Source organism: Streptomyces sp. NPDC126499 (genome assembly GCF_040302485.1).
Lineage (GTDB): Bacteria > Actinomycetota > Actinomycetes > Streptomycetales > Streptomycetaceae > Streptomyces.
The window spans coordinates 1-113584 of record NZ_JBEOUO010000014.1 but is presented as its reverse complement, the minus strand read 5'-3'; the positions used below and the strand labels follow the sequence as shown (position 1 = coordinate 113584).

Sequence of the window (113584 nt, the reverse complement as noted above, 5' to 3'; positions counted from 1 at the left end):
CCGTCGCCACCCCGCCGTGATGCCGCAGCAGCGCCTTCACCTCGACCGGAACCAGCTCAAGCCGCCGCGAATGCGCCACGTGATGCCACGTCCAGCCATGCGGCGTCGCCACCGCCGGAATCGTGTCCCACAGCTCATGACCCGTCGCCGCCAACGCCGCGTTCGCCGACACGTAATCCGTCAGGCGCAGCTCGTCGACCCCGAAACCCTCCGGAGGATCCGCGATCTCCGCCGCCGCACGCGCGTACGGAGAGAAATCCGGGTAGCCGCGCTCGTCCACCCGCACCCCTCGCGGATGACGGGAAGCCCGGACCGGATCCGGGAAGTGCACGACCTGCCCGGCGTACGCCGCGTTCGGCGGCACGGTGTCCTGGCCGAGCCGACCTGTCGTCATGGCGGTTGCCCCCTGAGTGGCTGCTGTGGCGTCTGCCGCGTGGCTTCTACTGGTACCTCGTACCGGCTGGTCCGCACAGCCTAAGCGGTGCCCCCACCGCACCACCCGGCCAGATGCCGGCCGACCACCCCCACCCCGCCCACGGTGACCAACTGTCACGACGACATGACAGCACCGCCATGATTCCGACACACCGAAAGCACGTTTCCACGCCCCAGCTTCCCCATCGGGCACCCCGTTTGGCAGGCTGTTCACGCAACTCGGGGGATTGCAGGAGGGGAAGACGAGCACCATGCACGCAAGCACGACACCGGCACCACCACCCACACAGGGTGACCCACGCCTCAACTGGGGCAGCGACGCCGACACCCACCGCGCCCCCTTACTGCGCCACCGCCGAGACGGAATCCTGCCCACCGTCGGCGCGGCCCTCTCCGTCCGCGGCGAAACACTCACCTGCACCGCCGCCCGCGGCGACCAGCCGCCCGTCCTGCACCCACTCGTCCAGGACTTCCTCGACACCCTCACCAGCGGCCAGCGCGAACGCTTCACCGGACGCTGCCCCGAAGCGATCCTGCTCTCCCGGCACCTCACCGCCGCCGAGCACGCACGCTCCAAACGCGCCCAGCGCAAACCACTCACCCACAGCGAGGCCCGCCGCTCCCTCAAGCACGCCAAACTCACCGCCCGCCGCATCCGCGAGGACGGCGACCCGCTCCACGGCAGCTACGCCCCGCCCTGCCGCTCCTGTACGGCCATGCTCGCCCACTTCGGAGTCCGCACCGTCGACCCCACCAGCGCCCAGAACGGCTGAACCCGACCCCCATGCCCGACCTCAACAGCACCCGCTTCCCCGTCAACGTCGACGCCGCCCTCCGCGAAGCCGGCTGGCAACCCGGCCGCTGGGACATCAAACTCGCCGAACAATGGGCCGACACCCTCCGCGGCCACGTCTCCCCCGCCGGACACCGCCACACCGTCTTCCCCGCCGTCGTCGAAGCCTGGGCCGAATTCGGCGGCCTCCACATCACCGCCCCCGGCCACGGCCGCCAGATAGCACCCGCGACCGTACGCATCGACCCCCTCGCCGGGCTCCACCTCGCCCGCACCCTCGGCGACCTCGGCCGCGCCCTCCACACCGAGCTCGCCCCCCTCGGCGAGGAAACCGACCACGACGAACAGCGCGCCATCCTCGCCATGGACATCGAAGGACGCGTCTACAGCGTCGACCACACCGGCGACTGGTACCTCGGCCGGGACATCGACACCGCCCTGAGCACCCTCATCACCGGCACCCAGCCCACCCGCCTCGTCCAGGCCCCCTGACGCCCCGCACCCCGCCCCCCACAGGGCCCCGTCACACCTTCCCGTCCACCGGCAACACCGCACTCACCCGGAAACCACCCGCGTCCGTCGGACCCGACACGAACACCCCACCCAGCCGCGACACCCGCTCCCGCATCCCCACCAGACCGTTCCCCCCACTCGGCAGCCCCGCACCCGCCACCGCCGCATCCGACGGACCGTTCTCCACCTGCATCGCGACCTCCCCCTCCCGATGCGCCAACCGCACGACGACCTCCGCACCCGCCGCATGCTTGTGCACGTTCGTCAACGCCTCCTGCACCACCCGGTACGCCGTCCGCTCCACCTCCACCCCGTACCGCCGCCGCTCCCCCGACACCACGAGCTCCACCACCGCACCCGCCTGCCGCGACTGCTCCACCAAACCCTCCAGAGCGTCCAGACACGGCCCACCGTCCTCCGCCGCGGCCTCGGCGGCAGCCGCCGCCGCACGACCCACCGCCGCCAGCGGCACCGACTGCGCGGAAGCACCCGCAGCCCCCTCCCGCAGCACCCCCAACATCTCCCGCAACTCCGTCAACGCCTGCCGGCCCATCTCCCCCACCAGCGCCGCGTTCCGCACCGCCTTCTGCGGATCCTTCAACGCCACCGCCTGCAACGCCGCCGCGTGCACCACCATCAACGACACCCGATGCGCCACCACGTCGTGCATCTCCCGCGCGATCCGCGTCCGCTCCTCCTGACGCGCCCACTGCGCCCGCTCCTCCGCCCGGTCCGCGAGCAACGACAGCTCCTGCTCCAGACTGTCCGCCCGCTCCCGCAACGACTCCATGAGCCGACGCCGCGCCCCTATGTACAGGCCGAACAGCACCGGCGGAGCGTTCAGCCCCAGCGTCATGAACATCGACACGACCGGCACGTACCAACCGCTCGGATCGAAATCCGGCTGCCCCGCGTCCGCCTCCGCGACGTCCTGGCGCATCCGCACCACCGTCACGACGTACACGGCCACCGTCGACATCCCCGCGAGGCCGGCCGTATACCGCCGAGGCACCTCCGACGCCGCCAGCGAATAGAGACCGACGATCCCCATCAGGAAGCCCATCTCCGCCGGCGTCACCGCGATCGAGACGAGCACCACCGTGATCGGCCACCGCCGCCGCACCAGCAGCACCGACCCCACCACCAGCCCGAACACCACCCCCACCGGCACCGGCACCGGCACCGACGCCTCACGCGCGAACCCGACCCCCTCGAGCCCACACTCCAGCGCGGACGCGACGGCCAACGCCACGTCCAGCACCACACTGCGCCGTCTCCCCCACCACCACCAGCTCCGACGGACCACCTCCGTGCCCGCCGCGTCCCGGTCTGCCCCCGTTGCGGTCATGCCTTCCACCCTACGGGCGAGGGCCACCGGTTTTCCTGGCGCGTCGACGCATCCACACACCAGTCCCTCGAACTGGTGAATCGACCGCACTTTCGACCCGGACGTCCGCATTCCGGACGAACCTCGTCCCATGACACCCGAAACGAACCGCTACGCGGACTTCGAGACCCCGCGCGAACAAGCCGTCGCGTTACGCCGCGAAGGCCTCAGCCTCCGCCAGATCCGCGACCGCCTGCAGATCTACAACAACGACCTGCTGAACAGGCTCGTGAAGGGCGAACCCCCACCAGACTGGACCCGCCGCCCCCGCGCCAAGGACGACCTCCGCGCCCGCGCCCGCGAGCTCCGCCTCCAGGGAATGACCTACGACAGCGCACCAAGGAGGCCGCCGCGCGCGCGGTGGGCTCACTCTCCGAGCGCGAACTCTTCCTGGTGGGGGTGGCCCTCTATTGGGCCGAGGGCACCAAGGACAAGTCGTACGCCCGCCGGGAACGGGTAACGTTCGTGAACAGCGACCCCGGCATGATCCGGACCTTCATCGCCTGGCTCGACCTGCTGGGCGTGGAGCGGGAGCAGCACGCGTACCACATCATGATCCACGAGACTGCCGACACTTCTGCCGCCGAGCAGTACTGGGCGGAGGTCACAGGTGCCGCACCCGAGCAGTTCGGCAAGCCGGTCATCAAACGCCACAACCCCAAGACCGTGCGCAAGAACGTCGGCGACGGCTACCAGGGCTGCCTCGCCATCCGCGTTCGCCGAAGCGCCGACCTGTACCGTCGCATCGAGGGCTCCTGGTACGGCATAGTGGAGGCCGTCGAGGCACGGGACTGACAGATGTCCGTTTCGACCTCTTATGCCATCCCCTGTGGTGTAATGGGCAACACGGGTCACTTTGGATGATTTGTTCCAGGTTCGAGTCCTGGCAGGGGAGCTGCTCGGTTCGGGTCCCGACCTCCCCGGTCGGGACCCTTACTCATGTCCGCCCCGGTACCCCCCGGTATCCTTCGGAAGTCCACCACCCGAAAGCCGAAGGGCATTCCCGTGAGCGCCAATCGCCCGGCCGCCGTCGTCGTCCTCGCAGCGGGTGAGGGCACCCGCATGAAGTCGAAGACCCCCAAGGTTCTGCACGAGATCGCCGGGCGGTCGCTCGTCGGGCATGTCGTGTCCGCCGCTCGTGAGCTGGAGCCCGAGGACCTGGTCGTGGTCGTGGGGCATGCGCGGGAGCAGGTGAAGGGGCATCTGGACGCGTTCTACGCGGGGACCCGGACGGCCGTGCAGGAGGAGCAGAACGGCACGGGGCACGCGGTGCGGACGGCGCTGGGTGAGCTGGGGCGGGCTCCCGAGGGGACCGTCGTGGTGGTGTGTGGTGACACGCCGCTGCTGTCCGGGGAGACGCTGAAGGCGCTGGCGGCGACGCACGTGGCCGACGGCAACGCGGTGACGGTGCTGACGGCCGAGGTGCCGGATGCGACCGGTTACGGGCGGATCGTGCGGGACGCGGTGTCCGGTGCGGTGACGGAGATCGTCGAGCACAAGGACGCGACGGAGGAGCAGCGGGCGATCCGGGAGATCAATTCCGGGGTGTTCGCGTTCGACGGCGTGCTGCTGGCGGACGCGCTGGGGCAGGTGCGGACGGACAACAGTCAGGGTGAGGAGTACCTGACGGACGTGCTGTCGATCCTGCGGGAGGCCGGCCATCGGGTGGGTGCGTCGGTGGCGTCGGATCACCGGGAGATCCTGGGGATCAACAACCGGGTGCAGCTGGCGGAGGCTCGTGCGCTGCTGAACGCGCGCCTGCTGGAGCGGGCGATGCTGGCGGGTGTGACGGTGGTGGATCCGGCGTCGACGTTCGTGGATGTGACGGTGACGTTCGAGCCGGATGCGACGGTGCTGCCGAACACGCTGCTGCTGGGTTCGACGCATGTGGCGGAGGACGCCGTGGTGGGTCCGAACTCGCGGCTGAAGGACACGAGGGTCGGCCGGGGCGCGCGGGTGGACAACACGGTGGCGGACGGGGCCGTGGTGGGCGAGGGCGCCTCCGTGGGGCCGTACGCGTACTTGCGTCCGGGGACGGATCTGGGCGCGCGGTCCAAGGCGGGTACGTATGTCGAGATGAAGAACGCGGTGATCGGTGAGGGGACGAAGGTCCCTCATCTGTCGTACGTGGGTGATGCGACGATCGGCGAGTTCACGAATATCGGTGCGGCGAGTGTGTTCGTGAACTACGACGGTGAGGCGAAGCACCACACGACGATCGGTTCGCACTGTCGTACCGGTTCGGACAACATGTTTGTGGCACCCATCACGATCGGGGACGGCGCCTACACCGCTGCCGGGTCCGTCATCACGAAGGATGTGCCGCCCGGTTCGCTGGCCGTCGCCCGTGGCCAGCAGCGGAATATCGAGGGTTGGGTGGCTCGGAAGAGGCCGGGGAGCGCCGCGGCGCAGGCCGCTCAGGCTGCCAGTGAGAAGTCCGCCGGCGAAAGCTGACCGGAAACGAGTACGCCGAACTCGGCGTACCGTGATACGTGCACACAAATTCGGCTGGCTCGCACGCGCGCACGGGAGCGCGGGGTTTTTGCGGCCAGAGAACCCGTCGAGGAGACAGTGCTGTGACCGGGATCAAGACGACCGGCGAGAAGAAGCTGATGCTCTTCTCCGGCCGCGCCCACCCCGAGCTGGCCGAGGAGGTCGCGCACCAGCTGGGTGTCGGCATCGTGCCGACCAAGGCTTTCGACTTTGCCAACGGTGAGATCTACGTCCGTTTCCAGGAGTCCGCGCGGGGCGCGGACTGCTTCTTGATCCAGAGCCACACGGCTCCGATCAACAAGTGGATCATGGAGCAGTTGATCATGATCGATGCTCTGAAGCGGGCTTCGGCCCGGAGCATCACGGTGATCATTCCTTCGTATGGCTATGCCCGTCAGGACAAGAAGCACCGTGGTCGTGAGCCGATCTCGGCGCGTCTGGTGGCGGATCTGCTGAAGACGGCGGGTGCGGACCGGATCCTGACGGTGGACCTGCACACGGACCAGATCCAGGGCTTCTTCGACGGTCCGGTGGATCATCTGTCGGCGCTGCCGGTCCTCGCGGACTACGTGGGTGCGAAGGTGGACCGGACGAAGCTGACGATCGTGTCTCCGGACGCGGGTCGCGTGCGGGTGGCGGACCGGTGGTGTGACCGTCTGGACGCGCCGCTGGCGATCGTGCACAAGCGTCGTGACAAGGACGTGGCGAACCAGGTGACGGTCCACGAGGTCGTGGGTGACGTCGAGGGTCGTGTGTGTGTGCTGGTGGACGACATGGTCGACACGGCGGGCACGATCTGCGCGGCGGCGGAGGCGCTGTTCGCGCATGGTGCGGAGGATGTGATCGTGACGGCGACGCACGGCATCCTGTCGGGCCCGGCGGCTGATCGGCTGAAGAATTCGAAGGTGAGCGAGTTCGTGTTCACGGACACGCTGCCGGATCCGAGTTCGCTGGAGCTGGACAAGATCACGGTGCTGTCGATCGCGCCGACGATCGCGCGTGCGGTGCGTGAGGTGTTCGAGGACGGTTCGGTGACGAGCCTGTTCGAGGAGCAGTGAGCTTCGGCTCGTAGCTCGTGGCTCGTGGCTCGTAGCTGATGTAAGGGTCGCTTCCCAGGGGGAGGCGGCCCTTACGCGTGCTCCTCGTGCCCCTCGTGCTCCGGCCGGGCGTGATCCATTTGGGCGGTTCGGGTGGGGCCGCTAGACTGTCGTGGTTGCTCGGCGAGGGAGGCCGTACCCGCATGTGGGTCCGGCGGTCCGTTATCGACGCGCTCTTCGTAGCAGGCCATCGGCAGTCGTGGCCGGGTGACAGTCGTATCCGTCACCACACATACGAGGAGTGCACATGTCCGAGGTCAAGCTCGCCGCTTCCCTCCGCACCGAGTTCGGCAAGGGTGCCGCCCGCAAGATCCGCCGTGACGCCAAGGTTCCCGGTGTCCTCTACGGCCACGGTTCGGACCCGATCCACCTGACCCTTCCGGGCCACGAGCTGACGCTGGCGCTGCGTACGCCGAACGTCCTGCTGTCCCTGGACATCGAGGGCCGTGGCACCGAGCTGGCGATCCCGAAGGCTGCTCAGCGCGACCCGCTGAAGGGCTTCCTGGAGCACGTCGACCTGCTGCTGGTCCAGCGGGGCGAGAAGGTCACCGTCGAGATCGTCGTCGAGACCGAGGGTGACCTGGCCCCGGGTGCCTTCCTGGTCGAGAACGTGCTGAACACGATCTCCGTCGAGGCCGAGGCCACCCACCTGCCCGAGGCCGTGACCGTGTCGATCGCGGGCCTGCAGGCCGGTGACTCGATCCACGCCAAGGACATCGAGCTGCCGAAGGGCGCGACCCTGGTGACGGACCCCGAGGCCGTCGTCATCCAGATCCTGGCCGCGCAGGCCGAGGAGCCGGCCGCCGAGGGCGAGGCCGCCGAGGGCGCCGAGGCCTGAGCCGTAGGCTCTGCCTGACGTGACGGGGTGACGGACCGGGAACGGTCCGCCACCCCGTTTCTTTCTGTTGCGAGGACGAGGAGACGAGACGCAGATGACGGACGACGCGAACGCCCCCTGGCTGATCGTCGGCCTCGGCAATCCGGGCCCGGATTACGCGGGCAACCGGCACAACGTGGGGTTCATGGTGGTGGACCTGCTGGCCGAGCGGATCGGTGGGAAGTTCAAGCGGGCGCAGAAGGCGCAGGCGCAGGTGGTGGAGGGCCGGATGGGTCCGCCGGGGCCGGCGAACCGCCGGGTGGTGCTGGCGAAGCCGATGTCGTACATGAATCTGTCGGGCGGGCCGGTGACGGCGTTGCGGGACTTCTACAAGGTGCCGACGGCGCATGTGGTGGCGGTGCATGACGAGCTGGACATCGACTACGGGGTGCTGCGGCTGAAGATCGGTGGCGGTGACAACGGGCACAACGGTCTGAAGTCGATGACGAAGGCGATGGGCGCGGAGTACCACCGGCTGCGCTTCGGGATCGGCCGGCCGCCGGGTCGGATGCAGGTGGCCGATTTCGTGCTGAAGGATTTCTCTTCGACCGAGCGCAAGGAGCTGGACTATTTCGTGGACCGGGCGGCGGATGCGGTGGAGTGCCTGGTGACGGAGGGTCTGGAGCGGGCGCAGTCGGCGTACAACTCCTGACCTGGTTCGGGTACGACTGTACGATCGCGGGTCATGACGCATGCCCGTAACGCCGCCGTGGCCCTCGTCGTCCTGCTCCTCGTGGTCGCGGGCGCGTGGTCGTCCTGGAACACGGCCCAGCATGTGCTGTTGCCGAAGGGGCGGGAGCACGGCACGTTGGTGGTGACCGGTTGCAACGAGGAGATGTGCAGCGGGCGTTATGTGTCGGATGATCCGGCGTCGCCGCATCACACGCTGAGGATCGCGCATTCGGTGGCGGCGCGGAAGGGCGAGACGCTGCCGGTGGTGGTGAAGCCGGGTACGGACGAGGCGGTGCGGACGGGCTGGGGTGGCGGTCTGCACGCGTGGCTGCCGCTGGGCGGGGCGTTGGTGCTGGCGGCGCCGTTGGTCGGGGGCGGGATGCGGATGGTGCGGACGGCGTGGGCGCTGGCGGGGGCGGGGGCGGCGGTGCTGGTGGGGGCGTTCTTCGCGTTGTAGGGCGGCGGGGCGGGTGGCTGTGGGGGATGGCCGGATCGTTATGCCCCTTGGGTTAAGGGTGACTTAAGGCGACGGATAGGCTGCCCCCGCCACCTCCCACGGCATCCTTCTCATCTCTCAGATGGACAGCAGCCCTATGCGACGTACCCTCATTTCCGCCGCCACGGTGGTCAGCACCGTGACCGCGGCTTCCCTGCTGCTCGCCCCGGTCGCCTCCGCCACCGGTAAGCCCAAGGGCGACAACGGCACCGTGAAGATCCACGACTCCAAGACCGGGGAGGAGCTCAAGCACAACGAGCCCAAGGTCTGCTCCTTCTACGTCGACGCGTTCGGCTTCGACGCCGGGCAGAAGGTCCAGTGGCACATCGAGGCCTGGGCCAACAACGAGCAGGAGAAGGGCGACACGGTCAAGGAGGGCACCCTCGTCCTCGACGCCGACGGTCACGAGCGCACCGCGGACATGACGCTCCCGAACGGCCAGTACAAGCTGTTCTGGAACTTCGAGGGCGAGAACGGCCGGGCCAAGCAGAAGGTCTTCAAGACCGACTGCCCGCCTGGTGAGGAGAACCCGGGCAAGCCGACCGACAAGCCCTCCGGCAAGCCGTCGGACAAGCCGTCCGGCACCCCCTCGACCACGCCGTCCGGCACGCCCGGCACCGAGACGCCCGGCTCCTCGGAGTCGCCGTCGCCGTCGGCGTCCGCGTCCACGCCGGCGGGTGGCGCCACCACGGCGCCCGGTGCCGGCGGCAACGGCGGCAACGGCGGCGCGGAGGGTGACCTCGCCGAGACCGGCTCCAGCGCCCCCGTCGGCATCCTGGCCGCCGTGGCCGTCGCCCTCGCGGGTGCCGGTGCGTTCCTGGTGAGCCGTCGTCGTAAGGCGCAGCAGCACTGACCTAGCCCGTCATGACGGTGCCCCCGCGGGTGTTCCCGCGGGGGCACTGTCATGTGCGCCGGGACGCCGGGAGGGCGTCAGCCGGTGTTGCGCAGGCCGGCGGCGACGCCGTTGACGGTGAGGAGGAGGGCTCGGGCGAGGAGCGGGTCGGGGTCCTCGCCGCGTTCGGCGGCGGCGCGCTGGCGGGCGAGGAGGGCCACCTGGAGGTAGGAGATGGGGTCGAGGTAGGCGTCGCGGATGGCGAAGGTCTGCTGGAGGACGGGGTTGGAGTCGAGGAGCTTCTCGCCGCCGGTGATCTTGAGGACTTCGGCGACCGTGAGGGCGTGTTCGGCCTCGATGGTGGCGAAGACGTGCTTGAGCTCGTCGGGGACGAGGGTGTCGACGTAGTGGCGGGCGATCCGCAGGTCCGTCTTGGCCAGCGTCATCTCGACGTTGGAGAGGAAGTTGCGGAAGAAGTGCCAGTTCTCGTACATCTCGCCGAGTACGGCGTCGAGGCCGGCCTCGCGCAGGGCCTTGAGGCCGGAGCCGACGCCGTACCAGCCGGGGACGATCTGGCGGGACTGGGTCCAGCCGAAGACCCAGGGGATGGCGCGCAGTCCGTCGAGGCCGGCGCCGGAGTCGGGGCGCCGGGAGGGCCGGGAGCCGAGGTGGAGGTCGGCGAGCTGGTCGACGGGGGTGGAGGCGAAGAAGTAGGCGGGCAGGTCGGGGTCTTCGACCAGGCGCCGGTAGGCGGAGTGGGCGGCGTCGGAGACGGTGTCCATGGCCGCGTCCCAGCGGGCGAGGGCCTCGTCGGACTGGCGCGGCGCGGTGTGCAGGGCGGAGGCCTGGAGGGTGGCGGCGACGGTGAGTTCGAGGTTCTCCCGGGCGAGCGACGGGATGAGGTACTTGTCGGAGATGACCTCGCCCTGCTCGGTGACCTTGATCTCGCCCTCCAGGGTGCCCCAGGGCTGGGCGAGGATGGCGTCGTGGGAGGGGCCGCCGCCGCGGCCGACGGTGCCGCCGCGGCCGTGGAAGAGGCGCAGGCGGACGCCGTAGCGGTGGGCGACGTCGCGCAGGCGGCGCTGGGCGCGGTGGATCTCCCACTGGCTGGTGGTGATGCCGCCGAACTTGGAGGAGTCGGAGTAGCCGAGCATGACCTCCTGGACGTCGCCGCGCAGGGAGACGAGGCGTCGGTAGGAGGGGTCGGCGAGCATGTCGTTGAGGATGACGTCGGCGGCGCGGAGCTCGTCGGTGGTCTCCAGGAGCGGGACGATGCCGATCTTGGCCCAGCCGGCGTGGAGGTCGATGAGTCCGGCCTCGCGGGCGAGGACGGTGGCGGCGAAGACGTCGTCGGCGCCCTGGCACATGGAGATGATGTAGGACTCGATGACCTCGGGGCCGAAGCGTTCGAAGGCTTCCTTGATGGTTCCGAAGACGCCGAGGGTCTTGGCGCCGGCGGCGTCGAGGGGCGCGGGGGTGGGGGCGAGGGGGCGGCGGGAGCGGAGTTCCTTGGCGAGGAGCTTCTGCCGGTAGTCGCGCGGCATGTCGGCGTAGCGCCAGGATTCCTCGCCGAGGCGGTCGAAGAGCTGGCCGAGGGCGTGGTGGTGGGCTTCGGCGTGCTCGCGGACGTCCATGGTGGCGAGCTGGAGGCCGAAGGCGGAGAGCGTGCGGATGACGCGGTCCATGCGGCCGTCGGCGAAGAGGCCGCCGCGGTGTTCGCGCAGGGAGGTCTGGATGAGGGTGAGGTCGCGCAGCAGTTCGGCGGTGCCGAGGTAGTCGCGGCCTTCCTGGTGGGGGGTGCCCTTGGCGAGGCGTTCGCGGGTGTTGAGGAGCTTCTGGCGGACGCAGGTGACCTTGAGCCGGTAGGGCTCCTCGGCGTTGAGGCGCTTGTAGCGGGGGCTGATCTCGGGCAGCAGTTCCAGGTCCTGCTGGAGGGAGTCCAGGAGTTCCTGGGTGGCTCCGGCGTAGCGGATGGAGTTGGAGAGCAGGCCGCGGAGGAAGTCGACGAGTTCGAGGGCGTCGGTGATGCCGTGCTCGTGCTGGAGGATCAGGACGTCCCAGGTGACCTGGGGGGTGACGTTGGGGTTGCCGTCGCGGTCGCCGCCGATCCAGGTGCCGAAGGTGAGGGGGCGGGTGCCGGCGGGCAGCTCGAAGCCGACGCGTTCCAGTTCGGCGGCGAGGTCTTCCAGGACGTCGCCGACGGCGCCGGCGTGGAGCTCGTCGAGGTAGTAGATGGCGTTGCGGGCCTCGTCGGCGGGCTCGGGGCGCACGACGCGCAGTTCGTCGGTCTGCCAGATGAGGTCGATGTTCTCGGCGAGCCGGAGGTCGGTGCGGCGCCGGTCGGCCTGGATGACGGGGGTCTCCAGGAGGGCGGCGATGCGCCGGAGCTTGTTGAGGACGGAGCGGCGGGCGGCCTCGGTGGGGTGGGCCGTGAAGACGGGCCGTACGTTGAGGTTCTTGATCGTCTCGCGTACGTGGGCGGGGTCGCCGTCCTTGAGCATGTCGGCGGTGCGGGCGAGGAGGCCGCCCTCGGCGGCGCGCTTCTCGCGCATCTCGCGGCCGCGGTGGACCTGCTCGGTGACGTTGGCGAGGTGGAAGTAGGTGGAGAAGGCGCGGACGAGCTTGGCGGCGGTCTCCAGCTCGACGCCGCGCAGCAGCTCGGCGGCGGCTTCGCCGTCCTCGCGGGTGAGGCGGCGGACCTTCTCGACGAGGTCGAGGAGCTCGTGGCCCTCCTGGCGGACGAGCGTCTCGCCGAGGAGGTCGCCCAGTCGGCGGATGTCGGAGCGCAGTTCGGCGCTGGCGTTGGAGGTCTGGTCGGCACTGCTCACAGGTGCGGCTCCTTGCAGTGTTCAAGCACGTCTGGAGGGGTACTGGAGGCTTGCGGACCGCGCTGTCCGACGCTCCCAGGATAGGTGTCCATTCCCTGGACATCGGCGAGGGTCCCGCTTGTGCCCTCTTGCCGCGTGCCGCCGCGCTGCCATACTTACGTCGCCGTAGGTTACGCGACCGTAGCCTCGGGCGATCTTTCCGTACCCCCCCACCCTCGACCCCCCAGGGACACGTATGACCATCAGCCCCGAGATGACCCCGGCGTCCGGTGCGCCCGACGCGGCGGAGGGCCTGCCCTCCGCGACGCTCGGCGGGGACAGCAAGCGTTCCATCGAGCAGATCACCCTGTTGCTGTTCATCACGGTGCCGTTCGCGGCGCTGGTCGCGGCGGTGCCGCTGGCCTGGGGGTGGGGGGTGAGCCTGCTCGATCTGGGTCTGATGACGGCGATGTACTTCATCGGCTGCCACGGCATCACGATCGGCTTCCACCGGTACTTCACGCACGGCTCGTTCAAGGCGAAGCGTCCGCTGCGGATCGCGTTGGCGATCATGGGTTCGCTGGCCGTGGAGGGGCCGCTGGTGCGCTGGGTGGCGGATCACCGCAAGCACCACAAGTTCTCGGACGCGGAGGGCGATCCGCATTCGCCGTGGCGGTTCGGGGAGTCGGTCCCGGCTCTGATGAAGGGGCTGTGGTGGGCGCACATCGGGTGGATGTTCGACGAGGAGCAGACGCCGCAGCACAAGTACGCGCCCGATCTGATCAAGGATCCGGCGATCCGTACGATCTCGCGTCAGTTCGTGCTGTGGACGATCGTGTCGCTCGCGATCCCGCCGGTGATCGGCGGTCTGGTGACGATGTCGTGGTGGGGCGCGTTCACCGCGTTCTTCTGGGGCTCCCTGGTCCGGGTGGCGCTGCTGCACCATGTCACCTGGTCGATCAACTCGATCTGTCACGCGGTGGGCAAGCGGCCGTTCAAGTCGCGTGACCGTTCGGGCAACGTGTGGTGGCTGGCGGTGCTGTCGTGCGGTGAGTCGTGGCACAACCTGCACCACGCGGATCCGACCTCGGCGCGGCACGGTGTGCTGCGGGGGCAGATCGATTCCAGTGCCCGGCTGATCCGCTGGTTCGAGCGGCTGGGCTGGGCGTACGACGTGCGCTGGCCGGCCAGGGAGCGGATCGACGCCCGGCGGCAGCGCGTGCCCGCAGACGCGGCATGATGGAAGACGTGGCGATCGACGGCAGTACCAGCAGCGCGAGCGAGCAGCAGAAGCCCCGGCGTGGCCGCCGGGTGAGGATGACCGGCGCCGAGCGCCGGGAGCAGCTCCTCGACATCGGTCGCACGCTCTTCGCGGAGAAGGGTTTCGAGGGCACGTCGGTGGAGGAGATCGCGGCGAAGGCCGGGGTCTCCAAGCCGGTGGTGTACGAGCACTTCGGCGGCAAGGAGGGCCTGTACGCGGTCGTGGTGGACCGGGAGATGCGCCAGCTCCTCGACATGGTCACCGGTGCGCTGACCGCCGGCCATCCGCGTGAGCTGCTGGAGCAGGCGGCGTTCGCGCTGCTGGACTACATCGAGCGCTATACGGACGGCTTCCGGATCCTGGTCCGTGATTCGCCGGTCGCGCAGTCGACGGGCACGTTCGCCTCGCTGATCAGTGACATCGCCACGCAGGTGGAGGACATCCTGGGTCTTGAGTTCAAGGCGCGGGGTTTTGATCCGAAGCTGGCGCCGCTGTACGCGCAGGCGCTGGTGGGCAGTGTGGCGCTGACGGGGCAGTGGTGGCTGGACGTGCGCAAGCCGAAGAAGGCGGAGGTCGCCGCGCATCTGGTGAATCTGGCCTGGCACGGTCTTGACGGTCTGGAGCAGAAGCCCCGGCTGATAGGGCATCGCAAGAGCTGAGCGGGCATCGCCGAGAGCCGACCGCCGGTGACGGGGGCGCCGCACGTGGGTGGGGCGCCCCCGTCCGTAACATCAGGCGGCCTTCCGTGCGACGGCGAAGATCCGCCGGAAGGGGAACGGGGTGCCGTGGGGTCCGCGCGGGTAGGCCTCGCGCAGCAGGTCGCGGTACTGGGCGAGGAAGGCCTCGGTGGCGGCCCGGTCGTCCCTGAGGGCGGTGAGCACGGGCCTGAGGGCGGTGCCCTTGACCCAGTCGAGCACGGGGTCCTCACCGGGGAGCATCTGGTGGTACGTGGTCTCCCAGACGTCCGTCTCGCAGCCGAGGTCGGTGAGCCGCTGCAGGTAGTCGGCGGCGTCCAGGATGTGGACGAACCGCCGGCCGAGGTCCCCCACCCGGTCGCGCCACTCCGGGGTCTCGCACAGTTCGCCGAGCAGGGCGTGGCTCGGCGAGGTGAAGTTGCCGGGCACCTGGAAGGCGAGGGTGCCGCCGGGCCGGAGTCCGTCGATCCAGCAGGCGAAGGACTCGGGGTGGTTGGGCACCCATTGCAGGGCCGCGTTGGAGACGATCAGGTCGTAGGGCTCGTCGGGGGTCCAGTGGGCGGCGTCGGCGGGCCGGAAGTCGAGCCATCCGCCCCCCGCGGTGGTGCCCGCCCAGTCCTTCTCGGCCCGTTCCAGCATCTCGGGCGAGAGGTCGAATCCGGTGATGTGTGCGTCGGGCCAGCGCTCGGCGAGCAGGACGGTGACGTTGCCGGGGCCGCAGCCGAGGTCGGCGATCCGGGCGGGCCGGCCGCCGTCGGGCAGCTGCGGTATTCGGGCGAGCAGGTCGAGGAAGGGTCGGGTGCGGTGTCCGGAGTGACGCAGGTACTGCTGTGGGTCCCACGTTGGCGCGGCCGAGTCCACGGAATACATGTTCGAAGCCCCCTTGCTGGAATGAGATACCGAAGCGGAACGGAGTTCCGGCCCGGTCTCTTCCCCATAGTCCAGGAGAATATATCTCGATGCCAAGATTCTTGATGTCGACAATAACGATGGCAAGAGACTTTATGTCAACAGACCCTCTACACTGATCGTCATGGAGGACGAGGTCGACCGACTGGTCGCTGCATGGCGCCGCGAGCGCCCCGACCTCGACGTGGAACCGCTCGAGGTGCTCAGCCGTGTCTCACGCCTGGCCCGCCACCTGGACCGCGCCCGTCGGCTCGCGTTCTCCGAGCACCAGCTGGAGCCGTGGGAATTCGACGTCCTGACGTCCCTCCGCCGGGCCGGCGCGCCCTACCAGCTCTCCCCCGGCCAGCTGCTCACCCAGACCCTGGTCACCTCCGGCACCATGACGAACCGCATCGACCGGCTCGCCAAGAAGGGTCTGGTCGAACGGCTCCCCGACCCCAGCGACCGGCGCGGCGTGCTTGTCCGCCTCACCCCCGAGGGCCGCGACCGCGCTGACCAGGCCCTCGCCGGCCTGCTCGCCCAGGAGCGCGCCATCCTGGCCCGCCTCTCCCGCACCCAGCGCGGCGAACTGGCCGCCCTGCTACGCCAGTTGACCGCCCCGTTCGACAACATCCCCGGCTGAGGGACCGTCCTCCACCGGCCCGACCCCGGCCCGCCGCGCCAGCGCCACCGCCGCCAGCGTCGAGTGCACCCCCAGCTTCCCCAGCACGTTCTGCATGTGCGTCCGCACCGTGTGGGGGCTCAGGAACAGCCGCTCCGCGACCGCCTTGCGCCCGAGCCCGGCGACCATGCAGCGCAGCACCTCGCGCTCCCTCGGCGTCAGCGACTCCACGAGCCGCTCGCTCTCCGTACGGTGCCGGCGGGCCTCCGTCAGCTCCCGCAGCACGCCCGTGAGCAGCGCGGGCGGCAGATGCGTCTCGTCGCGCAGCACCCCCCGCACCACGGCGAGCAGCCGCTGCAGCGAGCAGTCCTTGGCCACCCAGCCCCAGGCCCCGGCCTGCAGGGCGAGCGCCGCGCGCCGGGCGTCGTCCTTCTCGGCGAGCACCACCACCCGCACCCCGGGGCGGGACTCGCGCAGCTCCCCGGCCCAGGCCACCGCGTCGGCGTCCCCCAGATCGGCGTCGACCAGCATGACGTCGAAGCGCCGCCCCTCCGCCGCGCCCCGGTCCAGACAGCGCAGGGCGGCGGGCCCGCTGCCCGCCGCGGCCACGTCGATGTCGGGCTCCGCAGCGAGGGCAGCGGCCAGCGACTCGGCGAAGACCCGGTGGTCGTCCACCACCAGAACCCGGATACGGGCCACGGACACCCCCAATCGTGCGAGGAAGCCCGGCGCGGGCACGGCAGCGGAGGGAGGGCGGGTCCGCCGGGGACACGGCCGCCGCCGGGCCCCACAGTCACCCCGCCCCGGGCGCCGTACCCGGCCGGTCTCGATACCCCTGATCAGCACCGGCCCCCACCGGCGCTGCGCACAGACTACGGGCGTACCGCAGCGCCCGAGGCGAAAACACCGATGTCCGACCCGAACGGGCACCCCCGGGGGAAGCGGGTGACGCGCGAGGGGCCGCAAGGGGCCCTCGCGCGGCCCGGTGTCACCCCATCCGCCCCTTGGCCTCAGCCCACCCGCCGCGCCCCCGCGGCCGGCACGGCCGTGAAGATCCGGGGCGCCGCGTGACCGGCCTCGCCGAAGGCCTTCTCCACCGCCGCGGCCACCGCGTCGGCCGCGGCGTCCTCCACCAGGACCACGGCGGACCCGCCGAAGCCGCCGCCCGTCATGCGCGCGCCCAGCGCCCCGGCCGCGTTCGCCGCGTCGACCGCGAGGTCCAGCTCGGCGCACGACACCCCAAGGTCGTCCCGGAGCGACGCGTGTCCCTCGGTCAGCACCGCGCCGACCCCGCGCACGTCCCCCGTGTCGAGCAGGGCGATGACCCGCTCCACCCGCCCGTTGTCGGAGACGACGTGCCGGACATAGCGGCGAACCGTTTCGTCGTTCAAACGCCCGAGGGCGTACGGAAGGTGCGCGGCGCTCACGTCACGCAGCGCCCGCACGCCGAGCGCCCGCGCACCGGCCTCGCACCCGGCGCGCCGCTCCGCGTACGCGCCGTCCCCGAGCGCGTGCTTCACGCGGGTGTCGACGACGAGGAGCCGCAGCCCCACCGCCGCGAGGTCGAACGGCACCTGCCGGTACGACAGATCACGGGTGTCCAGGTGCAGCGCGTGCCCCTCGGTGGCGCACGCGGAGGCCATCTGGTCCATCACCCCGCAGGGCACGCCCACGAAGCCGTTCTCGGCGCGCTGTGCGAGCACGGCGAGCGCGGGCCGGGAGAGCCCGAGGCCGAACAGCTCGTCGAGGGCGAGGGCGGTCACGACCTCCAGGGCGGCGGAGGAGGAGAGCCCGGCCCCGGTCGGCACCGTGGAGGCGAGGTGCACATCGGCGCCCCCGACCGCGTGGCCGGCGTCCCGCAGCGCCCAGACGACCCCGGCCGGGTAGGCGGCCCACCCCTCGACGGAGCCGGGGACGAGCGCGGCGAGCTCCACCTGGACGACACCGCCGTCGACGTCGGCGGAGTGCAGCCGCAGCACGCCGTCGTCCCGGCGACGGACCGCGGCGACGGCGGTGTGCGGCAGGGCGAGCGGCAGCACGAAGCCCTCGTTGAAGTCGGTGTACTCCCCGATCAGGTTGACCCGCCCGGGCGCGGCCCAGACCCCGTCGGGAGCCGCCCCGTACAGGGCGGCGAACTCCGCCGCTACCCGCGCCGCCGCCTCCGCCGTGGCCTCGGCGACAGCACCCGGCCCCGTGGCCCGTACGTCCGCGCCCGGCCCCGCGGCCTCGCCCGCCGGAGCCTCGGCGACAGCACTCGCCCTGGCCCGCGCGTCCACGCCCGCCGTGGCCCCGCCCGCCGTGACCTCGGCGACAGCACCCGGCCCCGCCGCCGCGCCCTCAGCCGCACCCGCGGCCGTCGCGTCCCCCGCAGCGGCCCCCGTACCGACGCCCGCCCCGACACCGCTCATCCCCGGCCCTGCTCCTTCTTCCTTGCGAACGCCCAGGCGTCCTCGACGATGGCCGCCAGATCCGGGCGGGACGGAGTCCAGCCGAGCCGCTCGCGGGCGCTCTCGGCGGAGGCGACGAGCACGGCCGGGTCCCCGGCGCGGCGCTCGGCCATGACCTCGGGCACCGGGTGGCCGGTGACCTTGCGGACGGTCTCGACGACCTCCCGCACGGAGAAGCCGTTGCCGTTGCCGAGGTTGCAGATGAGGTGCTCGCCGGGGGTCATCGCGTCGAGGGCCAGCAGGTGGGCCTCGGCGAGGTCGGCGACGTGGATGTAGTCGCGTACGCACGTGCCGTCGGGCGTCGGGTAGTCGTCGCCGTAGACGTTGATCGCCTCGCGCTTGCCCAGGGCCACCTGGAGCACGAGCGGGATCAGGTGGGACTCGGGGTCGTGGCGCTCGCCGCAGTCGCCGTAGGCGCCGGCGACGTTGAAGTAGCGCAGCGAGACGGCGGCGAGGCCGTGGGCGGCGCACTCGCCGGTGATCATGTGGTCGACGGCGAGCTTGGTGGCGCCGTAGGGGTTGGTCGGCGCGGTGGGCGCGGACTCGGTGATCGGCACGGTCTCCGGCTCGCCGTAGGTGGCGGCGGTGGAGGAGAAGACGAGCTTGCGGACGCCCGTCTCGCGCATGGCGGCGATGAGCGCCATGGTGCCGCCGACGTTGTTGTCCCAGTACTTCTCGGGCTTCGCGACGGACTCGCCGACCTGCGAGAAGGCGGCGAAGTGGAGCACGCCGTCGTAGGAGGGGTCCAGGTACCGGGCGGCGTCCTGGATGCGGCCCTCGATGAAGGCCGCCCCGGCGGGCACGCCCTCGCGGAAGCCGGTGGAGAGGTCGTCGAGGACGGTGACCTCGTGTCCCGCCTCCAGGAGGTGGGCGGCGACCGTGCTGCCCACATAGCCGGCTCCACCGGTCACCAGGTACTTGCTCAACTGCTTGCCACCTCTCGGAGTCTGTCGGCCGCGGACTCGGGCGACACGTCGTTCATGAACGCGCCCATGCCGGATTCGGTGCCCGCGAGGTACTTCAGCTTGCCAGAGGCCCGCCGGACGGTGAAAAGCTCCAGGTGCAGCGCGAACGCCTCCCGCTCGGGGTGCGCGGCCGGCGCCTGGTGCCAGGCGGCGATGTAGGGCGTCGGCGGCTGGTCCGTACCGAAGAGGCGGTCGAAGCGGCGCAGCAGCTCCAGGTAGATCCGCGGGAACTCCTCCCGCGCTGCCTCGTCGAGGCGGGTGAGGTCGGTGACCCGGCGGGTGGGGTAGAGGTGCACCTCGTACGGCCAGCGGGCGGCGTACGGGACGAAGGCCACCCAGTGCTCGCCTTCCAGGACCACGCGCTCGCCGGCCCGCTCCCGCTCCAGGACGTCGTCGAAGAGGTTGCGCCCGGTGCGGGCGCGGTGCGCGGCGGCGTTGCGCAGCATGGTGGCGGTGCGGGGGGTGGCGAAGGGGAAGGCGTAGATCTGTCCGTGGGGGTGGGCGAGGGTGACGCCGATCTCGGCGCCCCGGTTCTCGAAGCAGTAGACCTGGGCGACGCCGTCCCGGGCGGAGAGCTCCGCGGTGCGGTCGGTCCAGGCGGCGAGCACGAGCGCGGCCCGCTCCTCGTCGAGGTCGGCGAAGGAGGCGTGGTGGTCGGAGGTGAAGCAGACGACCTCGCACCGGCCGTCGGCGCCGGACAGCGACGGGAAGCGGTTCTCGAAGACGACGACCTCGTAGGAGCCGGCCGGGATCTCGCTTCGCCAGTCGTCGGTGGAGGGGCACAGGGGGCAGGTGTCGGCGGGCGGGTGGTGGATGCGGCCCTGCCGGTGCGAGGCGATGGCGACGTTCTCGTCGAGGAGCGGGTCGTGGCGGATCTCGGAGGCGGAGGTGACGGGTTCGAGCGGCCGGCGGTCGACGGCGTCCCGGACGGTGGCGCCGTCCGCGTCGACGTCGAAGTAGATGAGCTCACGCCCGTCGGCGAGGCGGGTGACGGTCTTCTTCACGGCGGGCTTCACGGCGGGCTTCACGGCGGGCTTCTTCACGGCAGGCGTCTTCACGGCGGGCGGGCCTCTCCTAGCCTCCATCAAACAGAACCACCCATAAAAAACCACAATCAAACATCGAAGGTCAACACGTCCCCACGGACGACCACCCGTTCGTTCCCACGTTCCGACCTCACGCGGAATCACACGGAGGAGTTACGAGCGCTGCGCCGGCACCCGGTCGAGCAGCCCCGTGCGGGCCGCCAGCGCCGCCGCCTCCAGGCGCGAGCCCACGCCCAGCTTCATCAGCACCCGCTGGACGTGCGTGCGCGCCGTGCTCGGCGCGATGGCCATGCCCGCCGCGATCCCCCGCGTGTCCTCGCCCTCCGCCACCCGGACCAGGACCTCCGCCTCGCGCGGGGTGAGCAGCCGCAGCAGCCGCTGCCCCTCGTCGTCCGGCTGCACCGCCGGGTTCAGCAGCTCCGCGAAGGCCCCCTGGACCAGCTGCGGCGCCACCGCCGTCTCGCCCGCCCGCGCCTTCAGCAGGGCCCGCTCCACGCCCTCGATCCGCTCGTCGTGGCGCACGTATCCCGAGGCCCCGGCGGCGAAGGCCGCGGCGATCCCGCGCGGCGAGGGCACCGGGCCGAGCACCACCACCGCCACCTGCGGCCGTTCCCGCTTGATCCGTACGACGGGGTCGAAGGTGCCCGGTTCGGCCGGCGCCGAGGTCCCCAGCAGGCAGACCTCCGGCGCGCGGCTCACCACCAGCTCCGCCGCGCCCGCCACCGGCGCCGCCGCGGCGAGCACCCGGTGCCCGCGCAGCTTCAGCGCCGAGGCCAGCGCCTCCGCGTGCAGTCGGTGGTCGTCGACCACCACGAGCCGAACGCCCATCGGTCCTCCCCCATCTCCGGGCCGGCCTGCCCCCGGCCACCCTGCCCGGCAAGCTACACACTCCCCCGCCCCGCTTTGCCCCAATCGCGCTCGTGGGGCCCCTCCGTGACGGAGGGGCCCCACGAGGAGGTGCCGCGACGACCGGGTCCGGGTCAGCCCGCGGTCGAGAAGGCGACGGCCAGATACTTCTTGAACGTCGAGGACGACTCGTTCCTGCTCTTGCTGAGCAGCAGCTCCGAGATGATCAGCCGCCCGTTCGCGTACCGGTACTCGGCACCGTTCAGGCTGAAGCTGGTCTCCATGTCCCGGGTCGGCCGGTCCGACGGGTTCTCCATCAGCAGCGTCGACTTCATCGTGCCGCCGTCGATGGAGACGACCTGCCCGCCCTTGTCGTAGGGCGGCCACTTGTAGGCGATGATGTTGCCGCCGTCCATGCGCAGCGGCACCAGCTTCCAGCGGTCGCCGGCGTCCGCCTTCTCCGGCACCGGGTTGCCGTTGGCCAGGTCGAAGGCGACGATCTCGTTGGTCTCGTCGCCGTACTCGCCGGTGCTGCCGTCGTGCTCCTCGGTCGGCAGGTACAGCCGGCCGTTGCCGACGAGGGCGCCCGTGCACGCGTCGACCTTGGTGGCGCGGCAGCGCACCGCGTAACGGTCCGCGTCCGCCGTGATCTTCGCCTTGAGCTTGCCGGTCTTCTCGTCGATCGAGAAGAAGTCGGAGACGTTGCTGCCGTCACCGGCGCTGTCGCCGACGTCGGCCGCGACGACCAGCGGCTTGGTGGAGACGACCGACGCGAAGTCGACGCCCGGAGGCATCTTGTACTGCGAGACCGGCGCGCCCGTCGTCGGGTTGAGGTTCTGGATCGTGACCGTCGGGTTGTCGTACGAGCCGCACTTGCGGACCGCGACGAGGCCGCCCTCACCGCCGCCGTAGCCGAGGTCCTCGCAGTTGTTCGCGTTGACCTGCGGCTTCCAGCGCGGGTTGCCGTTGGCCAGGTCGAAGGCGGCGCCGCCGTCCAGGCCGCCGGCCGCGACGGTCTGGCCGTGCAGGGTGACCTCGGCGAAGGCCACCTTCTTGTCGCCGGCCGTGCCGCCCTTGAGGGAGGTCGACCACACCAGCTTGCCGGTGGTGAGGTCGAGCAGGCCGACCTCGGTGCACGGCTGGTAGTAGCGCGGCGCGACGCGCTTGGTCGCCTCGAAGAGGATCGGCACCTTGTGGTCGGCCGTCGTGTGGCGCGAGGCGCCGCAGACCTGACCGGTCAGCGGCAGGGTCCACAGGACCGTGCCCTTGTCCAGGTCGTAGGCGACGACCGAGTCGATGCCGGGCTTCACGAAGGCCTTGTCGGTGATCCAGGAGCCGGTGACGTCGGTGACGTCGGGGACGACCGGCGTCGGCAGGTGGAAGGCCAGCTTGGACTTGGTGTTCGCCGGCACCTTCTCCTTGCCTCCCCCGCCGAGGCCGCCCGCCCCGCCGTCCTTGCCGCCGGTGGCGGCGCCGGAGCTGCCCTTGGCCTCGGTGCCCTCGTCACCGCCGCCGTAGTTCGCGTACAGCAGGCCGCCGCCGATCAGCAGCACGACGGCCACCGCCGCCGCGATGACGATCTGCAGCTGCGCCGACAGCTTCCTGCCGCCGCCGGGGGCCGGCGGGGGCGTCTGCTGGTACTGCGGCGGGTACGGCCCCGGCTGGGCCGGGTAGCCGTACTGCTGCTGCATGGGCTGCGTGGGCGGCTGCTGCGGATAGCCGTACGGGCCCGGCTGGGCGGGCGGCTGCGCGGGCGGCGGGACCGGCTGCTGCTGCGGGTAGCCGTACGGCGGCTGGGCCGGCGGCTGGGCGGGCGGCTGCGGCGGGGGCGTCGGCGCGCCGAACCCGCCCTGGGGGTCCCCCCAGCCCGAAGAGCCGGGGGGCGGGTCCTGCGGCGCGCCGAAGCCGCCGGGGGGAGGCCCCGGGGGCTGGTTCGGCGGGGGCGGCGGCTGGGTCATGACGTGGGTACCTCGAAGGAGTCGGGGAGCGGACGGGACGGGCGGGGCGTCACTTGCCGTAGGCCATCATCGTCTTGGTCTCCATCTCCGCCTTGTCGTTGGAGGCGGAGACCCGGCCGGCCGCGATCACGAACGTGCCGTTGGCGTACGCGTAGCCGGCGTCGAAGAAGGAGCTCTCGAGCGAGGACTGCTCCGCCTGGTGCTGGAGCAGCACCTTGGGCGCGCCGCCCGTCGGGGCGAGGGTCGCGACCTGGCCGCCCGCGTCGTAGCGCGGTTCCACGTAGAGCAGGACCTCGGAGCCCTCCATGCGCAGCGGCGACATCTGCTGCTCACCGGGCGCCTTGGAGCGCCACTTGGCCTTGCCGGTGTTCAGGTCGAAGGCGATGACCTCGTTCGGGGTGCCGTAGGAGGTCTCGGTCGCCATGTAGAAGGTGTTGGCGTCGGCGGCGACTCCGGTGCAGCCCTGGAGGTTCTTGCCGAAGATGACGAAGGTGCCGCCGCACTTGGGGGCGAACTTGTCGTTGCCGCCCTGGATCTGCGAGCGCTCCTTGCCGTCGGCCGTGAGCGAGAAGATCGCCCACTTCTTCTCCTCGCGCTGGGTGGCGGAGACGACGATCGGGTCGACCGAGTAGACCTTGTCGACCTCCCAGCCGGTCTGCAGCTTGAAGGACCACTTGGGCCGGCCCGTGTTCGGGTCGACCTCGCTGACCGCGTGCGACTCCTTCTTGACGTCGCCGGAGGGGCACTTGGAGGCGGCGATCAGCTTGCTGCCGCCCGCGTACGCGTACGGCTTGCAGCCGCTGGTGGGTCCGGTGAACAGCTGCCGGCCGTCGGCGAGCGAGAAGCCGTAGGCGGAGCTGGAGCCCGACGCGGTCACCGTGTTGCCGCTGATGGCGAGGGTGTTGTCGGAGAAGGCGAAGAGGCCGGTCGGCTTGGGGATCGCCTTCGTCCAGCCCTTCTTGCCGGTCTTGAGGTCGACCTGCTGCATCTGGAGGCACTTGGCGCGGTCGCCGGCGCTGTCCTTGTAGCCGAAGACCATGACGCCGGTGGCGGACGGCTCCGGCGGGGCGGCGCACAGCTCGAAGGGCACGTCGATGTGCCACTTGGGGGAGCCGTCGGCGAGGCTGTAGCCGTCGATGCCCTTGTACATGGCCTTGACGACGGTGTCGCCGACGATCCACGGCCCGTAGACGTCGGCGCCGTTCTTCGGCAGGTCGACGTTGTTCTTGAGCATCCAGTTGATCTTGGCTTCGCCGTCCTTGCGGCCGTCGTTCAGCCCCTTCTCGCCGTTCTCGCCGTCGCCGCTGCCGTCGCCCTTGTCGACGGACTCGGTCGGCTCCGGCAGGGAGGACGAGGAGGAGGACGGGCCCGCGATCGGCTCCTTCTCACCGTCGCCGTCGCCGAACGCGAGCCACGCGCCGCCGCCGATGACGAGCAGCGCGGCGGCGGCCGCGGCCACGATGACGCCGGGCTTGCCCTTGAAGGGGTTCTTGCCGCCGGGCGGCGGGCCCTGCATCGGGCCGGTCGGGTAGCCGCCGTAGGGATTCGGCTGCTGGCCGTACGGGCCGGGCTGCTGGCCGTAGGGACCCGGCTGCTGCTGGTACGGGCCGGGCTGCTGCGGGTAGCCGTACGGGCCGGGCTGCGCGGGCGCCTGCTGCGGATAGCCGTACGGGCCCGGCTGGGCGGGCGGCGGCGTCTGCGGGGCGCCCTGCGGCGGGGCGGGCGGCGCCGGCGGCGTCTGGGGCGGCATCGGCGGGACCGGCGGCATGTTCTGCCCCGGGTTCTGGCCGGGGTGCTGACCCGGGTTCTGGTTCGGGTCCGGAGCGCCGAAGCCCCCCGGCACCGGCGGCTGGTTGCTGGGCGGCTGGGTCATCAGCGCTTCCCCCTTGATGTGAGCGGGTTTTCTTTCTACCACTCACCGGGTGGCGCAAAAGCGACCGGTCCGTCCCTTGTTCCCAAGGGAGGACCGGCCCGTGATGCCGTCGTTACGCGTCCTCTACGACTTCTCTACGCGTCCTCGGCCAGCTCCAGCCAGCGCATCTCCAACTCCTCGCGTTCACCCGCGAGTTCCCTCAGCTCCGCGTCCAGTTTGGCCACCTTCTCGAAGTCCGTGGCGTTTTCGGCGATCTGGGCGTGCAGCCTGGCCTCCTTGTCGGAGATCTTGTCGAGCTGCCGCTCGACCTTCTGCAGCTCCTTCTTCGCCGCGCGCGCGTCGGCGGCGGACAGGCCGGGCTTCTCCTTGGCCGGGGCGGCGGCAGGCGCCGGGACGGCGGCCTCGATCATCTTCTGACGCCGCTCCAGGTACTCGTCGATGCCGCGCGGCAGCATCCGCAGCGTCCGGTCGCCGAGCAGCGCGAAGGTGCGGTCGGTGGTGCGCTCCAGGAAGAACCGGTCGTGGGAGATGACGACCATCGAGCCGGGCCAGCCGTCGAGCAGGTCCTCCAGCTGGGTCAGGGTCTCGATGTCGAGGTCGTTGGTCGGCTCGTCGAGGAAGAGGACGTTGGGCTCGTCCATGAGCAGGCGCAGCAGCTGGAGCCGGCGCCGCTCGCCGCCGGACAGGTCGCCGACGGGCGTCCACTGCTTCTCCTTGCCGAAGCCGAACTGCTCGCACAGCTGGCCGGCGGTCATCTCGCGGCCCTTGCCGAGGTCGACCCGGTCGCGGATCTGCTGCACGGCCTCCAGGACGCGCAGTTCGGCGGGGAGTTCGGTGACGTCCTGGGAGAGGTAGGCGAGCCGTACGGTCTTGCCGACCGTGATCCGGCCCGCGGCGGGCTGCGCCTCGCCGTCGGTGCGGGCGGCGTCGGCGAGGGCGCGCAGCAGCGAGGTCTTGCCGGCGCCGTTGACGCCGACCAGGCCGATGCGGTCGCCGGGGCCGAGCTGCCAGGTCAGGTGCTGGAGCAGCGTCTTGGGTCCGGCGGTGACGGTGACGTCCTCGAGGTCGAAGACGGTCTTGCCGAGCCGGGCGTTCGCGAACTTCATCAGCTCGGTGGAGTCGCGGGGCGCGGGCACGTCCGCGATGAGGGCGTTGGCGGCCTCGATGCGGAAGCGGGGCTTGGAGGTACGGGCGGGGGCGCCGCGGCGCAGCCAGGCGAGCTCCTTGCGGACCAGGTTCTGCCGCTTGACCTCCTCGGTGGCGGCGATCCGCTCGCGCTCGGCGCGGGCGAAGACGTAGTCGGAGTAGCCGCCCTCGTACTCGTAGACGTCGCCCCGCTGCACGTCCCACATGCGGGTGCAGACCTGGTCGAGGAACCAGCGGTCGTGGGTGACGCAGACGAGGGCGGAACGGCGGTTCTGGAGGTGCCGGGCGAGCCAGGCGATGCCCTCGACGTCGAGGTGGTTGGTGGGCTCGTCGAGGACGATCAGGTCCTGGTCCTCGATGAGCAGCTTGGCGAGCGCGATGCGCCGCCGCTCGCCACCGGACAGCGGGCCGATGACCGTGTCCAGGCCCTTGTCGAAGCCGGGCAGGTCGAGCCCGCCGAAGAGCCCGGTGAGCACGTCGCGGATCTTGGCGCTGCCGGCCCACTCGTGGTCGGCCATGACGCCGATGACCTCGTGCCGGATGGTCGCCTCGGGGTCGAGCGAGTCGTGCTGGGTCAGCACGCCGAGCCGCAGCCCGCCGCTGTGCGTGACCCGCCCGCTGTCGGCCTCCTCCAGCTTGGCGAGCATCCGGATGAGGGTGGTCTTGCCGTCGCCGTTGCGGCCGACGACCCCGATCCGGTCCCCTTCGGAGACGCCGAGGGAGACCCCGTCGAGCAGGGCACGGGTGCCGTACACCTTGCTGACGGACTCGACATTGACCAGGTTGACGGCCATTTCACTCCTGTACGGGGGGATGGATCGAGGTCCAGGGTAGACGGCGGCCCCAAACGTGTGGCGAGGTCACTCTTTGTGATGACCTGATCGGGATCCGGCGGCTACCGTGGACGGCAGGCAGAAGAATCCCGTCCATGGGAGGAACCATGACCGCCGAGCCGACGACCAGGCCGACCACCGAGTCGGCTCCCGAATGGCCGGTGCCGCCTCGCGAGGGCTGGACGGTGGACGACCTGGACACCCTGCCCGGCCTCCCGCCGCACACCGAGTTGATCGACGGGAGCCTGGTCTTTGTGAGTCCGCAGCGCCGTTTCCACAACATCATGATCCGCCTGCTGACAAATGGGCTGGCTTCCGCCGCTCCGGCGACGCACAGGGTCTACAACGAGATGACGGTGGTCATCGACCGCAGCAACGGCCCCGAGCCCGATGTCCTCGTGGTCCGCAGGGAAGCCGTCAAGGGCCTCCGGCAGACCTCTTATCCGGTTGCCGACGTCGTCCTGGCCGTCGAGGTCGTCTCCCCCGACTCCGAGTCCCGCGACCGGGACACCAAGCCGCACAAGTACGCGGCGGCGGGCATCGAGCACTTCTGGCTGGTCGAGATGGAGGGCGACGACGACCACCCGGTCGTACGGGTCTACGAGCGTGACCCTGTCACCAAGGCGTACACCTGCACCGGCGTGCACCGCGAGCGGCTGAAGCTCTCGGTCCCCTTCGACATCGACATCGACCTCACCCGGATCGACGAGATGTAGGCCGTTCCACCAGCAGCCAGCCGACGAGGGTCATCGCCACCGCGACCGGAGCGGTGATCCGCACCGCGATCAGGGTGGCCGTGTGGCCTTCCAGGAGGCCGCCGAGGCCCGTCATCGACAGGCCGAGGACGCCCAGCAGGGCCAGGGTGATGCCGAGGGCCGCGGGGAGCCCCGAGCCGCCGCCGGCGCGGCGGGCCGTCGACGGGGACGGGGCCTCGAAGCGGCGGAAGAGGGCCACCAGCAGGGCCGTGAGGGCCGCCGCGGCGAGCAGCCGGGCGGGGAGCCAGGCCCACCAGGCGGCCGTCGCGGGCTCCGGCAGCGGGACGCCGGCGGCGAGCAGCGCCCCGTACACGCCCAGCATGGCCGTCAGGTGCCACAGGAACGCGGTCATCGCGATTCCGTTGGCGGCGACCACCGCCCGCCAGACCCGGGCGCGGGCCACCAGCCGGGTCCCCGGCCCCTTCAGGAGCTCGACCGCGCCGACCAGCCACAGGCCGTGGCAGAGCAGGGCGAGGGTCGGCGGCGCCATGTTGGAGACCTTCTCGCCCGGCATGCCGACCATGGACAGCGGATACGGCCCGAGGGCGACGAGCGCCGCCGCGCCGAGCAGTCCGCCCGCCGCGAGCAGGGCGGGGCGGCGGATCATGCCGTCGGCGCGCAGGTAGCCGAGCTGGTGGACGGCCAGCCAGACGAGGGCGAAGTTCAGGAACTCGACGTACGGCACCCCGGCCGCGAACCGCAGCGCGTCCACGGCGACCGCGCCCGCGACGAGCGCGGCGAACGCGCCCCAGCCGTACCGCTCGTGCAGCCTCAGCAGCGGCGGCGTGAGGGCGGCCATGGCGAGGTAGATGCCGATGAACCACAGCGGCTGGGTGACGAGCCGCAGCGCGACCCCCGTCAGGCCCCCGTCCGCGCCGAGCAGCTGCACGGCGAGCGCGAGCGCGCCCCACACGCCGATGAAGACCATCGTGGGGCGCAGCAGCCGCTGCAGCCTGGCCCGCAGGAAGTCCGCGTATCCGGGCCGCGAGCGGTGCGCGAGGGCGTGCGAGAAGCCGCCGACGAAGAAGAAGACCGGCATGACCTGGAGGGCCCAGGTGAGGATCTGCAGGCCGGGGACGACGGCGAGCAGGTTGCCGACCCGTCCGTCGGCGGTGACGGCGGCCATCAGCCAGTGGCCGAGGACGACGACCGCGAGCGAGGCGACCCGCAGCAGGTCGACGTAGCGGTCACGGGTGGCGGGGGTGGCCTCGGCGAGTTCCCGCGCGCCGAGGCGGCCGGCGACGCGGACGTCCGGGCGCGTGCCGACGCGGGTGGCCGGCCGACTGCCGGCGCGGCTGCTGTCACGGCTGCTGATTCCCATGCCCGTACGGTCGCCCGGGGTGCCGGGCCGCCGTCAGGGCGCACGTACTCAACCGGCGCATGAGTACGTGCCAACCGGCCCCAAGTCCTCGGCCGCGCGGGCGAACCCCCGGCCCCGGCTGCCGGCCCGCCCAGCTGACGATCCGTCATGTTCTTCTCGTGTCCCGACCCACCGAGGAGAGCCCCATGACCACCGGACCCACGACCACCAGAGCCCTTCCCCGACCCGTCGCCCGCGGCCCGCGCCTCTCGCGCCTGGCCACCGCCGTCGCGGCCGCCACCGCCCTCACCCTGCTCGCCGCCGGCCCCGCCTCCGCCGGTGACCCGACCGTCACCGACCCGCGCGTCGTGGCCCACTTCGACTTCGCGCAGGGCCACACACCGGAGAACATCGCGCTCGAACCGGACGGTTCCGCGAACATCACCTGGGCCTTCGCCCGGAAGGTGGTCCGCGTCGACAGGCAGGGCGGCGTGACGGAACTGGCGGAGCTGCCGGAGGTGGCGAACCCGCAGACACCGAACATCGGCGCGGCCGTGGTGCTCGGCATCGCCCGCGCCCTCGACGGCACCCTGTACGTCACGTACGCCACCGGCCGCGAGGAGACGGGCATCTGGCGGATCCCGGCCGGCGGCGGCACGCCGGAGCAGATCGGTTTCTTCCCCGCGGGCGCCATGCCCAACGGCCTCGCCTTCGACGAGGAGTGCGGCACGCTCTACACCGCCGACTCCGCGCTCGGCCGGGTGTGGAGCCTCCCGGTGACCGGTGGCTCGCCCACGGCCTGGGCCACCGGTCCCGCGCTCGAGGCGACCGACGCCCTCCCCTTCGGGGCCAACGGCCTCAAGGTCCACGACGGTGCCGTCTGGGTGTCCAACACCGCACGCGGCACCCTGCTGCGCATCCCGGTGAAGCCGGACGGGTCGGCGGGCCCGATCGAGACGCGGGCGAGCGGGCTCGACTTCATCGACGACTTCGCCTTCACCAGGCACGGCGACACGGTCCTCGCCGCGCTGATCGAGAGCAACAGGCTGGAGCTCGTACGGCCCGACGGCACCCACAAGACCGTGCTCACCGAGGCCGACGGGCTCGACAACCCGACCTCCGTGGCGGTGGGCGGCAAGACCGTCTACGTGAACAGCGCGGCCTTCTTCAACACGGTGGACCCGGACCCGAACCTGCTCCTGGCCACGTTGAAGAGGAAGTAGTACCGGGGAACTAGGAGACGACCGTCGCCCCGGCCGCCGGGGAGGTCGCCACGCGGGCCGTCCGGCAGGTGCCGGAGGCGACGAGGGCCGCGGCGACCGTCTCGGCGGCCTCCGCGTCCTTCACCAGGAACGCGGTCGTCGGGCCGGAGCCCGAGACCAGCGAGGCCAGCGCGCCCGCCTCCGTACCGGCCGCCAGGGTCGCGGCGAGGGACGGGCGCAGGGACACGGCGGCGGGCTGGAGGTCGTTGGCGAGGGCGCCCGCGAGCGCGGTGGCGTCGCCGGTGCGCAGGGCGTCGAGCAGTGCCGGGGAGGCGACCGGCTCGGGCACGTCCACACCCTCGGTGAGGCGGTCGAACTCGCCGTACACGGCCGGGGTGGAAAGGCCGCCGTCCGCGACCGCGAACACCCAGTGGAAGGCGCCGCCGACCGGCAGACCGGTCAGCCGCTCGCCCCGCCCGACGCCGAGGGCGGCGCCGCCGACCAGGCTGAACGGCACGTCGGAGCCGAGCTCGGCGCAGATCTCCAGGAGTTCGGCGCGCGAGGAGTCGAGGCCCCACAGCGCGTCGCAGGCGAGCAGGGCGCCGGCGCCGTCGGCGCTGCCGCCGGCCATGCCGCCGGCGACCGGGATGTCCTTGGCGATGTGGAGGTGGACGTCGGGGGCGATGCCGTGGCGGGCGGCGAGCAGTTCGGCGGCCCGCGCGGCCAGGTTGGTGCGGTCGAGCGGCACCTTGTCGGCGTCGGGCCCCTCGCAGGTGACCGTGAGGGTCCCGGCGGGGGTGGCGGTGACCTCGTCGTACAGGGAGACGGCGAGGAAGACGTTGGCCAGGTCGTGGAAGCCGTCCGGGCGGGCGGCGCCGACCGCGAGCTGCACGTTGACCTTGGCAGGGACCCGTACGGTGACGCTCACGCCTCCGCCTCCTTCTTCTCCGGCCCGTTCGCCGGCTTGCTCTCCGGCCCGCCCTTCGGCTTGCTCTCCGGCCCGTTCGCCGGCTTGTTCTCGGCGATCCGGGCGAACTCCTCGACCGTGAGCGACTCGCCGCGCGCCTGCGGCGAGACCCCGGCCGCGACCAGGGCCGTCTCCGCGGCGGCGGGCGAACCGGCCCAGCCCGCGAGGGCCGCACGCAGGGTCTTGCGGCGCTGCGCGAAGGCCGCGTCGACGACCGCGAAGACCTCCTGCCGGGAGGCGGTCGTGGCGATCGGCTCGGTGCGCCGCACCAGGGAGACGAGACCGGAGTCGACGTTGGGCGCGGGCCAGAACACGTTCCGGCCGATGGCGCCGGCCCGCTTGACCTCCGCGTACCAGTTGGCCTTCACCGACGGCACGCCGTACACCTTGTTGCCCGGCCGGGCGGCGAGCCGGTCGGCGACCTCGGCCTGCACCATGACCAGCGTGCGCTCGATGCTCGGGAAGCGTTCGAGCATGTGCAGCAGGACCGGGACGGCGACGTTGTACGGCAGGTTGGCCACCAGGGCCGTCGGCGCCGGGCCCGGGAGCTCCTGGACGTGCATGGCGTCGGAGTGGACCAGCGCGAAGCGGTCCTTCTTCTCCGGCATCCGCGCGGCGATGGTGGCGGGCAGCGCCGCGGCGAGGATGTCGTCGATCTCCACGGCCGTGACCCGGTCCGCTGCCTCCAGGAGCGCGAGGGTCAGGGAGCCGAGCCCGGGGCCCACCTCCACGACCACGTCGTCGGGGCGCACCTCGGCCGTGCGGACGATCCGCCGCACGGTGTTGGCGTCGATGACGAAGTTCTGGCCCTTCTGCTTCGTGGGACGGACGCCGAGGGCGGCGGCCAGCTCACGGATGTCGGCGGGGCCGAGGAGGGCGTCGGGGCTGTCGGGGCCGGTGGTGGTGCTCACCGGTACAGCCTACGGGGCACCGCCGGGGCCGACCTACGCGTCGCCGGTCCGGCCGGCCGCCCGTGCGTCGCCGGCCCGGCCGGCGCCCCGCGCCTCACCCGTACAGCCGGCGGCCGCAGTGCGGCCACGGGCTCGCGCCCCGCTGCACGTACAGCTTCTTCGCCCGGTAGGTCTGTTCCGCGGCCGGCGCGTTCTGGGCGACGCCGCTGCCGCCGAGGGAGCGCCAGGTGCCGGGGTCGAACTGGTAGAGCCCGCCGTAGGTGCCGGAGGGGTCGACGGCGTTCGGCCGGCCGCCGGACTCGCAGGCGGCGAGCGCGCCCCAGTTCAGGCCGTCGGCGCCGGCGACGGAGGAGGGCAGCGGGCGGGTGCCGACCCGCACCTTCTGGGCGACGGGCTCACGCACGGTCTCCTCCCCGGTCCGGCGCGGCTTCTGCCGGACGCCGTTGACGGTCCGCAGGGTGTACGTGACCCGCCGGACGCCCGGCACGCCCTGCCGGTCGACGACCTCGGTGCCGGCGAACAGCTCCGGGTCGCGGGTCCGCTCGACGGGGAAGGGGATCGGCTCCTCGCGGACCTCGCGGGTGCCGGTGATCCGCAGCACCGTGATGGTCTGCCCGTCGCGCGGGAACGAGCCGAGCGGCACGGAGGTGGTGTCCTGGTGGGACAGGGTGATCCCGGCCTCCTCGACGGCCTCGCGGACGGTGGCCGCGTTGGTGCGGACGGTCCGCTCGCGGCCGTCGGCCAGGAAGGTGACGGCCCGCTCGGTGCGGACATCGAGGATGAGGCCGCGGCGGGAGATGGGCGCCGAGCGGGAGACCGACAGATAGGCGCCCTCGGCGCGCACCCCGAGCTGGCGCAGGGCGCCGTCGACGGTGCGGGCGGTGGTCCACACCTGGCGACTGCGGCCGTCGAGGGTGAGGGCGACGGGCCGGCCGTAGCGGACGACGACCTCGTCGCCGCTGGCGAGGGCGGCGCCGTGCCAGGGGGCGACGATGTCGTGCTCGCCGACCGCCAGGCCCTCGTCGGCGAGGAGCTCGTCGACGTCGTCGGCGAAGGTGTGCAGGGTGCGCGGGACGCCGTCGACGGACAGCCGGACGGCCTTGTCGTCGGCGACGAAGGCGGTGGTGCCGCCGGCGAGGAAGGCGACGACGAGGGCCTGCGGGAGGATCCGTCGCAGGCCCTCCCCGGCGGGCGGGTTCGCCTTGCGCCGCCGGGCGGCCCGTCGGGCGCCGGCGCGATGACCGGCGTGGGGGGTGCTCACGAGGCCGGGACCCTAGCGGGAGTCCCGGTCACTCTCCACGCCGACCCGACTACGGCACGTAACCGTTATGGATCGGTGATCAGCGACGGCCCGTGGAAGGGTTGTGCGGCCGGGGCTCAGTAGTCGAAGGCGCGCGCCGTGTTGACGGCGATCGCCTCGGCGAGCTCCTCCTCCGTGATCCCGCGCACGGCGGCCATCGCCCGCACGGTGACCGGGATCAGGTACGGGGCGCCCGGGCGGCCCCGGTAGGGCGCGGGGGTGAGGAAGGGGGCGTCGGTCTCGACGAGGACGAGCTCCAGCGGGGCGACGGCGAGGGCGTCGCGCAGCGGCTGGGCGTTCTTGAAGGTGACGTTGCCGGCGAAGGACATGTAGTAGCCCTTGGCGGCGCAGATCCGGGCCATCTCGGCGTCGCCGGAGTAGCAGTGGAAGACCGTCCGCTCGGGTGCGCCCTCCTCGTCGAGGACGCGCAGCACGTCGGCGTGGGCCTCGCGGTCGTGGATGACCAGGGCCTTGCCGTGGCGCTTGGCGATCTCGATGTGGGCGCGGAAGGAACGCTCCTGCGCCGCCATGCCCTCGGGGCCCGTACGGAAGTGGTCGAGGCCGGTCTCGCCGACGCCCCGCACCTGCGGCAGGGCGGCGAGCCGGTCGATCTCGGCGAGGGCCTCGTCGAGCGCCGCGTCGCCGCCCGCCTCGCGCGCCCCCTGCCGGGACCAGCCGTCCGGGTCGCCGAGGACGATCCGGGGGGCCTCGTTGGGGTGCAGGGCGACGGCCGCGTGCACGTTGTCGTACGTCGCGGCGGTCTCCGCCGCCCACTGCGAGCCCTTGAGGTCGCAGCCGACCTGGACGACCGTCGTCACGCCGACGGCGGCCGCCTTGGTCAGGGCCTCCTCGACGGTGCCGGACTGCATGTCGAGGTGGGTGTGCGAGTCCGCGACCGGGACCAGCAGGGGCTCGGGCAGCGGGGGCGGGGCGTCCTTGGCACTCATGGCCCCGATCGTACGAGGGCCATGAGGTCACTCGCGAAGCGTCACCTCGTCGGCGTCACCCGCGAAGCGCCCGCCGGCGTCTCCGGCGCGGCGTCACCGCCGCGAGCGGAAGGGGTGCAGCAGGTCGGAGAGGTGCCAGTGGTGGGGTACGGGCGGGCGTTCCTCGTCGGCGAGGGTGGCGCCCGTCGGGCCTGACGTGTCGGCGGGGACCTCCTGCGTCAGCTCCTGGCCGATCGGTCCGGCCGGGCCCACCGGCCGCGTCGCCCTGGCCCCGTGGCTGTGCCGCTCGGCCGCCGCCATCAGGTCGAGCACCGAGGACACCTGGCCCGCGCGCATGATCCGGACGACATGGCTGCCGCAGTTCATGCACGTCGGCCGGGACAACGGGGACGGGACCCGCGCTCCGTCGGCCTTGTAGACGACGTACTCGTGCCCGCGCGCGTCCACGTGGTGCTCGATGTCGTACGCCTGCTCCCAGCCGTAGCCGCAGCGCATGCAGGCGAAGGCGTACGCCTCGTGGGCGACGGGCGTTCCGGTGCCGGTGATCTCACTCATTCCAGCTCCTCTCCACTGAACCAGTGGACGCCTTTTCGGGCCGGAGCGCATCAGCGCCGGAAGAACCATGGACGGAGCATGGACGGTCTTTGGCGCTTCCTTGCCGAAAGGGCCTTCGAGCGGTCCCGCCGCCGGGTTCCGCTTTGCCTTTCAGATTAATCCTTTACCGTTTCCGCGGCCTTTCCTGTACCGGACGCGGACGCGTTCTTGGCCGCCACCACGGCATCGAACACCTCCCGCTTGGGAAGCCCGGCCTCGGCGGCGACGGCCGCGATGGCCTCCTTGCGCCGCTCCCCCGCCTCCTCGCGCACCCGCACCCTGCGCACCAGCTCCTCCGCGTCGAGCTCGGCGGGCCCGGTCTCCGGGGCGCCCTCGACGACCACGGTGATCTCGCCCCGTACGCCCTCCTTCGCCCACTCCGCCAGCTCGCCGAGCGGGCCGCGCCTGACCTCCTCGTACGTCTTGGTCAGCTCGCGGCAGACGGCCGCCCGGCGTTCGGCGCCGAAGACCTCGGCCATCGCGGCGAGCGTGTCGTCGAGCCGGTGCGGCGCCTCGAAGTAGACGAGGGTCCGGCGCTCCCGCTCGACCTCGCGCAGCCGTCCGAGCCGCTCGCCCGCCTTCCTCGGCAGGAAGCCCTCGAAGCAGAAGCGGTCCACGGGCAGTCCGGACAGGGCGAGCGCGGTGAGCACGGCCGACGGGCCGGGCACCACCGTGACCTTGATGTCCTGCTCGACGGCGGCGGCGACCAGGCGGTAGCCGGGGTCGGAGACGGACGGCATGCCGGCGTCGGTGACCAGCAGCACCCGCGCCCCGCCGGCGAGCGCCTCGACCAGCTCCGGCGTGCGGGCGGACTCGTTGCCCTCGAAGTAGGACACCACCCGGCCCTTGGTGTGCACCCCGAGCGCGCGGGTCAGCCCGCGCAGCCTGCGGGTGTCCTCGGCGGCCACGATGTCGGCGTTCTCCAGTTCGGCGGCGAGCCGTGGCGGGGCGTCCGCGATGTCACCGATGGGGGTCCCTGCGAGTACCAGCGTTCCTGTCACACGGACCATCCTCCCAGCCCGGACAGGCGACGCGCACAGGCGCGTTCCCTACGATGGCGCGGTGACCAGTACCGCACCCGAGGCCCTGGAGGGTCAGCACCCCATGGACCCCCAGGACCCCATGGCTCCGACCGTGGCAGAGCCCTCCGCCTGGCAGCGGCGGCTGCGGCGCCACGGCTACCGGCCGGCCGGCCAGGGCTCCCTGACCCTCGGCCTTCGGGAGCGGCTCGTCCCGCCGTACACGCGCCCCTCGCCGCGGGTGTGGTCGCTGCTCGGGATCGGGCCGCGGGCCGCCGAGCGGATGTGGCGGTACGCGGCCTGGGGCGGGCCACTGCTCGTCGCCCTGGTCGCGGGTGTGCTGCGGTTCTGGAAGCTGGACCAGCCGCACGCGGTGATATTCGACGAGACGTACTACGCCAAGGACGCGTGGGCCCTGATCAACCAGGGCTACGAGGGCGCGTGGCCCAAGGACGTCGACAAGACGATCCTCGTGGACCCCGGCTCGGTGGCGGTGCCGACCGACCCGGGCTACGTGGTCCATCCGCCGGTCGGCAAGTGGGTCATCGGCCTCGGCGAGAAGCTGATCGGCTTCGAGCCGTTCGGCTGGCGCTTCATGGTGGCGCTGCTCGGCACCCTGTCGGTGCTCATGCTGTGCCGGATCGGGCGGCGGCTGTTCCGCTCCACGTTCCTCGGCTGCCTCGCGGGCCTGCTGCTCGCCGTGGACGGCCTGCACTTCGTGATGAGCCGCACCGCCCTGCTCGACCAGGTGCTGATGTTCTTCGTGCTGGCCGCGTTCGGCTGTCTGGTCGTCGACCGGGACCGGGCGCGACGGCGGCTCGCGGCGGCGCTGCCGGTGGACTCCGAAGGGGTGCTGCGGCCGGACGTCTCGGTCGCGGAGGGCCTCGGGCTCGGCGCGCGGCCGTGGCGGATCGCGGCGGGCGTGATGCTGGGCCTGGCGGCCGGCACCAAGTGGAACGGCCTGTACATCATGGCCGCGTTCGGTCTGATGACCGTCCTGTGGGACCTCGGCGCGCGCCGCACGGCCGGCGCGATCCGCCCGGTCCGCGCGGTCGCCCGGCACGACCTGGTCCCGGCCTTCGTGTCGGTGGTGCCGGTGGCGATCGTGACGTACCTGGTCTCCTGGACCGGCTGGATCGTCACCGACAAGGGCTACTTCCGCAACTGGGCCGCCGAGCAGGACAAGCTGAACGGCGGCGGGGCGTGGAGCTGGCTGCCGGACTGGCTGCGCAGCCTGTGGCACTACGAGACCGAGGTCTACAAGTTCCACGTGGGCCTGAACTCACCGCACACCTACGAGTCCAACCCGTGGAGCTGGATCGTCCTCGGCCGCCCGGTGTCCTACTTCTACGAGTCGCCCTCCCCGGGCGAGCGCGGCTGCCCCGCCGACGCCCCGGAGAAGTGCGCCCAGGAGGTCCTGGCCCTCGGCACCCCGCTGCTGTGGTGGGCGGCCTGCTTCGCGATCCTGTACGTCCTGTGGCGCTGGGCCTTCCGCCGCGACTGGCGCGCGGGCGCGATCGCGTGCGGCATCGCGGCCGGCTGGGTGCCGTGGTTCTTCTACCAGGAACGCACCATCTTCCTTTTCTACGCGGTGGTGTTCGTGCCGTTCCTGTGTCTCGCGGTGGCGATGATGATCGGGGCGATGGCGGGGCCGCGGGGGGCCTCGGAAAGGCGGCGGACTTTCGGGGCGGTGGGCGCGGGTGTGCTCGTCCTCCTCATCGTCTGGAACTTCATCTATTTCTGGCCGATCTACACCGGGCAGTCGATTCCGATGGACGCGTGGCGGAGCCGGATGTGGCTCGATACGTGGGTGTAGCGGAGCGGAAGACCGCCGGCGCCGGGGAAACGGACGGGTTGGTCGCTTTCCGGTAACGACCGTCGCCGTTTGTCACTCCTGCCGCCTAGGCTGCCGAGAGGCCACCTGGGGGAGGGAGGCGCAGCCATGCGCAGTGGGGCCAAGGTCGCGGTCGTCGGAGGGGTCTTCGTCGTCGTGGCGAGCGGGGTCGGGTACGGGGGCTACAACCTCTGGAACGGGATCACGGGCGGGGCCAGCGGCACCGGTACCCAGACCGGGCCGGAGACGAAGAGGACGGGGCCGGTCACCTCGGAGGAGGTGACCGGGACCGCCAGGGACTTCCTGGCCGCCTGGGCGGGCGGCGAGCCCGAGCGGGCCGCGCAGCTCACCAACAACCCGGTGGACGCCGGGCCCGCCCTCGCCGGTTTCCGGAGGAGGCGAAGGTCTCGGCCGCCACGATCACACCGGGGACGGCGACCGGGACGACGGTGCCGTTCACGGTGAAGGCGACCGTCACCTACGAGGGCGTCGCCAAGCCCTGGACGTACTCCTCTCAGCTCACCGTGGTGCGCGGGCTCACCACCGGGCGGCCGCTGGTCGACTGGAAGCCGGCCGTACTGCACCCGAAGCTCACGAAGGGCGCCACCCTACGCACCGGCGGGGCGAAGACGGGCGCGATCGAGGCCGTCGACCGCAAGGGCCGGGTGCTCACGGCGGAGAAGTACCCCTCGCTCGGTCCGGTCCTGGACCAGCTGCGCGAGCGGTACGGGTCCACGACGGGCGGCAAGCCGGGCGTCGAGGTCTTCGTCGACCCGGGCGTCGAGGGCGCCCCGGCGACCACGCTGCTCACCCTCGCCAAGGGCGAGACGGGCAAGCTGCGGACGACGATCGACGCCGACGTGCAGGCGGCGGCCGAGAAGGCGGTGGCCCGGTACGGGACGGCGTCGGTGGTGGCGATCCAGCCGTCGACGGGCGCGGTGCGGGCGGTGGCGAACAGCCCGGCGCACGGCTTCAACACGGCGTTCTCCGGCGCGAAGGCGCCCGGCTCCACGCTGAAGATCGTGACGGCGGCGCTGCTCCTGGAGAAGGGCCTGGTGAAGGCGGACCAGGTGGCCGAGTGCCCGCCGAACGCGATGTACCAGGGCCGGACGATCGAGAACCTGGAGGGCTTCTCGCTGCACGGCAAGACCTTCGCGGAGAGCTTCGCCCGGTCCTGCAACACGGCCTTCATCAAGAAGATCGACGACGTGAAGGAGACCGAGGGCGACGACTTCGCCCTGGCCCGCGAGGCCCGGGAGGTCTTCGGCATCGGCCTGGAGTGGAAGACCGGCATCGAGTCGGTCGACGGCTCCGTCCCCGAGGCGTCGGGCGGCGCGGCGGCGGAGCAGTACATCGGCCAGGGCACGGTCACGATGAACCCGCTGAACGTCGCCTCGATCACGGCGACGGCGCGGTCCGGCGAATTCAAGCAGCCGTATCTGGTCTCCCGGGACCTGGACAACCGCGAGTTCGCCCGTGCCGAGCGCCGGCTGCCGGACTCGGTGGCCCGGCAGCTGCGCGACATGATGCGGCGCACGGCGACCAGCGGGACGGCGGCGGACGCGATGGCCTCGGTCCGCGGTGACAAGGGCGCGAAGACCGGTTCGGCGGAGGTGGACGGGCAGCGGGTGTCCGACTCGTGGTTCACCGGTTTCGCGGGCGACCTCGCGGCGGCGGCCTACGTGGAGGGCGGCGGCCACGGTGGCGACGCGGCGGGACCGGTGGTGGCGCGGGTGCTGAACGAGGGGTAGCCGGGCGGGCGGTGAGGATCCGGTGGCCGGTTGGTCCGGGCGCCGGTGACGGTCCGGCGGCCGGGAGCGGTGACGGCGGCCCGGTGGTCGGGGGGCGGTGGCCCGGTGGTCCGGCTGCCGGGTCCGATGGATGGAAATCCGTCGCGTGCCTCGTACACGTACCGCTAGCGTGCGGGGACATGACGACGTCACACACCGATGCCCATCCACGTTTCGCCGCCGCCCTGAAGGAGCTGGGGCTCGAGGTCGAGCTCCGTCGCTTCCCGGACGAGACCCGCACCGCCCAGCAGGCCGCCGAGGCCATCGGCTGCGAGGTGTCGGAGATCGTGAAGTCGCTGGTCTTCGCGGCGGACGGGGTGCCGGTGCTGGTCCTGATGGACGGTGCCTCACGGGTGGACGTGGAGCGGGTGCGCGAGGAGCTGGGCGCGGGGGAGGTCACGCGGGCCGACGCCAGGGCCGTACGGGAGACCACCGGGTACGCGATCGGCGGCGTCCCGCCGTTCGGGCACCGCACGCGGACCCGGGTGCTGGCCGACCGGGGGCTGCTCGACCACGAGGTGGTGTGGGCGGCGGCCGGGAACCCGCACACCGTGTTCGCCCTGGACCCGAAGTCGCTGGTCGCCCACGCGGGCGGCGCGCTGGTGGACGTGCGCGAGCGCACGGCGTGACGCCGCTGGTCACGGCGGCGGTGCTGCTCGCCGCCGTGACGCACGCGAGCTGGAACGCGATCGCGGCGCACATCAGGGACCAGTTGCTGTCCTTCACCCTGATCTCCGGCGGCGGCGCCCTGATCGGCGCCGTCACCGCGTGCTTCGTGCCGCTGCCGGCGGCGGGGGCGTGGCCGTACCTGATCGCGTCGGCGGCGCTGCACATCGCGTACTACGCGCTGCTGATGAGGTCGTTCTCGCTGGGTGACTTCGGCCAGATGTACCCGATCGCCCGCGGTACGGCCCCGCTGGTGGTGACCCTGCTCGCGGCGGTGTTCGTGTCCGAGGTCCCCGACACCGTGCAGCTGGCGGGTGTCGCCGTGGCCTCGGCGGGCCTCACCGGTCTCGCCCTGTGGGGCATCCGCGGCAAGGGGGCTCGGCCGCACTGGCCGGCCCTGCTGGCGGCGGGCGCGACGGGCCTGTCGATCGCCGCGTACACGGTCGTCGACGGCGTCGGCGTGCGCGCCTCCGGCTCGCCGCTCGGCTATGTCGCCTGGCTGATGCTGGCCCAGGGCCTGATCATCCCGCTCTACGCCCTGGCCCGCCGCCGCCCGGCCGCGGCGCTTGCCACCGAGCTCCGCCCGTACGCCGGCCGCGGCCTCCTCGCCGCCGCCCTTTCCGTCACGGCCTACGCCCTCGTCCTGTGGGCCCAGACCCGTGCCCCACTGGCCCCGATCGCCGCCCTGCGGGAGTCCTCCATCATCGTGGGCGCCGCGATCGGGGCGCTCTTCTTCAAGGAACGCTTCGGCGCCCCGCGGGTGGCGGCGGCGAGCCTGATGGTGCTGGGCATCGGGCTGATGCTGTACGCGAGCTGATCACGCCCAGGAGCCCCAAGGGGGTTGACCTCGACCATGGTTGAGGGCCGAGGCTGCGCCCATGAGCACGCACGACGACGACGCGATCCTGCTGTTCCGCAACACCATGCGCATCACCGAAGGCCACCTGGACGACTTCCGGTCCGCCATCGAACGGGCCGTGTCCTTCGCCCGGCGGCACGGCCCCCAGCTGATGGTGCAGACCTTCGTGGACGAGGACCGCATGCTGGCCCACAGCTTCCAGCTCTACCGCGACTCCGACGCGGTCCGCACCCACTGGCGGCTGGCGGACCCGTACATCCAGGAGGTGATGGAGCACTGCCGGGTGGAACGCTTCGAGGTCTTCGGCGAACCGGACGCCGAGGTGACCGAGGGCATCCGCTCCGCCCTCGGCGAGCAGTGCGAACTGACCTTCTCGCCGCGCGTCGCGGGCTTCGTCCGCCTCCAGGCGGCAGGGTAGCTCACTGGAGACCGGTCTGCCGGAGGAGTTGACGGGAGGCGGCGGCCTGGCCCAGGAGGTCAACCCGCTGAGGCCGCCGCCCCCGTCACACGTCACATACCGGCGAGGGACGGGCCCTCCGAAGCGGCCAGGGAGCAGTGCCAGGCGTCGCGAGCCCGGCAAGATCCGGAAGAATGGCCCCCCGCCCGTACCGCGTCACAGCGAGGCCCGAACCGCCCGCAGCAACGACTGGGCGCGAGGGTCGGCGGTGACCGTCTTGCGCATGCCGTTGGTGACGTAGCCGAAGGCGATGCCCGTGTCCGGGTCGGCGAGGCCGAGGGAGCCGCCGCGGCCGGGGTGGCCGAAGGAGCCGGGGCCGAGGAGCGGGGACGCGGGGCCGTGGAGCATGTGGCCGAGACCGAAGCGGGTGCCGACGACGAGGACGCGGTCGGGGCCGGCGGACTCCTCGGTGCGGGCCAGTGCAAGGGTCGCGGGGGCGAAGAGGCGGGGCCCGCCGTCGACCGGGCCCAGGGTGGACGCGTAGAAGCGGGCCAGGGCGCGGGCGGTGGCGACGCCGGCCGAGCCGGGGAGTTCGGCGGCGCGGTAGACCGGGTCGTTCTCGTCGGGGCGCGGGTCGATCACCCCGAAGGCCCGGCGGGTCAGCGACTCCGGGTCCTGGTAGGCGGCGGTGACCGCGGGCTTGGGGCGGAGCTTCAGCGCCGGGCTGTCGGCCGGTTCACGCTCCTCGACGGGGCCGAGGCGGCCGACCCGGTGGGCCTCTTCGGCGGGCAGTCCGATCCACAGGTCGAGGCCGAGCGGCCGGGCGATCTCCTCGGCGACCCAGCGGCCTATGGTGCGGCCGGTGACCCGGTGGACCAGGCCGGCGAGCAGCCAGCTGAAGGTGTGGGGGTGGTAGCCGTGGGCGGTGCCGGGCTCCCAGGCGGGGCTCTGCGCGGCGATCGCGTCCATCGCCGTCGGCAGGTCGACGGCTTCGGCGAGGGTCAGCGGGCGGTCGAGGACGGGCACGCCCGCCCGGTGGGCGAGCAGCTGCCGTACCGTCACCCGGTCCTTGCCGGCCGCCTTGAACTCGGGCCAGTACGTGGCGACCGGGGCGTCCAGGTCCAGCTGGCCGCGCTGGTGCAGAAGCAGCGGGACGGCGGCGGCGACGCCCTTGGTGGCCGAGCGGACGACCTGGGCGGTGTCCACGGCCCACGGCGCCTCGCCGGCCCCTTCCCCGCCGTCGGCGTCCCTCGTGCCCGCCCATAGGTCGACGACCTTCGTGCCGTCCCGGTACACCGCGACTGCCGCGCCCCGCTCGCCGCGCTGTTCGAAGTTGCGCAGGAACGCGTCCCTGACCGGTTCAAATCCCGCCGCCACCGTGCCCTGGACGTCCACCTGGTCCACTCTTTCTCTCGTACGACCGACTCCCCATGGTGCAACGGGGAGCGACCCGAGCCGATTCCGGGGCCCGTCCGGCGGTCTCGGGCCGGGCGCAGGCCGGGCGCACGGCGGTCCCGGGCGCGGGGCCCCCGGTTCCAGGCGCAGGCCCCCCGGTTCAGGCCACCGAGCTCGGCACGAAGCCGTACGGCAGTTCCAGGCGGTGCCGGGCCATGAGCTCCTCGTCGGCCAGGATGTCGAGGGTCCGCCCGTCGGCGGCGATCACGCCCTCGCTGAGGATCACCGAGCGCGGGCAGAGCTCCAGGGCGTACGGCAGGTCGTGCGTGACCATGAGGACGGTGACGTCCAGGGAGCGCAGGACGTCGGCGAGCTCGCGGCGCGAGGCCGGGTCCAGGTTGGAGGACGGCTCGTCGAGGACGAGGATCTCCGGCTCCATGGCGAGGACGGTCGCCACGGCGACCCGGCGCCGCTGCCCGAAGGAGAGGTGGTGCGGGGGCCGGTCGGCGAACTCCGCCATGCCGACCCGGGCCAGCGCCTTGTGGACGACCGCCTCCAGCTCGGCGCCCCGCACACCGGCCGCCGCCGGGCCGAAGGCCACGTCCTCGCGGACGGTCGGCATGAACAGCTGGTCGTCGGGGTCCTGGAAGACGATGCCGACGCGGCGCCGGATCTCGGCCATGTGCTGCTTGCCGACGGGCAGCCCGGCGACGGTGACGGAGCCCGCGCCGCCGGTGAGGATGCCGTTGAGGTGGAGGACGAGGGTGGTCTTGCCGGCGCCGTTGGGGCCGAGCAGGGCGACCCGCTCGCCGCGGCCGACGGTCAGGTTCACGCCGAAGAGGGCCTGGTGCCCGTCGGGGTAGGCGTAGGCGAGGCCGCGGACGTCCAGGGAGGGGGGAGAGGGGTGGGAGGGGTGGGTCATGGCGTCCGTCCGAGGAGGCAGATCAGCGGGGGTCACAGTGTCCGTCCGAGGCGGCGGATCCGCGGGGCTCACAGCGTCCAGCCCAGGAGGCAGACCAGCAGGGCGGCGACCGGGAGCGCGGCGGCGTGCCGCCACTGGGCGGCGGTCGCGGCGACCTCGTCGATGACGGGCATCGAGCCGGTGTAGCCACGGCTGACCATGGCCAGGTGCACCCGTTCCCCGCGTTCGTACGAGCGGATGAAGAGGGCGCCCGCGGTCTTGGCGAGGACGCCCCAGTGCCGTACGCCCCGGGCCTCGAACCCGCGCGAGCGGCGGGCGATCGACATGCGGCGCATCTCGTCGGTGATGACGTCGCCGTACCGGATCATGAAGGACGCGATCTGGACGAGCAGCGCAGGCAGCCCCAGGCGCTGGAGGCCGAGGAGCAGGGCGCGCAGTTCGGTGGTGGCGGCGAGCAGGACGGAGGCGGCGACGCCGAGGGTGCCCTTGGCGAGGACGTTCCAGGCGCCCCACAGTCCGGGCACGCTCAGCTGGACGCCGAGGACGTCCGTCTGCTCGCCGGGCACCACGAAGGGCATCAGCAGCGCGAAGGTCACGAACGGGATCTCGATCAGCAGCCGCCGCAGGACGAAGCCCGCCGGAACGCGGGCCAGGCCCGCGACGGCGGCGAGCAGCAGCGCGTACAGGCCGAAGGCCCACATCGCCTCGCGGGGCGTGGCGACGACCACGACGACGAAGGCGAAGACGGCGGCGAGCTTGGTGTGCGGGGGCAGCCGGTGGACCGGCGAGTCCCCTCGCCGGTAGAGCTTGTGCGCGTGCCCCGCACCCATGTCAGAGCTGCGCCCCGGTCCGCTGGTCGCGGCGGCGGACGGCCCAGAAGGCGCCGCTGCCGACGGCCAGGGTCGCGCCGACGCCGATGACGCCGGCGAGGCCGCCGGACAGGCGGGCGTTGTCGACGTCCTTCACGCCGTAGTCCGCGAGCGGGGATTCGGCGGCGGCGTGCGGCCGCACCTTGGCGTCGATGCCCTTGTCGGCGGCGACCTTCTCCAGGCCGTCGGGGTTCGCGGAGGCGTAGAAGGAGACGAAGCCGGCGAGGACGAGGGCGGTGACGACGCCACCGATCCACAGCTTCTTCGGGGAACGGGCCGGGACGGGCTCGGGGACGGCGGGCGCCGCGTCGACGAGCTCGCCGTCCACGCGCAGCTTCAGCGGGGCGCTCAGGCCGCGGGCGCCGTACACGAGGTCGGGGCGGACGGCGATGACCGCGCCGACGGTGAGCATGGTGATGACGGCCTCGCCGATGCCGATGAGGACGTGCACGCCGACCATCGCGGTGAGGACCTTGGGAAGCGGTACGTCGGTGGTGCCGCCGATCGCGTAGATCAGGGTGAAGGCGGCGGCCGCGGCCGGTACGGAGACCAGCGCGGCGACGAAGGAGGCGACGGTCACCGAGCGGCGGGTGCGGGGCAGCAGCAGGACCAGGCCGCGGAAGAGGGCGTAGGCGACGAGGACGGTGACGCCGCCCATGACGGTGATGTTGACGCCGAGCGCGGTGAGGCCGCCGTCGGCGAAGAGGACGCCCTGCATGAGCAGGACGACGGCTATGCACAGGACGCCGGTGTAGGGCCCGACGAGGATCGCCGCGAGCGCGCCGCCGAGGAGGTGCCCGCTTGTTCCGGCCGCGACGGGGAAGTTGAGCATCTGTACGGCGAAGACGAAGGCGGCGACGAGACCGGCCAGCGGGGCGGTCCGCTCGTCGAGCTCCTTGCGGGCTCCGCGCAGGCTGACGGCGACGGCGCCGGCGGCGACGACACCGGCTGCGGCCGATACGGGGGCGTTGATGAATCCGTCAGGTACGTGCACGTCCGAATGATGAGCGCTCCTGCGAATGGTTTGCAAGAGCGCTCGGGGGTCAGGTGAAGAGGATCCCCCTCGGGCGCACGCCGGGAAAGAATGGGACATTAGGGACTAATGGGTACGTCTGACAGGTGTACGCCTGTGAGTGCCGAGTGTGAGGAGCCGACCGATGCCCCGCGCCGCCGATGACCACGCAGTCGAGGACCACGCCAAGGGCCGGATCATCAGCGACGCGCCGCTCTCCCGGCCCGTGCCGGTGGCCCTCCGCTTCGACCCCGACTTCCAGCCCGCCACCGTACGGTTCGTCTTCCCCGGCGACATCGAGTGGTCCTTCCCCCGCGCCCTCCTGGAGACCGGGCTGCGCGCGCCCGCCCGGCGCGGCGACATAGGCGTGTGGCCGTGCGGCCGGGTCCAGACGATCGTGGAGTTCCACACGGACGACGGGGTCGCGGTCGTGCAGTTCGACACGACCGCGCTGCTGCGCTTCCTCAAGCACACGTACGCCGTCGGCGCGCCGATGTCGGCACGCTGACGGCGTACGCGCCGCGTCGGCTCCCCGTCCCCACAGGTCCCGGCGCGGCCCGGGGCCACCACCCGCTCGCGCGGCGGCCCCGGAGTCCGACGGCCTCGGGCTCGTACGGCCCGGCACGTACGGACCGGAGCCCGTACGGCTGATTGTGCGGCCGGCTAGGCCCTGACCAGCTCCTTCTCGGCCGGGGTGCCGGGGGCGGCGGCGGTCGCGAGGCCCTCGCCCTCGACGTCGACGTTCGGCAGCACGCGGCCGAGCCACTTCGGCAGCCACCAGGCCTTGTGACCGAGGAGCGCGAGCACGGCCGGGACGATCGCCATACGGACCACGAAGGCGTCGAAGAGGACGGCGACGGCGAGTCCGAAGCCGATCATCTTCACCATCTGCTCGCTGGAGCCGATGAAGCCCGCGAAGACCGCGATCATGATCACCGCGGCGGCGGTGACCACCCGGGCGCCGTGCTTGAAGCCGGTGACGATCGCCTCGCCGGGGCGGGCCCCGTGGACGTACGCCTCGCGCATCCGGGTGACCAGGAACACCTCGTAGTCCATCGCGAGGCCGAAGACGACGCCCACCATGAAGATCGGCATCATCGACATGATCGGGCCGGTCTGCTCGACCCCGAACAGGCTGCCCAGCCAGCCCCACTGGAAGACCGCGACGACCGCGCCGAGGGCGGCGACCACGGAGAGCAGGAAGCCGAGCGCCGCCTTCAGCGGGACGAGGACCGAGCGGAAGACCACCATCAGGAGCAGGAAGGCGAGTCCGACGACGAGCGCCAGGTAGGGCAGCAGGGCGTCGTTCATCTTCTGCGAGAAGTCGATGTTCATCGCGGTGGCCCCGGTGACCAGGACGTCGTCGCCGGTCGCCCCGCGGATGTCGTGGACGAGCTCCTCGGTCCGCACGGACGACGGACGGTCCTCGGGGACGACCGTGATCATCGCGGTGTCGCCGGCCTTGTTCGGGGTGGGCGGGGTGACGTGCGCCCAGCCCTCCAGGCCCTTGATCGCGGACACGGTCCGGTCGGCGGCGGCCCTGTCGCCGTCGACGACCACGAGGAGCGGGCCGTTGAAGCCCGGGCCGAAGCCGTCGGAGAGCAGGTCGTAGGCACGGCGCTCGGTGGCGGAGACGGGCTTCACGCCGTCGTCGGGCAGGCCCATCTCCAGGGAGGCGGCGGGCACGGCGATGGCGCCGAGGCCGAGGACGCCGACGAGCAGCACCATCAGCGGGCGGCGAAGCACGAAGCGGGCCCAGCGGGTGCCGGCGTTGGCCTTCGCCTCGGCAGATGCGGGGGCGGCTTTGCCGGGGGCGGCGGTCTCGGCGGCCTGGGCGGCGGTCTCGGCGGCCTGGGCGGCCTTGCGCTGCTTGCGGCCGACGACCTTGTCGCCGGCGAAGCCGAGCAGGGCGGGTATGAGGGTGAGGGCGATCAGGACGGCGATCACGACCGTGCCGGCCGCGGCGAAGCCCATCTTGGTGAGCATCGGGATGTTGACGACGGCCAGGCCCACCAGGGCGATGACCACGGTGAGGCCGGCGAAGACGACGGCGGAACCGGCGGTGCCGGCGGCGCGCCCGGCGGCCTCCTCCTTCTCGCGGCCCTCGGCGAGCTCCGCGCGGTAGCGGGAGACGATGAACAGGGCGTAGTCGATGCCGACCGCGAGGCCGATCATCATCGCGAGGGTGGAGGTGGTGGAACCGAGGTCCAGGACGCTCGCGAGCGCGGTGATCGTCGAGACGCCGATGCCGACGCCGATGATCGCGGTGAGCAACGGCAGTCCGGCGGCGACGAGCGAGCCGAAGGTGATGACGAGCACGATGCCCGCGACGATCACGCCGATGATCTCTCCGGCGCCGGTCTCCGGGATGCTCTGGAGCGCGTCACCGCCGATCTCGACGGTGAGGCCCTGGCCCTGCGCGGCCTCGCCGGTCTCCCGGAGCGCCTGACGGGTCTCCTCGGTCAGCTCCATCGCGTTGACCTTGTACGCGACGGAGACATAGGCGGTCGAGCCGTCGCGGGAGATGGTCTTGGCGGTGTACGGGTCGGTGACCTGGGCGATCTGGTCGGAGCCGGTCTTCAGCGCGGCGACGGTCTTGTCGACCTTGGCCTTGTTGGCGGGGTCCCGCATGCTCTGGCCGGCCGGGGCCTTGAAGACGACCCGGGCGGTGGCGCCGTCGGCGCTGCCGCCAGGGAAGCGCTCTTCGAGCAGGTCGAAGGCGCGCTGGGCCTCGGTGCCGGGTATGGAGAAGGAGCTGGAGGTCGCGGTGGGCGCGGTCGCGGCGCCGACGCCGGCGAGCGCGAGCAGGGCCACCCAGAGGAGGGCGACGAGCCGTCGCCGCCGGAAGGCGGAGCGGCCGAGCTTGTAGAGGAACGTGGCCACGGGGGCGTACTCCCGGTGTTGGTGGGACAGGGCATGGGGAGCCGGCCCGACGGCGTGAGCGGTGCGCAGCGTCAGGTGGTGCGGGTGGTGCGGGGTGGTGCGGTTGCGGTGCGGGGACTGTCCGGGTCAGACGCCGAGTGAGGGGAGCACGACGGCGTCGACGTAGGCGTGGAGGAACGCGGTGTCCACCGGCTGGTCGTCGATCAGCGGGCGGGCGATGAACGCTCCGATCAGCATGTGGGGCACGAGCTTCAGCGCCGGGTTGCCGGCGTCGACCTCGCCCCTCCGGACGGCTCGGTCCAGCAGGTCGTCGAGGCCGGTCATCTCGGGTTCGATGAGCAGCTCGCGCAGCGCCTGGAGCAGTTCGGGGTTGTCGTGGACGGCATGGACCAGGCCCCGCATCAGCGCGGAGTCCTTCTCCATCTGGCAGTCGTCGGTCCGCTCCAGCATGGCCCGGAAGTCGCCGCGCAGGCTGCCGGTGTCGATCTCGGCGAGCGAGACCGGCTTGTTGTGGCGCAGGGCCCTGGCGACGAGCTCGGGCTTGCTCCCCCACTGGCGGTAGAGGGTGGCCTTGCTGGACCGGGTGCGGGCGGCGACGGCGTCCATGGTGAGGGCGTCGTAGCCGACCTCACGGAGCAGGTCGAGCACGGCTTCGTACAGCTCGCCCTCCCGTTCGGGGGTGAGCCTGCTGCGGGCCATGCCCGGCCTCCTGTCCGACGTCGGTCAGCGAACGAAACGGTTTCGTACACCACGACGATACCCGGGGACTCAGCGAAACGAAACCGTTTCGTACGTGGCCTGGGCCACAGCCGGAAGGCCCTGAGCCACAGCCGGAAGGAACGGTGGCCCGTACACGGGACGTACGTACGAGTTGCCGCGCCCCCTCGACGCGGAAAGCATGAGGAGGTGAGTGACGACCTCGCGTATCTGCGCTTCCCGCACCTCCACGGCGAGCTGCTGTGCTTCGCGGCCGAGGACGACCTCTGGGTCTCCCCCCTCGTCCCCGAGGGCGGCCGCCCCGGCCGCGCCTGGCGGATCACCGCCGACCGGACCCGGGTCGGCCATCCGCGCTTCTCCCCCGACGGGAGACACATCGCGTACACGAGCTGGCGCAGCCTCGACCCGGAGATCCACCTCGCGCCCGTCGACGGCGGGCCCTCCCGGCGGCTCACCTACTGGGGCTCCCTCGACACCCGGGTCTGCGGCTGGTCGCCCCCCGGCGAGGACGGGCGGTCCGACATCCTCGCCGTCTCCTCGCACGGCCAGCCCTTCTCGTACTTCTCCTGGGCCTACACCGTGCCCACCGACGGCTCCCCCGGCGGCCGGATGCCCTGGGGCCCGGTCCACGACATCGCCGTCGCCGACCTCGACGGACAGCGCCGCACGCTGCTGCTCACCGGGACCCCGCCGCACGAACCGGCCTCCTGGAAGCGCTACCGGGGCGGCGCCATGGGCCGGCTGTGGCTGCACGGCGAACGACTGCTCCCCGACCTCGAAGGCCATCTCGACACCCCCATGTTCGTCGCCGCGCCCGCCGCCGAGGGCGGGCAGCGGATCGCCTTCCTCTCCGACCACGAGGGCATCGGCAACCTCTACTCCTGCCTGCCCGACGGCACCGACCTGCGCCGCCACACCGACCACGACGAGTTCTACGCCCGCAACGCCTCCAGCGACGGCCGGCGCGTGGTCTACCAGTGCGCCGGCGAACTGTGGATCGTCGACGAACTCACCGCGACGTCCCGGCCGCGCCGCCTCGATGTCCGGCTCGGCGGACCGCGCACCGGCCGGCGCCCCTACCAGGTGCCCGCCTCCCACCACGTGGACGCCCTCTCCGTCGACGAGACCGGCCGGGCCAGCGCCGTCTCGGTGCGCGGCAGCCTCTACTGGCTCACCCACCGCGACGGCCCCGCCCGCACGATCGTCGACACCCCCGGCGTCCGCGTCCGGCTCCCCGAGATGCTGGGCAGCGGCGGCCAGGTCGCCTACGTCACCGACGCCGAGGGCGAGGACGCCATCGAGATCGCCTCCCTGCCCCGGGCCACCGGCGACCGCCCGCCCCGCCGACTCGCCTCCGGCCGACTGGGCCGCGTCGAGGAACTGGTCTCCGACCCCGACGGCGAACGCCTCGCCATCGCCTCCAGCGACGGCCGACTGCTCCTCATCACCGTCTCCGAGGACGAGGCCGCCGCCACGATCCCGGAGGAGCTGGAGGAGACCTCAGGGAGCGAGGGCACCTCCGGGGCGGAGGACGCCACCGGGGCCGAGGGGGACCCCGGGGTGCAGGGCGCCTCCCCGGGCGAGGGTGCCTCCCCGGGCGAGGGTGCCTCCGGGGCGGAGGACGCGGACGCCACCGGGGCCGAGGGCGCCACCAGGGCCGACGCCCGGACCGAGGGCACCTCCGGAGCGGAGGACGCCACCAGGGCCGACAGCACCTCCCGGGCCGAGAACGCCCCTCCGCCCCAGGATCCCGGCGAAGGCGTCGTGACGGAGCTGATCCGCTCCGTCAACGGCCCCGTCCGCGACCTCGCGTTCTCCCCCGACGGCGCCTGGCTGACCTGGTCCCACCCGGGCATCGGCCGCTCCCTGCGCTCCATCAAGATGGCCCGCATCTCCGGCCCCGGCGCCCCCACCATCGTGGACGTCACCAACGGCCGCTTCGAGGACGAGAGTCCGGTCTTCACCCGTGACGGCCGCTATCTCGCCTTCCTCTCCTGGCGCGGCTTCGACCCGGTGTACGACGTGCACACCGGCGACCTGTCCTTCCCGCTGGGCTGCCGCCCCTATCTCGTCCCGCTCTCCTCCGCGACCCCCTCTCCCTTCGCGCTCCTTCCCGACGGGCGGCCCGCGGCCGGCGGCATGGACCCCGTCGACGACGAGGCGGGCGCCGGCGACGGCACCGTGACCGTCGAGATCGAGGGCCTCGCCGACCGGGTCACCCCCTTCCCCGTGACCGCCTCCAAGTACTCCGGGCTGCAGCCGGTCGCCGGCGGCGGCCTCGTCTGGCTGCGCTGGCCGATCTCCGGCGCGCTCGGCGAGACCTTCGCCAACCCGTCCGACCCCTCGCCCCGGCCCACCCTGGAGCACTACAGCATCACCAAGGCGCGCAAGACCGAACTCGTCGACCACCTCGACTGGTTCGCGGTCAGCGGCGACGGCTCCCGGCTGGTCGTCGTCGACGAGGGCGAGCTGCGGGCCGTCCCCGCCACCGAGTCCGGCGACGGCGACAGCACCGTCTATCTGGACCTGCGGCGCATCGTGCACGAGGTCGACCCGGCCGCCGAGTGGCGGCAGGCCTTCGACGAGGCGGGCCGGATCGTCCGCGCCTACTTCTGGGAACCGGACATGGGCGGCGTCGACTGGACCGCCGTCCTCGACCAGTACCGGCCCCTGGTCGAACGGGTCGCCTCCCCCGACGAGTTCGCCGACCTGCTGCGCGAGGTCATGGGCGAGCTGGGCACCTCCCACGCCTATGTCACCCCCGCCCGCCGCAATGAGGGCCCCCCGCACTACCAGCGCCCCCAGGGCCTGCTCGGCGCGAACTTCGTGCCCCGGGACGGGCGGTGGGTGGTCAAGCGGATCCTGCCCGGCGACTCCTCCGACTCCAAGGCCCGCTCGCCGCTCGCCGGCACCGGCATCCGCGAGGGCGCGGTCCTCACCCATGTCGACGGCCGCCCCGTCGATCCCGTCGCCGGCCCCTATCCCCTCCTCGCCGGCACCGGCGGCACCACCGTCGAACTCACCTTCAGCCCCGCCGACGGCGGGGGCCCCGCCCGCCGGGTCGCCGTCGTGCCGCTGGTCGACGAACGGCCGCTGCGCTACCAGGACTGGGTGACCAAGCGCCGCGCCGTCGTGCGCGAGGTCAGCGGCGGACGCTGCGGCTACCTCCACATCCCCGACATGGGCGGCTCCGGCTGGGCCCAGTTCAACCGCGACCTGCGCATGGAGGTCTCCCGGCCGGCCCTCATCGTGGACGTCCGCGGCAACGCCGGCGGCCACATCAGCGAGCTGGTCATAGAGAAGCTCACCCGCAAGATCCTGGGCTGGGACCTCACCCGTAACGCCCAGCCCGTCAGCTACGCCTCCAATGCTCCGCGCGGCCCCGTCGTCGCCCTCGCCGACGAGGCCACCTCCTCCGACGGCGACATGATCACCGCCGCCTTCAAACTGCTCCGCCTGGGCCCCGTCGTCGGCCAGCGCACCTGGGGCGGGGTCGTCGGCATGACGGGCCGCCACCGGCTCGGCGACGGCACCCAGATCACCGTCCCGATGAACGCGGCCTGGTTCCCCGAATACGGCTGGTCCATCGAGAACCACGGCGTGGCACCGGACCTCGAAATCCTGCGCACCCCCCTCGACTGGGCCGAGGGCCGGCACGCCCAGCTCGACGACGCCGTCCACGTGGCCCTCGCCCTCCTGGAGGAGAACCCGGCCGCGAGCCCTCCCGGCTACGAGGCGGTGCCGGACCGCTCCCGGCCGAAACTGCCCCCGAGGTCCAACTCGTAGACCGTGCCCGGCTGGTCGCCGTCCAGCGTCACGCTCCCGACCGCACCGAAACCGACCCGGGCGAGCACGGCCCGGGACGGCTCGTTGTCGAGCGCGGCGCGGGCGGTCAGCCGGCGCAGCCCGTACTCCTCGGCGGCTCTGCGGCACACCTCCCGCACGCCGCGGGTGGCGAGCCCGCGCCCGGTCGCCTTCTCGGCGAGCCGGTAGCCGAGGTCGGCGGTCCCCTCCTCCTCATCGACGTCGACCAGGTTGAACCGGCCGAATATCTCCCCGTCCCGCCCCACCAGGACGTGGAAATGGATCTCACCCGCCTCCTGCGCCGCCAACAGCTCCTTGAGGAGGGCGTCGAACTCGGAGAAATACGCGTCTCCACGGTCGGGCACGGAGGCGGCGAAAAAGGCCCGGTTCTCCCGCTCGAAGGCGAGCAGGGCGGGCGCGTGATCGGATCGCAGTCGCTCGATGACGAGCTCGGTAACGGCCATGGGCATCACGGTACGTAACTTCCCCGTTCCGTGCCGCAGGTTATCCACAGCCGACCCGCCTGTGGAAAAAGTCGACTCCGACGAGGGTGCGGCAGACGACGCGAAGGCGCACCCGGCGTCCCGGGTGCGCCTTCCTACAGAACAGGCGTCAGGCTTTGAAGCCCTCGCTCAGACCTGGTAGTCCTGGCCCTGGCGGTCCTGGTCCTCCCGCTGGGCCCGGTCACGCCTCTCCTGGAGACGGTCCTTGGCCTGGGAGGCGCGCTCGGACGCCTCGTCCTTGGCGCTCCGCGCCTTGTCCTTGGCCTGCTGCGCCTTGTTCTGCATGTCGTCCTTGATGCCCATGAAGATTCACTCCTAGACGGGTGTGAGGGGAACGGGGCGGGTGTTCGCCCCTGGACCTCGTCCAGACTGACATGTCAGGACACTCTGCGCATTTCGATCACATACGGACGGTCACCGAGGGGCGTTGCGCTCCTGTTCGTCGGCCGCTCCGCCGGCGCCCACGAGCCCCTTGGAGACGGACCCGAGGCGCGGTTCGAAGCGCCTCATCTCGCGCTGCCCGACGGCGGCGATGATCCCCGGCAGATAGCCGCGCGTGGACTGCATCCCGCGCAGCCACCACTGGGCGTACACATGGGCGGAGCGCCGCTCGATGCCCGCGACGATCCGGTCGACGGCCGGGCCGAGCGGATACGTGCGGTTCGACGGCCAGGGCAGCCGGGAGCGCAGCTCGCGCATCACGTCGTCCTGGTCGGCGCCCCGCACCATGTCGGTGTCGGTCCAGGAGAGGTAGCCGACGCCGACCTTCACTCCCTTGTACGCGACCTCGGCGCGCAGGCTGTGCGCGAAGGCCTCCACGCCGGACTTGGAGGCGCAGTAGGCCGTCATCATCGGCGCCGGGGTGATCGCGGCGAGCGAGGCGATCTGCAGGAAGTACCCGCGGGACTCCATGAGGACGGGCAGGAACGCCCGGGCCGTCACGGCGCCGCCGATCAGGTTGACCTCGATGACCCGCCGCCAGGCGGCCGGGTCGGAGTCCACGAAGGGACCGCCGGCCGCGACACCGGCGTTGGCGACCACGATGTCGACCTTGCCGAATCGCTCCTTCACCTCGGCCGCGACCCTGGCCATCGCCTCGTGGTCGGTGACGTCGGCGTGCCACCAGTCGGCCTCGGTGTGCAGCCGGCCGGCGACCTCCTTCAGGAGTTCCGGTTCCAGGCCGACGAGCGCGATCTTCGCGCCGCGCGCGGAGAGTTTGCGTGCGAGGAGTTCACCGACACCGCGGGCTCCTCCGGTGACGACCGCCACCTGTCCTTCCAGGCTCACCCTGCTCATGCCCCTGCCTCCTCCTTCTCGGCGGCCTTCTGCTCCTGGGTGTTCCGCTCCTCGGCGTTCCGCTCCAAGGAGTTCTCCCTGGCGCCCAGGTAGGTGAGCGTCAGTTCGCGGATCTGCGCCGTGACGGCCTCCGGAGCCTCCACCGGCGTCATGTGCCCCATGCCGGCCAGTTCGACCAGGCCCGTGCAGTGCGGCAGCGCGGCCGCGAGCGCGCGCGAGTGGGCGGGCGGCGTGAGTCGGTCGGCGGTGCCCACGAGCACCGCCACGGGCATCCGCAACTCCCGTACGTCCGCCTCCACATCGAGCCCGGCGAGGACCCGCGACCAGCCGTGGCGGGCGCCGCGCGGGCAGGCGTGCACGATCCGGGCACAGGCGTCGACCCGGTCGGGCGCCGAACCGGGCCCCATCGTCGCGTACTTGAGGATCCTCTTCGACAACGGCGTCACCGGGCCGAGCGGCGCCTTCGCCCCCAGGATCGAGCGGGTCAGGCGGGTCCGCACCCGACCCGGCCCCAGCGGTACGACGAGGGCCTCGGCCGTGAGCCGCGAGGGCCCGGTCGAGCAGAGCAGGGCCGCGGCGGCGTGCTGCCGGACCCGCGGACGCCGGGCCGCGGCCATGATCGTCATGCCGCCCATGGAGTGTCCGGCGAGCACCGCCCGTTCGCCGGGGCCGAGGGTGGCTGCGAGCACGGCCTCCAGGTCGTCCGCGAGCGCGTCCGTCGAGTATCCGGCCACCCGGTCCAGCGGCTCCGGCGAACCGCCGTGGCCGCGCTGGTCGTAGGCGATGACCCGGTGGTCGACGGCGAGGGCCCTGATCTGCGCGTCCCAGAAGCGGATGGAGCAGGTCCAGCCATGGGCGAGGACGACGGCGGGGGCGCCCTCGGGCCCGTACACCTCGGCCCGGATCCGGGAGCCGTCGGCGGAGGTGACGGTCAGCTCGCGCGGGCTCACTGGACCGCCTCCTTCTTGCGGGCGGAGGCGGTGGTGGTGGCTCCGGCTTCGGATGGGGCTCCGGCCGCGGCTGCGTTTCCGGCCGGGGCTCCGGCCGCCGCTGGGGCGGTAGGGCTGCCGGCCGCCTCTGCGCCTTCGTCCCGCGGCTTTGCGGGCACGCGCAGCACCTCGTACTCGGACAGGTCGACGGTCCGCGTCTCCCGCCGGAACTCGGAGGTGGTGCCCGGCCACAGGGTGGTGTTGCGGCCGTTGGCGTCGAGGTACCAGCTCTCGCAGCCGCCCGCCTTCCACACGGTCCGCTCCATCCGGGACTGCACACGGCGGTTCCAGGCGCCGACGGCGGAGGGCCGGGCGGCCAGGGCGGCACGCCCGCCGAGGACGTCGAGCTGGCGCAGGTAGTCGGCCATGTAGTTCAGCTGGGACTCGATCATCAGGATCATCGAGGAGTTCCCGAGGCCGGTGTTGGGGCCGATGATCGTCATCCAGTTGGGGAAGCCGGCGGCGGTCGCGCCGCGCAGCGCCTCCATGCCGTCCTTCCAGTGCTCGGCGAGGGAGCGGCCGTCCGCGCCGATGACCCGCGGGGCGATCGGCATGTCCGTGACGTGGAATCCGGTGCCGAAGATGATCGCGTCGACCTCGGTCTCGGTCCCGTCGGCGGCGACCACGACGTTCCCCCGGACCTCCTTCAGACCGGAGGCCACGACGTCGACGTTGGGCTGGGCGAGCGCCGGATAGTACGTGTTGGAGAGCAGGATCCGCTTGCAGCCGAGGCGGTACGAGGGGGTCAGCCGGGCCCGCAGCGCCGGGTCCTTGATCGACCGGGCGATGTTCGCCTTGGCGAGCCGCTCGACCAGGCCGAGCTCGTTCGGCCGCTTGGTGAAGGCGCTGACCTGGAGCTCCCTGATGCCCCACAGGATGCCGCGGCGGGCGGTCGCGGTGAACGGGAGCTGCCGGTGCAGCCAGCGCTCGGGCCCGCTGATGGCCCGGTCGACGCGGGGCATGACCCACGGGGGCGTGCGCTGGAGGAGGGTGAGCCGGCCGACCTTCGGCTGGATGGACGGCACTATCTGGATGGCGGAGGCGCCGGTGCCGACCATGGCGACGCGCTTGCCGGTCAGGTCGTAGTCGTGGTCCCAGCGGGCGGAGTGGAAGACCTTGCCGGGGAAGTCGGCGAGTCCCGGGATGTCGGGGATCTTGGGGTCGGAGAGCGGCCCGGTGGCGGAGACGACGACGTCGGCGGAGAAGGAGCCGCCGCTCGTCTCGATCTCCCAGCGCAGCTCGTCCTCGTTCCAGGCCATCCTCGTGACCTCGTGGTTCAGCCGCAGGTGCGGCCGGATCCCGAAGGTGTCGGTGACGTGCTCCAGGTACGCGCGGATGTGCCGCTGGCCGGAGAAGGTGCGGGGCCAGTCGGGGTTGGGCGCGAAGGAGAAGGAGTAGAGGTGGGAGGGGACGTCGCAGGCGCAGCCGGGGTAGCTGTTGTCCCGCCAGGTGCCGCCCACGGAGTCGGCCCGTTCCAGGACGACGAAGTCGGTGATCCCCTCGCGGCGCAGCCGGACGGCGGCTCCCAGTCCGCCGAATCCCGATCCGATCACCGCCACCCGTACGTGCTCGTGCTTCGCCATGCCGCCTCCCGTGCGCCCGGCCAAGATTACGCCAGCAATCACTGGCACAATCGGGACTGTAGAGCAGCGGCATACCGAGCGGTAGGGGTAAGGCCAGGGAAAGTTACCGGCGGTACAACATAGGCTGGCGGGCGTGGCAGAACGATCAGGGGAACAGGCGAAACGGGCAGAACAGACGGGACGGGCGGGACAGGCCGAGCCTGCGGACACGGACGGGGCGACAGGGGCGGCCGGGGCGGCGGGGGTCACAGGACCTGGGGCCGAAGGCACGCCCGAGGCGGACGCCGGTTCGAGCGCCGACGCGGTCGGGAAGGCGGGCGCCGAGATGGGCGCCGGTTCGGGCGCCGGTTCGAGCGCCGACGCGGGCGCCGGGGCGCAGGGCGAGAGCGAAGGCGCCCCGCGTGAGTACCGCATGGCCGACCTCGCCGCCGCGGCCGGCATCACCGTACGCACGCTGCGCTTCTACCGCGAGCGCGGCCTGATCCCACCGCCCCGCAGGGAGGGCCGCATCGCCTGGTACGACGACCGCCACCTGGCCCGCCTGCGCACCATCGCCGCCCTGCTGGAACGCGGCCACACCCTGAACGGCATCGCCGACCTCACCACCGCCTTCGAGTCCGGACGGAACGTCGGCGAGGTCCTCGAACTCGGCGCCCCCACGGAAGAGGAACCGGTCCGCCTCACCCCTGAGGAGCTCGCCGACCACTTCGCCGGCGAGGTCACCCCCGAGAACCTCGCCGCCGCACTCGACCTCGGCTACCTCGCCACCGACGGCGAGGACATCGTCCACGTCAGCCGCCGCCTCCTCGACGTCTCCTCCGCCCTCGTCCGCGAGGGCGTCCCGCTGGCCGCCGTCCTGGAGGCGGGCGGCCGGGTCCGCGAGCACGCCGAGGCGCTCGCCGAGCTCTTCACCGAACTCCTCGGCACGTACGCCGACCCGCGGGACATCCAGCGGCTGCGCCCGCTGGCCAAGAGCGTGGTCGACGCGGAGCTCTCCCTCGCCCTGGACCGGCGGCTCCGCGAGAACCCGTGAAGCGATGAGCACCACCCGGGAGCCGGGAGCCCCGACGAGGCCGCTCGGGCCCGCTCCCACCGGGCCGCCGCGCCCGCTCCGACTCGCTCGCGCCGGGGGCGCGCCAGGGGCCGCACCCGCTCGCGCCGGGGGCGCGCAGGGGCCGTGCCCGCCGACTCGCTACAGCCCCGGGCCGAGCCCGTACACCGCGGTCACGGGCGCGTGGTCGCTCCAGCGTTCGGCGTGGGTGGCGGCCCGCTCGACGTACGCCTTGAGGGCCCTGGCGGCGAGCCCGGGCGTGGCGATCTGGTAGTCGATGCGCCAGCCGCTGTCGTTGTCGAAGGCGCGGCCGCGGTAGGACCACCAGGAGTAGGGGCCGTCCTGGTCGGGGTGGAGGGCGCGGACCACGTCCACGTATCCGCCGTCGCCCTCGGCGAGGACCCGGCTCAGCCACGCGCGCTCCTCGGGGAGGAAGCCGGCGTTCTTCTGGTTGGCCTTCCAGTTCTTGAGATCGGCCTCGCGGTGGGCGATGTTCCAGTCGCCGCAGACGACGACTTCGCGGCCGTCGGCGGCGGCGCGCTCCTTGAGTTCCTTCAGGTACGGCAGGAAGGCGTCCATGAAGCGGATCTTCTCGTCCTGCCGCTCGGTGCCGACCTCGCCCGAGGGCAGGTAGAGGCTGGCGACGGTGACGCCGGGCAGGTCGGCCTCGAGGTACCGGCCGCTGCCGTCGAACTCGGCGGAGCCGAAGCCGACGCGTACGGCGTCGGGCTCACGCCGCGTGTAGAGCGAGACGCCGGCGCGGCCCTTGGCGGCGGCGGGCGCGTGGGCGGTGAACCAGCCCTCGGGGGCACGGACGGCGTCCGGCAGCTGCGCCTCCTCGGCGCGTACCTCCTGGAGGCAGACCACGTCGGAGGAGGTCCCGGCCAGCCACTCGACAAAGCCCTTCTTGGCGGCGGCTCGGAGACCATTGACATTCACGGACGTCACAGTGAGCATCCCGGGAGAATACCGACACGGGCAATCGTACAGTTGTACGATGTTTCGCATGGATATTCGCCCCATGCCCTTCGACCACCCCGACGCGGTCAAGCTCAACGACGCCGTGCAGCTCGAATACGCCGAGCGATACGGGGACGAGGACGGCGACGGTGAGGGCGATCTCACACCCCTGGACGCCTCGATGTTCGTCCCGCCGCGGGGTCTCTACCTCATGGCGTACGACCCGCTGGGCCGCCCGGTCGCCACGGGCGGCTGGCGCACCCAGGACGCCAACGACGAGGGCTACTCCGACGGCGACGCCGAACTGAAGCGGATGTACGTGGTGCCCGAGGCCCGTGGTCTGGGCCTCGCCCGCCGGATCCTGGCCGCCCTGGAGGCCGACGCCCGCGCCGCGGGGCGCGTGCGCATGGTCCTGGAGACGGGCACGGCCCAGCCGGAGGCGATCGGCCTGTACACCTCCTGCGGCTACGAGCCCTGCGCCAAGTTCGGGTACTACCGCGAGTACCCGAACAGCCTCTGTTACGCGAAGGCGCTCTGAGCGGTCGCGGACCCCGCGACCGCCACGTCCCGCCGACGCGCCGGGGACGGACCGACCGGCCCCTCCCCCCACGTGTCTCGTGACGCGCTCCTGACAAATCCTTCCGGCTCTGGCACGCTGCCTCACGCACGTCGATCCGCACCGTTCTCGTTCCCCCACCTGCCCCCGGCAGAAGGAGACCTGCGTGAGACGCCATCGCATCGCCACAGCCGTCCTGTTGTCCGTCGGCGCCCTGTTCGCCGGCGCGCTGACGACCACCGGGACGGCCCAGGCGGCCGGTGACACCGGCCACTCGTTCTCCGCCTCCGCCCAGCGCGAGGCCGCGAACTTCTGGACGCCCGACCGCATGCGGTCGGCCACCCCCCTCGACCTGACGGCCCCACCCGGCGCCCTGCGCCAGGTCGCGCGCTCGGCCACCCCGACGACGATCGCCCCGACCGCCGCCCCGGCCGCTTCGGCGGCCGACGTCTCCCCGGCCGCCTTCCCGCAGGCGGGCGGCGCCTGGACGGCCGGCGGCGCGGTGGTGAAGACCTCGGGCCGCGTCTTCTTCACCTTCCAGGGCCGTACGGCCTCCTGCTCCGGCAACGCGGTCACCAGCCAGAACGCCAGCACGGTCATCACGGCCGGCCACTGCGTGAAGTACCAGGGCGCCTGGCACACCAACTGGGTCTTCGTCCCCGCGTACGACAACGGCAGTGCCCCGTACGGCCAGTGGACGGCGACGAAGACGCTCACCACCCCGCAGTGGGAGGCGAGCGAGGACATCAACTACGACATCGGCGCCGCGGTCGTCGCCCCGCTGAACGGCCGCACCCTCACCTCGGTCACCGGCGCCCAGGGCATCCAGTTCAACGGCGGCTACAACAAGGCGATGTACGCCTTCGGCTTCCCGGCGGCCTCGCCGTACGACGGCTCGAAGCTGATCTACTGTTCGGGGAACTCCTCCAAGGACTTCCTCCTCTCCCAGGACCACGGCCTCGCCTGCAACATGACCGGCGGCTCCAGCGGCGGCCCCTGGTTCACCTCCTTCAGCGAGGCGACGGGCACGGGCCTCCAGGTCTCGGTGAACAGCTTCGGCTACACCTTCCTGCCCAACCGCATGTTCGGCCCGTACTTCGGCACGGACGCCCAGAACCTCTACAACAAGGCGCAGGTGTCCTGACACCTCCACCGCGACGGGCCGGCGGCCGCCCGGGTCACCGGCCCATCGCCAGGATGTCCCGCCACACGTCGTACCGCACCACCTCGTCGACGTAGTTGCCCTTGCTGCCCCGCGCCTTCCGCAGCGCTCCGTACCGCTCGACGAGTTCGCAGGCCCTTCGGACGGTGACCGCCGGCAGTCGATCGCGGATCGTGCCGTACCAGTCGAAGGTCGACTTCGCCTGGTGCAGCTGGTCCAGCGGGAAGACGTCGTGGCAGGCCAGCCAGCAGATCAGGTCCGGCGCGTACCGGATGAGGTGCCCGGGGCCCTGTTTCCGCGAGGACGGCAGATCGGCGAGGACCTCGTGGACGCGCCGCCACGCCTCCACCGCCCGCTTCACCCCGAGCGGGATCATGCGCTCGTGGAAGACGCTCAGGTAGAGCGGGGAACCGATCTGCCCCCAGAAGCTCTCCAGCCCCTCCTCTGTGCACGCCAGATGGACCGCGTCCGGCGCCGGACTGTCCGCGAGGCAGGCGAGTGCGCGGGTGACGACCGGCATCGTGAACAGGTCTCCGTGCGGTCCGACGACGACCCCGCGCCGAGGTTCGAAGGAGCCCATCCCCTCCCAGTCGGCCGCCATGAGCCGGGCGATGTTCGGGCACCGCACCAGACCGTCCTGTGCCTTGGGCGCGTTCACCAGAGCGCCGGCCTCGTCGTGCAGACGGCGCGCGGTCTCGCGGCCCGGACCTGTGTGGATCTCCACGCGAACGGTCGATCGCGCGAGGTGTTCGCGCCCGCGCTCGGCCATCGTCCGGGCGATGATCACCGCCCGCTGGAAGCCGTCGACGCACTCCACCCCGAACAGCTGAAGCGCCATGCCGAACGAGCGAGTCGCCGCGGTGTCGGCGGACACCTGCACGGCATCCGCTCCGAGCACGACGCAGCCCACCGCCCCGAACTCCTCCGGCGTCCACCGGAGCATGTCTCCCAGGCGTCTGTTGACCGGCGTGTCACCGAGAAACGCACGGCGCGCCCCGAGCCGGCGAGCGGCGTCGGGCCCCTCGGCGAGCAGTGCGAGATCCGCCGCGGAGACGTCCACCGCCCATGTGTTCGGCGGTGACTGCGTCCAGCGACGTGGTGTCAGCGTGAGCGACGGTGCCAGCTGAAAGGGCCACAGAGCGGACGAGGATTCATCGGTCATGTACCGCTAACTCCTGCGGACGCGACGGAGGCACGGTCCCGGACGGGGAGCATCGCAAGGCTTCCCGAAAGCACGAGATCCCGCCCGATCTTTCGATCGGACGGGATCTCGTGTGTCTGTGGACCTGTGGGGATTTGAACCCCAGACCCCCTCGATGCGAACGAGGTGCGCTACCAGACTGCGCCACAGGCCCTTGCGACGTGTGAAACATTAGCATCCCCACCGGCGAAGTTGGAAATCCGCTCCCTCGCAGGTCAGCCGGGGGCCGTCGCGGGCCCCCGCCCGGGTCACTCGTTGGCCGCGCGGGGGCGGTCGTCGTCCGCGTACTGGTCGAAGAGCGGGGTGCGGCCGTGGTCGCGGCGGGTGCGGGGCGGGGTGGTGCGCTGGCGGGGGGCCGGGGTGGGCGGAGGGGTCGGGTCGGCGGCCGTGGAGGAGCGGGCCGAGCTCCAGGTCTCCGGGTCCGTGATGTCCACGCCGCCCGAGGCGCGCGGGGCGACCGGGGCGGTGACGTACGTGGGGAGCGGGACCGGGACCGGGTCCCAGCTGTCGCCGCGGGCCGGGCCGCGGTCGCGCTGCTGGTCCACCCACTCGGCGTGGTCCGTCTGCTCCACCAGGGCACGGCGGTCCGCCTCCTGCGGGGAGACGGTCGCCGAGGGCGTCGGGGCCGGGGCGGCGGACTCCGGTTCGGCGGCCGGGGCGGGGCGGCGGCTCTCGCGCAGCCGGGCCGCGGCCGCCTCGGCGTTGCGGCGGTCCATCACGTAGACGAAGCGCCGCCGCTCCTGGACGCGGAGGTAGACGATGTACGAGCTCAGGAGCACGGCCGGCACCGCCGGGGCCCACAGGAAGGCCAGGCCGCCGACGGCCGCGACGACGGCGCCGACGGTGAAGGCGAGGAAGAGGATCACGGTGGTGCGCCGGCGCCGGGCGAGGACCTTGCCTCTGCGCGCCCGTTCGGCCGCCGCGCTGGATCCGCGCCGCGCGGGGGCGGGCGCCGGGGCGGGGGCCGCCGGGGCCGGTTCGGGGATCTCCAGGCGGGCTTCCGTCCTGGCCGCGGGCGCGCAGAAGTCCCGGACGTCGACCGAGCTCAGATGCTCCGTCTCCGCGTCCGGGTCCACGTCGGGCGCCGCGCCGTCCACCGCCCGGCCCCGGTCCCTGAGCTCCTTGGCGTAACGGCGCTCCATGCCCGCCCGTCCGGACAGCAGCCGGATGGCGGTGCTGAAGCGTTCCGTCGGACGGGCCTCGTTCAGCTCGTCCTGCCTGCGGAGCCACATCGGCACCAAGTAGGCGGCCCAGGCCCCGACGATGACTGCGTAGATGAGGCCGCTGCTGCTCACGCCTCACACGGTAGAGGGGTTCGGGTGAGGGCATCGGCCAATTGGCCCGGTGTGTCGCACGATCTGGCTGATATCACTGAACTTTTTTGTGATTGTTCCGATCGATTGGCGCTCAACTGCCGATTAAATTCGAACACTTATTGGAATAAGCCCTCAGGTGGCGGGGTGCTGGCGCCGCGCCTGGTGCCAGCGGCGCACCAGCCCCTCCGGCACCTCCTCCGCCGTCAGCGCGAAGACCAGGTGGTCACGCCAGGCGCCGTCGATGTGGAGGTACCGGGGCCGCAGCCCTTCCTCCCGGAATCCCAATTTCTCCACCACTCGCCGCGAAGGGCCGTTCTCCGGGCGAATACAGACTTCCATCCGGTGCAGCCCGACGTTACGGAAACAGTGGTCGACCGCGAGCGCGACGGCCGTCGGCATCACGCCCCGCCCGGCCACCTCGCTGTCCACCCAATAGCCCACGTGGCCCGAGCACATCGAGCCCCAGGTGATCCCCGCCACCGTCAACTGCCCGACCAGACGCCCCTGGTACTCGATCACGAACGGCAGCATCCGGCCCGCGTTCGCCTCCGCCCGCAAGTGGCGCACCATCTGACGGTACGTGGGGCGCTGCGCCACCGGGCCGCCGGGCGCGGGCGGCGGCACCGTCGCCTCCCACGGCCGCAGCCACTCGCGGTTACGCCGGTTCACCTCGCGCCAGGCCCGGTGGTCACGCATCTTTATCGGGCGGAGCAGCACATCGCCGTCCACCAGGACCACGGGCCAGGACGGGATCATGACTCCGGGCCCGCTTCCGACACGGGTCTGGGGTGATCACCGCCGCGGATCTGGTCGACGGCGTGCCGCAGCAGCGGCTCGAGCACCGCGAGCCCGTCGCGCACCCCGCCCGTCGAACCGGGCAGGTTCACGATCAGGGTGCCCCGCGCGACCCCGGCCAGACCGCGCGAGAGCGCCGCCGTGGGCACCTTCTCCCGGCCGTACGCGCGGATCGCCTCCGGGATGCCGGGGATCTCCCGGTCCAGGACGCGCCGGGTGACCTCGGGGGTCTCGTCGGTGGGCGAGATGCCCGTACCACCGGTGGTGACGATCACGTCGTAGCCCGCCGCGACCCCGGCCCGCAGCGCCGCCTCGACCGGCGCCCCGTCCGGGACGACCTGCGGGCCGTCCACGGCGAAGCCCATGCCCCGCAGCGCCTCGGCGATCAGCGGGCCGCCCTTGTCCTCGTAGACGCCGGCCGCGGCCCGGTTGGAGGCGGTGACGACCAGGGCGCTGTAGGGGGCGTTTCCGGCACGCTCGGGCGCCGGGGCGTGCGCCTCCCGGGCCCCGTGCGCGTGCTCCTCCTGCTCGTGCCCGCCGTGCTCGTGGGCCCCGGCCACCTTGCCCGCGCGCGTCACGACTCGCTCCGCGTCCAGTGGCCGGACTTGCCGCCGGTCTTCTCCTCCACCCGTACGTCGGAGATGACCGCGCCCTTGTCGACCGCCTTCACCATGTCCACGACGGTCAGCGCCGCCACCGACACCGCCGTCAGGGCCTCCATCTCCACGCCCGTACGGTCCGTGGTCTTCACCGTGGCCAGGATCTCCACCGCGTCGTCCGCGACCGTCAGGTCGAGGGTGACGCCGGAGACGGCCAGCGGGTGGCAGAGCGGGATCAGGTCCGGGGTCTTCTTCGCGCCCATGATCCCGGCGATACGGGCCGTGGCGAGGGCGTCACCCTTCGGCACGCCCTCGCCGCGCAGCAGCTCGATCACGCGCGGCGAGACCAGGACGCGTCCGCTGGCCCGCGCGGTGCGGGCCGTGACGTCCTTGCCGGAGACGTCGACCATGCGGGCCGCCCCCGCCTCGTCGATGTGGGTGAGTCCTTGCTGCGTGCTCATGGCGGTGACACTCCCGGTCGCTGTGTGGGACGACACCGTACCCCCACCATGGCGCGCTCAGCCGAGGAGGACCACTTCGAGCTCCGTGCCGGGCTCGACCGCGGTCACCTCCTCCGGCACGACCAGCAGCGCGTCCGCGTGGGCGAGGGCCGCGATCAGGTGGGAGCCGGAGCCGCCCACAGGGGTGACGGTGCCCGATTCGGCGTCGTACGTCCCGCGCAGGAACTGGCGCCGGCCGTCCGGCGAGGACAGCGGCCGGTCCGCCGTGAGCACGGCGCGGACCCGGGGCCGCCGGTCGTCGGGCCGGTCGGCGAGGCCCATCAGGGCGCGGATCGCGGGGCGCACGAAGAGCTCGAAGGACACATAGGAGGAGACGGGGTTGCCCGGGAGGGCGAGCAGCGGGGTGTGGTCCGGGCCGATCATGCCGAAGCCCTGCGGCTTGCCCGGCTGCATGGCCAGCTTGCGGAAGTCGACCTCGCCGTCCGCCGTCAGTGCCTCCTTGACCACGTCGTACGCCCCGACGCTGACGCCGCCCGTCGTGACGATCAGGTCGGCGCGGATCAGCTGGTCGTCGATGGCGGCGCGCAGCGACTCCGCGTCGTCGGCGACGGCCGGGACCCGGTAGGCGATGGCTCCGGCGTCGCGGGCGGCGGCGGCGAGGGCGAAGCTGTTGGAGTCGTAGATCCGGCCCTCGGTCAGGGGCTCGCCGGGCTGGGTGAGTTCGCTGCCGGTGGAGATCACGACTACCCGCGGGCGGGGGCGCACCCGCACGGTGCCGCGGCCGATCGCCGCGAGCAGGCCGATCTGCGGCGGTCCGAGGAGCGTGCCGGCCGCGAGGGCCAGCTCGCCGGCGCTGACGTCGCTGCCACGCGCGCGGACGTGGGCGCGGGCCTCGGCGGCGCGGTGGACGCGGACCTCGCCGGCCGCGCCCTCGGGTGCGGCACTGGCGGGGCGCATGGCGCCGGCCGCGCCCTCGCCCGTACCGCCGTCGGTCCATTCGACGGGGACGACGGCCTCGGCGCCGGGTGGCAGCGGGGCGCCGGTCATGATGCGGGCGGCCTGGCCGGGGCCGACCTCGGGCAGTCCGCCGGCGCCCGCGGCCACGTCGCCGATCACGGTCAGGACGGCGGGGAACTCCTCGCTCGCCCCGGCCACGTCGGCGACCCGCACCGCGTACCCGTCCATGGAGCTGTTGTCGAAGGGCGGCAGCGCGACCGGCACCGTGACGTCCTCGACGAGGACGCAGCCCTGGGCGTCGGGCAGCTGGAGCTCGATGGGTTCGAGCGGGGCGACCGCCGCCAGGATGTCGTCGAGGTGCTCGTCGACGGACCACAGGCCGCGGGCCGGGCCCGCGCAGGGGTCGCCGGGCCCCTCGCCGGAGTGGCCGTGGTCCGACGGTGCCGTACCGCTGCTGCTCAAGGTGCTACATCCCCTCGCTGACATAACTGCGGAGCCAGGTCCGGAAGTCCGGCCCCAGGTCTTCACGTTCGCACGCCAGTCTGACAATGGCACGCAGATAGTCGCCACGGTCTCCGGTGTCATAGCGGCGGCCCTGGAAGACGACGCCGTGGACGGGCCCGCCGGCCCGCTCGTCCTGGACGAGCTTCTGCAGGGCGTCGGTCAGCTGGATCTCGCCGCCGCGGCCCGGCTCGGTCTCCCGCAGTATGGCGAAGACGGCCGGGTCGAGGACGTAGCGGCCGATGATGGCGAGGTTGCTGGGCGCCTCGGCCGGCTCCGGCTTCTCCACCAGGCCGGTCACCTTCACCACGTCCGGCTCGGTGGTCGGGCCGACGGCGGCGCAGCCGTAGAGGTGGATCTGGGTGGGCTCGACCTCCATGAGCGCGATCACGCTGCCGCCGAATCGTTCACGCACCTCGACCATGCGGGCGAGCAGCGGGTCGCGCGGGTCGATCAGGTCGTCGCCGAGCAGCACCGCGAACGGCTGGTCGCCGACGTGCGGGGCGGCACACAGCACGGCGTGACCGAGGCCGCGCGGGGCGCCTTGGCGCACGTAGTGCATGGTGGCGAGGTCGTTGGACTCCTGGACCTTGGCGAGGCGTTCCTCGTCGCCCTTGCGGCTCAGTGCCTCCTCCAGCTCGTAGTTCCGGTCGAAGTGGTCCTCGAGCGGTCGCTTGTTGCGGCCGGTGATCATCAGGACGTCGGAGAGCCCGGCCGCGACGGCCTCCTCCACGACGTACTGGATCGCCGGCTTGTCCACGACCGGCAGCATCTCCTTCGGCGTCGCCTTCGTGGCCGGGAGGAACCGGGTGCCGAGGCCGGCCGCGGGGATGACAGCCTTGGTGAGGGACGGCGTCTGAGTCATGCGGAGCACCCTAGCCGTTCGGTATGGGAAGGAATACGGGGAAAGCTGTGGGTTGGCCGGGGATGCCCTCGGCTTCTCCGCCTCCTCCGGCTTCCTCCGGACTCCTTCCGGTCTCGTACCGCTCCCGCCCGAAAGCAGAGGAATCCGAGCCGCTGTGACTGTCCATGAGCGTGAGGAATCGTCCGAGAAGGCCCTGTTGCGCCGTGCCCTGCTGACCGCCCGAGCCGCGATGACGGGCGAGGACACCGAGCGTGCCGCGCGGCTCCTCGCGGACCACGCGCTGGAGCTCGCCGAGCTGGCGGACGCGGGGACGGTGGCCGCGTACGTCTCGGTGGGGCGTGAACCGGGCACGCGCGCGCTGCTCGACACGCTGCGCGCGCGGGGCGTACGGGTCCTGCTGCCGGTGCTCCTGCCCGACAACGACCTCGACTGGGCGGAGTACGAGGGCGCCGGGTCCCTCGCCAAGGCGGGCCGCGGGCTGCTCGAACCGGTCGGGGCGCGGCTCGGGCCCGAGGCCGTCGTCGGGGCGGACGCGGTGCTGCTGCCGGGGCTCGCGGTCGACGGGCGCGGGATGCGGCTCGGCCGGGGCGGCGGCTCGTACGACCGGGTCCTCGCCCGGCTCTCCCGGGCGGGCGCCGATCCGGCGCTTGTGGTGCTCCTGTACGCGAACGAGGTGGTCGCGCGGGTCCCGGAGGAACCGCACGACCACCCCGTGCACGCGGTGGTGACCCCGGAGGGGGTCTTGCGCTTCGAGCGCTGAGGGCTTGTCGCGCCGTGGGACCGGCGCCTGAGGCCGGGCGCCGAGGGGCCGGCTGTCAGGGACCGGCGCCGAGGGGCGTCGGCGTCGAGCGCCGGCGCCGAGGTCTCCACGGCTTACGGCTGGAGGGTCAGGGTCTCCCGGGTGGCGGCCTCCACGGCGGCCTTTCCGTAGGCCCAGTCCAGCAGCTCGCCCTTCGCCCACAGCTCCGTCTGGTCGGTGTAGTGGCTGTGGAAGGCGTGGCCGGAGGCGCCGCTGAGGTTGATCCAGCGGGACCTGTCCCAGTCGCCGACGTTGACGACCATCCGCATCGACGGCACCCAGATCACCTCGTAGCCGCCGGCCGCGTTCCAGCCGGTCGCGTTGACCGCGGCCTCGCCGCCGCCCAGGTTCCACGGGCCGCGGTTGAGCAGCGACTGGACGAAGCCGGGGCCGGCGGTGCCGAGGGTCTGGTTCTCCAGGGTCAGCTGGTGCAGCCGGCCCCAGCTCCAGGTGGAGACGTCCTTGCCGAGCTTGGCCGTCAGCTCCCAGCGGGCGTCCTTCATGGCCTGGGCGAGCAGCTGGTCACGGGTCTCCGTGGGGGCGTTGAGCCGGTCGCCCGGCGTCTTCCACCACTCGCTCTTCTCCTGCTTGAGCAGCGGCCGGACCACCTCGTACCAGCGGTCGCCGCCGTCCGGCTGCGCGGATTCGGGGGCACGCTCGCCGCACTCGCGGACGGGCTTGTTCTGCTCGTCGACGGGGGCGGTGGAGTCGGCCAGGCGGACGGTGATGCACTCGCCCTTGACGCGCAGTTCCTTGGGCAGCTTCTCGCCGAAGGCGAGCTTGAGGACGTTGCGCCAGACGGCGTTGAAGTACGCGGCGGCGGCCGAGTCGGGCTCCTGGGTGTAGTCCCAGCCTTCCAGCAGCTTCTGCGCCTCGCGGACCTGCGGGTCGGCGATGTCGATCTTCAGCAGGAGGGGGTTGAGGAGGGTCGCGATCTCGCTGCGGTTGTCCATCTGCATGGTCCGCATGTCGTCGGGCGAGATCTTGCCGCCGTCCTTGGTCTTCGACTCGATGAGGTCGTTGATGCGCTGGCTGCGCGAGCCGTAGCCCCAGTCCCGGGTGAGCAGGTGGGGGTACTTCTTCTCGTCGATGACGGCCTGGTTGGCGGTGACGATGTAGCCGCGGTCCGGGTTGTACTCGTAGGGCAGCTCGTCGAAGGGGATGTAGTCCTTCCAGTCGTACGAGGAGTCCCAGCCGGGCGCGGGCAGGGTGCCGTCGTAGCCCTTGGCCTTGGTGCGGACGGGGATCTTGCCGGGTGCCTGGTAGCCGATGTTGCCCGCGGTGTCGGCGTAGATCAGGTTCTGCGAGGGGACCTCGAAGTTCTTGGCGGCGGCCCGGAAGCTCTTGAAGTCCTTGGCGCGGTTGAGTTCGAAGACGGCGTCCATCGACTTGCCGGGCTGCAGGGCGGTCCAGCGCAGGGAGACGCCGTAGCCGGTGCCGCGGTCGGGGGCGGCGTTGCCGACGGGGGCCTTCTGGCCGACCTTCTCCAGCTCGGTGGACCGGTCGGAGAGCAGCGGTCCGTGTTCGGTGGCGCGGATGGTGATGGTGCGGCTTCCGCCGCCGGCGATCTTGATGATCTCGTCGCGGGTCGTGAACGGCTTGACCTTGCCGTCGACGACGTAGCCCCCGGTGCCGATCTTCTCCAGGTAGAGGTCGGTGACGTCGGCGCCGAGGTTGGTGAACCCCCAGGCGATGGTGTCGTTGTGGCCGATGATCACGCCGGGCGTGCCGGCGAAGGTGTAGCCGGCGACGTCGTAGCGGCAGGTGGCCGAGACGGTGCGGCAGTGCAGGCCCATCTGGTACCAGAGGGACGGCAGCGCCGGGGCGAGGTGCGGGTCGTTGGCGAGCAGCGGCTTGCCGGAGGTCGTGTACTTGCCGGAGACGACCCAGGAGTTCGAGCCGATGCCGTTGCCGTTGGGGCCGAGGAGGGCCGGGATCTCGTCGAGGGTGTCGGAGAGGGCGGCGAGCTGGGACTGGACGCCCTGGGCGGAGTCGCCGCCGCCGGTGGTGTCGTCGCTGTCCTGGGCCTCGGTCGCGGGGTCGAACTTGCCGGTGATCTTGTCGACGGCGCCCTTGCCGACGATCGGCTGGTGCAGTTCGTACGGGTAGCCGGGGTAGAGGTCCTTGATCTGGGCGGAGGTCAGCCGGCTGGTCATCAGCGAGCGGTCGATCTCGTCCTGCATGTTGCCGCGCAGGTCCCAGGCCATGGCCTTGAGCCAGGCCACGGAGTCCACCGGGGTCCAGGGCTCGATGGTGTAGTCGTTGGAGAAGGCCAGGGCCGCGTACTCGACGGAGATGTCGGACGGGTCCCGGTCCTTGAGATAGGCGTTGACACCCTCGGCGTATGCCTGGAGGTTCTTCTTGGTCTCCGCCGACAGGACCTTGTCGTACTCCTGCTGCGCGACGCGGCGCCAGCCCAGCGTGCGCAGGAAGGCGTCGGTGCCCACCTGGCTCTTGCCGAACATCTCGGAGAGGCGGCCGGCCGTCATGTGGCGGCGGACGTCCATCTCGTAGAAGCGGTCCTGCGCCTGGACGTAGCCCTGGGCGCGGAAGAGGTCGGCCTCGTTGTCGGCGTAGATCTGTGGAACGCCGTAGGCGTCGCGTTTGACCTCGACCGGGCCGGAGAGCGCGTCGATCCGGATCGTCCCCGTGGTCTGCGGGAACGAGCCGCGGACGGTGCTGACGCCCCAGTACGCCCCGTATCCGACGCCCGCGACCAGAGCGAGGACCAGGACGAGGACGATCAGGCGGGCACGCCGCCCCTTCTTCTTGGCGGGGGGCGCGGTCGTGTTGGAGGGCATCGCTGTCCTTCGAGGGGCAGGGTGGTCCTGGAGTACGGGAGCAACCTTAGGCGCAGCGTCCCGAGGGCCCGGACGCGGTGTCAGGAAGAGACCCGTACTTATACGCACTGGCGTGCGGCGGGACACCAAGGAGGCGTCAAGAAAGCGTTAAAGATTAGGTAAGGTAACGAAGTGTGGTGGCTGGAGGAACGATCCGGCCGTCGATTCATGTCATATGCCCACACCATGTGCCGACGCATGCATGTGCCGTCACCATGCAAGGGGAAGGAACGGCCACTGACTGTCCACCAGCTCAACGAACTCCTGCTCATCTGCTCGCTCGTGCTGCTCATCGCTGTCGCGGCGGTGCGGATCTCGTCCCGGAGCGGGCTTCCCAGCCTGCTGCTCTACCTCGGGATCGGGGTCGCCATCGGGCAGGACGGCATCGGCAACGTCGCCTTCGACAACGCCGAACTGACCCAGGTGATCGGCTATGCCGCACTTGTGGTGATCCTGGCCGAGGGTGGCCTGGGCACCAAGTGGAAGGAGATCAAACCCGCGTTGCCCGCGGCGGCCGTACTGTCGACCGTCGGCGTCGCGGTGAGTGTGGGCGTCACGGCCGCGGCCGCGCACTATCTCGTCGGCCTGGCATGGCAGCAGGCCCTCATCATCGGCGCCGTCGTCTCCTCGACCGACGCCGCCGCCGTCTTCTCCGTCCTGCGCAAGGTGCCGCTGCCCTCCCGGGTCACCGGCGTCCTGGAGGCCGAGTCCGGCTTCAACGACGCACCCGTCGTCATCCTCGTCGTCGCCTTCTCCACGGTCGGCCATGTCGACGCCTGGTACGTCCTCGTCGGCGAGATCGCCCTGGAACTCGCCATCGGCGCCGCCGTCGGCCTCACCGTCGGCTTCGTGGGCGCCTACGGGCTGCGCCACGTCGCCCTGCCCGCCTCCGGCCTCTACCCCATCGCCGTCATGGCCATCGCCGTCGTCGCCTACGCCGCCGGCGCCATGACCCACGGCTCCGGCTTCCTCGCCGTCTACCTGGCCTCGATGGTGCTCGGCAACGCCAAGCTGCCGCACGCGCCCGCCAACCGCGGCTTCGCCGAGGGCCTCGGCTGGATCGCCCAGATCGGCATGTTCGTCCTGCTCGGTCTGCTCGTCACCCCCCACAAGCTCGTCGGCGACTTCTGGCCGGCCATCGTCATCGGCCTCGTCCTCACCGTGGTCGCCCGCCCCCTGGAGGTGTACCTCAGCCTCCTTCCCTTCCGCGTCCCCTGGCAGGAACAGGCCCTGATGTCCTGGGCCGGCCTGCGCGGAGCCGTCCCCATCATCCTCGCCACCATCCCGATGGTGTCCGGGATCGAGGGCAGCGAGCGGATCTTCAACATCGTCTTCGTCCTGGTCGTCGTCTACACCCTGGTCCAGGGCCCGACGCTGCCCTGGCTGGCCAAGGCCCTCCGGCTCGGCGACCAGGGCGAGGCCTCCGACCTCGGTGTCGAGTCCGCGCCCCTGGAGCGGCTGCGCGGGCACCTGCTGTCCGTGGCGATCCCGGAGGGCTCGAAGATGCACGGCGTGGAGGTCGCCGAGCTCCGGCTGCCCGCCGGCGCCGCCGTCACCCTCGTCGTCCGGGACGAGAAGAGCTTCGTCCCCGGCCCCACCACCGTGCTGCGCCGCGGCGACGAACTGCTCGTCGTCGCGACCGACCCGGTAAGGGACGCCGCCGAACGCCGGCTGCGGGCCGTCGGCCAGGGCGGAAAGCTGGCCGGCTGGCTCGGCACCGGCGGCGCCACCGCGGCGGGCCAGCCGGACCACTCCCAGAACCTCCTCCGGCACCCGTTCCGGGACCGATCCCGGCGAACATCCGGTTAATCCGAGGCATTAATTCGGGGGCGGGGGCGTTTTCCCAGGCGGGAAGACGCCCTTTCCCTGTACCATGAAGGCACACCTGATCGAACCAACTCTGCCTGACGCAGAGCTGGCGCGACCGTATGGCGGCCGAGGCGCCCCCCGCAGTGGGCCCCGGTATCTACCGCAGTTCCGCGCAAGAGGACAGCTCTCGGCGAAGCCGGCACCACCGTGCCCGGGCCCGCTACCAGGCGGCAGAAAGGCATGGACCGTGGCGTCCACGGTCGTCTCCGAGAAGCGGCCCGGCTACGGACAGCTGCTCCGTACCCCCGGTGCACTCTCCTTCCTCCTCCCGGGCTTCGCCGCCCGGCAGCCGTTCGCGATGCTGACCATCGGCATCGTCCTGCTCGTCCAGCACACCACCGGCTCCTACGGCAGCGCCGGCGCCGTCGCCGCCGCCACCGGTGTCTCCATGGCGCTGTTCGCCCCGCAGAGCGGCAAGCTCGCCGACCGCTTCGGCCAGCGGGCCGTCCTCGTGCCCGGCGTGCTCATCCACACCGCGTCCGTCTCCCTTCTCGTCGCGCTGGCCCTGGCCGGCGCCCCGCTGTGGGCCCTGTTCCTCGCGGCCGTCCCCTCCGGCGCCTCCGTGCCGCAGGTCGGCCCGATGGTCCGGGCCCGCTGGGCCGCGAAGCTGGACGGCACGCCCCTGATGCCGACCGCCGCCGCCTTCGAGTCGGTGACGGACGAGTTCACCTTCGTCGTGGGCCCGGTCCTCGCCACCGCCCTGTGCACCGGAGTGCACCCGGCGGCCGGCCTGATCGCCGAGGCCGCGCTCACCCTGGTCGGCGGCCTGTTCTTCGCCGCCCAGCGCCGCACCCAGCCCGCCCACGGCCTGAGCGCCGAGGCCGGCCGGACCGGTGCCGAGCCGCATCGCTCGGCCCTGTCCATCCCGGGCGTCCGAGTCCTCGCCATCGCCTTCCTCGGCATCGGCTCGGTCTTCGGAGGCATGCAGGTCTCGCTCACCGCCTTCACCGAGGAGATCGGCAACCCCGGCGCCAACGGCCTGCTGTACGGCGTCTTCGCGGCCGGCAACATGCTCGCCGGCATCGCCATGGGCGCCGTCGCCTGGAAGATCGGCCCCCGCCGCCGCCTGATCCTCGGCTACGCCGGCCTGACCGTCGCCGCCTCCCTTCTCTGGTCCGTCCACTCGGTCCTGCTGCTCGGCGCCCTCGGTCTGGTCGTGGGTCTGTGCATCGCCCCAGCCCTGATCACCGGCTACACGATCGTCGAGACCCTGGTCCCGGCCTCCGCCCGCACCGAGGCCTTCACCTGGCTGACCGGCGCCGTGGCGCTGGGCCAGGCCGCGGCCGTCACGGTCGCCGGCCGGCTGGCCGACGCCCACGGCGCCAGCACCGGATTCCTGGTGCCGATGGCGGGCACGGTGCTCGCCCTCGTCACCCTGGTCGCCCTCCGCTCGCGGCTCCGTCCCCACACCCCGAGCCGGGTCGCGGCACGTGGTGTCGGTCACCGAGTTCCCGTGTCGGTGGACTGAACCCGCGGAATACGTCACTATGGATCGTCGTTAGCACTCGATGAGTGTGAGTGCCAGGAGGAAGACAAGTGCCGACCTACCAGTACCAGTGCACCGAGTGCGGCGAGGGCCTCGAGGCGGTGCAGAAGTTCACGGATGACGCTCTGACCGAGTGCCCGAACTGCAAGGGACGCCTCAAGAAGGTGTTCTCCGCGGTCGGCATCGTGTTCAAGGGCTCCGGCTTCTACCGGAACGACAGCCGCGGCTCGTCGTCCAGCAGCTCGCCGGCCTCGTCGAAGTCCTCCTCGTCTTCGTCGTCGTCCTCTTCTTCGTCGTCGGACTCCTCTTCGGCGTCCTCCACGTCGTCGACGGCCTCGACCTCGTCGAGCTCCACCTCGGCCGCCTGATCCACCGCTCTTCGCCCATGCCCTGCCGATCCGATCGGCAGGGCATTCGGCGTTGCCTGGGGGCTAGGGTGACGGCCATGGCGACCCAGACGGCGGAACGGCAGACGGACTCGTACGCGGACATCGGTGTGATCGGCGGTTCGGGCTTCTACTCCTTCCTGGACGAAGTGACCGAGGTGTCGGTCGACACCCCGTACGGCAGTCCCAGCGACTCCCTCTTCCTCGGCGAGGTCGCAGGCCGGCGGGTGGCCTTCCTCCCCCTGCACGGCCGCGGCCATCATGTGCCGCCGCACCGGATCAACTACCGCGCCAACCTCTGGGCCCTGCGCTCGGTCGGCGTGCGCCAGGTCCTCGGGCCCTGCGCGGTGGGCGGTCTGCGCGAGGAGTACGGCCCCGGCACCCTCGTCGTGCCCGACCAGCTGGTCGACCGGACGAAGGCCCGCGCTCAGACCTACTTCGACGGGGAGCCGCTTCCGGAGGCGTGGGGCGGCGCCATACCGAACGTGGTCCACGTGACCTTCGCCGACCCCTACTGCCCGGAGGGGCGCCGGGTGGCCCTGAAGGCCGCCCGGGGGCGAGGCTGGGAGCCGGTCGACGGCGGCACGCTGGTCGTCGTCGAGGGGCCCCGCTTCTCGACGCGCGCCGAGTCGCGCTGGCACGCGGCCGCGGGCTGGTCGGTGGTCGGCATGACCGGCCACCCCGAGGCCGTCCTCGCCCGGGAACTGGGACTCTGCTACACCTCCCTCGCACTGGTGACGGATCTGGACGCGGGCGCGGAGACCGGGGACGGGGTCTCGCACACGGAAGTCCTTCGCGTGTTCGGCGAGAACGTGGGCCGACTGCGCGACGTGCTCTTCGACGCGGTGAACGCGCTCCCCGCGACCATCGACCGGGACTGCCTGTGCACACGAGCCCACGACGGGTGGGACCTGGGCATCGAACTGCCCTGAGCGGCAGGGTCGGCAACCGCTCGTGAGTACCCGGGCCCCAGACGGCCGGGGGCGGGCCGCCGGCGAGGACCGGACTGACTCAAGCGTCGCCGACCCCGCATCGCCGGGGCAATCGCTCGCCCGGGTGAGGAAGTTATTCACAACCGGCCGGTTATCCACAGGCCCGAGCGGGATCTCGGCGGCTGAGGCACGGTGAACGCGGTCCGCCGGACGGTCCGGCGGACGACCCGTGCTCACGACAGGCGGTTGCGCTGATGACCACACACTCCTGCCTCCCCCACACCCCCACCTCCGTGCCCGCGCCGTGCGGAGTGCCGCAGTTCGACCCGCTGCGCGTGCGCGGCGGAAGGCTGAGGCTGCGCAGGGCGCTGCGCCGCCGGCGACGGGCTCCGGCGGCGGTGCTGGCGATGACGGCCGCCGCGCTCGCGGCGACGGGCGTCGCCGGTGCGGACGACCCCGTGCCGCAGCCGCCTCCGCCGCCGGTGCGGGAGCCGCAGCGGCCGGTCCCGCAGCTCGTGTCCGCTCCGGTGCGGATCGCCGACGCGGCGACCGTGCGGCTGTTGCGGCCCGGCGACCGTGTGGACGTGATCGCCGCGCCCCACTCGCCGGCCGGCCCGGCCGGCGAGGCCCGGGTGGTGGCCTCGGCCGCCCGGGTGGCCGAAGTGCCGCGGCCGGGCGAGACTCGTCCGGACGGTGGGGCGTTGATCGTCCTGTCCGTGCCGCGGTCGACGGCCACGGCACTCGCCGGTGCGGGCCTGACATCCCAACTGGCGGTGACACTGTGCTGATTCGCACGCACGGCCTGTCAAGTAACCGTCCCGTGTGTACGGATTGGACGCCTCTGCGCCGCGCGCGGCGTAATGGCTCCGCACACTGCACACGCGACGAAAGGCACCTTGGTGGCCGAGAAGAAGGAAAGTCTGCTGGAAGGCTTCAAAGCCTTCCTGATGCGCGGGAACGTGATCGACCTGGCGGTCGCGGTCGTCATCGGTGCCGCGTTCACCAACATCGTGAACTCGGTGGTCAAGGGAATCATCAACCCGGTCGTGGGCGCCTTCGGGACGAAGGCCCTGGAGGGTTACGCGTCCTGCCTGAAGGCACCCTGCCGGGTCGTGGACGGCGAGATGCAGGGCATCCAGATCCAGTGGGGCCTGGTGCTCAGCGCCGTCCTCAGCTTCCTGATCACGGCCGCCGTCGTCTACTTCCTGATGGTCCTGCCGATGGCCAGGATCCTCGCCAGGCGCGCCGCGCAGGAGAAGGAGAAGGAAGGCGTCCAGGAGACGATCGAGGTCAGCGAGCTGGAGGTCCTCAAGGAGATCCGCGACCATCTGGTCGCCCAGCGCGGTCCGTCCGTGAACAACACGGGCACGCACACGCCGGCCGGCGGAGGTGCGGGGGCGCACTCCACCTCCTGACCGGCGGCTCGCGTCGGCGTCAGAGGTGGTGCGGCGGCTTCTCGTCGAGGAAGCGCGCGAGGTCGGCGGCGCTGTCGCCGCCGGAGGGAGGCCGCTCGCCCCACCCGCGGTCCGTGTCGTCCGCGGACTGCTGGTCCAGCGGATCGTCGAAGATCAGTGCCGGCCTGGGTTGCGACTGGGATACAGAGTCGGACTGCTTCGCTGTTCGCGGTCCGTGGGCGGGGGCGGTGCTCATGTTTCAAGGGTACGCCCGCACCACCGCCGCGCACCCCTGTGATCTGCGGTTGTCCGGGCCGGATCAGTGGTCCTTCGGACCGAGCGGCCACAGGCCGAGGACCGCGAGGAACGACAGGACGACAAAGCCCGCGCCCCACCAGGCGGTGCCCGTGCTTGTGGTGTCGCGTCGCGCTCGCGCGGGCCGGGTCTGCTGTCCTGTGGGGCATGACGCAACCCTTCCTTCCCCTCACCGCCCGGTCCCGTGGCGAGGCGCACCGGACCGCCACGCCGCTGGAGCTGTTCTTCGACCTCTGTTTCGTCGTCGCCGTGGCGCAGGCTGGGGCGGAGCTGGTGCACGCCGTCGCCGAGGGGCACGCCGGGGAGGGGATCCTGAACTACGCGATGGTCTTCTGGGCCATCTGGTGGGCCTGGATGAACTTCACCTGGTTCGCCTCCGCGTACGACAACGACGACGTGCTCTACCGGGGCCTCACCCTCGTCCAGATCGCCGGCGTCCTGATCCTGGCCGCCGGGGTGTCGCGGGCCTTCGAGGACCACGACTTCCTGGTGGTGTACATCGGCTACGTCGTCATGCGGCTGGCGCTGTCCTCGCAGTGGTTGCGAGCCGCGCACCACGCCACCGACGCGGGCGAGCGGACGATGTGCCGACGGTACGCGGGCGGGGTGGTGGCCTGCCAGGTCGGGTGGACGGCGCTGCTGTTCGCGCCGGAGGACGCGCGACCGTGGGTGTTCCTGGTGATGGCGCTGGCCGAGATGGCCGTTCCGGTGTACGCGGAGAAGGACGTCACGACGCACTGGCATCCGCACCACATCGCCGAACGCTACGGCCTGTTCACGATCATCGTGCTGGGCGAGTCGGTCGCGGCGGCGACGGTGGCCGTGAAGTCGGGGGTGGCGGAGAACGACGCGCTCGGCGAGGTGCTGCCGATCGCCGCCGGCGGGCTGCTGATCGTCTTCGCCGCCTGGTGGATCTACTTCGTGGTGCCCGCGCACGACCGGCTGACTTCCAACCGGCAGGGTTTCCTGTGGGGCTACGGCCACTATCTGATCTTCACCTCGGCCGCCGCGATCGGCGCGGGCCTCGAGATCGCGGTCGAGGAGGCGGTCGGCAAGGCGCACCTCTCGACGCTCGCCGCGTCGTCCGCCGTGACCATCCCGACGGCCTTGTTCCTGCTGTGTGTCTGGCTGCTGCACGCCCGCTACTTCAAGGTCGGCATCGCCCAGCAGTCGGTGCTGCCGGTGTCGGCCCTGGCGATCCTGATGTGCACGTTCGCCGGGCACTGGGCGATCCCCGCGGCCGGGCTCGTGGCCGCCGCGACCGTGGCGGTGGGGGTGGCCCTCACGGCCACCAACCCGGCGACGCGCCGCACCACCACCGACATCCGTTCCTGAGGCCGCTCCTCCGTGCCCCGCGCGCCAGGGCTCCGTGCTACTCAGGGGACATGACGGAGCAGCAGGACATCAGGCAGCGGCCCGACGGCCACCACGACGACACCGTCCACCGTCCCCTCCGCGACGCGCTCACCGACGTCGCCGGCATCCGGGTCGGCCACGCGCGCGTGCCGGGGGACCGGGCGCTTTCCGGCACGACCGTGGTGCTCGCCCCCGAGGGCGGGGCGGTGGCCGCCGTGGACGTGCGGGGTGGGGGCCCGGGCACGCGGGAGACGGACGCGCTGGACCCCCGTAACGTCGTCCAGCGGATCGACGCCGTGGTCCTGACCGGCGGCAGCGCGTACGGGCTCGACTCGGCGGGCGGGGTGATGGCCTGGCTGGAGGAGCAGGGACGCGGGGTACGGGTGGGGCCGGACCCGGCGCACGTGGTGCCGGTGGTGCCCGCCGCCTGTGTCTTCGACCTGGGCCGGGGCGGCGACTTCAGCGCCCGGCCGGACGCCTCGACGGGCCGGGCGGCCGTGGCGGCGGCCGCCGCGAGCGGGCCGCACGCGCGCGTGGAGACGGGCGCGGTGGGCGCGGGAACAGGGGCCGTGGTCGGCGGGCTCAGGGGTGGGGTGGGGACGGCGAGCACGGTCCTGGAGTCGGGGATCACGGTCGGGGCGCTGGTCGTCGTCAACGCGGTCGGTTCGGCGGTCGACCCGGACACGGGCGTGCCGTACGGCGGTTACTTCGCCGGCGGGCGGCCCGCGTACCCCGATCCGGCCGTGCACGAGGCGGCGCTGCGGCGGCTCGCCGAGGCGCGGCAGAAATCCGCCCCGCCGCCCCTGAACACGACGCTCGCGGTGGTCGCCACGGACGCGGCACTGACCCGCGCGCAGGCGCAGAAGCTCGCGGGGACGGCGCACGACGGCATCGCGCGCGCGGTCCGTCCGGTGCACCTCCTGAACGACGGCGACACCGTCTTCGCGCTCGCGACGGGGGCGCGCGAGCTGCCCTCCGCGCCGGGGTCGCCGCCCGGCCCGCTGGCCCTCAACGACCTGCTGGCGGCGGGCGCGGACACCGTCACCCGGGCCATCGTCCAGGCCGTCCTCGCGCCCTCCGAGGGCGTGTCGGGGCCGGCCGGGGACTTCCCCGCGTACCGGGAGCTGTACGGGACGGCGCCCGGCGACTAGCACCGTCCGGCGACTGCCGGTATACCAAAGGGAGTTGACGGAGGAACGAAGGGATCGGGAACTCCCCGTCCGACCCCGATCGTTTTCCCGAACGCCGGACACGATGTCAGACCCAGGGACTACGTTAAGCAAGCACCAAGTGACATGTGGCGACGGCCTGGAGACCCTCTTGAACGATCCGCGGGATCATTCTCACGATCCTTTCGAGACGACCGAGACCCACCTTGAGCGCCTTCTCGGCCGGGCGCTCAACTCCTTCGACCTGCCCGACTCGCTGATCGAGCGCCTGGAGTCGGCGCTCGCCCACTCCAGTGCGCTGTACTCCTCGCACCACAGTGCGTCGCTGCACCGCACCACCTACCGCCACACCTATCTGCTCCCCGACGGTGCCGCGCTCAGCCTCTGGGAGCTGGTGCACAACTCCGGCCGGGACGGGGCGGAGCAGCACGAGCTGTACGCGGAGGAGGCCGAGGTCCGGCTCGCGGCCTCCCGGCTGCCGGCCGGTCCCTCGCTCGGCTGGACCGCCGAGCAGGCCGACGGCACGCCGGCCGACGAGAACAACGACGACCTGGAGCTGCTGAGCGCGCTGCTCGCCCGCCCGATACCGGCCCAGCCCCGGATGTACGTGCCGGACAACTCCGCCGACCACGCCCGCCGGGTGCTGCGCCGCGCGGAGAACGCAGACCGGCCGGGCGAGGCGACGGCCCGACGGCTGCGGCTGGCGTTCGCGCACCACATCACGCAGGCGTTCGGGCGCCAGTGCCCCGTGGACGGGGGCCGGGACGCCGGCTTCACCCTCTACGAGCACCAGTTCCTGCTGCTCGACGGCAGCGAGGTCAGCCTGTGGGAGGTGGAGCACACGGCGACTCCGGACGGCCGCCACATGTGCGAGGTGTACGAGGACGAGCGCACGGCCCGCGAGGCGATGGAGTCCCGCTCCCGGGTGCGCTGACGCCAGGGCGACCGGGGCTAGGGGCGGCCCCGGTCGCGTGGCCCACGGCATCCTGCCGCGTCTAACAGTGGCCTACCGCGGCTTACGGCGACCTACGGCCGCTTGCGGACCAGCAGCGCGGCCGTCACAGCGACCGTCACACCGGTCAGCCGCTCGGTGCCGGTGGCCGTGTAGCGGGCGCTGCTCCGTACAGCCCGATCCCAAGGTGAGAAGGCCGAGTCCCGGCCACACGCTGTGCGGCAGCCGACGGCGGCTCTTTCCCCCCCGGCCCCGGACCCGGTGGACGCGGGCGGGTCGCCGGACTCGGCCGGGCCGGCGGGGCGGGGGCGGCCGGTGGGGTCGGTGGCGGGGCCCGTTACGGAGGCGGGCGTTCCCATGGACGGCTCCTCACGCACCGTGGGTGACGGACACGGGGTCGGGCGCGGACAGGCCAGCGGGCACGCCAGCAGGGGCGGAGGTGGGGCCCGGGGCCGAGGTGGAGGCGGGGGGCGGGGCCGGGGTGAGGGCCGGGGCCGGGGAGGAAGCGGAGGCCGGGGCCGGGGAGGAGGCGGAGGCCGGGGCCGGGGCGAGGACCGCAGAGGAGGCCGGGAGCGGGGCCGGGGAGGAGGCCGGGGTCAGGGCTGGGTCTGGGGCTGTGGCCAGCTTCGCTACGGCGAACTCGCGGTTGGCGCGGGTCTGTTCCCGGTAGGCGGCGGGCAGGTCCGGAAGGGCGAGCAGGCGGTCGCAGGCGGCGAGTGAGGCCTCGTGGTCGCCGACCCAGTAGGCGGTGATGGAGTACTCGAAGAGCAGCCCCCAGCGGTACACCCACGGCTGGAGGAACAGCACGTCGTCGGCCGGCTGGGGCCGGTCGAGGACGGCCGAGACGATCGCGTGGGCGGCGTGGTGACGGTTCGCCTTCCGCAGCCGTGCGGCCAGCTCGTAACAGGCCTCCAGGCGCTGCGGTCGGGACTCCCAGGCCCGTACGAAGGCGTCCTGCGCGGTCGGCCAGTCGCCGGACTCGGCGGCGAGGACGCCCGCCTGGAGGAGTGAGTAGTAGACCTCTTCGCCCCAGCCGCCCATGGCCGCGCGCCGCTCGTACAGGGCGGCCGCCTCCTTCGCCCGGCCGCCGGAGTCGCGCAGGGTCTGGGCGAGGTAGAACACCGTGCGGGGGTTGGCCGGGTCGCGGGCGAGTTCGGCACGCAGGAGGCGGGCGTCGCGTTCGAACTTGTCGTGGCGCGAGCCGCCGTCGGCGTGGTCCTCGATGACGAGCGCGTCCAGGTTCCGCTGGACGTGGTCGCGGTCCGCGGTCAGGTACTCGTGGGTGACGCCTTCGTAGCGCCACGGCAGATCGCCTCTGACCAGGCGCTTGATCCGGTACTCCAGCGCGCCCCGGTGCCGCAGCAGGTAGGCGTCGGCGGTCAGCTCGGGCAACGGGCCCTCCTGACGCAGCACATGGTCGGCGTCGAGGAGGAGCAGGTAGTCGGCGCGGCCTCGGGCGCGAGCGATGTTCAGGCTCCGGTTGTGGCCGAAGTCCACCCAGGGCTCCTCCCGGAGCTCACCGGGCATGCCGTCGAGTGCGGCGCGGACCAGGTCCTGCGTCCCGTCGGTGGAACCGGTGTCGGAGACGACCCAGGTGTCCACCAGGTGCCGGACGGAGGCGAGGCATCGCTCGATGACCGTGGCCTCGTTCTTGACGATCATGCACAAGCAGATGGACGGCCGCACGGCAACCCCGCTTCCGGTGGTTCGATCGGGGGCGACCGTACGCACGGCCATGGCGGGCGCGGCGACGGCACGCCGACTCGGCCGCGTGGGTTCGCCTTCGCGTACGCATCCATACGGCTAGAGCGAATACGCCATGGCGGGAGAGCAGCCCCGGACCCGTCAAGGCTTCGCACGCGCGATCCGATGATCGGAAAGGAAGCTCGACGGACGCTTCCCGGACATCACTTGTGTCACTCGCGCCGGCTGGAGACCGCCGGCGGAGGAAGGAGCATGCATGCGTCCTGATCCAAGGGCTCGGGCCCGGTCCCCGCTCGGGCCGCTGCCCCGGCGGCGGGCCTGGTTGAGCGGTGGTGCGATCGCCTCGGTCGCTCTGGTGCTGACGGGCTTCACGCCCTCGGCGGCCGCCTGGGGCGACCCGGTGGCCGACGGCCGGTCCGGCAGCGTGACGGCCGGTCCCGTGCCCGACGACGAGTGCGAGGACCGGCCGCCGCACGGGGAGCCCCCGCGTCCGCCGCATGGGGAGCCTCCGGGCCCGCCGCCCTGGGAGCAGGAGGGCCCGCCGCCCTGGGAACAGGAAGGGCCGCCGCCCTGGGAACAGGAGGGGCCGCCGCCGTGGGAGCAGCAGGAGCCGCCCCCGCACGGGAAGCCCCAGGGCCCGCCGCCGTGGGAACAGCAAGGACCGCCGCCGTGGGAACAGCAGGGTCCGCCGCCACACGGCTACCAGGGGCCGCCGGTCACCGATGGCCTCCAGCAGTTCCTGGACCACAAGATCGGCTCGTTGACGGGCAACCGCTTCGTCCGCGCCGTGCCGGTCACGGGTGAGGGGCACGATCCCTGCAAGGTGGGGCCGACGGGACCGACCGGGCCGACCGGGCCCACGGGGGCGACGGGGAGCACTGGGCCGACGGGGGCCACGGGGAGCACCGGGCCGACCGGGCCGACCGGAGCCACGGGTGCGACGGGCGCCACAGGGGCGACGGGTGCCACCGGGCCCACCGGCCCCACTGGCCTGACCGGGCCGACCGGGCCCACCGGAGCAACGGGTGCCACAGGGCCCACCGGGCCCACCGGGCCCACCGGAGCAACAGGTGCCACAGGGGCCACGGGCGCGACCGGGCCCTGTTCCGACATCGACCTCTACGCCCCCTCCAACACCGAGGACCAGCAGGCGGTGCTCACCGGTGGACGCGTGTACGTGGGCAGGGCGGCTTCGCCGGGCGGCATGATCGTCTGGCAGGACCTCACCAACACGGTCTCGACCATGACCGACCCCGCGAATCCCGGCTTCCCCGGCAACGCCTGTGGCGTGGCCTTCGCGGACCAGGGCATGACGGCCTTCGTCAAGATCGTGACGACCACCGGGCAGGTGTGGCAGACCGTCGGCAACACCGCGGGCGCGAACTTCATCTGGAACCAGCCGTGGTTCCAGCAGACGACACCCACCCCGGCGGCGCTCCGCGCGAACAAGTTCGTGCGCGCCCTGCCGACGGGCGTACCCGTCAACAGGTGACAGTGGTGAGGGGCGGGCGGTACGCGCTCGCGTGCACACCGCCCCTCATGTGCGCACCGCCCCGCACGAGCGGAGTCAGGCCGCGACGGCGACCTTCGGCTCCGCCCCGGACTCCTCGGGGGAGAGCGGCTTGCGCGCGCTCTTGAGCAGGACGACGAGAGCGGTGCTCACCACCGTGCCGGCGGCGATCGCCAGCAGGTACAGCAGCGGGTGGCCGATCAGCGGGATCACGAAGACACCGCCGTGGGGGGCGCCCAGGGTGCACTCGAAGGCCATCGACAGCGCGCCGGTGACCGCGCCGCCCGCCATCGCCGCCGGGATGACCCGCAGTGGGTCGGCCGCGGCGAAGGGGATCGCGCCCTCGGAGATGAAGGAGGCGCCGAGCACCCAGGCCGCCTTGCCGTTCTCGCGCTCGGTACGGGTGAACAGCCGCCCCCGTACGGTCGTGGCGAGTGCCATCGCGAGCGGCGGCACCATGCCGGCGGCCATCACGGCGGCCATGACCTTGAGCGAACCCTCGTTGGGGCTGGCGAGGCCACCGACCGCGAAGGCGTAGGCGACCTTGTTGACCGGGCCGCCGAGGTCGAAGCACATCATCAGGCCGAGGATGACGCCGAGGACGATGGCGTTGGCGCCGGAGAGGCCGGACAGCCAGTCGGTCAGCGCCTTCTGGAGGCTCGCGATCGGCTTGCCGATCACCAGGAACATCAGGAAGCCGACGACGACCGAGGAGAGCAGGGGGATCACGACCACCGGCATGATGCCCCTGAGGACGGTGGGGATCGGCACCCGCTGCACGGCGAGGACGGTGCCGCCTGCGACCAGGCCGGCGACGAGGCCGCCGAGGAAACCGGCGTTGATGGTGAGCGCGACGGCGCCGCCGACGAAGCCGGGGACGAGGCCGGGGCGGTCGGCCATGCCGTACGCGATGTAGCCGGCGAGGACCGGGACGAGGAAGCCGAAGGCCAGGCCGCCGATCTGGAACATCAGGGCGGCCCAGCTGTCGGCCTGGCCCCAGGCGAAGTGCTCGGCGACGGAGGGGGCCTTGTCGATGTCCCAGCCGCCGAGGGCGAAGCCGAGGGCGATGAGGAGGCCGCCGGCGGCGACGAACGGGACCATGTAACTGACGCCGGACATGAGCCACTTGCGGAGCTTGGTGGCGTAGCCGTCGTGGGGTTCGCCGGTGTGGACGACGGGGGTGGAGGCGGGGGTGGAGGCGGGGGCCGTGGGGGTGGCCGTGGGCTCGACGTGGGTGTCGCGGGCGGCGGCCTTGGCGCGGGCCTCGGCGATGAGGGCGGCGGCGCGGTTGATGCCGGCCTTGACGCCGACGTCGACGGTGGGCTTCCCGGCGAAGCGGTCCTTCTCCCGTACGGGTACGTCGTGGGCGAAGATCACGGCGTCCGCGGCGGCGACGGCGGCCGGGGCGAGCCGGGTGAAACCGGCGGACCCCTGCGTCTCGACGACCAGCTCCACGCCTGCCGCGCGGGCGGCCTGCTCCAGGGCTTCGGCGGCCATGTAGGTGTGGGCGATGCCGGTGGGGCAGGACGTGACGGCGACGATCCGGAACGGTTCCTCTCCCCCACCCCACCCCTTCCCGAAACCGGGGGTACCCCCCGGACCCCCGTCCGTGGCCGGGCCGGTGCCGGACCCGCCGGGGGCGGGCACGGGGGCCTGGGCCTGGCCGGCGGCGGGCGAGGCCGGGGCGGCCGGCGCGTCGCCGGTACGGGAGGGGGCGGGGGCCTCTTCGCCTGATCCAGCGGGCGGCTCCGTGCCCGGCGCCCCCGACAGGGGCGGGACGGCCTGGCCGGCGGCGGGCGCGGTCGGCGCGTCGCCGGTACGCGATGAGACGGGGGCCTCCCCGCCCGGTGCGGCGGACTCGGCGCCGCCCGGCGCGGCGGCCGCTGCCTGCGGTGCCGGACCGTGGCCCGGCACCTCGGCCGGGGAGACACCGAAGACGGCCGGGCTCACGTGGCCGGCGGCGGGCGTAGCCGGGACGGTCGGCGGCTCGCCGGTCCGCGATGAGACGGGGGCCTCCCCGCTCAGTGCGGCGGACTCGCCACCACCCGGCGCGGCGGCCGCTGCCTGCGGTGCCGGACCGTGGCCCGGGACCTCGGCCGGGGACGCACCGGACACGGGCGGGCTCACCTGGTCGGCGGCGGGCGCGGCCGGCGGCCCGCCAGTACGGGAGGGGGCGGGGGCCTCCCCGGCCGGTACGGCGGACTCAGCGCTGCCCGGCGCACCCGACACCGCCGCGCTCGCCTGGCCAGCAGCCGGCGCGGCGGGCGCGGTCGGCGCGTCGCCAGTACGCGACAGGCCGGGGGCCTCGCCGGCCGGTACGGCGGACTCAGCGCTGCCCGGCGCACCGGACACCGCCGCGCTCGCCTGGCCAGCAGCCGGCGCGGTCGGCGCGGTCGGCACGTCGCCGGTCCGCGATGGGGCGGGGGCCTCCCCGCCCGGCGCGGCGGACTCGCCACCACCCGGCGCGGCGGCCGCTGCCTGCGGTGCCGGGCCCTGGCCCGGCGCCTCGGCCGGGGACGCACCGGACACGGGCGGGCTCACCTGGTCGGCGGCGGGCGCGGCCGGCGGCCCGCCAGTACGGGAGGGGGCGGCGGCCTCCCCGTCCGACGCCGCGGACTCGGCTCCGCCCGGCGCACCCGACACGGCCGCCCCCGCCTGGCCGGGCGCGGGCGGCTCCACGCCCGGCGCGGCAAGGTCAGCGCCACCCGGCACGGCGGACTCGGCCCCGCCCGGCGCACCCGACACCGCCGCGCTCGCCTGGTCGGCCGTGGGCGTGGTCCGGGGGGGCGCGGGCGGGCTGGACTGGTCGGGGGCCCGTGGCTCCGGGGCGGTTGTCGTAGGGGCGCCCGTCGGCGTTCGGGCGGGGGTGTCGGGGGTTGCCGGTGGGGGTGGGGTGTCGCCGGTGAGGAGGGCCGCAGCCTCGGACGGGGTGGCGGTGGTGCGGAGGGCCCGGGTGAAGGACTCGTTCATCAGGTGGCGGGCGAGGGACGAGAGGATCGTGAGGTGGGCGTCGTCGGCGCCGGTGGGGGCGGCGATGAGGAAGACGAGGTCGGCGGGGCCGTCGGGGGCGCCGAAGTCGATGCCCGCGGGGGCGCGGCCGAAGGCCAGGGTGGGTTCGGTGACGTGGGCGCTGCGGCAGTGCGGAATGCCGATGCCACCGTCGAGGCCGGTCGGCATCTGGGCCTCGCGGGCGGCCACGTCCGCGAGGAAGCCCTCCAGGTCGGTCACCCGGCCGAGGGCGACCATGCGCTCGGCGAGCGAGCGGGCCGCCGCTTCCTTGGTGTCGGCGGACAGGTCGAGGTCGACCAGGTCCGCGGTGATCATCGCGCTCATCGCGGGCTCCCTTGCTCGCTGGGGTCCTTCGGGTCGTTCAGGTCGCGCAGCGCGCGGTCCAGGGGGACGTCCGCGGTCACCGTGACCGCGGACGGGTCGAGGTCCGCCGGGGTCGGCATCTCGCTGCCCGGCAGCTGTACGGCCGCCGCACCGTGCGCGAGCGCCGCCGCCAGGGCCTCGGGGCCCTCGCCTCCGGCGGCCAGGAAGCCGGCCAGGGACGCGTCGCCGGCACCCACGTCGGAGCGGACGGCCTTCACGGCGGCCGTTCCGTACCAGACGCCGTCGTCGGACACGAGCAACTGGCCGTCCGCGCCCAGGCTCGCGAGCACCGCCCCCGCGCCCGACTCCCGTAGCTCCCGCGCCGCCTTCACCGCGTCGCCGACCGTCGCCAGCGGCCGGCCGACCGCCCCGGCGAGCTCCTCGGCGTTCGGCTTGACGACGTCGGGGCGGGCGGTGAGCGCCGCGAGCAGCGACGGGCCGGAGGTGTCGAGGGCGATCCGGGCGCCCGCCGCGTGCGCGCGGGTGACCAGCTCGGCGTACCACTCGGGGGCGAGCCCCCGCGGCAGGCTGCCGCAGCAGGCGATCCACTCCGGCGCCGGGTCGTAGCGGCCGACCGAGGCGAGCAGCGTCTCGGACTCCTCCGGCGACAGCTTCGGGCCGGGCGCGTTGACCTTCGTCAGCGTGCCGTCCGGTTCGGCGATGGCGATGTTGGAACGGGTGTGGCCGGTGAGGGGGACCGGCGCGACCCTGATGCCCTGCGCGGCGAGGAGCTCGGCGACCAGCGCCCCGGGCGCCCCGCCGAGCGGGACCACGGCGACCGTGCGGTGGCCGGCGGCGGCGAGGGCCCGGGAGACGTTGACGCCCTTGCCGCCGGGATCCATGCGTTCGCCGGTGGCGCGCAGCACCTCGCCGCGTTCCAGGGCCGGGACCTCGTAGGTCCGGTCCAGGGAAGGGTTGGGGGTGACGGTGAGGATCATGTGCGTACGACGTCCGTTCCCGCGGCCTCGATCGCCGCGGCGTCCTCGGGGCTGAGCCCGCTGTCGGTGATGAGCAGGTCGACGTCGGCGAGGGAGCCGAAACGGGCGAAGTGCTCCTGCCCGTGCTTGGCCGAGTCGGCGAGCAGCACGACCCTGCGGGCGGAGGTCAGCACGGCCCGCTTCACGGCGGCCTCGGCGAGGTCGGGGGTGGTGAGGCCGTGCTCGGGCGAGAAGCCGTTGGTGGCGAGGAAGGCCACGTCGGCGCGGATCTCGCCGTACGCCCGCAGGGCCCACGCGTCGACGGCGGCGCGGGTGCGGTGGCGGACCCGGCCGCCCACGAGGTGGAGGTCGATGCCGGGATGGTCGGCGAGCCGGGCGGCGACCGGCAGGGCATGGGTGACGACGGTGAGCGCCTGGTCGAGCGGGAACTCGGCGGCGAGGCGCGCCACGGTCGTGCCGGCGTCGAGGACGACGCTGCCCTCCTGGGGCAGTTCGGCGAGGGCGGCGCGGACGATCCGGTCCTTCTCGTCGGCGGCGGTGGTCTCGCGCTCGGCGAGGTCCGGCTCGAAGTCGAGCCGCCCGGCCGGGATGGCCCCGCCGTGGACGCGGCGGACGAGCCCGGCGCGGTCGAGGGCCTTCAGGTCGCGGCGCACGGTCTCCGCGGTGACCTGGAACTCCTCGGCGAGGGAGAGCACGTCCACTCGGCCGCTCTCACGGGCGAGGCGGAGGATCGCTTGCTGGCGCTCGGGGGCGTACATGTGGGTTTACGTCCGTTCCATGCCCGAACCTGTGGTTACCGGTGAGGCTACGCCCGCCACTCGGGAGAAGTAAAGGGATTCGGGCACGAAGTGGGCATGGACGGGCATCCGCAGAGCGCGGAGCCCACTGGGCCCCGCCCGGCAGGACGAAGCGATGACGAAGCGATGACGGAGCGATGGCGGAGCGAGGGCGGAGATGACGGAGCGATGGCGAAGGGCCCCGGCCCCGGGATGCGAACCCGGGGGCCGGGGCCCTCCTCCGTACGAGCCGCGCCGCTCAGCCCACCAGCGCCGGCTCCTTCACCGGCTCCGCCGGGTCCTCCACCGCTCCCTCGACGTGCTGCTTCGGCTTCGCCGGCAGCGCGAACATCAGCAGGAAGATCCCGGCCAGCACCAGCGCCGCCCAGCCCAGCGCGTTCTGGAAGGCGTTCGTGAAGGCGGCACCCGTCTCCGCCGGGGCCGCCGCGAGCCGCGTCTCGTCGATCGTCCCGAAGAACACCACCGACACCAGGCCGAGCCCCAGCGCGTTGCCCATCTGCCCGGTCGTGTTGATCAGGCCCGAGGCCGAACCGGCGTGCTCGCGCGGCACCTCCGAAAGCACCGCGTCGGTGAGCGGGGCCACGATCAGGCCCATGCCCAGGCCCATCACCACCAGCGGCGCGAACATCTGCCAGGGCTCGATGCCCGACCCGTAACGGCCCGACACGAAGAAGTAGAGGAGGACGCCCGCCGCCATGGTCAGGGCGCCCGCCTGGAGCACCTTGCGGCCGAAGCGCGGCACCAGCTGCTGGACCGACAGGCCCGCCGCCAGCGACACCGCGATCGAGAACGGCACACCCGTCAGACCGGCCTTGAGCGGGCTCCAGCCGAGCCCGATCTGCATGTACAGCGTCCAGACCAGGAAGAAGATGCCCAGCACCACGCCGAACGTCAGCTGCACCGCGATGCCCGCCGCGAAGCTCTTCACACGGAACAGCGACAGCTCGACCAGCGGCGACGCGTCCTTCCTGGTCTTGTACCTCTCGTACGCGACGAGCGCGGCGAACACGACGAGGCTGCCGGCCATCATCAGGTGGCCCCACAGCGGCCAGCCCAGCTCGCGGCCGCGCGTCAGCGGGTAGATGAGCATCAGCAGCGCCACCGTCACCATCACCACGCCGACCAGGTCGAGGCGGAGCGCCTTCGGCGCCTTCGACTCGATGATGAACTTCCGTCCGAGGATCAGGGCGGCCACACCCACCGGCAGGTTGATCAGGAAGATCGGGCGCCACTGAAGGCCCGCGATGTTCCACTGGGTCAGCAGCGCGCCGAGCAGCGGTCCGGAGACCGCGCCGAGGCCGACGATCGCGCCGAACAGGCCGAAGACCTTGCCGCGCTCGTGCGCCGGGAAGGTCACGTGCACGATCGACAGCACCTGCGGCACCATCATCGCCGCCGCCACGCCCTGGAGGAGACGCGAGCAGACCAGCATCTCCGGACTGGCGGCGAAGCCGCACAGCGCCGAGGCGAGGGTGAAGCCCGCCGTGCCGAGGAGGAACAGGCGCTTGCGGCCGTAGATGTCGCCGAGCCGGCCGCCGGTGATCAGGCCGGCGGCGAACGCCAGCGCGTAACCGGCGGTGATCCACTGGATCGCGCCGAACGAGGCGCCGAGGTCCCGCTCGATGCTGGGGATCGCGATGTTGACGATCGTGGCGTCGACCAGGTCCATGAAGGCGGCGGTCATGACGATCGCGAGGGCGATCCAGCGTCTCTTGTCGGTGGTGGCCGCATCCCTGACGGCGTCGTGTGCACTCATGGGAAGAAACGTAGGGGCCATGTAGGTCAGATCATGGCCTAGATGACGCGCATCCTGGAGGCATGACCGACACACCGGCACGACTTCTGAATCTGCTGTCGCTCCTCCAGACCCCCCGCGAGTGGCCCGGCAGCGAGCTCGCCGAACGGCTCTCGGTCTCGCCGCGCACCATCCGGCGGGACATCGACCGGCTGCGCGACCTCGGCTATCCGGTCGAGGCCACCATGGGCGCCGTCGGCGGCTACCGCCTGGTCGCCGGCACCGCCATGCCCCCGCTGCTCCTCGACGACGAGGAGGCCGTCGCCATCGCCGTCGGGCTCCGGGCCGGCGCGGGGCACGCCATCGAGGGCGTCGAGGAGGCGTCCGTACGGGCGCTCGCCAAACTGGAGCAGGTCCTGCCGTCCCGGCTGCGGCACCGCGTCTCCACCCTCCAGAACGCCACGATCCCGCTCGCGCGCGGGGACGGGGCGACCGTCGCGCCGCAGACGCTGACCGCGCTCGCGGGCGCCGTCACCGGCCAGGAACGGCTGCGGTTCGGCTACCGGGCGGGCGACGGCGCCGAGACGAAACGGCTGGTGGAGCCCTATCGGCTGGTGTCGACGGGCCGGCGGTGGTACCTCGTCGCCTACGACCTCGGGCGGGAGGACTGGCGGACCTTCCGGGTCGACCGGGTCAGCGAGCCCTTCCCCACCGGGGCGCGCTTCACGCCCCGGGACCTGCCGGCCGGGGACGCGGCGGCCTTCCTGGAGCGGTCGATGGCGCGGGCGCAGCCGGAGCTCGAACTCGACGTGAGCTTCGGGGCGCCGGCGGAGTTCGTGGCGGCGCGGCTGCCGGCGCACCTGGCGCCGGTGGCGGACGGGGAGGCGGCCTGCCGGCTGCGGGCCCGCACCGCCGACTCGGTCGAGTGGCTGGCGCTGCGGCTGGCGCTTGTCGACGCGGACTTCACGATCCACGGGCCGGCGGTGCTCATCGAGTATGTCGAGGAACTGGCGGCGAGGTTGGCAGCGGCCACCCGGGGGTGACCCCGAGGCCGTCGCTGGTGGGGCGGGGCCGCTCCGGGGGCCATGTTCGGGACTGCGTGATCTACGGCGCGGGGCCGCTCCGGGGGCCGTGTTCGGGACTGCATGATCTACGGCGCGGGGCCCTGCCCCGAGACGCGCGGGCCGCTGTTCCGCGCCACACATCACGCTTCACGTCCCGAGCACGGCCCGCTGCACGTCCCCCGCTCACGCCGTACACGCCGCGTGACACCCGCGCCTCCGCTCGGGCGCGGGTCTACGCCACCGCGTCGAAGCCCGTGTCGCGGGCCAGCTTCTTCAGTTCGAGCAGGGCGTGCTTCTCGATCTGGCGGATGCGCTCGCGGGTCAGGCCGTGTTCCTTGCCGACCTCCGTGAGGGTGCGCTCGCGGCCGTCCTCGATGCCGTAGCGCATGCGGATGATGGAGGCCGTGCGGTGGTCCAGCCTGTCGATGAGGTCGTCCAGCTCCTCGCTGCGCAGCAGGGTCATGACGGACTGCTCCGGGGACACGGCCGAGGTGTCCTCCAGGAGGTCGCCGAACTGCGTCTCGCCCTCGTCGTCCACCGACATGTTCAGCGAGACCGGGTCGCGCGACCAGTCGAGGACGTCGATGACCCGCTCGGGGGTCGAGCCGAGCTCGGCGGCGATCTCCGCGGGCTCCGGCTCGCGGCCGTGCTCGCGGTTGAACTCGCGCTGCACCCGGCGGATGCGGCCCAGCTCCTCCACCAGGTGGACGGGGAGCCGGATCGTGCGGGACTGGTCGGCGATGGAGCGGGTGATGGCCTGGCGGATCCACCACGTGGCGTACGTGGAGAACTTGAAGCCCTTCGCGTAGTCGAACTTCTCGACCGCGCGCACCAGGCCCGCGTTCCCCTCCTGGATCAGGTCGAGCAGCGGCAGCCCGCTGCGCGGATAGCGCCGGGCGACGGCGACGACAAGGCGCAGGTTGGACTTGATGAAGAGGTCCTTGGCACGCTCGCCCTCGGCGACCAGCGCTTCGAGCTCCTCGCGCGACGCGCCGGCGGCCTCGCTCTCGACCTCACCGTCGAGGATCTGCTGGGCGTAGACGCCCGCCTCGATCGTCTGGGAGAGCTCGACCTCCTTGGCGGCGTCGAGCAGAGGCGTACGCGCGATCTCGTCGAGGTACATGCCGACCAGGTCGCGGTCGGCGATCTCCCCGCCCACGGCGCGAACGCTGCTTGCCCGGCCGCCGTCCCCGCTCGCGGCGGAGGACTGACGACGGGCGACGGCACGGGTTGCCATGCGTGCTCCCTTGCTGAGTAGGTCGCGACACCCTTACGGGTGCCCTGCATCCGACGGAAACAACGACTGGAATCAGGACAGAATTCCCACCCGGCACCTGGATTTTGGCGATCATGCAGTATCCTGCGCCGCCGACGACGGGGAGGGCGCGCCGATGGAACCGGGCAACGTGCAGGTCAGGCCGGGCACGGAGGGCGACCTGGCCGCCCTGACCGAGATCTACAACCACTACGTGCGTGAGACCGCGATCACATTCGACACGGAGCCCTTCACTCCGGAGCAGCGGCTCCCTTGGCTCCGCTCCCACCCTGAAGACGGCCCCCACCGCCTTCTGGTTGCCCAGGCAACGAAAGCGGGCGGGATCCTCGGCTACGCGACGAGCAGCGCCTTCCGGCCGAAGGCCGCGTACGCCACTTCGGTGGAGGTGAGCGTCTACCTCTCCCCCACGGCCGGCGGGCGGGGCGTCGGCACCCTGCTGTACGAGGAGCTGTTCCGGGCCCTCGCGGGCGAGGACGTGCACCGGGCCTACGCCGGGATCGCGCTGCCCAACGACGCCTCGGTCCGGCTGCACGCCCGCTTCGGCTTCCGCCATGTCGGCACGTACGGGGAGGTGGGGCGGAAGTTCGGGCGCTACTGGGACGTGGCCTGGTACGAGAAGGAGCTCTGACGAGGAGGAGCTCTGACGAGAAGGCTCCGATCAGCACGCGCCACGATCAGCAGGCGCTCTGGCACCAGAAGGAGCTCCGGCCAGAAGGCACTTTGATCAGCCGAACTGGACCGAGCGCTTGGCCAGGCCCATCCAGAAGCCGTCGATGACGCTCCGCCCCCGGTCCAGGTCGCCGGTCGCGTCCGCCGCGCCCAGGGTGACGAAGAGCGGGGCGAAGTGCTCGGTGCGGGGGTGGGCGAGCCGGCCGGCCGGCGACTTGGACTCGAAGTCGAGCAGGCTGTCGACGTCGTGCGCGGCGAGCGCCTCACGTCCCCAGGCGTCGAACTCGGCGGACCAGCCGGGCACGCCGGTGTGGCGGAGGGCGGCGAGGTTGTGGGTGAAGAAGCCGCTTCCCACGATGAGCACGCCCTCGTCGCGCAGCGGGGCGAGCCGGCGGCCGATGTCCATGAGGCGGCGCGGGTCGAGGGTGGGCAGGGAGATCTGCAGGACGGGGATGTCGGCCCCGGGGAACATCTCGACGAGGGGCACGTAGGCACCGTGGTCCAGGCCCCGGTCGGGGATGTCCTGCACCGGGGTGCCGGGGGCGCGGAGCAGCTTCCGGACGGCTTCGGCGAGGCCGGGTGCGCCGGGGGCCGCGTACCGGACCCGGTAGTAGTGCTCGGGGAAGCCCCAGAAGTCGTAGACGAGGGGGACGGTCTCGGTGGCGCCGAGGGCGAGCGGGGCCTCCTCCCAGTGCGCCGAGACCATGAGGATGGCCGTGGGGCGGGGCAGGTCGGCGGACCAGGCGGCGAGCTGGCCGGGCCAGACGGGGTCGTCGGCGAGCGGCGGGGCGCCGTGGGAGAGGTAGAGCGCGGGCATCCGTTCGTGCGTGTGCTGTGTGGGGTTCACCGCGACCGCCTCCCGTTCCTGGTCCTTGAAGCCGGCTCTTGAAGCCGCTCTCGAAGCCGGCTCTTGAAGCCGGCTCTTGAAGCTGCTTCTCGAAGCCGGTCTGCAACTGATCTCGAAGCTGATCCTTGAAGTTTCAAGCTACGACCCAGCGTACGGCGATGTAGTTCAACTTTCAAGAAGTGCCCGTACCATGGATCCATGACCGAACCCCGCTGGCTCAGCGGCGAGGAACAGCGCGCCTGGCGCGCCTACCTCCACGCCACCACCCTCCTGGAGGACCATCTCGACCGCCAGCTGCAGCGCGACGCCGGGATGCCCCACGTCTACTACGGGCTGCTCGTCCAGCTCTCCCAGGCCCCGCGCCGCCGGATGCGGATGACGGAGCTGGCCCGGGACGTGAAGATCACCCGGTCCCGGCTCTCGCACGCCGTCGCCCGGCTGGAGAAGAACGGCTGGGTCGTGCGCGAGGAGTGCCCCTCCGACAAGCGCGGCCAGTTCGCGAGGCTGACGGACGAGGGGTACGAGGTGCTGCGCCGCACCGCGCCCGGCCATGTCGAGGCCGTACGACAGGCCCTCTTCGACCGGCTGACGGCCGAGCAGGTCGAGCAGCTGGGAGCGATCATGCGGACCGTCGCCGAGGGCCTCCAGCCCACGGGCCCGGACGCGGACCTGCCCTGGCTCCGCTGAGAAGCCGGCAGGAGCCGGCGGAAGCCAGGGCAGGGGAACGCGCCGGAGGCGGGTGGGCCGCCCCCAAGGGTCAGTGTGCGATCACCGGCACCTTGATCTCGTCCTCGGCGCCCGAGCCGGAACCGGAGGCGACCACGCCGGTTCCCGGCCGGCCGGTGGTGATCAGGGTGGCCGCCAGCGTCGCCGAGACGACCAGGATGCCGACCGCCCACCAGATGGCGGCCGAGTAGCCCTCGACCATGCCCTGGAGCTGGAGCAGCCTCTGCGCCGCCGGGGTGGTCGCGCCCGCCGCGTGCTCGGTGAGGTACGCGGTGGTCGCCGAGGCGGCGATCGTGTTCAGCAGGGCCGTACCGATGGCGCCGCCGACCTGCTGCGAGGTGTTCACCATCGCGGAGGCCACACCGGCGTCCCGCGGGTCGACGCCGTGCGTGGACAGGGACATGGCCGGCATGAACGCCGTACCCATGCCGAGGCCGAGCAGCAGCTGCGCCGGCAGGATCAGCCCCGCGTACGACGAGCCGACCTCCAGCTGCGTCAGGAGCAGCATGCCGACGGCGGCGGTGAGGAAGCCGGGGCCCATCAGCAGGCGCGGCGGGACCCGGGTCATCAGGCGGGTGCCGATCTGGGTGGAGCCGACGATCATGCCCGCGATCATCGGAAGGAACGCGAAGCCCGTCCGGACCGGCGAGTACCCCTTCACGACCTGCAGGTAGTAGGTCAGGAACAGGAACAGACCGAACATCGCGATGACGGCGAGGCCGAGGGAGAGGTACACGCCGCCCCGGTTGCGGTCGGTGATCACGCGCAGCGGCAGCAGCGGGGACTTCACCACGGCCTCGACGGCCGCGAAGCCGGCGAGGAGCACGACGGAGGCGATGAACAGGGAGATCGTCAGCGGGTCCGACCAGCCCTCGGACTCGGCGCGGGTGAAGCCGTAGACGAGGGAGACCAGGCCGAGGGTGGACAGGATGACGCCCGGAACGTCGAGCGGGGCGCGGTTGCGGCCGCCGGAGGGCTCGCGGATCACGAAGTAGGCGCCGGCCGCGGCGACGACCGCGAACGGGATGTTGACGTAGAAGGTCCAGCGCCAGTCCAGGTACTCGGTGAGGAAGCCGCCGAGGATCAGGCCCACGGCGCCGCCGCCGCCGGCGATCGCGCCGTAGATGCCGAATGCCTTGGCGCGCTCCTTGGCGTCGGTGAACATCACCGCGAGCAGGGAGAGGGCGGCCGGGGCGAGCAGCGCGCCGAACGCGCCCTGCAGCGCGCGGGCGCCGAGCATCATGGCCTCGCCGCTCGCGGCGCCGCCGAGGGCGGAGGCCGCGGCGAAGCCGACAAGGCCCACCACGAAGGTGCGCTTGCGGCCCCACAGGTCGGCGACGCGGCCGCCGAACAGCAGCAGTCCGCCGAAGGCGAGGGCGTAGGCGGTGATGACCCACTGGCGGTTGCCGTCCGAGATGCCCAGGTCCTGCTGGGCGGAGGGCAGCGCGATGTTCACGATCGTGGCGTCGAGCACCACCATCAGCTGGGCGAGGGCGATGAAGAGCAGGGCTCTCCAGCGGCTGGGGTCGGCCGGGGCCGGCGGGGAGGTCTCGGTGATTCTGGACATGGGGGTAGCCACCTCTTGGCGCGGAACGGTGCGAAAAGGACGTACGGGGCGGGGGAAGGTTCGGTCAGGGGCGGCGGCTCACGCGCCGCAGGCGTCGCGCCTCAGCTCCTCCAGGGTCGCGGGCGCGCCGGGCAGGACGGAGCGGGCCGGGGTCTCCAGGCCGTCGAGGAACAGCTGCAGATGACGGTGGACGAAGCGGTCCATGGTCGGGCAGGCCGTCCCGGGCAGCGGCCGGGTCAGCTGGAAGAGCGCGACCATCAGGTCGCCGACGCCGACGTCGGCGCGCATCCGGCCGGCCTGCTTCGCCCGGACGACGAGGCCGTGGACGGCCTCCTCCAGACGCTCGCGCTCGGCCAGCAGCTCCGGGTGGTCCTTGTCGAAGTCGCCGCCGAGCATCGGGCAGAGGGCGCCGACCCGCTCGTCGGCGGCGGCGTGGGTGAAGCGGCGCAGCGCGGCGAAGGGGTCGCTCTCCTGCTCGGCGGCCTCGCGGGCGCGCTCGGTGACCCGGGCGGTGAGGGAGAGCACGACCTCGTGGACGAGGTCGGCGCGCTCGGGGAAGTTGCGGTAGAGCGTGGCGTTGCCGACACCGGCGCGGCGGGCGATCTCGTCGAGCGGCGCCTGGACGCCGAACTCGACGAACATCTCGCGGGCCGCCGTGACGATCCGCTCGCGGTTGCGCAGGGCGTCGGCCCGCGGGCGGGGCGCACGGCGGTGGGGCCCCGCGGGAGCCGTGCTGGTGGTCACGTCGCTTCTCCCTGCCGGTGAGGTGATCCGGGGACTCTTTCCCCGTTTCGCGGACACACGTCTAAACGGGGACTCGTTCCCCGGTTATTTCCCGGCGGTGCGGTGACCTGGGTCACATCGCCCGGTCGGGTCACTCGGCGCGCGCCTCCCCGGCGGCCCGCTCAGGCTGATCGCACGGCGCCGATCGCACCGGCGCGCGGACAGAGAGGCGACCGCATGCAGGAGACCCGCCGACGGATACGCAGACCCATCGCCCTGGCTTCGGTGACCGCTCTCGCGCTCGCCGGCCTGGCCACCGCCAGCTCGACCCTGCCCGGCCCGGCCCCCGCCTCGGCGGGCCCCGTGGCCGCGGCGCCCCGGGACTCGCCGCTGGAACCGTGCCGGATCGCCACGACGATGGGTGTGCAGATGTCGGAGGGACTGCCCACCGCACCCGGTTACGCCCGCTCCACCGGGCGGATCAGAGCCCTCAACCTGATGGTCGACTTCCCCGACGCCCCCGGGCAGGGCACGGCCATGAACCGCTTCCGCGAGTTCTTCCCGCAGACCGCCGACTGGTTCCGCGTCAGCTCCTACGGGCGCCTGAAGTACCACCCGGAGACCCCGATACCCGACTGGGTGCGGATGCCCCGCCCCTTCGCCTCGTACGGGGTCGAGCGCGGCGCACCGTACGAACCGGGCTACCGCAGGCTCGTCGAGGACCTCGTGAAGGCCACCGACGCGAAGGTGGACTTCAGCGCGTACGACCTGGTGAACGTCCTCGTCACCCCGAACGCCGGGCCCTCGGCCCTCGACACCGTGCTGTCCGTGACCTTCTCCGGCAACGACGACGCGCCCTACGCGGACGGCGTCCCGCTCGCCAACACGTCCTTCGTCTACAGCCGCCAGGACGACGGCTCGGGGACGTACGCGGAGACCGGCTACCGGGTCCTGCCGCACGAGAACGGCCACGTCTTCGGCCTGCCCGACCTCTACACCGTCGACGGCGGCGGCACCGTCGGGCACTGGGACATCATGTCCGAGGACTGGGGGGCCAACAACGACCTGCTCGGCTGGCACAAGTGGAAGCTGGGCTGGCTCGACGACGAGCAGGTCGGCTGCGCCTCGCGAACCGGCGACGCCGAGTACACCCTCACCCCGCTGGCCCGGTCCGGCGGCCCCAAACTGGCCTTCGTCCCGCTCTCCGGCACCTCCGGCTACGCGGCCGAGGTCCGCACCCGCGAGGGCAACGACGAGGCGGTCTGCAAGCCGGGCGTGCTCGTCTACCGGGTCGACACGGACGTGGACACCGGACACGGGCCCATCACCGTCTCCGACAGCGACGAGGGCACCGGCGGCTGCACCCGGCGGCCCAACGTCCACGCGGAGCTGTCGGACGCCCCGTTCCGCCCGGGCGAGACCTTCACCGACCGGGCCAACGGCGTCCGCATCACCGTCCTCGGCGAGGACGCGGCCACCGGCGGCTACCGGATCCGCGTCTCGCGCTCCTGAGCCGCCATCGCGTCGCGCAGCGCGCGCTTGAGGATCTTCCCGGTCGCGTTGCGGGGCAGCTCCGCCTCCCGTACGAGGACGTGGGCGGGCACCTTGAACGCGGCGAGCCGCTCCGCCACATGGGCCCGCAGCTCCTCGGGCCCGGCCGTCGCGCCGGGGCGGAGGCGGACCACGGCCGCGACCTCCTCGCCGAGCTCGGGGTGCGGAAGGCCGAGGACCGCGGCCTCGGCGACGGCCGGATGGCGCTGGAGCACGCCTTCGACCTCGACGCAGTACACGTTCTCGCCGCCCCGGATCACCATGTCCGTGACCCGGTCGACGAGGGTGACCCGGCCGTCGCGCAGACGGGCGAGGTCGCCGGTGCGGAACCAGCCGTCCGGGGTGAAGGCGGCGCGGTCGGCCGCCTCGTCGCCCCAGTAGCCGCGGAACAGGGACTGGCCGCGCAGCCACAGCTCGCCGACGCCCTCGGCGTCCGGCCGCTCGATCCGCACCTCGACGGCCGGGGCGGGCCGGCCCGCGCTCTCGGGGTGGGCCCGGTACTCGGCGCCGAAGTTGGCGAGCACACCGCCGCAGGTCTCGGTGAGGCCGTAGCCGTTGCGGGGCTCGATCCGCTCCCCGTACCGGGCCGCGAGGCGGGCGGTGAGCCCGGCCGGGGCGGGCGCGCCGCCGGTGCTGATCTGGACGAGCGACTCCAGCGGGTCGCCGGTGCGCTCGGCGAGGTCGAGCAGCTGGAGGGCGGTGGTGGGCACGCCCGCGTAGTGGGTGACGCGGTGGACGCGGATCAGCTCCAGGGCCTTGGCCGGGTCCCACTTGCGCATGAGGACGAGGGTGCCGCCGGCCGCCATCACCGAGTAGAAGGAGGTGAAGGCGGCGACGTGGAAGAAGGGGAAGGTGGTGAGCGAGACCGGCGCGGGTCCGGCGCCGGGCCGTTCGCCCCGGCGGAGCGCGGAGACGGCCGCGAAGTAGCGGGGGTGCGTCGCCGCCCCGGCCTGGGCGAGGTGGGTCGCGACGGCGCCCTTGGGGCGGCCGGTGGTGCCGGAGGTGTAGAAGATCGTGGCGTCGTGCTCGGGCAGCACCTCCACGGCCGGCGGCCCGAGGAGCGGGTCGGTGTCGGGGACGTACGGCTCGAAGCCTTCGGGCAGCGGCCGGTCCGGCTCCGGGTGGAAGACGATCGCGGGTACGGAGCGGGCGGCGGCCCAGGCGGCGACCCGCAGCGCCCGCTCGCCGTCCACGAGCAGGACGCCGGGGGCGCAGTCGTCGAGGGCGTGGGTGAACTCGGCTTCGGTCCACCAGGCGTTGAGCGGGACGGCGACGAGCCCGGCGAGCTGCGCGGCCCAGAAGGCGACCTGCCACTCCGGGTGGTTGCGCATCGCGACGACGGCGCGGTCCCCGGGGCGCAGGCCGTGCACGCCGACGAGCCGGCGGGCGAGGCCGCAGGCGGCGTCGAAGAACTCCCGGTAGCCCGTCACGCCGTCCTCCGAGACGAGGAAGGGCCGGTCGCCGAAGCCCCAGACGGCCTCAACGAACTCGCGCAGGGTGCGGGGGCCAAAGGTGTACACGCCGCCCTCGACGGCGAAGGGGGCGCCGGGCGCGGTGAGCGGGTCGAGGGACGGCGCGGTGGGCGGCGCGGTGGGCGACGCGGTGAGCGGGCCGGGGAACGGCTCGGCGGGCGACGCGGTGGGCGACGCGGTGAGCGGGCCGGAGGACGGCTCGGCGGGCGACGCGGTGGGCGACGCGGTGGGCGACGCGGTGAGCAGGCCGGAGGACGGCTCGGCGGGCGACGCGGTGGGCGGGTCGGAGGACGGCGCGGTGGGCGCGTCCGTGTGCGGCTCGACCACGGTGGGGCCTCTTTCCGTCTTCCCTGCGTCCTGCCGTCCAGCGCCTGCCCGGACCGGGAAGCGACGCTATGCGCGCCCGGTCGGACGGGTCAAGAGCGGACGTCGGCCCCGGTCGAGGGCTCGCCGCCGGGCACGGCCTCGGAGGCGGTACGGGCCGCGGGGAGGTCAGGGGCCTCCGGCCCGGCGGTCACCGGGGATGTGGTGACGGACGACGGCTCCGCCTCCGGGTCGCCCGAGGCGACGAACAGGCCGACCCGGGCGGCGCCGACCACCCGGGGCAGCAGGAACGCCCAGAACCGGGTCAGCGGGGCCCGCTCCAGCCAGCGCGGATCCTGATGGCCGAGGGCCTCGTGCCCGGCGGCCACCGCCACCACCGCCGCCGCCACGTCGCGGGCGGCCACGTCCGGGGCCAGCAGCCCGGCCCGCTCGGCCCGTACGACCAGGGACTCGACCCACTCGCGCCACTGCCGGCGCAGGTCCCGCGCCGTCCTGGTGCGCTCCGGGGCGGCGCTCAGGTCGAAGCCGGCCCGCAGCACGGCGTCGGACCGCAGGCCCTGGACGAGCTCGTGACTGGCGTCGATCAGGGCCTGGAGCGGAAGCGCCTCGCGCTCCCGGGTGATCCGCACCAGCCGGTCCCCGGCCGCCGCGACGACCGCGTCGGCCAGGGCCGCCTTGCTGGGGAAGTGGAAGTGCAGGGCGCCGCTGCTGACTCCGGCGCGGGCGCTGATGGTCGCCAGGGAGGCGACCTCGAAGCCGTCCCGGTCGAAGAGCTCGGCGGCCGACTCCACGAGGGCGTTGCGGGTCCGGATCGCCCGCTCCTGCTTGGCCAAGGGGGACTCCGTCACTACGCCGCGGGGATGCCAAACACGTGTCACTTTCTTCCGACACTGTAACAAACCGGGTGAGCGGTTTTCCGGGAAACGGAAAAAGCGATCGGAAGGAGGGGGCGGGGACGTGGCGCGGCGGGGCCGGGGCGGCGCGCCCCGGCCCCGCGCCGGACCTCAGGCGCGGGCCGTGGTCCGTACGGGCAGCGCCCCGTAGCCGTTGAGGATGAAGGTCGGGAGCGGGTCCAACTCCTCGGGCGCGCAGGCCAGTTCCAGGCCGGGGAAGCGCTCGAAGAGGGCGGCGAGGGCGACCGTGGCCTCCAGGGTGGCGAGCGGGGCGCCCAGGCAGCGGTGCACGCCGTGGCCGAAGCCCAGGACGTCGCGGTCGGTGCGCAGCAGGTCGAAGCGGGCGGCGCCTGGCCCGTAGCGCCGGGGGTCGAGGCCGGCGGCGGCGAAGTTGACGAGGATGGGGTCGCCCTGAGCGATCCTCACCCCGTCGAGCTCGATGTCCTCGACGGCGAAGCGCAGCGGCGAGTAGGCGGCGGGGCCGTGGACGCGCATGGTCTCGTCGACCACGTCGTCCCAGGTGGCGCGTCCGGCCCGGACGTGGGCCAGCTGCTCGGGGTGGGTCAGCAGCGCGGCGGTGGCGTTGACGACGAGGGTGGCGGTGGTGTCCTGCCCGGCAGCGATCAACAGGAAGAGGGAGCCGAGGAGTTCGCTCTCGGTGAGGGCGTCGGCGCCGTCGCGGGCGGCGATCAGCGAGGAGGTCAGGTCGTCGCCCGGTTCCTTGCGCCGGGCGGCCACGAGCTCGCCGAGCAGCCGGAAGGCGGTGCCGCGCGCGGCCTCCATGGTCTCGGCGCTGACACTGGAGCTGAAGACGGTGCGCAGGGCGGCGGTGAGCTCGTCGCGGGTGGCGCCCTCGGCGACGCCGAAGAGCTCGCAGATGACCTGGAGGGGCAGCGCCTCGGCGTATCCGGTGCGCAGTTCGGCCGTCTCACCCGCTTCGAGGCGGCCGGCGAGGCCGTCGAGAAGGACGCCCGCGATCTCCTCGATCCGGGGCCGCAGGGCGGCGGTGCGGCGGGCGGTGAAGGCGGCGGCGACCAGGCGGCGCAGCCGGGCGTGCTCGGCCCCGTAGGAGAAGAGCATGTTCTCGTTGGCGACCCACGGGTAGAGCGGCCACTCGGGGGTGATCCGGCCGTCGGCGAAGGCGGGCCAGTGGCGCCGGGCGTCCTTGGAGACGCGGGGGTCGACGAGCAGCCGCTCGACGTGTTCCTGGCCGACGACGGCCCAGGCGCGGACGCCACCGGGCAGTTCGACCTCGACGGCGGGGCCGCGTTCCCTCAGTACGGCGGCCTCGCCGGCCAGGTCTCGACCGGTCACGTCCAGCGCGTAGGGGCAGGAAGCCGTGTCCATGTGTGCTCTCTCCGTTCGGGTGTGCCTGCGTTCCGTGCGTGCCCCCACCGCACACGCAACCGAGGAGAACCTGGCTTCCCCTCCCCTGTGGTGACGCCCGGTCAGGCGGACGCCGGGCTCGCCTCCGGGATCGGCGCCGGTGACTCGCGCAGCCGCACGGCCTCCCCGTACGCCTGCTCCGCGCGCCCGGAGGTGAAGTCCAGACGGAGCAGCACTCCGGGGACGGCGATGGCGCTCAGGAGCGTCCGCATGAGGTCGGCCACCCGCTCCACCAGGTCCGCATGATTCGTCATGATCTTGGACAGCACCTGAACTCCGGTGAAACTTCCGGCGAACAGGGTGGCGGCGGAGGGAATGTCGACGTGCGGCAGCAGCTCCCCGGCGTCCTTGGCCCGGGTGAGGACGTCCACATTGTGGTCGATCCAGCCCTGCATGGGAACGCGCCGGTCGAGGCCGTCGTGCGGTGACCCCTGGTCCACGGTGAGGCGCACGCTGCCGCGCACCATCGGGTCGCCGAGATGCAGCAGATGGGCGAGGACCAGCGCCTCGTCGGTGAACTGCTGGAGGTGGAGCTCACGCCGGGGCACCGGCGGCAGTGCCGCGACCTGGCCGGCGAGGACCTCCTGGGCGAGCTCCTCCTTCGAGGAGAAGTGGAAGTACAGGGCACCCTTGGTGACGCCGCACTTCTTGAGGACCTCGGAGATCGTCGCGGCCTCGTAGCCGACCTCGTCGAAGAGTTCGGCGGCGGCCATCACGATCTTCTGGCGTGTGCGGATGGCCCGCTCCTGTTGTGCCACTGCATCCTCCGTACCTCACGGGCGAAGAAGACCGGGAGGTTGGTATTCCGACGGCTCGCGTGGGTGCGGGGACGGTGCCGTGCCCACTCGAACTCCCGTCGCAGTAGGGTGAGCCCGACAATCTCAATCCTTCACACATCCACATTTCGAGAATAAAACCATCCAACCGGTTTGACAAGAAGGTTGAAAGAAAACCGGATGGTCCATATCTTTGTCGTCGGCCACCCACGACCCCTGTCGGGCCCACTCACATCGGGGGACATTCGATGCTCCAGCACGCGCAAGCGCCGCTCAGACAAGGCGTCGGCGAGGGCAGTGGCGCGGAGGACCTCACCCGTCTGCTCTTCGACGGGGACGACCGCGATCGGATCCACGGCGAGTGGCGCCGGCTGATCTCCGGCGAGGCGTTCGCCCCCCGCCCCGGACTGTCCCCCGCCGAGCGCACCGCCCTCTCCTACGAGCGGCTGCGCCTGGTCAACGACACCGTGGCCGGAGCCGGGGCCGAGGCGCTCAGCTACGACGCCCGCCGGCTCGCCGCCCTGCACGAGTGGACCGGCTTCGTCGACGGCGGGCTGTGCACCCTGGCGAGCATCCACTACAACCTCTTCCTCGGCAGCCTCCTGGACCACGACGGATACCGGCGGGACCTCTCCCCGTACACCGCGATGGAACACACCGGCACCTTCCTGTGCACCGAGCTCGCCCACGGCAACGACGTCACCTCCCTGGAGACCGTCGCCGTCTTCGACCGCGCGACCGGCGGCTTCGTCCTGCACACCCCCAACCCCGGGGCCCGCAAGTTCATGCCCAACACCAGCCTGGCCGGCGGCCCCAAGACCGCCGTGGTCGCCGCCCGGCTGCTCGTCGACGGCCAGGACCAGGGCATCTTCCTCTTCCTCACCCCGCTCAGCGACGCCGAAGGCCATCTGCCCGGCATACGGGTCAGCCGGCTGCCCGACCGCACCGGCACCCCCGTCGACCACTGCCTCACCGCCTTCGACCACGTACGGCTGCCCCGCGAGGCCATGCTGGAGGCCGCCCACGGCCGCCTCGACAAGGACGGCCGGCTCACCAGCAGCCTCGGCAACCGGCGCAAGCGGTTCCTGCGCTCGGTCGGACGGGTCACCATGGGCAAGCTCTGCATGAGCGGCGGCACCCTCGGCATGGCCCGGGCCGCCCTCGCCATCGCCGTCCGCTACGCCCACCACCGGCGGATCGGCGCCCCCCGGGCCGGCGAGCGCATACCGCTCGCAGCCCACCGCAGCCACCACGGCCGGCTGCTGCACTCGCTGGCCACCGCCTACGCCATGACCCTGCTGCACCGCGCGGTCCTGGACCGCTGGGCCGGCCACGACCCCGCCGACCCCGAGGAGCGCGAGGACGTCGAGCGGCTGATCGCCGTCGCCAAGGGCTGGATCACCTGGCAGGCCCGCGACATCACCATCGAGGCCCGCGAGCGGTGCGGCGCCCAGGGCCTCTTCCCCGGCAACGGCATCGCCGACCTGCCGCTCAACGTGGAGGGCGGCATCACCGCCGAGGGCGACAACCTGGTCATCTGGGTCAAGGCCGCCTCCGAGATGCTCTTCGCCCACGAGGCCGGCCCCGCGCTCCCGCCCCGGGGCGAGCTCACCGACCTCGCCTTCCTGCGGGACCTGCACGCGTGCGTGGAGCGCGTCTGGCAGACCCGCGCCCGCACCGCCCTGCGCGGCGGCCCCTCCGGCGACCCGGTCGGCCGCTGGAACGAGACCTCCGGGGCCGCCCTGGAGATGGTCGCCGCCCACGCCCGGCTGCGCGCCGCCGACGCCCTGCTCGCCGCGACGGCCCGCGCGGCGTCGCCGCGCGCCCGGTTCCTGATGGAGAACGTCTCCCGGCTCTTCCTGCTCCAGGAACTCCGCCCGCACACCGGCGACCTGCTCGTCGCGGGCCACCTCACCGCCGGCCATGTCGAGGCCCTGCACACCACGACGGACCGGGTGATCGCCGATCTGGCCCCGCACCTGACGACCCTGGTGGACGCCTTCGACCTGCCCGAGGAGTTCCTGGCGGCCGTACCGCTCGCGAACGCGGACTACCTGGACCGTTTCGGAGCCTGACCGGAGGCTCAAAACAAACAGACCTGTATGCCCATTGGACACAACAGATCTGGCCACCTTGACGCGTACACGGCGCTCAACAGCAGGAACCAGCCTTCTTCTGTGGAAACTGGGAGGGGAACCCTTCAGTGGGTGTCCATTGAAACAGGCATGGCTGTATGGTTCTTGGTGCGGGAGACGCTTTCGGTGTCTCCTCACACAGGGGGATGTCGTACTGAGAGCTGTCGTACCGGGCAAGGGGCATGCGCGATGCAAAAACGGTCGCAAACGACCCGTCAGGCACTCGTGCGTGCCGCCGTGGAACTCATCGCGAACGGCCGACTCGCCGACGCAGGACTGGTCAACATCTGTAACACCGCCGGGGTGAGCCGCGGCGCGCTCTACCACCACTTCCCGTCCATCGCGGAGTTGGTGGCGGAGGTCCACGCACAGGCCCAGGACCGTGTCCTCGCGCTGGCCGACGACAGTTTCGGCGAGCGCGGCGCGGACGCGCCGGCCCGCTTCAGCGTCGCCCTGGGCCAGGCGCTGGCGGAGGACCAACTCGTGCGAGCCGGGCTGCGGCTGGCCGCCGACGGCACCGACAGTCCGCCCCGGCTGCGGGACGAGGTGCTGGCCCGGGTGCGGGACGAGGTGCTGACGGAAGCCCCCGACCGGCCCGAGCGGCAGGTCCTCGCGGACCTGGCGGTCGTGGTCACCGCGGGCCTCGAGTCCCTCGGGTACACCGACACGGCCTGGTGGAGCCGGGAGAGCACCGAGCGGATCTGGGACGTGCTGCTGCCGCTGTTCTCCGAGGACTGGCAGGGCGACGGCGGCGGGGACTGGCAGGGCGACGACGCCGGGAACTGGCCGGATTCCGCCGGGGACGGCGAGCGCGCCACGCCGGAGACGGAGCTTCCGCGGGGAGCCGCCTGCGTGCCGAGCCAGTCGCGGTGAGACGGCCCCGTACGGACTGAACCGGGCCCACGGGCCGCTCTCCGGCCGGCCCCCGGGGGCGGACGGGCCCGGCCCCACGGCACATACGAGCGCCCTCGCCGGGTTGGACGGCGAGGGCGGCGGTGGTCGTCGGGGGCGGAGGGCGGCGTGGGGGCCGGATGGCGGCGCGGGTCTACGAGGCGGGCGCGGGAGCCGGACTGCGAACTCCGGCCCTACGAGGTGGGCGCGAGAGCCGGACGGCGAACTCCGGCCCTACGAGACGGGCGCGAGAGCCGGACGGCGAACTCCGGCCCTACGAAGCGGACTCGGCCGCCGCGACGGCGTCGGCGCGGGCCTGGTCGGCGGCGGTCTCGGCGGCGGAGGGCGGGGCGACGCGCAGGTTTCCGATCATGCCGGGGGTGACCATGCCGGGCAGCAGGAGCCGCCACATGGCGGTGACGCGCTCGGGCAGGTCCGCGCGCTTGGTGTACACCTGCGACATCACCTGCATGCCGGTGAAGGCCCCGACGATGACGTCGGTGACCTCGCCCAGGTCCAGGCCCGGCAGGACCTCGCCCTGCCGCTGCGCCTCTTCGAGCAGCTCGCGGGTGGCCACGCTCGACTGCTCGTACGGCGTCTTCCCCGGGAACGGGAACGTGGCCTCCAGGGCCAGCCGCACGCTGGCCCGCAGCACCGGATCGGTCTGGAGCCGGAAGGCGAACGCGAAGCTCAGGTCGATGATCGACTGGAGCTTGGTGGACCGCTCGGGGGCGAGGAGGGCCCCGCTGTGCGCGTCGAGCAGCGCCACGGCGATCGACTCTTTGGAGGGGAAGTGGTGGTAGAGCGCGCCGCGCGTCAGACCACTGCGTGCGAGGATCTCGTTGGTGCTCGCGGCCTCGAATCCACGAAGGTCGAAGACCTCGGCGGCGGCCTCCAGGATCGCCTGCCGCGATCGCGTTCCGCGTTCCTGTTTTGCCATACCCGGTCCTTGCCACTCGCCAACGAACGATACAGACAAGTCTGCATTCTACTTGCCTACGCGTGAACGGCCAGGGGCACGCGGAGGGAAGGGGAGGAACCGCGCGGTGGCGCCTCCCGCCCCCGTGCCGGCGACCAGGGCCTCCGGCACCGGGGCGCGGCGCGGCACCTCACGGGTTGCCCAGGCGGAAACCGACGCCCCGGACGGTCACGATCCAGTGGCTGGATCCGAGCTTGCCCCGCACGCTGCTGACGTGCGTGTCGATGGTGCGCCCCTTGTGGGACCAGGCGTCGTCCCAGACCTGGGTCATCAGCTGCCGCCGGGAGACGACGGCGCCCGGCTGGATCGCGAGCGCGTGCAGCAGGTCGAACTCCTTGCGGGTGAGGTCGACGGGCCGGCCGTGCAGGGTGACCTTGCGGGTGTCGGCGTCGATGCGCAGCGGGCCGTGCTCGATGGTCCGGGCGGTCGGGGACGGTCGTACACGGCGCATCACCGCCCCTATACGGGCGAGGAGTTCGTGGAACCCGTAGGGCTTGACCATGTAGTCGTCCGAGCCGGCCTGGAGCCCGAGGACGCGGTCGAGCTCGCTGCCGCGCTCGGTGACGGCGATGATCGGGGTGTCGCTCATCGCGCGGATGCTCCGGCACACCTCGAGCCCGTCCAGGTCCGTGAGGTCGAGGTCGAGCAGGATCAGGTCGGCCTGCCGGTGCGCCTGGAGCGCCTGGCTCCCGGTGGTGACGCTGTCGGCGCGGTACCCCCGCCGTATCAGGTCCTGGACCAGCGCCCTGGCCGAGCGCTCCTCGTTCTCGACGACCAGGATGCGCAGGGCAGGGTGCTCGACCGGGACGTGCAGTCGCGGCGTGGCCGGGTGGTTGTGCTGGGGCACGGGGTGATGCCGCACGGTGTGGGAATCGGGTAGGTCTGCTACCTGCTGGTTCATCCGGTCCTCCTGGAGCGGGGCGATCGCTGGTGCCACATGCTCGTCTCGAAGTTCAGGTGCTTCGGGAAGATACCAAACAGACTTGTCTGATTGTCAATGTGTGCCACGCCGAGCGCATCGCCACGTGGACACCGCTTTTGACCTGCTATCTTCGCGGAAATGCCCGGGTATGTTCCGGAGCCGTCCGGTGTCGCGCAGCAGGTCAGCGCATGCGGCATGATGGCCAGGAACCGGCAAAACTGCCTGTTCGTCAATCTCCGTGCGTGGCGCGATGGTTGCCCAGCGCACTCAAGAATCGCGGAAGCTGGCCCTCCGTTCCCCGACACGCCCGACTCCAACTTTTTACTTGATTTACCCAACAGACCTGTCTGTATTTTGTGGGGTGTGTGGACCGGGGGCTGTTGCCGCACTCAGCAGCTCCGCCCTGCCCAAAACAGACAGGAGCGCCAGCCATGACTGCAATGCTCGACTCCGCAATCACGGGTCTCACCACCACCGTTCCGCGCCAGTACGTGCATCGCGCCGCCGTGTCCGAGGTCCTGCTCACCGGCTGGCGGCCGGCTGCCGAGCCCCACGCCTTCGTGGTGACCGCCCAGTGGCCGCGCGGCCACGCACTGTTCTCCCAGTCCTGCGGCTACCAGGACCCGATGCTGCTGGTCGAGTCGGTCCGCCAGAGCGGCCCGCTGCTCGCCCACGCCGAGTACGGGGTCGCGTTCGGACACCAGTTCCTCATGCGATCCATATCGTTCGCCGCCACGACGGACCTGTTCGTCGCCACCCCCACGCCGACCGAGGTCGAACTGCACACGGTGTGCCGCGACATCGTGCGCAGAGGGGACGACCTCCGCGCCATGCGCCTGGACGTGACCGCGAAGGTCGACGGCGTGGCCCTGGCCACCGCCGGCGGAGCCTTCACCCTGGCCCGGCCGAGCGTCTACCAGCGGCTGAGAGGCGGGCGGCCCACCTGCGCCGACCGCCTCCCGGGGCGGCCGATCGACCCCGCGCGGGTGGGCCGCACCGACCCCCAGCACGTCGTCCTCTCCGACCACCCGAGCGGCGCGGACAACCGGTGGGAGCTGCGCGTCGACTGCAACCACCCGATCTTCTTCGACCACCTCTGCGACCACGTCCCGGGCATGGTGCTCCTGGAGGCCGCCCGCCAGGCCGCCCGCGCCGTGACCGGCATGCCCGACACCCTCGTCCTCGACCTGGACAGCAGTTTCGAGCGGTACGCCGAACTCGACGCGCCCTGCTTCATCGAGGCCGAGCAGGTCACGGTCGACGCCGCCGGCGACGTCCACGTACGGGTCCGCGGGCTCCAGCACGGCGCGTCCCTCTTCGTCGCCCACCTCACGCTGCGGACCTGCGGCCGTTGAGACCTCACCCGTCACGCGACCGGAGCGCCCACGTGCAGAACATCCTGATCACCGGGGCGGGCGGCTTCATCGGCGCCCAGGTCACCCGCGAAGCGGCCCGCACCGGCGGGAACCTCACCCTGGTGGCGCACCGGCGGCCGACGCAGCCGCCGCCGGCCGCCCGGACCCGGACCGTCCGGGCGGACCTGACGGACCCGGAGTCGTTACGCGGTCTGTGCGAGGGCGCCGACGTCCTGCTCCACTGCGCCTCCCTGATCGGCGGGACACCCGAGGCCAACGAGGCCGTCAACGCCAGGGGGACCGCCGCGCTCGTCGCCGACGCGCAGCGCGCCGGGGTGTCCCGCATCGTCTACCTCAGCACCGCCTCCGTCTACGGACGGGGCATCTTCCGCCGCGCCCGCCCCGAGCAGCTTCCGCGCCGGCCGCAGTCGCCCACCTCCCGTACCCGGGCCGAGGCCGAGAACGCGGTCCTCGCCGCCGGAGGGATCGTCGTCCGGCCGCACCTCGTCTACGGGCCCGGTGACACCTGGGTCGTACCGGGTCTCGCCCGGCTGCTGCGCTCACTGCCCGGCACCCCGACCGGCTGGGACGCCCGGCTCTCCGTCATCAGCGTGACCGAACTGGCCGCGCTGCTCGTGGCGGTCGGACTCGCCCCCCGGGCACGGCTGTCGACCTCCGTCTACCACGCGGCGTATCCCGCCCCGGTCACCGCGTCCGCGCTGCTCGACGCGGTGGCCGGCTGCACCGGGCCCCCGCCGACCCGGCCGAGCATCAGCCTCGCGCACGCCCGTGCCCTTCCGACGGAGGACGGGGCCGCCACCCGCGCGCTGGACCTCCTCGCCACCGACCACTGGTTCGACAGCGCCCCGCTCTGGGCAGACCTGGGCCGGACCCCGGGCCGGAGCTGGGAGGAGGACCTCGCCCGCATGAAGGAGTGGTACCCGGACCGGGCGGCAGCCGCCTGATCCCGCGCTCCCCCGCCGAGGGCCCGCACCGGGCCCGTACGGCACACCCCTCAGCCCCGGCCGCCGCCCCGGCGCGCGGTCGGTGATCCAGCACTATCTGAAGGACTGGCACACGTGGAATACACCAACCTCGGCCGCAGCGGACTGTCCGTGTCCCGGCTCGTGCTCGGCACGATGAACTTCGGGACGCAGACCTCCGAGGCCGACAGCCACACGATCATGGACCGGGCGCACGACCGCGGCATCAACTTCTTCGACACGGCCAACGTGTACGGCACCCGGCCGGGTGAGCAGCCCACCGAGCCGATCATCGGCCGGTGGTTCGCCGGCGGCAACGGACGGCGCGAGAAGACCGTGCTCGCCACCAAGGTCTACCTGCCGACCGGCAGCTGGCCCAACGAGTCGTACCTGTCGGCGCTGAACATCCGGCGCGCCTGCGAGGCGTCGCTGAAGCGGCTGGGCACCGACCACATCGACGTGTACCAGATGCACCACGTCGACCGGAGCACTCCGTGGGAGGAGATCTGGGAGGCGTTCTCCGTCCTGCGCCAGCAGGGCAAGGTGCTGTACTTCGGCTCGTCCAACTTCGCCGGCTGGCACATCGCGCAGGCGCAGGAGGCCGCCCGTTCCCGGCACTTCCTGGGCCTGGTCAGCGAGCAGTCCCGGTACAACCTGATGACCCGCTGGGTGGAGCTGGAGGTGCTGCCGGCGGCGCGGCACTACGGCCTGGGCCTGATCCCGTGGGGCCCGCTGAACGGCGGTGTGCTCGGCGGTGTGCTGCGCAAGATGAAGGAGGGCGGCGCGGCCCGCGGCACCTCCGGTCACTCGGCGGGCCTGCTCGCCCAGCACCGCGACACCGTCGAGGCGTACGAGAAGCTGTGCGCCGAGATCGGGGAGGACCCGGCGCACGTCGGTCTGGCCTGGCTGCTCGCGCAGGAGGGCGTGACCGGCCCGATCATCGGGCCGCGCACGGCGGAGCAGCTCGACGGCTCGCTGCGCGCCCTGACGATCAGGCTCGACGCCGGCACGCTGGCCAAGCTGGACGAGCTGTTCCCGCCGCCCGGCCCGAACGGCGCCAAGCCGGCGCCGGAGGCGTACGCCTGGTAGCGCGCGTCCGCCCGGTGAGCACTGACGCGTGCTGACCGCGCCGTGGCGGCACGGGCCCGTACGGGGTGCGTGCCGCCACGGCGGAACCGACCCGCAGGACCGGCCGGGAGCCCGCCACAAGGGCGGGCCGGCCGGACGTATTCGTACTCTCAGCAGAAGTGAGGCATCGTGCGCAAGGTGCTCATCGCCAACCGTGGCGAGATCGCTGTCCGGGTGGCCCGAGCGTGCCGGGACGCCGGGATCGCGAGTGTGGCCGTCTACGCGGACCCCGACCGGGACGCCCTGCACGTCCGGGCCGCGGACGAGGCGTTCGCGCTCGGTGGTGACACTCCGGCCACCAGCTATCTGGATTTCGACAAGGTGCTGTCGGCGGCGAAGGATTCGGGTGCGGACGCGGTCCACCCCGGTTACGGGTTCCTCTCCGAGAACGCCGAGTTCGCGCAGGCCGTCCTGGACGCCGGACTGATCTGGATCGGCCCGCC

The 113584-nt window shown here is 72.5% G+C and carries 98 protein-coding genes, 2 tRNA genes and 2 pseudogenes (1 of these 102 cut by a window edge); 46 read left to right on the top strand and 56 right to left on the bottom strand.

Annotation, left to right across the window (positions count from 1 at the left end):
* Nucleotides 1-394, bottom strand: the 5' end (the start) of a protein-coding gene (locus tag ABTZ91_RS21835) for an HNH endonuclease (protein WP_352078850.1). The gene continues 608 nt to the left of window position 1, outside the view; only the first 394 of its 1002 coding nucleotides appear in the window; it begins with the start codon at nt 392-394; its stop codon lies beyond the left edge, outside the window.
* A gap of 292 nt (nt 395-686) precedes the next feature.
* Here ABTZ91_RS21835 and ABTZ91_RS21830 point away from each other — a divergent pair, with 292 nt between their 5' ends.
* Both ABTZ91_RS21830 and ABTZ91_RS21825 read left to right on the top strand, forming a co-directional pair.
* A complete protein-coding gene (locus ABTZ91_RS21830) occupies nt 687-1208 on the top strand; it encodes a YwqJ-related putative deaminase (protein WP_352078849.1) in 522 nt (173 codons plus the stop codon).
* A gap of 11 nt (nt 1209-1219) precedes the next feature.
* Nucleotides 1220-1720 (top strand): SUKH-3 domain-containing protein, encoded by a 501-nt coding sequence (locus ABTZ91_RS21825; RefSeq protein ID WP_352078848.1) that lies wholly within the window; start codon nt 1220-1222, stop codon nt 1718-1720.
* A gap of 31 nt (nt 1721-1751) precedes the next feature.
* Here the strand turns inward: ABTZ91_RS21825 and ABTZ91_RS21820 are convergent, their stop codons facing one another.
* Complete coding sequence (locus tag ABTZ91_RS21820; protein ID WP_352078847.1) at nt 1752-3089, bottom strand: histidine kinase; 1338 nt, start codon at nt 3087-3089, stop codon at nt 1752-1754.
* A gap of 130 nt (nt 3090-3219) precedes the next feature.
* Between ABTZ91_RS21820 and ABTZ91_RS21815 the strand changes: the two are divergent.
* The 8 genes and pseudogenes from ABTZ91_RS21815 to ABTZ91_RS21780 all read left to right on the top strand — a co-directional run bounded on the left by ABTZ91_RS21815 (nt 3220) and on the right by ABTZ91_RS21780 (nt 9616).
* Nucleotides 3220-3923 (top strand): annotated as a pseudogene (locus ABTZ91_RS21815) (hypothetical protein).
* Nucleotides 3924-3951: 28 nt separating this feature from the next.
* Nucleotides 3952-4023: transfer RNA gene (locus ABTZ91_RS21810), tRNA-Gln, on the top strand.
* Between the two features lie 110 nt (nt 4024-4133).
* Nucleotides 4134-5582, top strand: a complete 1449-nt coding sequence (gene glmU, locus ABTZ91_RS21805) for a bifunctional UDP-N-acetylglucosamine diphosphorylase/glucosamine-1-phosphate N-acetyltransferase GlmU (protein ID WP_352078846.1) — start codon at nt 4134-4136, stop codon at nt 5580-5582.
* Between the two features lie 122 nt (nt 5583-5704).
* Nucleotides 5705-6679, top strand: a complete 975-nt coding sequence (locus ABTZ91_RS21800; RefSeq protein ID WP_352078845.1) for a ribose-phosphate diphosphokinase — start codon at nt 5705-5707, stop codon at nt 6677-6679.
* A 286-nt stretch (nt 6680-6965) separates the two neighbouring features.
* A complete protein-coding gene (locus tag ABTZ91_RS21795; protein ID WP_352078844.1) occupies nt 6966-7556 on the top strand; it encodes a 50S ribosomal protein L25/general stress protein Ctc in 591 nt (196 codons plus the stop codon).
* 94 nt (nt 7557-7650) lie between these two features.
* Complete coding sequence (pth, locus tag ABTZ91_RS21790) at nt 7651-8247, top strand: aminoacyl-tRNA hydrolase (RefSeq protein ID WP_352078843.1); 597 nt, start codon at nt 7651-7653, stop codon at nt 8245-8247.
* A gap of 33 nt (nt 8248-8280) precedes the next feature.
* Nucleotides 8281-8724, top strand: coding sequence for a hypothetical protein (locus tag ABTZ91_RS21785; RefSeq protein ID WP_352078842.1), 444 nt, complete (start codon nt 8281-8283; stop codon nt 8722-8724).
* Between the two features lie 136 nt (nt 8725-8860).
* A complete protein-coding gene (locus ABTZ91_RS21780) occupies nt 8861-9616 on the top strand; it encodes an LPXTG cell wall anchor domain-containing protein (protein WP_352078841.1) in 756 nt (251 codons plus the stop codon).
* Nucleotides 9617-9693: 77 nt separating this feature from the next.
* Here the strand turns inward: ABTZ91_RS21780 and ppc are convergent, their stop codons facing one another.
* Nucleotides 9694-12423 carry a phosphoenolpyruvate carboxylase gene (gene ppc, locus ABTZ91_RS21775; RefSeq protein WP_352078840.1) on the bottom strand — a complete coding sequence of 910 codons (2730 nt, stop codon included), beginning with the start codon at nt 12421-12423 and terminating at the stop codon, nt 9694-9696.
* A gap of 235 nt (nt 12424-12658) precedes the next feature.
* On the opposite strand from ppc, the gene ABTZ91_RS21770 reads away from it, so the two are divergent.
* Complete coding sequence (locus ABTZ91_RS21770) at nt 12659-13642, top strand: fatty acid desaturase (protein ID WP_352078839.1); 984 nt, start codon at nt 12659-12661, stop codon at nt 13640-13642.
* A complete protein-coding gene (locus tag ABTZ91_RS21765) occupies nt 13642-14322 on the top strand; it encodes a TetR/AcrR family transcriptional regulator (RefSeq protein WP_352078931.1) in 681 nt (226 codons plus the stop codon). The genes ABTZ91_RS21770 and ABTZ91_RS21765 overlap by 1 nt, the downstream gene beginning before the upstream one ends.
* Before the next feature lie 72 nt (nt 14323-14394).
* Here ABTZ91_RS21765 and ABTZ91_RS21760 read toward each other — a convergent pair whose 3' ends face one another.
* Nucleotides 14395-15228 (bottom strand): trans-aconitate 2-methyltransferase, encoded by an 834-nt coding sequence (locus ABTZ91_RS21760; protein ID WP_352078838.1) that lies wholly within the window; start codon nt 15226-15228, stop codon nt 14395-14397.
* Between the two features lie 163 nt (nt 15229-15391).
* Between ABTZ91_RS21760 and tamR the strand changes: the two genes are divergently transcribed.
* Nucleotides 15392-15889, top strand: a complete 498-nt coding sequence (gene tamR, locus ABTZ91_RS21755; protein ID WP_352078837.1) for a MarR family transcriptional regulator TamR — start codon at nt 15392-15394, stop codon at nt 15887-15889.
* On the opposite strand, the gene ABTZ91_RS21750 is transcribed toward tamR, so the two are convergent.
* The 8 genes from ABTZ91_RS21750 to ABTZ91_RS21715 form a co-directional block, all read right to left on the bottom strand.
* Nucleotides 15848-16567, bottom strand: a complete 720-nt coding sequence (locus ABTZ91_RS21750) for a response regulator transcription factor (RefSeq protein WP_352078836.1) — start codon at nt 16565-16567, stop codon at nt 15848-15850. The two genes, tamR and ABTZ91_RS21750, sit on opposite strands and share 42 nt — an antisense overlap.
* A 311-nt stretch (nt 16568-16878) precedes the next feature.
* On the bottom strand, nt 16879-18276 hold the full coding sequence (gene galK / locus ABTZ91_RS21745) for a galactokinase (protein ID WP_352078835.1): 1398 nt from the start codon (nt 18274-18276) through the stop codon (nt 16879-16881).
* The gene (galE, locus tag ABTZ91_RS21740) at nt 18273-19241 is read right to left on the bottom strand and encodes a UDP-glucose 4-epimerase GalE (RefSeq protein WP_352078834.1); all 969 of its coding nucleotides are present in this window, start codon (nt 19239-19241) and stop codon (nt 18273-18275) included. The genes galK and galE overlap by 4 nt, the downstream gene beginning before the upstream one ends.
* Entirely contained in the window at nt 19238-20284 is a 1047-nt protein-coding gene (galT, locus tag ABTZ91_RS21735) for a galactose-1-phosphate uridylyltransferase (RefSeq protein ID WP_352078930.1), read from the bottom strand. The genes galE and galT overlap by 4 nt, the downstream gene beginning before the upstream one ends.
* 195 nt (nt 20285-20479) lie before the next feature.
* A complete protein-coding gene (locus ABTZ91_RS21730) occupies nt 20480-21154 on the bottom strand; it encodes a response regulator transcription factor (RefSeq protein ID WP_352078833.1) in 675 nt (224 codons plus the stop codon).
* A gap of 152 nt (nt 21155-21306) precedes the next feature.
* Nucleotides 21307-23130: a PQQ-binding-like beta-propeller repeat protein gene (locus ABTZ91_RS21725; protein WP_352078832.1), complete on the bottom strand. Its 1824-nt coding sequence runs from the start codon at nt 23128-23130 to the stop codon at nt 21307-21309.
* 49 nt (nt 23131-23179) lie between these two features.
* Nucleotides 23180-25003 carry a PQQ-binding-like beta-propeller repeat protein gene (locus ABTZ91_RS21720; protein ID WP_352078831.1) on the bottom strand — a complete coding sequence of 608 codons (1824 nt, stop codon included), beginning with the start codon at nt 25001-25003 and terminating at the stop codon, nt 23180-23182.
* Between the two features lie 134 nt (nt 25004-25137).
* Entirely contained in the window at nt 25138-26943 is a 1806-nt protein-coding gene (locus ABTZ91_RS21715; protein ID WP_352078830.1) for an ABC-F family ATP-binding cassette domain-containing protein, read from the bottom strand.
* 134 nt (nt 26944-27077) lie between these two features.
* Here ABTZ91_RS21715 and ABTZ91_RS21710 point away from each other — a divergent pair, with 134 nt between their 5' ends.
* Nucleotides 27078-27698, top strand: a complete 621-nt coding sequence (locus tag ABTZ91_RS21710) for a Uma2 family endonuclease (RefSeq protein ID WP_407078004.1) — start codon at nt 27078-27080, stop codon at nt 27696-27698.
* Here ABTZ91_RS21710 and ABTZ91_RS21705 read toward each other — a convergent pair.
* Nucleotides 27676-29058: an acyltransferase gene (locus ABTZ91_RS21705; protein WP_352078829.1), complete on the bottom strand. Its 1383-nt coding sequence runs from the start codon at nt 29056-29058 to the stop codon at nt 27676-27678. The genes ABTZ91_RS21710 and ABTZ91_RS21705 overlap by 23 nt on opposite strands.
* Before the next feature lie 185 nt (nt 29059-29243).
* On the opposite strand from ABTZ91_RS21705, the gene ABTZ91_RS21700 reads away from it, so the two are divergent.
* The gene (locus ABTZ91_RS21700; protein WP_352078828.1) at nt 29244-30260 is read left to right on the top strand and encodes a hypothetical protein; all 1017 of its coding nucleotides are present in this window, start codon (nt 29244-29246) and stop codon (nt 30258-30260) included.
* Nucleotides 30261-30270: 10 nt separating this feature from the next.
* On the opposite strand, the gene ABTZ91_RS21695 is transcribed toward ABTZ91_RS21700, so the two are convergent.
* The 6 genes from ABTZ91_RS21695 to rsmI all read right to left on the bottom strand — a co-directional run bounded on the left by ABTZ91_RS21695 (nt 30271) and on the right by rsmI (nt 35968).
* Nucleotides 30271-31167 carry a 4-(cytidine 5'-diphospho)-2-C-methyl-D-erythritol kinase gene (locus tag ABTZ91_RS21695; RefSeq protein ID WP_352078827.1) on the bottom strand — a complete coding sequence of 299 codons (897 nt, stop codon included), beginning with the start codon at nt 31165-31167 and terminating at the stop codon, nt 30271-30273.
* Nucleotides 31164-32117: a 16S rRNA (adenine(1518)-N(6)/adenine(1519)-N(6))-dimethyltransferase RsmA gene (rsmA, locus tag ABTZ91_RS21690; protein WP_352078826.1), complete on the bottom strand. Its 954-nt coding sequence runs from the start codon at nt 32115-32117 to the stop codon at nt 31164-31166. Before rsmA ends, ABTZ91_RS21695 begins: the two co-directional genes overlap by 4 nt.
* 94 nt (nt 32118-32211) lie before the next feature.
* Nucleotides 32212-33378, bottom strand: coding sequence for a ubiquitin-like domain-containing protein (locus ABTZ91_RS21685; protein ID WP_352078825.1), 1167 nt, complete (start codon nt 33376-33378; stop codon nt 32212-32214).
* A gap of 116 nt (nt 33379-33494) precedes the next feature.
* Nucleotides 33495-34364 carry a TatD family hydrolase gene (locus tag ABTZ91_RS21680; protein ID WP_352078824.1) on the bottom strand — a complete coding sequence of 290 codons (870 nt, stop codon included), beginning with the start codon at nt 34362-34364 and terminating at the stop codon, nt 33495-33497.
* Nucleotides 34365-34457: 93 nt separating this feature from the next.
* Nucleotides 34458-34919 (bottom strand): hypothetical protein, encoded by a 462-nt coding sequence (locus tag ABTZ91_RS21675; RefSeq protein ID WP_352078823.1) that lies wholly within the window; start codon nt 34917-34919, stop codon nt 34458-34460.
* Nucleotides 34920-35074: 155 nt separating this feature from the next.
* Entirely contained in the window at nt 35075-35968 is an 894-nt protein-coding gene (gene rsmI, locus ABTZ91_RS21670; protein ID WP_352078822.1) for a 16S rRNA (cytidine(1402)-2'-O)-methyltransferase, read from the bottom strand.
* A 52-nt stretch (nt 35969-36020) separates the two neighbouring features.
* Between rsmI and ABTZ91_RS21665 the strand changes: the two genes are divergently transcribed.
* The 5 genes and pseudogenes from ABTZ91_RS21665 (at nt 36021) to ABTZ91_RS21645 (ending at nt 41544) form a co-directional block, all read left to right on the top strand.
* Entirely contained in the window at nt 36021-37793 is a 1773-nt protein-coding gene (locus ABTZ91_RS21665) for a phospholipid carrier-dependent glycosyltransferase (RefSeq protein ID WP_352078821.1), read from the top strand.
* Between the two features lie 126 nt (nt 37794-37919).
* Nucleotides 37920-39562 (top strand): annotated as a pseudogene (locus ABTZ91_RS21660) (penicillin-binding transpeptidase domain-containing protein).
* Between the two features lie 179 nt (nt 39563-39741).
* Entirely contained in the window at nt 39742-40230 is a 489-nt protein-coding gene (locus tag ABTZ91_RS21655; protein WP_352078820.1) for a YbaK/EbsC family protein, read from the top strand.
* Nucleotides 40227-41084, top strand: coding sequence for a DMT family transporter (locus ABTZ91_RS21650; protein WP_352078819.1), 858 nt, complete (start codon nt 40227-40229; stop codon nt 41082-41084). The genes ABTZ91_RS21655 and ABTZ91_RS21650 overlap by 4 nt, the downstream gene beginning before the upstream one ends.
* A 61-nt stretch (nt 41085-41145) precedes the next feature.
* Nucleotides 41146-41544, top strand: coding sequence for a hypothetical protein (locus ABTZ91_RS21645; protein ID WP_352078818.1), 399 nt, complete (start codon nt 41146-41148; stop codon nt 41542-41544).
* A gap of 195 nt (nt 41545-41739) precedes the next feature.
* Here ABTZ91_RS21645 and ABTZ91_RS21640 read toward each other — a convergent pair whose 3' ends face one another.
* From ABTZ91_RS21640 to ABTZ91_RS21625, 4 genes are all read right to left on the bottom strand, one after another.
* Nucleotides 41740-42918, bottom strand: coding sequence for a serine hydrolase domain-containing protein (locus tag ABTZ91_RS21640; protein ID WP_352078928.1), 1179 nt, complete (start codon nt 42916-42918; stop codon nt 41740-41742).
* Between the two features lie 160 nt (nt 42919-43078).
* On the bottom strand, nt 43079-43840 hold the full coding sequence (locus tag ABTZ91_RS21635; protein ID WP_352078817.1) for an ABC transporter ATP-binding protein: 762 nt from the start codon (nt 43838-43840) through the stop codon (nt 43079-43081).
* A 68-nt stretch (nt 43841-43908) separates the two neighbouring features.
* Nucleotides 43909-44670: a cobalt ECF transporter T component CbiQ gene (gene cbiQ / locus ABTZ91_RS21630; protein WP_352078816.1), complete on the bottom strand. Its 762-nt coding sequence runs from the start codon at nt 44668-44670 to the stop codon at nt 43909-43911.
* Nucleotide 44671: 1 nt separating this feature from the next.
* Nucleotides 44672-45703 carry an energy-coupling factor ABC transporter permease gene (locus ABTZ91_RS21625; RefSeq protein ID WP_352078815.1) on the bottom strand — a complete coding sequence of 344 codons (1032 nt, stop codon included), beginning with the start codon at nt 45701-45703 and terminating at the stop codon, nt 44672-44674.
* A 163-nt stretch (nt 45704-45866) separates the two neighbouring features.
* Between ABTZ91_RS21625 and ABTZ91_RS21620 the strand changes: the two genes are divergently transcribed.
* Nucleotides 45867-46229, top strand: a complete 363-nt coding sequence (locus ABTZ91_RS21620; RefSeq protein WP_352078814.1) for an SsgA family sporulation/cell division regulator — start codon at nt 45867-45869, stop codon at nt 46227-46229.
* A gap of 155 nt (nt 46230-46384) precedes the next feature.
* On the opposite strand, the gene ABTZ91_RS21615 is transcribed toward ABTZ91_RS21620, so the two are convergent.
* Nucleotides 46385-48604 carry an MMPL family transporter gene (locus ABTZ91_RS21615; protein ID WP_352078813.1) on the bottom strand — a complete coding sequence of 740 codons (2220 nt, stop codon included), beginning with the start codon at nt 48602-48604 and terminating at the stop codon, nt 46385-46387.
* 126 nt (nt 48605-48730) lie between these two features.
* Nucleotides 48731-49303, bottom strand: a complete 573-nt coding sequence (locus ABTZ91_RS21610) for a TetR/AcrR family transcriptional regulator (RefSeq protein ID WP_352078812.1) — start codon at nt 49301-49303, stop codon at nt 48731-48733.
* 207 nt (nt 49304-49510) lie between these two features.
* On the opposite strand from ABTZ91_RS21610, the gene ABTZ91_RS21605 reads away from it, so the two are divergent.
* Nucleotides 49511-53107, top strand: a complete 3597-nt coding sequence (locus ABTZ91_RS21605) for a S41 family peptidase (protein WP_352078811.1) — start codon at nt 49511-49513, stop codon at nt 53105-53107.
* Here ABTZ91_RS21605 and ABTZ91_RS21600 read toward each other — a convergent pair.
* From ABTZ91_RS21600 to ABTZ91_RS21580, 5 genes are all read right to left on the bottom strand, one after another.
* Nucleotides 53050-53589 (bottom strand): GNAT family N-acetyltransferase, encoded by a 540-nt coding sequence (locus ABTZ91_RS21600; RefSeq protein ID WP_352078810.1) that lies wholly within the window; start codon nt 53587-53589, stop codon nt 53050-53052. The two genes, ABTZ91_RS21605 and ABTZ91_RS21600, sit on opposite strands and share 58 nt — an antisense overlap.
* Nucleotides 53590-53757: 168 nt before the next feature.
* Nucleotides 53758-53931, bottom strand: coding sequence for a hypothetical protein (locus tag ABTZ91_RS21595; protein ID WP_352078809.1), 174 nt, complete (start codon nt 53929-53931; stop codon nt 53758-53760).
* A gap of 111 nt (nt 53932-54042) precedes the next feature.
* Complete coding sequence (locus ABTZ91_RS21590) at nt 54043-54924, bottom strand: SDR family oxidoreductase (protein WP_352078808.1); 882 nt, start codon at nt 54922-54924, stop codon at nt 54043-54045.
* Nucleotides 54921-55874 (bottom strand): alpha/beta hydrolase, encoded by a 954-nt coding sequence (locus tag ABTZ91_RS21585; protein ID WP_352078807.1) that lies wholly within the window; start codon nt 55872-55874, stop codon nt 54921-54923. The genes ABTZ91_RS21590 and ABTZ91_RS21585 overlap by 4 nt, the downstream gene beginning before the upstream one ends.
* Nucleotides 55871-57496: an NAD(P)/FAD-dependent oxidoreductase gene (locus ABTZ91_RS21580; protein WP_352078806.1), complete on the bottom strand. Its 1626-nt coding sequence runs from the start codon at nt 57494-57496 to the stop codon at nt 55871-55873. Before ABTZ91_RS21580 ends, ABTZ91_RS21585 begins: the two co-directional genes overlap by 4 nt.
* Before the next feature lie 412 nt (nt 57497-57908).
* On the opposite strand from ABTZ91_RS21580, the gene ABTZ91_RS21575 reads away from it, so the two are divergent.
* Complete coding sequence (locus ABTZ91_RS21575) at nt 57909-58529, top strand: MerR family transcriptional regulator (protein WP_352078927.1); 621 nt, start codon at nt 57909-57911, stop codon at nt 58527-58529.
* Between the two features lie 159 nt (nt 58530-58688).
* Here the strand turns inward: ABTZ91_RS21575 and ABTZ91_RS21570 are convergent, their stop codons facing one another.
* Nucleotides 58689-59504 carry an exodeoxyribonuclease III gene (locus tag ABTZ91_RS21570; protein WP_352078805.1) on the bottom strand — a complete coding sequence of 272 codons (816 nt, stop codon included), beginning with the start codon at nt 59502-59504 and terminating at the stop codon, nt 58689-58691.
* A gap of 49 nt (nt 59505-59553) precedes the next feature.
* Here ABTZ91_RS21570 and ABTZ91_RS21565 point away from each other — a divergent pair, with 49 nt between their 5' ends.
* The gene (locus ABTZ91_RS21565) at nt 59554-60045 is read left to right on the top strand and encodes a GNAT family N-acetyltransferase (RefSeq protein ID WP_352078804.1); all 492 of its coding nucleotides are present in this window, start codon (nt 59554-59556) and stop codon (nt 60043-60045) included.
* 184 nt (nt 60046-60229) lie between these two features.
* Nucleotides 60230-61207 (top strand): peptidase, encoded by a 978-nt coding sequence (locus ABTZ91_RS21560; RefSeq protein ID WP_352078803.1) that lies wholly within the window; start codon nt 60230-60232, stop codon nt 61205-61207.
* Nucleotides 61208-61241: 34 nt separating this feature from the next.
* Here the strand turns inward: ABTZ91_RS21560 and ABTZ91_RS21555 are convergent, their stop codons facing one another.
* From ABTZ91_RS21555 to galU, 8 genes are all read right to left on the bottom strand, one after another.
* Nucleotides 61242-62168 carry a hypothetical protein gene (locus tag ABTZ91_RS21555; protein WP_352078802.1) on the bottom strand — a complete coding sequence of 309 codons (927 nt, stop codon included), beginning with the start codon at nt 62166-62168 and terminating at the stop codon, nt 61242-61244.
* 338 nt (nt 62169-62506) lie between these two features.
* Nucleotides 62507-62580 (bottom strand) — tRNA-Ala (locus ABTZ91_RS21550).
* Between the two features lie 94 nt (nt 62581-62674).
* On the bottom strand, nt 62675-63721 hold the full coding sequence (gene glpR / locus ABTZ91_RS21545) for a gephyrin-like molybdotransferase receptor GlpR (protein WP_352078801.1): 1047 nt from the start codon (nt 63719-63721) through the stop codon (nt 62675-62677).
* Between the two features lie 153 nt (nt 63722-63874).
* A complete protein-coding gene (locus ABTZ91_RS21540; RefSeq protein WP_352078800.1) occupies nt 63875-64498 on the bottom strand; it encodes a GNAT family protein in 624 nt (207 codons plus the stop codon).
* On the bottom strand, nt 64495-65115 hold the full coding sequence (locus tag ABTZ91_RS21535; protein ID WP_407078003.1) for a molybdenum cofactor biosynthesis protein B: 621 nt from the start codon (nt 65113-65115) through the stop codon (nt 64495-64497). The genes ABTZ91_RS21540 and ABTZ91_RS21535 overlap by 4 nt, the downstream gene beginning before the upstream one ends.
* Nucleotides 65112-65597: a cyclic pyranopterin monophosphate synthase MoaC gene (moaC, locus tag ABTZ91_RS21530; RefSeq protein ID WP_352078799.1), complete on the bottom strand. Its 486-nt coding sequence runs from the start codon at nt 65595-65597 to the stop codon at nt 65112-65114. Before moaC ends, ABTZ91_RS21535 begins: the two co-directional genes overlap by 4 nt.
* Before the next feature lie 57 nt (nt 65598-65654).
* Entirely contained in the window at nt 65655-67040 is a 1386-nt protein-coding gene (gene glp / locus ABTZ91_RS21525; protein ID WP_407078002.1) for a gephyrin-like molybdotransferase Glp, read from the bottom strand.
* Nucleotides 67021-67920, bottom strand: coding sequence for a UTP--glucose-1-phosphate uridylyltransferase GalU (gene galU / locus ABTZ91_RS21520; protein ID WP_352078798.1), 900 nt, complete (start codon nt 67918-67920; stop codon nt 67021-67023). The genes glp and galU overlap by 20 nt, the downstream gene beginning before the upstream one ends.
* Before the next feature lie 154 nt (nt 67921-68074).
* Here galU and ABTZ91_RS21515 point away from each other — a divergent pair, with 154 nt between their 5' ends.
* Nucleotides 68075-68680, top strand: a complete 606-nt coding sequence (locus tag ABTZ91_RS21515) for a 5-formyltetrahydrofolate cyclo-ligase (RefSeq protein ID WP_352078797.1) — start codon at nt 68075-68077, stop codon at nt 68678-68680.
* Between the two features lie 113 nt (nt 68681-68793).
* Here the strand turns inward: ABTZ91_RS21515 and ABTZ91_RS21510 are convergent, their stop codons facing one another.
* Complete coding sequence (locus ABTZ91_RS21510) at nt 68794-71520, bottom strand: penicillin acylase family protein (protein WP_352078796.1); 2727 nt, start codon at nt 71518-71520, stop codon at nt 68794-68796.
* A 225-nt stretch (nt 71521-71745) separates the two neighbouring features.
* Here ABTZ91_RS21510 and ABTZ91_RS21505 point away from each other — a divergent pair, with 225 nt between their 5' ends.
* From ABTZ91_RS21505 to mscL, 6 genes are all read left to right on the top strand, one after another.
* Nucleotides 71746-73368, top strand: a complete 1623-nt coding sequence (locus tag ABTZ91_RS21505; protein ID WP_352078795.1) for a potassium/proton antiporter — start codon at nt 71746-71748, stop codon at nt 73366-73368.
* Between the two features lie 247 nt (nt 73369-73615).
* Entirely contained in the window at nt 73616-74896 is a 1281-nt protein-coding gene (locus tag ABTZ91_RS21500) for an MFS transporter (protein ID WP_352078794.1), read from the top strand.
* A 68-nt stretch (nt 74897-74964) separates the two neighbouring features.
* Nucleotides 74965-75282 carry an FmdB family zinc ribbon protein gene (locus tag ABTZ91_RS21495; protein WP_352078793.1) on the top strand — a complete coding sequence of 106 codons (318 nt, stop codon included), beginning with the start codon at nt 74965-74967 and terminating at the stop codon, nt 75280-75282.
* Nucleotides 75283-75359: 77 nt separating this feature from the next.
* Nucleotides 75360-76232, top strand: coding sequence for an S-methyl-5'-thioadenosine phosphorylase (locus tag ABTZ91_RS21490; protein WP_352078792.1), 873 nt, complete (start codon nt 75360-75362; stop codon nt 76230-76232).
* A gap of 254 nt (nt 76233-76486) precedes the next feature.
* Nucleotides 76487-77020 (top strand): hypothetical protein, encoded by a 534-nt coding sequence (locus ABTZ91_RS21485; protein ID WP_352078791.1) that lies wholly within the window; start codon nt 76487-76489, stop codon nt 77018-77020.
* Nucleotides 77021-77131: 111 nt separating this feature from the next.
* Nucleotides 77132-77647 (top strand): large conductance mechanosensitive channel protein MscL, encoded by a 516-nt coding sequence (gene mscL, locus ABTZ91_RS21480; RefSeq protein ID WP_352078790.1) that lies wholly within the window; start codon nt 77132-77134, stop codon nt 77645-77647.
* Between the two features lie 19 nt (nt 77648-77666).
* Here the strand turns inward: mscL and ABTZ91_RS21475 are convergent, their stop codons facing one another.
* On the bottom strand, nt 77667-77882 hold the full coding sequence (locus tag ABTZ91_RS21475; RefSeq protein WP_352078789.1) for a hypothetical protein: 216 nt from the start codon (nt 77880-77882) through the stop codon (nt 77667-77669).
* Nucleotides 77883-78088: 206 nt separating this feature from the next.
* Between ABTZ91_RS21475 and ABTZ91_RS21470 the strand changes: the two genes are divergently transcribed.
* From ABTZ91_RS21470 to ABTZ91_RS21460, 3 genes are all read left to right on the top strand, one after another.
* Nucleotides 78089-79276 (top strand): low temperature requirement protein A, encoded by a 1188-nt coding sequence (locus ABTZ91_RS21470; RefSeq protein WP_352078788.1) that lies wholly within the window; start codon nt 78089-78091, stop codon nt 79274-79276.
* Between the two features lie 50 nt (nt 79277-79326).
* On the top strand, nt 79327-80448 hold the full coding sequence (locus ABTZ91_RS21465; protein ID WP_352078787.1) for a P1 family peptidase: 1122 nt from the start codon (nt 79327-79329) through the stop codon (nt 80446-80448).
* Between the two features lie 169 nt (nt 80449-80617).
* Nucleotides 80618-81400 carry a DUF6227 family protein gene (locus ABTZ91_RS21460; RefSeq protein ID WP_352078786.1) on the top strand — a complete coding sequence of 261 codons (783 nt, stop codon included), beginning with the start codon at nt 80618-80620 and terminating at the stop codon, nt 81398-81400.
* Nucleotides 81401-81787: 387 nt separating this feature from the next.
* On the opposite strand, the gene ABTZ91_RS21455 is transcribed toward ABTZ91_RS21460, so the two are convergent.
* Nucleotides 81788-83080, bottom strand: a complete 1293-nt coding sequence (locus tag ABTZ91_RS21455) for a glycosyltransferase (RefSeq protein ID WP_352078785.1) — start codon at nt 83078-83080, stop codon at nt 81788-81790.
* A gap of 298 nt (nt 83081-83378) precedes the next feature.
* On the opposite strand from ABTZ91_RS21455, the gene ABTZ91_RS21450 reads away from it, so the two are divergent.
* Nucleotides 83379-84614, top strand: coding sequence for a hypothetical protein (locus ABTZ91_RS21450; RefSeq protein WP_352078784.1), 1236 nt, complete (start codon nt 83379-83381; stop codon nt 84612-84614).
* A gap of 75 nt (nt 84615-84689) precedes the next feature.
* Here ABTZ91_RS21450 and ABTZ91_RS21445 read toward each other — a convergent pair whose 3' ends face one another.
* The 4 genes from ABTZ91_RS21445 to ABTZ91_RS21430 form a co-directional block, all read right to left on the bottom strand.
* Nucleotides 84690-87965: a fructose-specific PTS transporter subunit EIIC gene (locus tag ABTZ91_RS21445; protein ID WP_352078783.1), complete on the bottom strand. Its 3276-nt coding sequence runs from the start codon at nt 87963-87965 to the stop codon at nt 84690-84692.
* The gene (pfkB, locus tag ABTZ91_RS21440) at nt 87962-88942 is read right to left on the bottom strand and encodes a 1-phosphofructokinase (protein WP_352078782.1); all 981 of its coding nucleotides are present in this window, start codon (nt 88940-88942) and stop codon (nt 87962-87964) included. The genes ABTZ91_RS21445 and pfkB overlap by 4 nt, the downstream gene beginning before the upstream one ends.
* Nucleotides 88939-89700 (bottom strand): DeoR/GlpR family DNA-binding transcription regulator, encoded by a 762-nt coding sequence (locus tag ABTZ91_RS21435; RefSeq protein WP_352078781.1) that lies wholly within the window; start codon nt 89698-89700, stop codon nt 88939-88941. The genes pfkB and ABTZ91_RS21435 overlap by 4 nt, the downstream gene beginning before the upstream one ends.
* Before the next feature lie 277 nt (nt 89701-89977).
* Entirely contained in the window at nt 89978-91495 is a 1518-nt protein-coding gene (locus ABTZ91_RS21430; RefSeq protein ID WP_352078780.1) for an MFS transporter, read from the bottom strand.
* A 62-nt stretch (nt 91496-91557) separates the two neighbouring features.
* On the opposite strand from ABTZ91_RS21430, the gene ABTZ91_RS21425 reads away from it, so the two are divergent.
* The gene (locus ABTZ91_RS21425) at nt 91558-92517 is read left to right on the top strand and encodes a YafY family protein (protein WP_352078779.1); all 960 of its coding nucleotides are present in this window, start codon (nt 91558-91560) and stop codon (nt 92515-92517) included.
* Nucleotides 92518-92770: 253 nt separating this feature from the next.
* On the opposite strand, the gene ABTZ91_RS21420 is transcribed toward ABTZ91_RS21425, so the two are convergent.
* Complete coding sequence (locus ABTZ91_RS21420) at nt 92771-93775, bottom strand: sigma-70 family RNA polymerase sigma factor (RefSeq protein ID WP_352078778.1); 1005 nt, start codon at nt 93773-93775, stop codon at nt 92771-92773.
* Nucleotides 93776-93929: 154 nt separating this feature from the next.
* Here ABTZ91_RS21420 and ABTZ91_RS21415 point away from each other — a divergent pair, with 154 nt between their 5' ends.
* Complete coding sequence (locus ABTZ91_RS21415) at nt 93930-94442, top strand: N-acetyltransferase family protein (protein ID WP_352078777.1); 513 nt, start codon at nt 93930-93932, stop codon at nt 94440-94442.
* Between the two features lie 96 nt (nt 94443-94538).
* On the opposite strand, the gene ABTZ91_RS21410 is transcribed toward ABTZ91_RS21415, so the two are convergent.
* A complete protein-coding gene (locus ABTZ91_RS21410) occupies nt 94539-95300 on the bottom strand; it encodes a class III extradiol ring-cleavage dioxygenase (RefSeq protein WP_352078924.1) in 762 nt (253 codons plus the stop codon).
* A 228-nt stretch (nt 95301-95528) separates the two neighbouring features.
* Between ABTZ91_RS21410 and ABTZ91_RS21405 the strand changes: the two genes are divergently transcribed.
* Entirely contained in the window at nt 95529-96017 is a 489-nt protein-coding gene (locus ABTZ91_RS21405) for a MarR family transcriptional regulator (RefSeq protein ID WP_352078776.1), read from the top strand.
* A gap of 70 nt (nt 96018-96087) precedes the next feature.
* Here the strand turns inward: ABTZ91_RS21405 and ABTZ91_RS21400 are convergent, their stop codons facing one another.
* Both ABTZ91_RS21400 and ABTZ91_RS21395 read right to left on the bottom strand, forming a co-directional pair.
* On the bottom strand, nt 96088-97623 hold the full coding sequence (locus ABTZ91_RS21400) for an MFS transporter (RefSeq protein WP_352078775.1): 1536 nt from the start codon (nt 97621-97623) through the stop codon (nt 96088-96090).
* A gap of 78 nt (nt 97624-97701) precedes the next feature.
* Nucleotides 97702-98367 (bottom strand): TetR/AcrR family transcriptional regulator, encoded by a 666-nt coding sequence (locus tag ABTZ91_RS21395; RefSeq protein ID WP_352078774.1) that lies wholly within the window; start codon nt 98365-98367, stop codon nt 97702-97704.
* A gap of 216 nt (nt 98368-98583) precedes the next feature.
* Between ABTZ91_RS21395 and ABTZ91_RS21390 the strand changes: the two genes are divergently transcribed.
* Nucleotides 98584-99858 (top strand): M6 family metalloprotease domain-containing protein, encoded by a 1275-nt coding sequence (locus ABTZ91_RS21390; protein WP_352078773.1) that lies wholly within the window; start codon nt 98584-98586, stop codon nt 99856-99858.
* Here the strand turns inward: ABTZ91_RS21390 and ABTZ91_RS21385 are convergent.
* The 4 genes from ABTZ91_RS21385 to ABTZ91_RS21370 all read right to left on the bottom strand — a co-directional run bounded on the left by ABTZ91_RS21385 (nt 99831) and on the right by ABTZ91_RS21370 (nt 104730).
* The gene (locus ABTZ91_RS21385; RefSeq protein WP_407078001.1) at nt 99831-101696 is read right to left on the bottom strand and encodes an AMP-binding protein; all 1866 of its coding nucleotides are present in this window, start codon (nt 101694-101696) and stop codon (nt 99831-99833) included. The genes ABTZ91_RS21390 and ABTZ91_RS21385 overlap by 28 nt on opposite strands.
* An 89-nt stretch (nt 101697-101785) precedes the next feature.
* A complete protein-coding gene (locus ABTZ91_RS21380) occupies nt 101786-102526 on the bottom strand; it encodes a ScbR family autoregulator-binding transcription factor (protein WP_352078772.1) in 741 nt (246 codons plus the stop codon).
* 171 nt (nt 102527-102697) lie between these two features.
* Nucleotides 102698-103933: a cytochrome P450 gene (locus ABTZ91_RS21375; RefSeq protein ID WP_352078771.1), complete on the bottom strand. Its 1236-nt coding sequence runs from the start codon at nt 103931-103933 to the stop codon at nt 102698-102700.
* Between the two features lie 101 nt (nt 103934-104034).
* Nucleotides 104035-104730, bottom strand: a complete 696-nt coding sequence (locus tag ABTZ91_RS21370; protein ID WP_352078770.1) for a ScbR family autoregulator-binding transcription factor — start codon at nt 104728-104730, stop codon at nt 104035-104037.
* A 266-nt stretch (nt 104731-104996) separates the two neighbouring features.
* Between ABTZ91_RS21370 and ABTZ91_RS21365 the strand changes: the two genes are divergently transcribed.
* On the top strand, nt 104997-106823 hold the full coding sequence (locus tag ABTZ91_RS21365) for an acyl-CoA dehydrogenase (protein ID WP_352078769.1): 1827 nt from the start codon (nt 104997-104999) through the stop codon (nt 106821-106823).
* A 297-nt stretch (nt 106824-107120) separates the two neighbouring features.
* On the top strand, nt 107121-107756 hold the full coding sequence (locus tag ABTZ91_RS21360) for a TetR/AcrR family transcriptional regulator (protein ID WP_352078768.1): 636 nt from the start codon (nt 107121-107123) through the stop codon (nt 107754-107756).
* A 292-nt stretch (nt 107757-108048) separates the two neighbouring features.
* Here the strand turns inward: ABTZ91_RS21360 and ABTZ91_RS21355 are convergent, their stop codons facing one another.
* Together ABTZ91_RS21355 and ABTZ91_RS21350 are read right to left on the bottom strand one after the other, a co-directional pair.
* Entirely contained in the window at nt 108049-108714 is a 666-nt protein-coding gene (locus ABTZ91_RS21355) for a ScbR family autoregulator-binding transcription factor (RefSeq protein WP_352078767.1), read from the bottom strand.
* Between the two features lie 169 nt (nt 108715-108883).
* The gene (locus ABTZ91_RS21350) at nt 108884-109654 is read right to left on the bottom strand and encodes a response regulator transcription factor (protein WP_352078766.1); all 771 of its coding nucleotides are present in this window, start codon (nt 109652-109654) and stop codon (nt 108884-108886) included.
* A gap of 452 nt (nt 109655-110106) precedes the next feature.
* Between ABTZ91_RS21350 and ABTZ91_RS21345 the strand changes: the two genes are divergently transcribed.
* From ABTZ91_RS21345 to ABTZ91_RS21330, 4 genes are all read left to right on the top strand, one after another.
* On the top strand, nt 110107-111030 hold the full coding sequence (locus ABTZ91_RS21345; protein ID WP_352078765.1) for a ScbA/BarX family gamma-butyrolactone biosynthesis protein: 924 nt from the start codon (nt 110107-110109) through the stop codon (nt 111028-111030).
* Between the two features lie 32 nt (nt 111031-111062).
* Nucleotides 111063-111995, top strand: coding sequence for an NAD-dependent epimerase/dehydratase family protein (locus ABTZ91_RS21340; RefSeq protein ID WP_352078764.1), 933 nt, complete (start codon nt 111063-111065; stop codon nt 111993-111995).
* Nucleotides 111996-112109: 114 nt separating this feature from the next.
* Nucleotides 112110-113102, top strand: coding sequence for an aldo/keto reductase (locus ABTZ91_RS21335; RefSeq protein ID WP_352078763.1), 993 nt, complete (start codon nt 112110-112112; stop codon nt 113100-113102).
* 168 nt (nt 113103-113270) lie between these two features.
* Nucleotides 113271-113584, top strand: a 314-nt coding sequence (locus tag ABTZ91_RS21330) for a biotin carboxylase N-terminal domain-containing protein (protein ID WP_352078762.1), incomplete at its 3' end; no start/stop codon positions are given.

Bases quoted from the DNA above. Each gene is read 5' to 3' on its own strand.
- ABTZ91_RS21720 (WP_352078831.1), bottom strand. From the start codon at position 25,003: ATGACCCAGCCGCCCAGCAACCAGCCGCCGGTGCCGGGGGGCTTCGGC.
- glp (WP_407078002.1), bottom strand. From the start codon at position 67,040: ATGTCAGCGAGGGGATGTAGCACCTTGAGCAGCAGCGGTACGGCACCG.
- ABTZ91_RS21430 (WP_352078780.1), bottom strand. From the start codon at position 91,495: ATGAGTGCACACGACGCCGTCAGGGATGCGGCCACCACCGACAAGAGA.
- ABTZ91_RS21465 (WP_352078787.1), top strand. From the start codon at position 79,327: ATGACGGAGCAGCAGGACATCAGGCAGCGGCCCGACGGCCACCACGAC.
- ABTZ91_RS21600 (WP_352078810.1), bottom strand. From the start codon at position 53,589: ATGGCCGTTACCGAGCTCGTCATCGAGCGACTGCGATCCGATCACGCG.
- cbiQ (WP_352078816.1), bottom strand. From the start codon at position 44,670: ATGGGTGCGGGGCACGCGCACAAGCTCTACCGGCGAGGGGACTCGCCG.
- ABTZ91_RS21390 (WP_352078773.1), top strand. From the start codon at position 98,584: ATGCAGGAGACCCGCCGACGGATACGCAGACCCATCGCCCTGGCTTCG.
- ABTZ91_RS21830 (WP_352078849.1), top strand. From the start codon at position 687: ATGCACGCAAGCACGACACCGGCACCACCACCCACACAGGGTGACCCA.
- tamR (WP_352078837.1), top strand. From the start codon at position 15,392: ATGGAGGACGAGGTCGACCGACTGGTCGCTGCATGGCGCCGCGAGCGC.
- ABTZ91_RS21505 (WP_352078795.1), top strand. From the start codon at position 71,746: ATGTGCCGACGCATGCATGTGCCGTCACCATGCAAGGGGAAGGAACGG.
- ABTZ91_RS21455 (WP_352078785.1), bottom strand. From the start codon at position 83,080: ATGATCGTCAAGAACGAGGCCACGGTCATCGAGCGATGCCTCGCCTCC.
- ABTZ91_RS21555 (WP_352078802.1), bottom strand. From the start codon at position 62,168: ATGCTCCGGTGGACGCCGGAGGAGTTCGGGGCGGTGGGCTGCGTCGTG.
- ABTZ91_RS21620 (WP_352078814.1), top strand. From the start codon at position 45,867: ATGCCCCGCGCCGCCGATGACCACGCAGTCGAGGACCACGCCAAGGGC.
- ABTZ91_RS21485 (WP_352078791.1), top strand. From the start codon at position 76,487: ATGACCACACACTCCTGCCTCCCCCACACCCCCACCTCCGTGCCCGCG.
- ABTZ91_RS21715 (WP_352078830.1), bottom strand. From the start codon at position 26,943: ATGGCCGTCAACCTGGTCAATGTCGAGTCCGTCAGCAAGGTGTACGGC.
- galK (WP_352078835.1), bottom strand. From the start codon at position 18,276: ATGAGCGGTGTCGGGGCGGGCGTCGGTACGGGGGCCGCTGCGGGGGAC.
- ABTZ91_RS21725 (WP_352078832.1), bottom strand. From the start codon at position 23,130: ATGACCCAGCCGCCGCCCCCGCCGAACCAGCCCCCGGGGCCTCCCCCC.
- ABTZ91_RS21470 (WP_352078788.1), top strand. From the start codon at position 78,089: ATGACGCAACCCTTCCTTCCCCTCACCGCCCGGTCCCGTGGCGAGGCG.
- ABTZ91_RS21730 (WP_352078833.1), bottom strand. From the start codon at position 21,154: ATGGGCGTTCGGCTCGTGGTGGTCGACGACCACCGACTGCACGCGGAG.
- ABTZ91_RS21705 (WP_352078829.1), bottom strand. From the start codon at position 29,058: ATGGGAATCAGCAGCCGTGACAGCAGCCGCGCCGGCAGTCGGCCGGCC.
- ABTZ91_RS21415 (WP_352078777.1), top strand. From the start codon at position 93,930: ATGGAACCGGGCAACGTGCAGGTCAGGCCGGGCACGGAGGGCGACCTG.
- ABTZ91_RS21575 (WP_352078927.1), top strand. From the start codon at position 57,909: ATGGCCGACCTCGCCGCCGCGGCCGGCATCACCGTACGCACGCTGCGC.
- ABTZ91_RS21655 (WP_352078820.1), top strand. From the start codon at position 39,742: ATGACGACGTCACACACCGATGCCCATCCACGTTTCGCCGCCGCCCTG.
- ABTZ91_RS21490 (WP_352078792.1), top strand. From the start codon at position 75,360: ATGGCGACCCAGACGGCGGAACGGCAGACGGACTCGTACGCGGACATC.
- ABTZ91_RS21420 (WP_352078778.1), bottom strand. From the start codon at position 93,775: ATGGCAACCCGTGCCGTCGCCCGTCGTCAGTCCTCCGCCGCGAGCGGG.
- ABTZ91_RS21475 (WP_352078789.1), bottom strand. From the start codon at position 77,882: ATGAGCACCGCCCCCGCCCACGGACCGCGAACAGCGAAGCAGTCCGAC.
- ABTZ91_RS21445 (WP_352078783.1), bottom strand. From the start codon at position 87,965: ATGAGCGCGATGATCACCGCGGACCTGGTCGACCTCGACCTGTCCGCC.
- pfkB (WP_352078782.1), bottom strand. From the start codon at position 88,942: ATGATCCTCACCGTCACCCCCAACCCTTCCCTGGACCGGACCTACGAG.
- ABTZ91_RS21610 (WP_352078812.1), bottom strand. From the start codon at position 49,303: ATGGCCCGCAGCAGGCTCACCCCCGAACGGGAGGGCGAGCTGTACGAA.
- ABTZ91_RS21570 (WP_352078805.1), bottom strand. From the start codon at position 59,504: ATGCTCACTGTGACGTCCGTGAATGTCAATGGTCTCCGAGCCGCCGCC.
- moaC (WP_352078799.1), bottom strand. From the start codon at position 65,597: ATGAGCACGCAGCAAGGACTCACCCACATCGACGAGGCGGGGGCGGCC.
- galU (WP_352078798.1), bottom strand. From the start codon at position 67,920: ATGACTCAGACGCCGTCCCTCACCAAGGCTGTCATCCCCGCGGCCGGC.
- ABTZ91_RS21700 (WP_352078828.1), top strand. From the start codon at position 29,244: ATGACCACCGGACCCACGACCACCAGAGCCCTTCCCCGACCCGTCGCC.
- rsmI (WP_352078822.1), bottom strand. From the start codon at position 35,968: ATGGTCCGTGTGACAGGAACGCTGGTACTCGCAGGGACCCCCATCGGT.
- ABTZ91_RS21765 (WP_352078931.1), top strand. From the start codon at position 13,642: ATGGAAGACGTGGCGATCGACGGCAGTACCAGCAGCGCGAGCGAGCAG.
- ABTZ91_RS21450 (WP_352078784.1), top strand. From the start codon at position 83,379: ATGCGTCCTGATCCAAGGGCTCGGGCCCGGTCCCCGCTCGGGCCGCTG.
- ABTZ91_RS21425 (WP_352078779.1), top strand. From the start codon at position 91,558: ATGACCGACACACCGGCACGACTTCTGAATCTGCTGTCGCTCCTCCAG.
- ABTZ91_RS21405 (WP_352078776.1), top strand. From the start codon at position 95,529: ATGACCGAACCCCGCTGGCTCAGCGGCGAGGAACAGCGCGCCTGGCGC.
- ABTZ91_RS21635 (WP_352078817.1), bottom strand. From the start codon at position 43,840: ATGACCCACCCCTCCCACCCCTCTCCCCCCTCCCTGGACGTCCGCGGC.
- ABTZ91_RS21410 (WP_352078924.1), bottom strand. From the start codon at position 95,300: ATGCCCGCGCTCTACCTCTCCCACGGCGCCCCGCCGCTCGCCGACGAC.
- ABTZ91_RS21345 (WP_352078765.1), top strand. From the start codon at position 110,107: ATGACTGCAATGCTCGACTCCGCAATCACGGGTCTCACCACCACCGTT.
- ABTZ91_RS21375 (WP_352078771.1), bottom strand. From the start codon at position 103,933: ATGGACACGGCTTCCTGCCCCTACGCGCTGGACGTGACCGGTCGAGAC.
- ABTZ91_RS21365 (WP_352078769.1), top strand. From the start codon at position 104,997: ATGCTCCAGCACGCGCAAGCGCCGCTCAGACAAGGCGTCGGCGAGGGC.
- ABTZ91_RS21785 (WP_352078842.1), top strand. From the start codon at position 8,281: ATGACGCATGCCCGTAACGCCGCCGTGGCCCTCGTCGTCCTGCTCCTC.
- ABTZ91_RS21675 (WP_352078823.1), bottom strand. From the start codon at position 34,919: ATGAGTGAGATCACCGGCACCGGAACGCCCGTCGCCCACGAGGCGTAC.
- ABTZ91_RS21565 (WP_352078804.1), top strand. From the start codon at position 59,554: ATGGATATTCGCCCCATGCCCTTCGACCACCCCGACGCGGTCAAGCTC.
- ABTZ91_RS21435 (WP_352078781.1), bottom strand. From the start codon at position 89,700: ATGTACGCCCCCGAGCGCCAGCAAGCGATCCTCCGCCTCGCCCGTGAG.
- pth (WP_352078843.1), top strand. From the start codon at position 7,651: ATGACGGACGACGCGAACGCCCCCTGGCTGATCGTCGGCCTCGGCAAT.
- ABTZ91_RS21780 (WP_352078841.1), top strand. From the start codon at position 8,861: ATGCGACGTACCCTCATTTCCGCCGCCACGGTGGTCAGCACCGTGACC.
- ABTZ91_RS21645 (WP_352078818.1), top strand. From the start codon at position 41,146: ATGAGCACGCACGACGACGACGCGATCCTGCTGTTCCGCAACACCATG.
- ABTZ91_RS21795 (WP_352078844.1), top strand. From the start codon at position 6,966: ATGTCCGAGGTCAAGCTCGCCGCTTCCCTCCGCACCGAGTTCGGCAAG.
- ABTZ91_RS21680 (WP_352078824.1), bottom strand. From the start codon at position 34,364: ATGAGTGCCAAGGACGCCCCGCCCCCGCTGCCCGAGCCCCTGCTGGTC.
- ABTZ91_RS21710 (WP_407078004.1), top strand. From the start codon at position 27,078: ATGGGAGGAACCATGACCGCCGAGCCGACGACCAGGCCGACCACCGAG.
- ABTZ91_RS21825 (WP_352078848.1), top strand. From the start codon at position 1,220: ATGCCCGACCTCAACAGCACCCGCTTCCCCGTCAACGTCGACGCCGCC.
- ABTZ91_RS21355 (WP_352078767.1), bottom strand. From the start codon at position 108,714: ATGGCAAAACAGGAACGCGGAACGCGATCGCGGCAGGCGATCCTGGAG.
- ABTZ91_RS21760 (WP_352078838.1), bottom strand. From the start codon at position 15,228: ATGTATTCCGTGGACTCGGCCGCGCCAACGTGGGACCCACAGCAGTAC.
- ABTZ91_RS21540 (WP_352078800.1), bottom strand. From the start codon at position 64,498: ATGATCCCGTCCTGGCCCGTGGTCCTGGTGGACGGCGATGTGCTGCTC.
- ABTZ91_RS21590 (WP_352078808.1), bottom strand. From the start codon at position 54,924: ATGAGCAGGGTGAGCCTGGAAGGACAGGTGGCGGTCGTCACCGGAGGA.
- ABTZ91_RS21400 (WP_352078775.1), bottom strand. From the start codon at position 97,623: ATGTCCAGAATCACCGAGACCTCCCCGCCGGCCCCGGCCGACCCCAGC.
- ABTZ91_RS21510 (WP_352078796.1), bottom strand. From the start codon at position 71,520: ATGCCCTCCAACACGACCGCGCCCCCCGCCAAGAAGAAGGGGCGGCGT.
- ABTZ91_RS21350 (WP_352078766.1), bottom strand. From the start codon at position 109,654: ATGAACCAGCAGGTAGCAGACCTACCCGATTCCCACACCGTGCGGCAT.
- ABTZ91_RS21770 (WP_352078839.1), top strand. From the start codon at position 12,659: ATGACCATCAGCCCCGAGATGACCCCGGCGTCCGGTGCGCCCGACGCG.
- ABTZ91_RS21580 (WP_352078806.1), bottom strand. From the start codon at position 57,496: ATGGCGAAGCACGAGCACGTACGGGTGGCGGTGATCGGATCGGGATTC.
- ABTZ91_RS21595 (WP_352078809.1), bottom strand. From the start codon at position 53,931: ATGGGCATCAAGGACGACATGCAGAACAAGGCGCAGCAGGCCAAGGAC.
- ABTZ91_RS21820 (WP_352078847.1), bottom strand. From the start codon at position 3,089: ATGACCGCAACGGGGGCAGACCGGGACGCGGCGGGCACGGAGGTGGTC.